The organism is Ruegeria sp. CK1 (assembly GCF_056536545.1).
On record NZ_JBQFPX010000002.1, the window covers coordinates 339,315 to 452,025 of the forward strand.

A 112,711-nucleotide genomic window follows, 5' to 3' on the forward strand; every position below is an offset into this window, starting at 1 on the left:
CGGGATGGAGTTGTCCGTACAACTGCACATAACCGCCGCTGTTGTTGTCATACTTCAACTGTGCCGCAGCAGGCACTGCCGTTGTCGCCGCCAAAACTGCGGCCATCGAAGTCAGTTTTAGGTTATGGGTCATTTCACGCACCTCGAAAAATTCGGCTCATCTTTGTCCTCGTTCGCCCGCACTTTGCTCAGGTTCCAAGGGCCTAAGCTTTTATTTTTGAAGCATTGCGGGATTGTCTTTCTGGTTGCCAACAATCAGTGATAATTCCTATGTTAATCAACATATTGCCTGCGGTCGAGCCGCAGTCGCCCCAACCTTGCAAAGAAGACTCTGGCGATCAGTCATGCATCTGGCAAACACTCGCTTTGACCTTGCGTCATTCCGGTCGGCTATTTGCCGCCGATGCGGATGCTGATCGGCCATATCCCGCCCATAAAATCAAATATTCAATTGTTTAAAAACTTTAGGCAATTGCTCAGGCAAATCCTCGGCGATCAAGCCCGGACCGAATGAGCGCGCGCATTCCACATGCAACCACGCCGCCGTTTCCGCAGCCTGCAACGGTTGAAGTCCTCGTGCCAACAGTCCGGTTATGAAGCCAGCCAAAACGTCTCCCGATCCAGCTGTCGCCAGCCAAGGTGCCGCACGATCATACTGAGCAGAGTTGATCGAGCATCGTCCGTCCGGCGTTGCGATCACCGTGTCTGGTCCTTTAAACAGGATTACGCATCCCGCTGTACGGGCGGCCTCTTGCGCGGCATCCACTTTGGAATAGGCCGGCCCCTTACTCGGGGTTTCCGATAGTTTCTCAGCGATTTCAGGGAATAATCTGGCAAACTCGCCGCCGTGCGGTGTCAGAACACAATTCTCATGCAGTCGCGCAAAAAGGTATGAAGGATCATCCGCGAACGCTGTCAGCGCATCTGCGTCCAAAACTAAAGCGCGTTGCATCTCCAAAGCGGCCGGGACCATCTCTCTCGCGCGTTCAACACCCATTCCAGGGCCAAGACACAATGCGTTTAGCCGCTCATCCAACAGCGCTGCTGTGAGATCGCTTGCCCCCTCAATCTGTTGCAACATTATTGCCGTTACCTGAGCCGCAACTTCCAGCTGAGCATCTTGAGGCACTCCCAGCGTCACCAACCCTGCCCCAACCCGCAGAGCCGCGCGCGCGGACAACCTGGCAGCGCCGGACTTAGCAGCGCCACCAGACAGGATCAGCGCATGACCATAGGAATATTTCTGGGTCCGGCTGTTTTTTGAGATACAGTTGGGCGCACCTTCTACCAGTTCCAGAACCGATCCTTCTGCCTTTTCGTCCCAAACTTCACTAAGTCCTATCGATTTGGTAACCAGACGGCCCGATTGGGCAGAGCCACAGTCAAGATAGTGGCCGCGCTTGGCTCGGTGAAAAGCCACCGTCAGGTCAGCGGCCGCGAATGCATCAAGCGACTTACCACTGTCCGAACAAAGGCCGGACGGTGCGTCGATTGCGACAACCTTAATTCCTTGTCGTTCGATAAAAGCGGTAAAAGACTGAAGGACCTGAGCGAGCTTCCCTTCAATTCGACGTGCCAACCCGGTACCAAAAACCGCATCTACGATCAGATCTGGCACCTGAACGTGTGAAAGCGCGTCCTGAGCGCGCAGGTCTCCGACAGTTCCCAATTCGCTCCATCGCAAATAGTTTGCCCGCGCATCCGGTGGCAGCTTCTCAGGATCACCGTATAGAAACACGGCAATCTCCCACCCCCATTCCTTCAGCAGTCGGGCTACTACAAACCCGTCGCCGCCATTATTCCCCGGACCACACAAAACCACGGTTCTACCAGAAGATTTCGCCAATTCCGGCCACTCTTCAAAAATCGCCTCAACAACACCCCGCCCGGCACGCTCCATCAGTTCCAGCCCGGTCACTTCACCGGACTCCATTGCGGCCCGTTCGATGGCCCCCATCTGTGCAGCTGTTAATAGTTCCGTCATCCCAAATCTCCCGGCGATTCAATTTCGATTATTTTTTGTGCACATCGATCAAAATTTCACCTGTCGCCTAATTTCTCCACACAACAGCGCAGCCAATTTCGCAATCAGATTGCCGACCGATCATAGACGTGGTCACTGCCATCCTGACAAGTGTTATAGGGAGCCCGGGATGAAGAAGATCGAAGCGATCATCAAACCGTTCAAACTGGACGAAGTTAAAGAGGCACTGCAGGACGTGGGCGTCCAAGGCCTCAGCGTGATCGAGGTGAAAGGGTTTGGCCGTCAGAAAGGCCACACGGAACTTTACCGCGGCGCGGAATACGTCGTCGACTTTCTGCCCAAGGTAAAGGTCGAGGTGGTTCTTGACGACGATCAGGTTGATGCCGCCATCGAAGCCATCGTTTCCGCTGCCAAGACCGACAAAATCGGCGACGGTAAGATCTTTGTCTCTCCCGTCGAACAAGCCATTCGCATCCGTACCGGTGAAACCGGTTCGGAAGCCCTGTAATCGAACACACTTTAATCAGAGGAAAACAGAGTATGAGCAAGGACGCAGTTCTTAAGCTGATCCAGGACGAAGGCGCTGATTACGTCGACATCCGCTTTACCGACCCGCGCGGCAAGCTTCAGCACGTTACCATCATGGCCGACCAGGTTGATGAAGACTTCTTGGAAGAAGGCTTCATGTTCGACGGTTCGTCCATCGCAGGCTGGAAGTCGATCGAAGCATCGGACATGAAACTGATGCCCGACACCGAAAGCGCCTATGTCGATCCCTTCTACGCGGAAAAGACAATCTGCGTTCACTGCTCGGTTGTTGAGCCTGACACTGGCGAAGCTTATGAGCGTGACCCACGTGGCACCGCCCAAAAAGCTGAAGCCTACCTGAAATCTTCTGGCATCGGCGACGCTGCCTTCTTCGGTCCAGAAGCTGAATTCTTCCTGTTTGACGATGTCCGTTTCTCAAACAGCATCAACAAGGTATCCTACGAAGTTGATGCAACAGACGCGTCGTGGAATACCGACACTGAATACGAGATGGGCAACATGGGCCACCGTCCGGGCGTCAAGGGCGGCTACTTCCCTGTAAACCCGGTTGACGAAGCGCAAGACCTGCGTTCCGAAATGCTCTCGACCATGAAGCGTCTGGGCATGAAGGTTGACAAGCACCACCACGAGGTTGCGTCCTGTCAGCACGAGCTGGGTCTGATCTTTGACAGCCTGACCAAGCAAGCCGACGAACTACAGAAGTACAAGTACGTCATCCACAACGTTGCACACGCCTACGGCAAATCAGCCACTTTCATGCCGAAGCCAATCGCGGGTGACAACGGCACCGGCATGCACGTGAACATGTCGATTTGGAAAGACGGCAAGCCGCTGTTCGCTGGCGACAAATACGCCGATCTATCGGACGAAGCGCTGTACTTCATCGGCGGCATCCTGAAGCACGCCAAGACATTGAACGCCTTCACCAACCCATCGACCAACAGCTACAAGCGTCTGATCCCGGGTTTCGAAGCCCCTGTTCTGCGCGCCTACTCGGCCCGTAACCGTTCGGGTTGTGTCCGTATTCCATGGACCGAAAGCCCGAAAGCCAAGCGCGTCGAAGCCCGCTTCCCCGATCCGGCCGCAAACCCATACTTGGCGTTTGCCGCGTTGCTGATGGCCGGTCTGGACGGCATCAAGAACAAGATCGATCCGGGCGAAGCCATGGACAAGAACCTGTACGATCTGCCTGCCGAAGAACTGGCCGACATCCCGACCGTTTGCGGATCGCTGCGCGAGGCTCTGGAAGCTCTGGCATCCGATCACGACTTCCTGCTGCAGGGCGATGTGTTCACCAAAGACCAGATCGACGGCTACATCGCACTGAAGATGGAAGAGGTGGAAACCTACGAGCACACCCCGCACCCGGTTGAGTACGGCATGTACTACAGCTGCTAAGTCAGGTTGCGTGGTAAGATTTGGGGCGCCCTCTGGGGCGCCCCTTTTCGTTTCAGGCTTCCTCTGCTCGGCCTGACCCCACCTGCTGCATCGCTAAGTAAGCGTAGACCAGGACCGCAGCGCTGACAGCTGCGGTGACCCAGAATACAGCGGGGAATGAACCCGAGACCGCATAAACTGTGCTGCAGATCGCCATCCCGAATGTCCCTCCCAAAAGCTGGCTGCTGAGCACGATCCCCCCGGCCTGCCCCTGCATACCCGGCGGCACCGACATCATGACGGCGTGTTGCGGTGGCACAAAAAGGAAGGAAATGGCAGTCCCTGAGATCAGCAGACCAACATAGAGAAACAGGTTTACGCCGATCCCCATCCCGGTCGCCATCGCAATCAAACCGATCAACGTTCCCAGAACACCGTAAAGGGAAGGAAGGCGCGCTCCATAGGTATCAGAGGCCTTTCCCGCCAAGGTCGCAGTCAGGACCGGCGGCACCACCGCAGGCAGCAAGGCCACACCCGACATCAGCGGGGACATCCCGGAGACTTTCTGGAAATACATGGCTCCGAACACGAAGGTCGCGATTTTGACAAACTGCGCCAGCAGAACGATCATATTCGAAGCTGCAAACGTACCATTCGAAAACAGGCGCACCGCAATCAATGGTGCCTGTACGCGTAGTTCCGTTTTAACAAGGGCGAACAGCATCAATATCCCAAGCAACAACGGCCCCAGAACGTCCAACCTGCTCCAACCACGCTCTGGACCCTCCATGATACCGAACACGGTCAGGACAAGACCTCCGACCAACAAGAATAGCCCCGCCCAATCAAAGCCTGGTTCAGGTCGACGTGGTGGATCGCGCCAAAAAATCCAGGTTATGGCGGCAACGATCAGAACGATGGGCGGGTTGATCCAGAAAATCCACCGCCACGATAGATAGTCTGTCAAAAGCCCACCCACCAAAGGCCCCAGCGCAAGAAAACTTGTCCCTATAGCCCCATAAATGCCCAGCGCCATACCGCGCTGACTATCGTCGAACGACATAGATACCAGAACAAGCGATAGTGGGAAAATGATCGCGGCACCAACCCCTTGCACGCCCCGGGCGACGACAATTGCCGTACCGTTATTCGCAAACCCAGCCGCAGCCGACGCGAGGCCAAAGATCAACAGGCCGACGATGACAAGGTTCCGAGTACCGATCGTGTCGCCCAATCGCCCAGCCGCTCCGGCCAGCGCGGCGAGAACCAACAAATAGATGTTCACGACCCAATGCGCCCCAAGGTCGCTTAACCCTATGTCTTTTTGAATTGTGGGCAGGGCTACTCCAACTACGGTTTCATCCAGCAAGATAACCCCAAGAATTGCCCCCATGGCCCCAAGAACCCACCAGCGCCTGTTCAAATCCTTGCCCATCGGAAATCCGCCTATGAAAAATGAACTTCAATCCATTGAACACGCGGCTGGAAAGTTGCGTCAAGTGGAGGTCACGCGATGGCTAAGGACGGTTTCCCGGGCTCGTCCCTCATTTTCCTTCTATGCACGTTCCGAGGCAGCTATCGTGGCACCATTGATTGCACAAAAGAAAGCGAGTGGTTCATGAAAGTCATTGTCATTTCATTTGCGGTTTTAGCCATCTCCTTTGCCACAATAGGACTCGCTGCGACGTGCGGCAATACAAGCGCGGGATTTGAGGCATGGAAGCAGGATTTCGCAAAACAAGCCAAGCGTTCCGGCGTCAAAAAGAAGGGTCTTCAAGCGCTGGCGCAAAGCCAATACGCGACCCGCACTATCGCGGCAGATCGCAATCAGAAAAGTTTTAAATACTCGCTGGACAAGTTCATGCGGGTGCGCGGCGCCGACACGATCGTTGCGCAAGGACGTAAGCGCAAAGCCCGCAATCCACAGTTTTACGCCGCGCTGGAACGCCAATACGGTGTTCCTAGTGGTGTGTTGATCGCCATCCACGGGATGGAAACGGGATTTGGAAATTTTATGGGCGATAGCCAAGTTGTTTCAGCAATCACGACACTTGCCTATGATTGTCGCCGGTCTGAGTTCTTTATTCCCCACGCTATCGGAGCCCTGAAACTGGTCGATCAAGGCAGCATTACGACAGCGACCCAAGGCGCGAAACATGGCGAATTGGGGCACACACAGTTCTTGCCGGGCAATGCATTGAACTACGGTGTGGACGCTACGGGGGATGGTCGCGTCGATTTTTACAACATGACTGATGCTCTGGCCTCAACCGCCAATTTTCTGAGGCAGAAGGGGTGGAAACCGGGTCGTGGCTATCAACCCGGACAGCCAAATTTTCAAGTGATCCAACAATGGAATGCCGCCTCGGTCTATCAGCAATCTATTGCGATTATGGCAGCCCGAATCGACGGCTGAACTTCGCCACAAACCTGCGTGCACACTCCCCAATCCAGCCACATTGTTGCCACACAAATTAATCGGCCCCTAAAATGCCTAGGTTTCCAAAGAGTAATCAATCCCGGCGTTTTCTCATTTTTCTCCATTTTCGCCAAAATCTGTCCCATATCCGTTGATAACATGAGCAACTAGACAGGTTGCGACAAAGGAATGCGCAGTGACTCCGAAGCACAGCTATCACGGTGGTCTTCAGTTCGACGGTGAGACCGAGGGCTCAATCGAACACTTCAGCACAATCGTCGCGGCGACGCTGGAAGACTATGGCCACCTGGTCGAGCGTAAGAATATCCTGAACCCGTCCGAAGCCACCGTCGTGTCCAGCCAATATTTGGTGCGCCTGACCTTGGATACCGAAGTCGCCTATTCCGAAGATCGGTTCGAGCGCTTGGATCGCGCTGCAGGGCTTAAAACCAGCCCCAGGCTTATTGTCACCGTTCCAAATAACCGGTTATCGATCAACATCTCTCCGGTTTCCGCCCTGCTGGACGACGCTGAGATTTCAGAGCTTATGTTAGTGGTCATCCTTTATCGGATGGTCGACATCTGCGCGACACAGCGCGTCGAATGGCTGTCACCGAAGACAGTTTTGACTATCGAACAATTCATGAGTGCGTTTGACACTTTAACACCCTCCAAATCACGCAACAGAAAACAAATCTTTGAGGCAGTTTCAGGCCCATTCGCAGGGCTGAAAACCAGTGATGAGGACTATCTGGGCGAGCCAAAAAAAGAGGCGCTGAAACCAGCAGCCCGGCCGATCCAGCTGTCTGATGAGCAATTGCTTAACATCGCTTTCCGGACAGAACCAATCGAGCAGCCTACTGATGGGGACGACGACACACACCCCCTCGACCACGACAAACCCAGCGATATCCTGCGACTTTCCACGTGGGGATTGACTGGAGCCGTGGCTAGCGTGTCGGTCCCCATTGCGGCCTCCCTCGCCGCAGTGAACCTGATTAGAGGCGAAGATTTTCGCCTTAACACTCAGGTACTTGCCTACACCGTCGCAATCTCTGCTCTCAGCACAAGCGGAGCGATCGCCGGTGTCGCCAACGCATTGGGCATGTAGCACTAAACCAGAAGACCCTCCTTGGAGGCCCCGCCATCAGGCGGGGTTTTCCATTTTGCGCAGGTGTTTTGCCTCGATTACATATGTATGGATTGAAAAAACCACGGCCTGCGTATTCGAAAGCCGCAGCAAGGTTTGCCGCTCGCTGCGGATGTAGGGTGCTGCTTCTGGATTTCTTTTTTCACGCGGTTTGTTCGCACTACGTGGCTGGAACAGTTCGGCGTCCTGGTACCAAAGAGTGTTAAATCGCCAAAGGGGTCGACCCGGCTGAATTCCGTCAAATAGACGCTGCACTCTACGAGCGATGTTCATGTCATAACTGGCGACAGGGGTGTGAATGTCGATCAACGGGCGCATGAACTTTTCCGACAAACGCCAACTGGCGGGAAAGCACAGGATCGCTCCGGTTAGAACATGTTGGTCTCCACGCTTTTGCAAAATACAAAAATCTTCTTGAACCAACTGGCATAGCGTCTCGAGTGGCTGGCTGCGGTCAACTTTAATCGCTTGCCCATCCGGGCGCGTGACATAATCCGAGCTCCCCGGGTATGCATGCAGCAGGACTAAATCCAAAAGTTCCTGCGCGGCTTGTTCAGCACTTGGGTCCAAAGCCAGAACATCTTCTTTTCGTTCAGCCAGAAGGTCAGTTCGCCGCAGCAACTGGGCAGCAAATGCCTCATCACAATGCAGCCAATCCGCCATGCTGGCTGGCTGGATACCCGGCAAGGGTCTTGGCGCAAGTGGGTTATAAGGGATTGAAGTTTGAAGGATCGTCATAGCTTGGACCTAGCACCTGTTCGTGCAGTTGTCGGTCAAAAAGCGACCGACGTGCAGTCGCAAACTAAAAAGACGTGAAACAAATGATTCTCCACGCTGCAGAACCAGGCAGGGAGGCCAATAATGAACCAACACTACCGCGATAGCCGCAAAATCGACCCGACAAAAGGCGCGACCTTGGGCGACGGTTCCCCCAATGAAAATGATCGGATCGAAATTGGCCCAACGCAGCTTGCCTTTGCCGAGTGGGAGGCGGCTGGTCTCGCCCTTCCCAATCTGGCACGGATGCGGGAGTATCGCTGGAAGCGATTGACCAAAGCCATCGCTGATCGTGGCTATGGCGGTCTGCTGATGTTTGATCCGTTGAACATTCGATATGCTACTGACAGCACCAATATGCAGCTTTGGAACACCCATAACCCATTCCGCGCTGTGCTTCTTTGTGCTGATGGCTACATGGTGATCTGGGACTATAAAAACTCACCTTTTCTCTCGACCTTCAATCCTTTGGTGCGAGAGCAGCGTTCGGGCGCAGACCTGTTCTATTTCGACCGGGGCGACAAGGTCGATGTTGCGGCTGACGTATTCTCGAACGAAGTGCGGGTGCTGATCGAGGAACACAGCGGCGGCAACAAACGTCTCGCCGTCGACAAGATCATGTTGCACGGGCTTCGTGCGCTCGAGGCTCAAGGTTTCGAGATCATGGAAGGCGAAGAGGTCACCGAAAAGACCCGTGCCATAAAGGGCCCGGACGAGATACTGGCGATGCGCTGCGCGCACCATTCCTGCGAAACCGCAGTGGCCGAGATGGAGAGATTTGCCCGCGCCAATGTTGGTGACGGCAAGACGTCCGAGGACGACATCTGGGCCGTTCTACATGCCGAAAACATCCGCCGCGGCGGAGAGTGGATCGAGACCCGCCTGCTGGCCTCGGGTAAGCGGACCAATCCTTGGTTTCAGGAGTGCGGGCCTAGGATCACGCAAAAAAACGAAATAATTGCCTTCGACACGGACCTGATCGGGTCCTACGGCATCTGCATCGACATTTCGCGTACCTGGTGGATTGGGGATGACAAACCCCGTCCCGATATGGTCTACGCCATGCAACACGCGCATGAGCACATTATGACCAATATGGAGATGCTCAAACCCGGCGTGATGATCCCTGAGTTGACCGCGAGCGCGCATAAACTGGATGATAAGTTTCAAGCACAAAAATATGGGTGTCTGATGCATGGCGTAGGCCTATGCGATGAATGGCCCTTGGTTGCCTATCCGGACAAGGCCGTACCGGGCTCTTACGACTATCCGCTCGAGCCCGGCATGGTTTTATGCGTAGAAGCCGCCGTTGGAGAGGTCGGCGGCGACTTCTCAATCAAGTTGGAGGATCAGGTTCTCATCACTGAGAATGGATATGAAAACCTGACAACTTATCCTTTTGATCCGCAGTTGATGGAACAGGCATAATCCCTCAATCCGGCCAAACGGACCGACGGACATTACCGTGCCAATCTTCGGATGGAATGGCGGCTTCAACCGAGGTTGATGTCGTCGGCTTCACGCTCTGACCGAGTGTGAAACCAAGCACTCCGGTAAGGGCGATAACGACCAACAGGTCGGGACGAAAAACTACGCCACGCGGGGCGGATGCGGTATGTGCCATGTTAGCCTCCTTTGGCTGGCTGTGTTTGATAACCGGAAGATGGGCTTTCCCATTAAATTAGTAAAACCAATATTTGTACGACATATCATCACCAAAATTGAACAATAAGAAACTCGCAATAAATCAGCATTTCCTCACCTTCCCGTGACGCTTCCTACAATGGGGTTGAGACGCTAGACGGAAGTACACAGTATTGGGCGCATCCCGATACGTAAGGAAGTGCCATGCCAACTGAACGCATTACTTTTGCCGGTCACGACGGCAACCAACTGGCTGCGCGTCTTGATCTTCCGGATGGGCCGGTGCTGGCGACCGCTCTGTTTGCGCACTGTTTTACTTGCTCAAAGGACATTCCTGCGGCCCGCCGTATCGCTGCGCGTTTGGCCGCGATGGGCATCGCGGTTCTAAGATTTGACTTCACTGGCCTTGGGCATTCTGGCGGAGAGTTCGCCAACACCACTTTCACCTCTAATGTCGAAGACCTGATCGCCGCCGCGCACTATCTTGCGGGGCGAAAAATGGCCCCTGCCCTGTTGATCGGTCATTCGTTAGGCGGTGCCGCAGTTTTGCGCGCCCGTGCGGGCATTCCCAGCGTCAAGGCCGTGGTCACGCTGGGTGCACCAGCTGATCCGGGGCACGTGTCCCATCACTTTACTGAGGCATTACCGCAAATCGAACAAGATGGCTCGGCCGAGGTCATGCTGGGGGGCCGCCCCTTCCGCATTGGCAAAGCCTTTGTCGATGACATTTCTGAAACCGCCTTGCTTCCAACTGTAGCCGATCTGAAGGCGGCCCTGCTGATCCTGCATGCACCTCTTGATGAAACTGTTAGCATAGACAACGCCAGCACCATCTTTCTGGCAGCCAAGCATCCCAAAAGCTTTGTCACGCTCGACGATGCCGATCACCTGATCTCGCGCGCCTCGGATGCTGACTACGCGGCGGACGTGATCGCAGCGTGGGTCACGCGCTATGTCACACTTTGCCCACCCGCACCGCCTCCGGGCGCGCCCGAGGGCGTGGTACGCGCGACCGAGGTCGACCCGTCAGGCTTCTTGCAGGACATTCAATCTGGCCCCAAACATCACGCCGTAGCGGACGAGCCCGAGTCCTACGGTGGCACCGATAAGGGCATGTCGCCCTATGGATTCGTTTCTTCGGGACTGGCGGCTTGCACGTCAATGACCATCCGAATGTACGCGCGCCGCAAACGGTGGCCTTTGACGGGTATCACGGTCGATGTCTGCCACAACAAGGTGCACGGGCAAGATGCGGGTCTGGCCGGAGACGGAAAAATCGACCAATTCCGACGTAAAATCCGTCTTGAAGGGCCATTGGATCAGGAACAACGGGCGCGCCTGCTTGAGATTGCGGATAAGTGCCCTGTGCATCGTACGCTCGAAGGGTCTTCGGTCGTAACCACAACACTGATCGATCCTTGAACTGAACACCCGTCACAGAATTGTTTCGCGTGGCTGGTAGCCACACGGACATGGACAAGCAAATCGTGTGCATAAACTGGGGCACGAAATATGGCGCGCCCTATATCAACCGCCTGTATCGAATGGTGTGCGCCAACACGACCCCGCCATTCCGCTTTGTGGCCTTCACTGACAATTTCGAAGGCATAGATCCCGGCGTTGAGTGTTTTGATCTGCCCGAGATGCCCGGCTTTATGCCCGCTCGTACGATTGGCCAATGGCCCAAGTCAAGATTATGGGCTGCGGAATTGGCCGATCTGAACGGGCCGTTCCTTTTTATGGACCTGGATGTCGCCATAACCGGATCTCTGGATCCTTTTTTCGAATACGGAAATCCTGACGATGTAATCTTGGCGCGTAACGTCGCCAAACCATTCAGCAGGCTGGGCCAAACATCAGTATATCGCATGCCGGTTGGGGCCCTAGCTTCGCTACAAAAGCTCTTTGCAGCGGACCCGCAGGGCGTCGCGGATACGTACCGGTTTGAACAGCATTTCGTCACCAAGAACGCGCCTGAAGGCGTAAAATTTTGGCCTTCCGGCTGGGTACGACACTTCCGAATCGAATGTATTCCCAATTTCCCATTGAACTACATTCTGAATACGCGACCGCCAAAGGACACGCGTATTGTAATCTTTGCCGGATCGCTGAATCCACCTGACGCGATCAAGGGGCAATACAGCGCAAGAGTTCCACACTTGCCGCCTGGCCAGCACATCAGACGTGCCCTGAAATCAAAAAGCAAACTCCGATCGATACGCCAATTCTTTTGGCCCGCACGCTGGGTCGCACAAATCTGGGATCAAGAAGCGTAGCTAAACCCAACATTTACTCCAAAGCACCGAAGACTGCGTGCCACTGCTAGCCACGGTCACCGCTGAAGTTACCTTCGTCGCGGCGATGGGCGATGTATAGGTGGTCTTGCCGCAGGAGGTCTGGCAGTTGGTGGGCGTGCCACCGGCGGACGCGGGCGCGCAGGCGGTTTAGCAACTGGCGGCTTGGGCCTTGCGGGCGGTTTGCCTTGGGGCGGTTTCGGACGCGGCGGTCGATCGACGTCAACATTCACATTCACGTCACGTCTGTAATAATCGTTCCAAAGCATTGAGTCATAAAATGGGTCGTACCCGTACCCATAACCGAGCCCGACCGATACACCATCACAGGCCGACAACGTAAAACTGGCAGCACCAAGCCCCAGCGCGAGGATGGCACGTTTGATACGTCTAGTAATCATCTGCCCGCCTCCTCACTGCAAAGCCCGGAACGACGCGAATACGTTATTCAAGTCATCCACATAGGCCGGATCGGCACCGTTGCGCAGAATGGCCACAATAACGGCCACACGCCCGTTCGGCAGATCGACGACAGTAGCCGTAAAGTTGATACCCCGCCCATCGCGCGTACCGGTGCCCCGTATCACCCGCGAAGGCATTCCGCCTATTCTTGTATCTGAAGTACTTGAGATTTCAGGGTCTTCGACGAGAAACTTGTCTATATCCTCAAGATACTGAAACCCACCGTCGATTGAGGCGACACCTGCTGGTGACACAAACCCCATCCATACATTGTCGTCGGTCACTGGCCGTATGGCCATGACACGCGCAACCGCGCGGAGATCACCCAGTTCGGTATCCTCGATCTCACGCTGTCCGCCGGTACGCACGGCCCAGAAATCCGGCACGGCAAAGCTAAACAAGGCACGCCCAGCGTCTGTGTAAGTGATCGGAGTATCCGCCGCGGCCGGAGCAGCACCGCCTAACCACAAAGCCGCGCAAGCCGCTATCGTCGAACCAAAAAAAATACGCATATCTCAATAACCTGATGACTTCCTTGGCATCAGATTGAACGCGACCGACCTATTTTGTCCAGCTTCTGTTTGTCTCGGCAACAAAAAACCCGCCTCCAAGTTGCTTTGGACGCGGGTCTGTTCTTTTCGAATTGGAAATCAGGTACGTGCGTCGCCGACCAGTTTCCAAAGGCCGGGGATCAGTAGCGCGGCCAGCGCCAACTTGATTACGTCACCCAGCAGGAACGGTGTCAGGCCCCATTCCAGAATTGGCTTGTCCCAACCATAGAGTTGCCCCAACCACAGAAGGCCTGGCACATAGATCAGAACGTTTGCCAAGACCAAGGCCAATGCCAGTTTCCCGACCGAGCGATCCCAGCCGCGAGCAGCCAGCGCACCCAGCAGAACAGTGGCCAGCAGGTAACCTACCAGATAACCGCCGGTGCCACCCATCATATAGGTCAAACCGAATTTTTCGGCTGAAGAACCCGCAAAGACGTCAAAGCCCAGCGCTCCAACCAGCAGATAGCCCAGCATGGTGATCAGACCCAGACGCGCACCATAAGCGGTGCCGATAGTCAGTACCGCAAACGTGCCCATGGTGATCGGAACCGGCCACATCGGCACTTTGATTTTTGCAGCAACTGCCAGCGCCAGAATGCCCAATGCGACCAGCACAACCTGTTTTACGCGCAGTGCGGTACCCTCGCGCGGTCCAATGGCTCCTGCCAGAACATTTGTATTCATTTTCGTTTCTCCACGTTCGGATGGGAATTCAGGCTCATGAATGCCCGTTTCACATCGGTACTTCAAGATGATTACGCTATCGCGGGCTGTATTCAGTCTTCATTTCATAGGCTTTCCTTGGCCCCGAGACAGTCCAATTTACGGTCCAAACGGGCCAGCCTGAAAAATCGTAGACTGCATCATAGCTGTCTGGCGAGCAATCATGGTGATCCCTAGACTGCGACAGCCCAAGCTTCAATGCGTGAAAATACCGCTCATCATCGAAATGCACAGCAATTCGATCCCCAACGTGACGCCAGATATATCGCCGTGTCCCTTTCATCTCGGCTTGCCCAGGTATGCGCAATACGACCTCTTCATCATAGAGCAAGCCATTCTCTGCCGCGCGTAGCACCGCATGGCCTACGGCCTGAACAACCTGCCCTGCCCGCGCATCGTAAATGGTGCGGCTCAGGCTCCATTCACCTTCAAAGTCGGAAAGACTATGCGGCAGGGTCATTCTACGAAGGTTCCGTCAGTGGTCTCACCCGAGTCATCCACAAACCGGATTACATCGCCACTTTGCTGCACACCGTAACATGCCCACAGATCTGATGGCGGCCAGAGCGAGCAGTACTGATCTTCTTGCACTGCCCAACGTCCTGCGCTGGGGCTGCCAGCGTAGTATTGAGTCAGCATTGCTGCGTCGAAAGTTTGCCAAACGCCGTCCCCGTAATCGAGTTTTTGGCCAGTCAGGACCGCCAAAATCTCATCCCCGTTCAATGTTCGAAACTCTTCAGCGGCCAAAAAGCCGGGCCAAAGGGCCAAAATCAGGGCAAACCGTCTCATACCTGCACTCGTGCCTTGTTCCTAGGGGATCGCGGGTTTAAACCGCGCGCGAACGCCCTATCCCAATCACAAAAAGGTCTCGCCGCCAATGATTCCACGTTACTCCCGCCCCGATATGGTTGCCATATGGTCGCCCGAGACCAAGTTCCGCATCTGGTACGAGATCGAAGCCCATGCCTGCGACGCTATGGCTGATCTGGGCGTGATCCCGCGTGAAAACGCCGAGGCGGTGTGGAAAGCCAAGGACGTGGAATTCGACGTAGCCCGCATTGATGAGATTGAGGCTGTCACCAAGCACGACGTCATCGCGTTCCTGACCCATCTGGCTGAGCATGTCGGCAGCGAAGAGGCGCGGTTCGTGCATCAGGGCATGACCAGCTCGGACGTTCTGGACACCTGCCTGAACGTGCAACTGACCCGAGCCGCTGACCTGCTGATTGCCGATCTCGAAGGTCTGCTGGCCGCCCTTAAGCGCCGCGCCATTGAGCACAAGAACACCATCCGCATCGGTCGCAGCCACGGCATCCATGCCGAGCCCACCACGATGGGGCTGACCTTCGCCCGTTTCTATGCCGAGATGGACCGCAACCTGTCCCGCATGCGCGACGCCCGTGCGGAAATCGCCACTGGCGCGATCAGCGGCGCGGTTGGCACATTTGCCAATATTGACCCGCGCGTTGAGGAGCACGTTTGTGACCAGTTGGGTCTGGTTCCCGAACCGATCAGCACGCAAGTCATCCCGCGTGACCGTCACGCCGCGTTTTTTGCGACACTGGGCGTCATCGCCAGCAGCATCGAAAACATCGCCATCGAAATCCGCCATATGCAGCGGACCGAAGTGCTGGAGGGGGCCGAGTTCTTTTCTATGGGCCAAAAAGGCTCGTCTGCCATGCCGCATAAGAAGAACCCGGTGCTGACCGAGAACCTGACCGGGCTGGCACGCATGGTCCGCGCCGCCGTGATCCCGGCAATGGAGAACGTGGCGCTGTGGCACGAGCGCGATATCTCGCATTCCTCGGTCGAACGGATGATTGGTCCAGATGCCACGATCACTCTGGACTTCGCGCTGGCCCGCCTGACTGGCGTGATCGACAAGATGCTGATCTTCCCTGAGAACATGATCGAGAACATGAATAAGTTCCCCGGCCTTGTCATGAGCCAGCGCGTTCTGCTGGCGCTGACGCAGGCGGGTGTCAGCCGCGAGGATGCCTATGCCATGGTACAGCGCAACGCACTGAAAGTTTGGGAACACCGCACTGATTTCAAGGAAGAACTGCTAGCAGACGCCGACGTCACCGCCGCGCTGAGCCCTGAAGAGATCGAAGAGAAGTTCGACCTTGGCTATCATACCAAGCATGTCGACACGATCTTTGAACGCGTATTTGGCGAATAAACGCAGACAGATCAAACGCTTCCCCGGGCCCGGTTCGCAGATCGCGATCCGGGCCTTGTTCTTTTGCCACGATGGGCAAAATCAGCTATGGTGTGGCAGCACGTCCTAACCGGAGAAACACCATGATCCGTACTTTGATTTGCGCGTTGGCCCTTAGCTGTTCTGCGTCCGTCGCACTGGCTTGCAGTGCTCATACCGAGCAAACGCAGTCTTGCGCAGAAGGAACCTACTGGGACCCTGAAACCCACACATGCGCAAAAATTACCAGCAGCTGAAATTTTTCTTTCCTACTTGTGAATAAAAGCGAGAGCGCGATTGTTAGCTTTTTATTAGATCGCGCTATGCTTGATCAGAGCAGCCCAGAGAATGGAGTAGGAAAATGCGTCTCTTATTGGTTTCAGCCATTGCACTTCAGGCATTTGCCTTTGCACCGGTCGTCTACGCAGCCGGTGGTGGCGGCAGCACCGCCCCCAAGCCAACGAATACAACCAAGAAATGCCTGTTTGGCCGCGTCTACGACAAAGATGCCGGGCGCTGTGTCAAACCGAACACGACTAACTTCACCCAAGATGAACTTTACGACGCTGTACGCGAATTGGCTTACGATGGTCAGTTGGAAAACGCACAGAACATTCTGCGCATAATGGATCAAGGCGATGACCGCGTTTTGACGTACTGGGGCTTTACCTACCGCAAAATGGGTGAGCTTGAATTGGCTAACACGTTCTACAACAACGCCATCGAAACTAATCCCGACAATATCCTCGCCCGCAGCTATATGGGTCAGGGGTTTGTCACCGAAGGCAGGACCGATCTGGCAATCGAGCAGTGGCGTGAAATCAAGGCGCGTGGTGGCGAGGGCACTTGGGCCGAGGCATCCCTGCGCGAAGCAATCCGCACCGGGTTGACCTATAGTTACTAAGCTTCAGCTTTTCTTTACCCGACTCTTCTTACTCTGCCTGTGGAACGCAACTTTGGCACCGCAGGCAGATGCAGGACACAAACACTTTAGTACAGGTGGCCCCGGGCTCGCCCCGCGTGGTCGATCAGAATGATGGGGCACCGCACATTGTACCTCGTGCGCTCAGCAACCGACAGAAGGCCGCAGTCGTTGTTCGACTTTTATTGAACGAAGGCGCCGATATTCCGCTAGAGGATCTTCCTGACGCGTTGCAGGAAAAACTGACCCATCAAATGGGACAGATGGGTTTAGTGGACCGGGTCACGCTAGACGCCGTAGCGCAGGAATTCGCAGAGGCGCTTGAGCGTCTTGGCCTGTCTTTTCCACATGGGTTAGCTGGTGCGTTGGATGCGGTAGATGGCAAGATCGCGCCGACAACAGCCGCTCGGCTCCGCAAGGTCGCCGGGGTGCGCCAAATAGGCGATCCGTGGCAACGTTTGCGCGAAACCCCAACCGAGGAACTGGCCAATATGGCGCAGGCCGAAAGTACGGAAATTGCAGCAGTAATACTCTCGAAGCTAGAGACCGCTAAAGCAGCACGGCTCCTTGGTCATCTGCCGGGCCCAATCGCACGTCGGATCACCTACGCGATCTCTAAAACCGGGAACGTCACGCCTCAGGCAGTTGAACGTATCGGTTGGTCGTTAGCGGCACAGTTAGACGAACGCCCAACCCAAGCTTTTGCGGACGATCCCGGGATGCGTGTCGGTGCAATCTTGAACCAATCTGCCGCGTCAACACGCGATGGGTTGCTAAGCGCTCTGGACGAAGAGGATGCGGATTTTGCCAGCGTTGTACGTCGATCGATCTTTACTTTTGCGCATATACCGGCTCGGGTTATACCCCGCGACGTTCCGACGATTTTACGAGGTGTGGATCAAATCGAACTGATCACAGCACTTGCCGGGGCTGCAACTGACGACGATCAAGCAACGGTCGAGTTTTTGCTCGCCAACCTGTCCTCGAGAATGGCTGATAATCTACGCGAAGAAATCGGTCAGCGTGGCAAAGTCAAGCAATCCGAAGTCGAAGACGCAATGGCACAGATTGTTGGAAACATACGAACCTTGGTCGCCGAAGGCACAATCTTACTTTTGGAAGATGACGCTGACGATTAAATGACTTCGACGTGACCTTTGCACCGGAACGCTTGTGGTCAGAGAAAGCCCCTTGTATGTCTGGCCCGGCAAATCGCAACAGCCGGTGAGACCAGAATATGCCCGTCGAAAAGTCGGAACTTAGCCGTGGAGCTCTTCGGAAATATTATGTCACCGGCCTGTTTCTAAAAGGCTTGATTGGCGCAATGCGCCTGTTGCCCTACGAACGGCGCATCGCAACGATGGGCGCAATTGTACGAGGCGTTGCCCCCTTAGTCGGTTTCACAAATCGCGTGCAACGCAATCTTAAGCTGACCTGCCCTGACCTACCTGCGGATGAGGTCAAACGCATCTGCCGAGCAGTTAGCGACAATGCAGGTCGCGCGATTATGGAGCATTTCTCACCAGAAGACTTTACCAAGCGCCAAGCCAACGCCAAGATATCCGGTTCCGGCGTAGCCGCGTTTGACGCGGCCGTGGCAGCGGGGCGGCCGGTTATGATGATAACGGCGCATTTCGGGCACTATCTTGCCGCCCGTGTCGCATTACAGCACCGCAGCGGCCTGCCAATTGGTTGCCTATATCGCCGCATGGCAAACCCCTATTTCAACGACATGTATGTGGATGCGTTCTATCAAACCGGCGCCCCGATGTTCGAACAGGGTCGCCGCGGGATGGTTGAGATGGTGCGCTCGCTAAAGAAGGGTGGCATTATAGCCATTGTTTCGGACCTGCATGCCCATGGTGGTGAAGAATTGACGTTTTTCGGTAAGCCTGCTGTCACGTCAGTTTTGAATGCGGAACTGGCGATGAAGTACAAGGCCGATCTCATCCCATGCTATGCCATTCGCCAACCCAACGGCATTGATTTTGAAATTGTTCTGCACGATCCGGTACCACATACCGACCCTTCAACCATGACCCAGTTCACCAATGATGACCTTGAGTCGGTCGTCCGGCAGCACATGGGGCAATGGTTCTGGATTCACCGGCGCTGGAAAGCTTGGAGGCGTTTGGGCGTGCAGCCCGAAGATATGCCCTGATCATTTGACCTTCGCGGCGGCCACGATCGGGCCATGGCCAGCTCTTTGAACCAGCACCACGGCTGGCAGGTCTGACGACAGGACCGCTGAATATTGCTGCGGCGCAACCCCGTCCCACTGTCCGGCCAACTGCCAGGACTCTACGACATTTGCGTAATCAAGCTCGTGCCCGGCAAGCTCTCCGCGGCGGATTGAAGCGTGACGCTTCGGTGAGTACTGGACTAAGCGCACGTCATACATTTCACCGTCCTCCAACTCTACCGGAGTTACTTCAACGGTCACATCGTTCCCTGATCTTGATACGCTGACTTCGGCTTCTGGGACGGCTTTGAGGTGCGCATTGATTAGACGGTCCAACTCGTCCGATTGCGCCCCCAATACATCTTGTTCCCCGTTTATGACCATCTGAGGTGTGTAAATCATCGATCTACCGCCCTGCCGAGCGTAGGCGCGTTGACGTTGGGTGTGATCGGGCTTAGCGTACTCGTCTTCCCACCCGATATAGTCCCAATAATCTACGTGTAAGGCCAAACCAATCACATCGTCGCGCTTCGCCAAATCATGCATCAGTTGGTCAGCGGGAGGACAGGACGAACACCCTTGCGAGGTGAACAGCTCTACGACAACCGGGTCGCTGTCTGCCAAGGCCGAAGACGCAAAGAACACCGAAAGGCAAACGGTCGCTGGAGCAATTCTGAACATGTGAAAACTCGGGCTTCTGAGGATGCTTTCCGGTTTAAACGGATCGGTGTTCAACCTCCAATCAAGGTTTCTTGAGATTTTTGCCGAAGCGCCCTTGTATTGTATACTTTTGTATACAAATTGGATTGTAAGGTAACTTTACCTAGAATAGACAGCAATCATGCTAAAGAAAACAAACAGCGAATCCCAAACTTAAAGATTATTGAGAGGGAGGCCAATACATGCCCATCAAAGTCGGTCAGGATACCGCCAAAACACGTCGCAGCCTAAGCGTGAATGGCAAATCCATTTCTTATTACTCCATCCCAGCCGCGCAAGAGGCAGGACTCGGCGATTTTTCCAAGCTCCCGGCTGCGCTGAAAGTCGTGCTCGAGAATATGCTGCGGTTCGAAGATGGCGGCTTCTCTGTCTCGGTTGACGACATCAAAGCATTCGGGGAATGGGCGACCAATGGCGGCAAGAACCCGCGAGAGATCGCTTATCGCCCTGCCCGCGTGCTGATGCAGGACTTTACCGGAGTTCCAGCGGTGGTCGATCTGGCCGCGATGCGGGACGGCATTAAGGGTCTCGGCGGCGACGCTCAAAAGATTAACCCGCTGAACCCGGTTGATTTGGTTATCGACCACTCGGTCATGATTGACGAATTCGGCAATCCCCGCGCATTCCAAATGAACGTGGATCGCGAATATGAACGCAACATGGAACGGTACCAGTTTCTGAAATGGGGCCAGTCGGCATTTAACAACTTCCGCGTGGTCCCCCCCGGAACCGGCATCTGCCACCAAGTTAACCTCGAGTACCTGTCCCAGACGGTCTGGACCGATACCGACCAAAACGGGGAAGAAGTCGCTTATCCCGATACTTTGGTTGGTACCGACAGTCACACCACAATGGTAAACGGCATGGCGGTTTTAGGCTGGGGCGTCGGCGGGATTGAGGCTGAGGCCGCTATGCTTGGGCAGCCGATCTCAATGCTGATCCCCGAGGTTGTGGGCTTTGAGTTGACCGGCGCGATGGTCGAAGGCACCACAGGTACCGACCTTGTTCTGAAGGTCGTCGAGATGCTGCGCGAAAAGGGCGTGGTTGGCAAATTCGTCGAATTCTATGGCGAGGGGCTGGATCGCCTGCCTCTGGCCGACCGAGCGACCATTGCCAACATGGCACCAGAATATGGCGCAACCTGCGGTTTCTTCCCAATCGACAACGAAACACTGCGCTATATGCGCAATACCGGGCGGGACGAAGATCGTCTGGCTTTGGTCGAAGCCTACGCCAAGGAAAACGGCTTCTGGCGGGATGAAAACTATGCGCCGATCTACACCGACACGCTGTCGCTGGACATGGGCACCATCGTTCCGGCGATATCGGGCCCGAAACGCCCGCAGGATTACGTCGCGCTGACTGACTCCAAAGCTGCGTTCCTGAACGAGATGGAAAAGACCTTCAAGCGCCCTATGCGCAAACAGGTCGAAGTCAAAGGTGAAGAATACGGCATGGAATCGGGTAAGGTTGTAATTGCCTCGATCACCTCCTGCACGAACACGTCTAACCCCTATGTCATGATCGGCGCCGGTCTGGTGGCGAAAAAGGCGCATGAACTCGGCCTGAACCGACAGCCATGGGTAAAGACCTCGCTGGCCCCCGGTTCGCAAGTTGTTTCGGAATATCTTGAGGCTGCAGGTCTGCAGGAGCATCTGGACGCAATCGGATTTAATCTGGTGGGCTATGGCTGCACCACCTGTATCGGCAACTCTGGCCCGCTGCAGAGAGAGATCAGCGAAGCCATCGCCGAGGGTGATCTGGTCGCCACTTCGGTGTTGTCAGGCAACCGCAATTTCGAAGGTCGAATTTCACCAGATGTACGCGCTAACTATCTGGCGTCACCACCGCTTGTTGTCGTTTATGCGTTGGCGGGAACCATGGATATCGACCTGACTTCAGAACCGATCGGTCAGGACAAGGACGGTAATGATGTCTACATGAAGGATATCTGGCCAACCCAGAGCGAAATCGCCGATCTGGTCCAGGCGACTGTGACCCGTGACGCGTTTCAGTCGAAATACGCCGACGTGTTCAAGGGCGACGAAAAGTGGCAATCCGTTGAGGTGCCGCAGCAGGAAACCTACAACTGGCCACCGACGTCAACCTACATTCAAAACCCACCCTACTTCCAAGGTATGGGACCTGAACCCGGCACGATCTCAAACATCGACGGTGCCAAGGTCCTACTGATCTTGGGCGATATGATCACCACCGACCATATCTCGCCCGCTGGATCGTTCGCGACCGCAACGCCGGCTGGTAAGTATTTGACAGAACGTCAGGTTCAACCGCGCGAGTTCAACTCGTACGGCTCACGCCGCGGCAACCACGAGGTCATGATGCGCGGCACCTTCGCCAACATCCGTGTCAAAAACGAGATGCTGGATGGCGTCGAGGGTGGCTATACCAAAGGCCCCGACGGACAGCAGACCTCGGTCTATGAGGCGTCGATGGCATATCAGGCGCAGGGCACCCCGCTTGTGGTGTTCGGTGGCGAACAATATGGGGCAGGTTCGTCCCGCGACTGGGCGGCTAAAGGCACAGCTTTGCTGGGTGTGAAAGCTGTGATCGCAGAAAGCTTTGAGCGTATTCACCGTTCAAACCTAGTGGGCATGGGAGTGATTCCATTCGAATTCACCAATGGCGATACCCGCAAGACACTGGGTCTGAAAGGTGATGAAACCGTCTCAATCCACGGTCTGGATTCTGTTGAGCCGCTGCAGGAAGTGCCCTGCGATATCATCTATGGCGACGGCACCAAAAAGACGATCACCCTAAAGTGCCGCATCGATACCGCGCCCGAAATTGAATACATCGAAAATGGCGGCGTACTGCAGTACGTGCTGCGCAATCTAGCGAAAGCTGGTTAAAACAACAAAGCCCCGGCCAACGCGTCGGGGCTTTCACATTCTAAGGGCTTTGATTGCAATCCCCAAAAAATAGAGCGCGTGCCGAAGGCACGCTCCGCTTGGCAGCGACGAGAACTACTGACCGGCTTCCTCCAAAGCAGGGCGGATCGTGCTCTCAATCACGCGCTGAGTGACAGGACCGGCAAACCGCAGGATGATCTTGCCGTTGCCATCAACCACATAGGTTTCCGGCACGCCGTACACACCCCAGTCCAGCGCCATGCGGCCCTGTTCATCCCGTCCGATGCCAGTGTATGGATCCCCCAGTTCATCCAGAAACGCCTCGGCATTGTCCAACTGGTCCTTGTAATTGATGCCGTAAACAGCAATGCCTTCCTTAGATAGCGCCTCAAGGTTCGGGTGCTCAACACGACAGGGGGCGCACCAGCTTGCCCAGTAATTGACTAACTTGACCTCACCGTCGCGCAGTGTCGTGTCGGTAAAAGGCGTCTTGCCCGGAAACTCGGTCAGAACAACTGGTGGTGCTGGTTGGCCTTCACGAGCCGAGGGCAACGCTTCAGGATCATCGCGAAACATCCCAATGCCGGCCAGTACAGCAAAGGCACCAAAGATAAGCGGAGGCGCAATCATCAGCGGCGAAATCTTAGCCATTGCGCGTCATCCTTTGTTCGATCTTTTCCATCTCGGTCCGCACCTTCCGCCCGCGCGCTATGCTGAACACGATCAGCACTAGCAGCAGAACAATCGAGGCCGCATAGGACCCCAGAACTGCATCGGCGTATTTTCCCAGATCAGGAATCATCCGCTAACCCTTTCCCGTGCCAGCAGCGCCTTGATCCGGCGTGCGCGAATTTCAGTGCCAGTCCGATATAAGACCAGTGCGATGAACAGCAACACGAACCCGATGATGCACATAAGCAGAGGGTAGAAATACACGTTGCTCACTTTCTCTTCCGTATCTGCCCCTGTCACTGCAGCGGCACGCATCACCGATGCACCTTGATGCAATCCCTGGTTCCAAAAATTCACCGCATAACGGCTGAGGATCGCAAAAACTGAACCCACCAAACATAGGACCGAGGTTAAATCGGCCGCAGTATCCGGGTCTTCGATCGCTTCCCACAGAGCCACGTAGCCCAGATAGAACAGGAACAGTATCAGGAACGAGGTCAGGCGCGGATCCCAGGCCCACCAGGTGCCCCACATCGGTTGACCCCAGATCGCTCCGGTCGCCAGTGCAATTAGCGTCATGACAATACCAACAGGGGCTGCGGCCCGGGCCGCCAGCGCGCTGACGTGGTGGCGGCGCACCAACCAGATCAAGGAAGTTACCAGCATCATCAGCCAGCAGTTGATCGCCATCAGAGCCGCAGGGACGTGCAAGTATATAATCTTGACGGTCGAACCCTGCTTGTAGTCGTCGGGCGTAAAGAAGAATCCCCACACAAGGCCAACGACAATACAAACAGCCGAAGTGATCCAAAAAAACGGCATTACCCGTTCGCTGGTCGCAAGAAACTTTCGCGGGTTGGCATATTCCCAGAGGGCGTTGGCTTTGGCTGCGATAGACATGGGTCTTATCTAGTCCGAGTCGGGGTTGTTCTCAATTGACATCCGTCAAAGTTTGACGGCGTCACCGAAGGTTGATGCGAAGCACAGCGGCGCTTGCGAATGGTAGCAGGGCAATCGTGGCCGCGGTAATCCCTGCCAGCATGAGCAACGGGGTTTGGATCTCCATTCCTGTAGCACCGCGACGCGCGACCTCGGCCCCATATATCAAGGTGGGTACGTATAGGGGCAGAACCAGAAGTGACAGCAGCAACCCACCGCGCTTGAGGCCGACGGTCAGGGCAGCACCAAAGGTTCCTATAACACTCATCGCCGGCGTACCTATCAGCAGCGAGATCACCAGCCATAAAAAACCCTGCGCTGGAAGGTTCAGCAGCACACCTAGGAACGGCGCGGCTAAAACCAGGGGCAGTCCCGTTGTAAGCCAATGGGCCAGCGCCTTGACAGAAACCACAGCTTCCAACGGCAGCGGCGCGGTGGCCAACAGGTCGAGCGAGCCGTCCTCCCAATCCAGAGCCAGCAGGCGGTCCAGCGACAACAGGCAGGCCAACAGAGCGCCAAGCCACAGAATGCCCGGCGCGATGGTGGACAGAAGCGACGACTGTGGCCCCACGGAAAATGGCACCAGAACCGTCACGATCAGAAAGAATGCCAGACCAAGGCCAAAACCTCCGCCTGCGCGGAAGGCCAATTTCAAGTCGCGCAGCAGCAGGGCGATCACAGGAAGCCTCCGTCGAAATCCTCAATGGGTTTTGGCTTGGCCTTGTTAACGGCAACGTCCAAAACTTCTCCATCCAGGCCGAGGTCGATATGGGTGGCGATCAGAGCAGACCCGCCCTGCCCTAGATGTGCACGGACGGCATCGGCGAACATCTGTACCGCATTGCGATCCAAGGAGACGGTGGGCTCGTCCAGCATCCAGATTGGCCGTCCAGTGACAAGCATTCGCGCCAACCCCAATCGACGTTTCTGGCCCGCTGACAAATTGCCTGCGTATCGATCCGACAATTCATTCAACGCGAAGGCATCCAGCGCAGATTGAATGTCACGGGTGCCAAAAACCGAAGCCCAGAAGGACAGGTTTTCAACCACTGTCAGTGTCGGTTTTAACCCGTCCGAATGCGAGGCGTACGCAATCTGATCCTCGGCCCCGTCGATCTGACCCGACAACTGAGGCTGTAGCCCAGCAATGGTACGCAACAACGAAGTCTTGCCGATCCCGTTCGGCCCGCGCAGAATTAGCGCTTTGCCCGGATGCAGCGCAAAGTTCAGCCCCTCAAGTACGGGGACACCGCCACGGGCGATGGCTAGATCTGTCACGGTTAGTGTCATAAGTCTCGCTTATCTGATTGCCGTCAGGGGCAAAAGGCGAGATTTGACGCAGGTCCTCAGACCGGCATCAATGCAAGCGCTATGCGCCGTCCTTCGGACAGCAGCACATTGTAGGTGCGGCAAGCAGCCGGAGAATTCATAATCTCGACACCCAATCCTGCGCCTTCCAAAGTCGTACGCAAATCTGATGGAATATGAGATAGCTCTGCGCCTGTACCGATAAACAGGACATCCACGGCGTCGGATAGGGCCAGCAACGGTGCATCGTCCTGATACCCACCCCATGCTGCGGTTCCCGTTGGGCTGGTCAGCACAGCGCCCTGATACACCTGCCCGCCGATCCGAAAAAAGCCGGGGCCATACCCGTCGACCGGAGCGGAATTGTTGTAGGTGATCTCATTCAGGCGCATGGCGTCTTCTAGCCCCAAAGCGGTAGGCCAGACAAGGCCGCCAACGCAATCGCCAGATAGGCTGCAGCACGGTAAATTTTCTCGCGATCAGGGCGGAACAGCCATCCTCCCAACCAATTACCGGCAAGGTTTGGAACCGCAAGGACAAAGCCCAGTGCTGCAGCAGACCAAGTTATTCGATCCATGCCGACCAAGTATCCCAGCAGCAGGAAGTCAAAGCCGAATAGAAATAGCAGTATCGTTGCGCGGATCACTTCTACTGGCACAGGGCGCGACATATAAAACAGGATGACTGCTGGGCCGGGCAAACCTGCGACGCCCCCAAGAAATCCTGCCGCTGCACCGATGCCAGCAACCATTGCCCGACCGACATGCCCATTGTAGCGCACGCCAAGAATTAGAACCGCCAGCATGAAAAACGCCAACAGGCTAACGGCATAGCGAAACACTTCGGGATCGACGCGTGTGAGAACCCACAACCCGACCGGCAACAAAAGTGCGCACGCTCCCAGCAATCGCACCAGATCCTTGCGATGCACGACATTCCACGCCCGGCGTAGGTTTGGCAGCGGTCCGAAGATGTCCATGATCGTCAGCCCAATCAAGGCTCCAAACGGGCCAAGATACGGAGCGGAAAGAGGTAGAAAAATCAGCGCAGTTCCAAAACCAGAAAACCCACGAACTATGCCACCGAGAAATGCTGCAAATAAAATAACGGCCAGCCCCATAGGGGACTGGCCGAATATCTCAGGCGTCGATGTTGGCAAACTGGTTTCCAGCAGTATTCGACGGTTTAGACCAGTCGCGCTTGACCCCAAGCCAAAGCAGGATGGTCGAGGCCACGAAGACCGAGGAATAGGTCCCCACGATCACACCCCAGATCATTGCAAAGACGAAACCACGGATCACGTCCCCGCCCAGTACATAGAGCGAGATCAGCGCCAGCAACGTGGTAACCGAGGTCATAACCGTTCGGCTGAGCGTTTCGTTGATCGAGATATTCAATACCTCTTTCAGGTCTTTCTTTTTGTACTTGCGAAGGTTCTCACGCACGCGGTCGAATACAACAACGGTGTCGTTCAGCGAATAACCTACGATGGTCAACAACGCTGCGATGATGGCCAGATCGAACCGGATTTGAAGTTCCGAGAAAATGCCAATCGTCAGGATCACGTCATGCACCAACGCGGCCACGGCCCCCAATGCAAACTGCCATTCGAAGCGTAACCAGATGTAGACGAGCACCGCCCCGATCGCGAGCACGACAGCAATCACTGCGGTCTGAATCAGCTCTCCTGACACTTTCGGGCCAACGGATTCGACCGAAACAAACTCGATATCCGGCGCAGCGACTTTAAGCGCCTCTTCCACCGCTGTGACTGTCGCAGCTGAGACCGCCTCAGCGTCTTCCTGCGCCTGAATGCGGATCATGGCGACGTTTTGATCTTCGCCAAAGGTCGGATCAAATATTTCGGTGATGGTCACATCGCCCAATTCCAGTGGCGAGATGGCATCGCGATAGGCGCCAACATCGATCTGTTGCGCGCTTTCAGTCCGGATCGTTGTACCGCCGCGGAAATCGATGCCAAAGTTTAGCCCTTGCAGCATGAAAGACGTGAACGCCACGACCATCATAAGGCCCGAAATACCCAGCCAGAGCTTCCAGCGGCTGAAGAAATCGAACGAGGTGTTTTGGGGTACGAGCTTCAGTCTCATGTTAAACCTCGATCATTTTCGGACGGCGGCGTTCGAACCACATGACGATCATCAGGCGCGTCACGAAGATTGCGGTAAAGACCGAGGTCAGAATACCAAGCCCCAGTGTAATTGCGAAGCCGCGCACTGGCCCGCTGCCCATGGCAAACAGGATCGTTGCGGTGATAAACGTGGTGACGTTGGCGTCCAAAATGGCCGACAGCGCCTTTTCATAGCCCAGTTCGATCGCACGCGCCGGACCTTTGGCGGACTTCAGTTCTTCGCGGATACGTTCAAAGATCAGCACATTGGCGTCCACAGCCATACCAACCGTCAGAACGATCCCTGCGATCCCTGGCAGAGTCAGCGTCGCCCCAATAAGTGACAGCAATCCGAACAGCAGTCCGACGTTTACGATCAGTGCGATATTGGCGAAGATACCGAACAGACCATAGCTTAGCGCCATAAAGGTCAGCACCGCGACAAAGGCCACGATGGTTGCAACTTTACCCGCGTCGATACTGTCCTGCCCCAGTTCGGGGCCGATGGTGCGTTCTTCCAGAAACTCCATCCCCGCGGGCAGCGCACCCGCGCGCAGAAGGACGGCCAAGTTGGTGCTTTCTTCAACGGTAAAGTTGCCGGTGATAATTCCCGACCCGCCTGGAATGTGGCTTTGGATTACTGGGGCCGAGATCACCTCGTCATCCAAAACGATAGCGAAGGGCGCGCCGATGTTTTCCAGCGTGTAGTCACCGAACTTGCGGGCACCGGACGTATTGAACCGGAAGCTAACCGCCGGACGGCCGTTCTGGTCGAACGAAGGCTGCGCATCGACAAGCTCTTCGCCGGTTACAACTGGCGCGGCGTCGAGAGTGTAGTACACCCCGTCTTCATCAATTGACGGCACGATCTTTTGACCGACACCTGGCACTGCATCAGGGTCAGAGCCGCGCCCGGCCACAGGGTTGAAGGTGAGCTGCGCGGTGGTGCCGATAATCTCTTTGAGCTCACCCGCGCTGCCGATGCCCGGAACCTGAATCAGGATGCGATCCGCACCCTGACGCTGAATTGTGGGTTCTCGCGTGCCGACCTCATCGATACGGCGGCGAATGATTTCCAGCGCTTGACGCACCGTGCGGTCGTCTGAGGCCAGTTTCTCGGCCTCGGAAAGTTGCACTACGATGGTATCACCGTCCGCGCGGGCCTCGATGTCCGTCGCGCCCACCCCAGTCAGGGTTTGCACCTGACGGGCTAGACCACGCACCACTTCTAGCGCGCGGGGCATGCCCTCGGGCTGGCTGATGCGAACGCGAATCTCGTCAGGGGCCGACTCTTGTTTGCGAATGGTGCCGACCGTGGCACGTTCGTCCCGCAGCGCATCACGAATTTCTGGCCACATCGCCTCCATTCGGGATTCGTACACATCTTCGACCTTCACTTCGGCCAGCAGATGCGCACCGCCTCGTAGATCAAGCCCAAGGTTTACCAACGACGACGGCAACCAGTTTGGCCACTGCGCCGCCTCGGCCTGCATCTCAGGTGTATCGATGCCAAGCTCAATAGCGGCCTTGGCATCATTAGATTGCTCGACGCGCGTGTAGAACGCATTTGGCAGGGCCATGAGCAAGCCGATCACACAGACCGACCAGATCAGAACCCGCTTCCAGGTATCAATTTGCAGCATTACCCTGCCTTTTCAAGGAATTATCGCGCGAAGTTATTTCGCTGGTTCGGTCTTGTTCAGAACCTGCGCGATGGTCGATTTGACCACACGAACCTTGACGTTTTCGGCCAGTTCGACCTCGATCTCGTTCTCGCCTTCTTTGACCTTCGACACCTTGCCGATCAGACCACCCTGAGTCACAACCTGATCACCCCGGCGCACGGCTTCGACCATAGCCTGATGCTGCTTCATCTTCTTTTGCTGCGGACGGATCAGCAGGAAATACATGATCGCAAAGATCAGGATCAGCGGGAGAAACTGGGCGATTGCGCCACCTTCCATGGGATATTCCTTTTGGTTTGGAGTTGCGAATGGGCTCCGCAAATTTGGCGAGAACCTATGCTTTGAGTTGCCCCTTTGCAAGCAAAGGCGGCTCTGTGTCCCACCTGAACCCATCACTATCGCAGCAAGAACAGTCAAAGCGTTGCAGATATGTCCTAGGAACACGGTTAAAACTAAGTATAGTTTGGGGTAAGGGGGACATATGGCGCGGCAATTCAAGCCCTTCCATTTATTGTTTTATTCTCTGATCCCACTGGCGTTGAGCCTTTGGATTTCCGGTGCGGTTTGGGCGCAGGAATCAGCCACCGACGACACCACGCCTGAGACCGAAGAATCGGATGCTTTCGTGGCCCCGGTTATCGTGGACGGGGACGTCTTGTTTCAGGTCCGAGGTTCCAGCGCCCTGCCCGCGCCCGAACGCGCGGAAGATGTGCAAGACACGATCATAGAAATTGCTGAAGCGTCGGACGCGTCTTCGGTTGAGATAACATTTGAAAAGACTCAGTTCGGCATCTGGATCATTGCAGATGGGGAAAGGGCATCGATCGTTACGGTTGCGGATGCTGAGCTGGAGCAGATTGAATTAGACGTTCTGAGCGTGCTGCACGGCGAAGCGATCAAAGAGGCAATCGAAGCCTACCGCGCCAACCGGACCGATCAAGCGCTTGTATCTGGCGCCATCGAAGCAGCCGCGTGGACGTTGGGTTTTGCAGGCTTCGTAGCGGCGATCCTGTGGCTACACCGCAGAATCAGGCGGCGAACCTTAAAACTGGTAAAACGCCACCTAAGAGACGTAGAGACCGCCACCGCCAAAAGCGTTCAAGCCGAAGCAATTGCTGCACTTTTGAGATATGGACTGAATTTCGTCCTGCTGGTCATCTTCTTTCTGGGTTTTTACTACTACCTGTCCTTCGTCCTGCTCGCCTTTGCCGAAACACGTTATTTAGCGCAGCTCCTTCTCACCTATCTGACTGAACCGGTCCTACTGATCTTTAAGGGCATTCTAAGTTACATTCCCAACATGATAATGCTGGGCCTTATTGCCTGGGTCACAATGTACATTATCAAAGGTATGCGTGTGTTCTTTGATGCTGTTGAAGCCGGCTCATTCGACATGGGCGATTTCGAGAAACACTGGGTCAGCCCAACCTTCAACATCGCCCGAGTCGTCGTCATCCTGATCGCCTTGGTCTTTGCAGTACCTTATATTCCCGGCTCGGATTCGGCGGCGTTTCAAGGGTTGACCATTCTAGTGGGCGCGATGCTGTCACTGGGCGCAAACTCGGTCGTATCAAACATGCTGGCCGGTTTGTTCGTGATCTATCGACGTTCGACCTCAATCGGGGATCGTATCCAGATCGGGGATCACATCGGTGACGTGGTGCAAATCAAACTGATGGAGACGCATCTGAAATCCATCAAGAACGAGCTGATTTCGATCCCCAATGCACAGTTGATGAATTCGGACGTTGTCAATTTCTCAAAGAAAACAGACGGCAGCGGCTTGTTGCTGCATACCACCGTCGGGATCGGCTATGAAGAACCACCTGAGAAGGTCGAGGCGATGCTTGTAGAAGCGGCAAATCGCACGACGGGCATCAAATCCAAGCCGGCACCCTTTGTGTTGTGGACAGCGCTGGCGGACTACGCGATCAACTATCAGATCAATGGCTACACCACTCGGGGCAGTATCATCCCCAAAATCCGTTCGGATCTGCACCGCAACATCGTCGCCGTTTTCAATGAGAACAACGTCCAGATTATGACGCCTTCATACATGGCCGATCCACCCGAGCCGAAGATACCGGCAGAAGAATGGGACGGCCATCTGGCGCATGAAACACATGTGGACGCCGATAAGTCTTAACCGATGCTACACCCTGCCTTTCAGATGGTGCATAAGCGGTCCTAGTGATTCACGCATTAAGGATCTGAACCATGCACGACATCCGCGCCATTCGCGAAAATCCCGACGCCTTCGACGCCGCTCTTGCGCGCCGCGGGGACGCGCCGATGTCGTCAGACTTGCTGAGATTGGACGAAAGCCGCCGCGCCAAAATTCTGGCCGCCGAGACAGCTCAGGCCGAACAGAACAAAGCCTCTAAAGAAGTTGGTGCGGCCAAGGGGCGTGGCGATGAGGCAGAGTTCCAACGTCTGCGCGCGCTAGTCGCCGAGAAGAAGGCCGAAATCGCTCGAATGCAGACTGAAGCCAAGGATCTGGACGCGCTGCTTTCTGACCAATTGATCCGCATCGCCAATTTGCCAGCCGAAGATGTCCCCGAAGGCGCAGACGAGAACGACAACGTCGAGATCAACCGCTGGGGCACCCCGCGCGAACTCAATTTTGCGCCGAAGGAACATTTCGAGATCGAAGCCGTGCAAAACGGCATGGATTTTGAGACAGCGGCCAAACTGTCAGGCTCTCGCTTTGTATTGCTATCCGGCGGTGTTGCACGCATTCACCGCGCTTTGGCGCAGTTCATGTTGGACACACATATAAACGAGAACGAACTGACCGAGGTGAACGGCCCGGTTTTGGTCCTATCCGAGATGATGCAGGGCACAGGCCAGTTGCCCAAGTTTGGCGAAGACAGCTATCAGACCCGCGAAGGCTGGTGGTTGATCCCGACTTCCGAAGTTTCGCTGACCAATATCGTCAACGATACGATGATCGAGGAAAGCTACCTGCCCCGCCGCTATACCGCGCATTCGCTTTGCTTCCGGTCCGAGGCCGGTTCCGCAGGCAAGGACACGCGTGGTATGCTGCGCCAACATCAGTTTGAAAAAGTCGAGATGGTGTCGGTCACGCATCCAGACAAATCGGACGACGAGCAAAAACGCATGTTGCGCTGTGCCGAAGGTATTCTGGAAAAACTGGGCATTCCCTATCGCACCGTGATCCTGTGTACAGGCGACATGGGCTTTGGCGCGCGGCGCACTTACGACATTGAGGCTTGGTTGCCCGGTCAGGATACCTACCGTGAGATCAGTTCAGTCTCGACATGTGGCGACTTTCAAGCGCGTCGGATGAATGCGCGTTTTCGCCCCGAAGGCGGTGGCAAGCCGGAATACGTGCACACCCTGAACGGTTCGGGCCTTGCCGTTGGGCGCTGCCTGATTGCGGTGCTTGAGAATGGCCAAAACGCAGATGGCACGGTGACCTTGCCTGAAGTGTTGGCTCCGTATCTGGGTGGCAAACTAACGCTGCAACTGGACGGTACGCTGGCATAAAATAACCGGCAGCCGCGTCATGCGGTGCCGGTTAAAAATCAGAAGGTGAAGATGGCTTACTTCTTCGCCTTTTTCTTCTCTTTCTTTTTGTCTTTTTTCTTATCTTTCTTTTTGTCCTTCTTGGACTCGTCTTTTTTCTTACTGTCTTTCTTGGACTTTTTGTCTTTCTTGGTTTTGGCCTTCACCTTGTCCTTAGCTTTCGAGAACGCGGCTTCCATCTCTTGCAGTTTTTTGGCGGCCTTTTCAGCCTTAGCCTTTGCTTTGGCTTTTTTGCGGGCCTTTGCCTCGGCAGCTTCGGCCGCAGCTTTCTCCTCGGCGGCTTTGCGCGCGGCCTCTTCGGCACGTTTTTCAGCAGCAGCTGCTGCGACTGTCTTACGAGGTGCCGGTCTGCGCGCGGCAGGCTTTCGAGCGGACGTACGGCGCGTGGCCGGTTTAGCAGCGGCAGGCTTTCTCGTCGCAGGCTTCGCCGAAGTCGCTTTCGGTGTGGGTTTGCTCGCAATTGCCTCTTTCGCTGCAGCGATCAATACCGCAGCACGTGCCGCACCTATGCGAGGCACTTTGACCAGGTCGGCCGGCTTGGCTTTGGCGATTGCCTCTGCGGTTTTGAAGCCGTTGGCAGACAACGCCTGTCCAAGCGCCTCACCAACACCTTTAACATTGGTCACTGCGGTCATTATGAATCCTTCCTTTCTCTCCCTGCTTTATATCGTATATACACTAGATATACAGTCCTGCAAGTCGCTGGACACTTGATATAACTCTTGAATTTCAATTGCTGTGGGCCAATGTGCCGGTACTGTCCTTTTTGGGGAATGGTACAAGGCGCTTGGCATCCTCGTCCCAGAGTTTCAAATTCAGCGCCGCCACCGCTTCGGGAAATTTGATCCTGCGCGGAGTGTATTCCGGCGGTAGGTTATAGTGGCAGGCCCGCAACCGATAAGACGGTATGCGCGCGTTGAAATGGTGGATGTCGTGCAAAGTGATACAGGCCACTGCATTGTCGAACCACCAGCCGAAATCCAATGCAGACGAACCCTGCAGTGCCGCCAGTTGCGGGTCTAGGTCCGGACGGCGATCCCAGTAGGTATCTTCGAAATTATGCTGAAGATATACGAGGAAAACACCCAGCATCCCCCCTAAAAGCGAAAACACGAGCCAAACCAGAATGCCCGTGGTGCCAGCCATCAGGTACAGAAGCCCAAGGAATATTACGATCGAAAGGTTGTGCAATAAAACGCCACCCACTCCAAAGCGTACCGTATTCTTTGGCCAGCGATAGCGGATGAAGTAGGTAAACAGTGCACCTACTGGAACCAAGATAAAAGGATTGCGGTAAAGTCTATAAAACAAACGGGTTTTCCAATCCGCTGCATTCCATTCACGCAGGGTCATGGTGTGAATTTCACCGGTTTCGCGATGTTCCAGGTTTCCGATCCCCGAGTGGTGCAGATTATGGTTCTGCTTCATCACCTCAAACGGCGCGAATGTGAAAGGTGAAAGCCCGTGCCCGGCCCATTCATTCTGCTCGCGGGTTTCAAACAGGGAATGGTGACCGCAATCATGTTGTAGCACATATAGGCGCACAGCGGAGAAAGCGAACACGATCCCGGAGGGGATCATGATGTACCAGCGGTCAACGTATACGATCGCCAACGCCAAAGATGCGAAATAAACGGCAAAGGTTCCAAAATAGCTCAGCGCTGCCAGACGATTGTCCTGTACCGCATATTGTCGTGTGTATTCCCGCAAATTCATTTAGCCTGTCCCCACGTTTGGCGCAGTTAATATCCAAGAGAAACTATTTGCGTTTTACTCATATACAATCTGCGCGCGCAAAAACAAATGCACGCAGGTGAATGCTAACCTGCGGCGCCGGGACTGTCACGCCCCTCAGCCGAAAATGCTGAAAATTGGCGCAGTTACGCGCGACCCTTGATATGTTTGGCCAACGCGCCAGCGTTTTTCTTGCGCCGCCCTTTGTAGGGGTTCTTGTCCCCCTGCCCGCGCAAGGTCAGGCGGATCGGCGTACCGGGCATATCGAAATCTTCTCGCAAGCCGTTGACCAAGTACCGCGTATAACTGGCGGGCATCTTGTCGGGGTGCGAACACATAACAACAAACCCCGGTGGCCGCGTCTTGGCCTGCGTCATGTAGCGCAGCTTGATCCGACGCCCCTGAGGTGCTGGCGGCGGGTGTTGTTCCAGCATAGCCGTCAGCCAACGGTTCAGGGCTGCAGTCGGGACCCGTCGGTTCCAGATATCATGGGCGCGCAGGATTGCAGCGCGCAGACGCTCTAGTCCTCGGCCCGTTTTCGCGGAAACAGTAATCAATGGCGCACCGCGTAGTTGCGGCAGCAAGCGTTCGAAAGACTCTTTCAGATCCCGAAGTTTTTCCTGCTTGTCTTCTTCGATGTCCCATTTGTTGACGGCGACAACAACTGCGCGACCCTCACGCTCGGCCAGGTCGGCAATGCGCAGGTCCTGTTGCTCGAACGGAATAGCTGCGTCCAATAGAACAACCACAACCTCGGCGAACTTTACCGCACGCAGACCATCTGAAACCGAAAGTTTTTCAAGTTTCTCCTGCACCTTGGCCTTTTTGCGCATTCCTGCCGTGTCAAAAATACGCATTGGGGTGCTGGTGCCATCGGAGTCAGCCCAGTCGACCCGCAAACTGATCGCGTCGCGGGTGATCCCGGCCTCAGGCCCAGTCAGCAACCTGTCTTCGCCCATGATCTTGTTGATGAGAGTAGACTTTCCGGCATTCGGACGTCCAACGACCGCCACTTGCAGAGGTTTGGCGTCGGTGATCAGCGGAGCTTCACCCTCGCCATCCTCGTCCAATTCAATATCTGTTTGCGGTGCGTCGTCCTCAGCCTGTTCTTCGGCTGCATCCGCCAAAGGCATAAGTTGCGCATAGAGGTCCGTCATCCCTTCGCCATGCTCACCTGAAAGGCGCACGGGCTCCCCCAAGCCAAGATTATAAGCCTCAAGCACACCTGCATCAGCCGCGCTGCCTTCGGCTTTGTTCGCAGCGAGAATGACGTGTTTGGAGCGTTTGCGAAGAATCTCGGCAAACATTTCATCAGTCGGTGTGATACCGGTGCGCGCGTCCACCATAAACAGACAAACGTCGGCCATATCCACGGCACGCTCGGTCAGGCGGCGCATCCGACCTTGGAGACTGTCGTCAGTCGCATCTTCAAGGCCCGCCGTGTCGATCACCGTAAAACGCAGATCACCCAGACGCCCTTCGCCTTCGCGTAGGTCGCGCGTCACGCCGGGCTGATCGTCGACCAAAGCCAAACGTTTACCCACAAGGCGGTTGAACAGGGTGGATTTGCCCACATTCGGGCGCCCCACAATGGCGAGGGTCAGCGACATGATACTCAACTTTCAAGACTCAGACGCGCCCTTTAGCGCATCTTGTGGTCAACGGAAAGCGTGCAGTTCACCTTTGGCCGACACCACGTACAGTGTTTGACCTGCGACAACAGGTGCTGTGGTGGCTCCGCCGGGCACTTCAACGCTGTTGACCAGTGTTCCATCTATCGGGCTATAAAACCGCAGGAAACCGTCATTTGAGGCGATCACAATGCGCCCTCCGGCAACAATCGGTCCATAATGAGCAACGACCGGCCCACGCTTTCCAGGCTTGTCTTTAATAAACCCAGGCAGGTCCTGGGCCCACACTATTGTTCCGTCCGAGATGTTCAATCGCACCAGTTGACTACGGTCGCTGATCAAGAAAAGGCTGTTCCCGGCAGGCCAAACAGTATCAACAGCGCCCTCGTCAGCAGTCCAAATCCGCTCGCCTGATCCAGCATCGAATGCAACGGTGCGCCCAGAATGGTTGCCGATGTAGATTGTGTTTCCAACGACCATCGGTCCGCCGGTTACATCCACGATTTGCGCAACTGCACGCCCTCGGCGTCCACCAGCAACAGAAGCGTTCCAGCGTGTAATACCGCCTCTACGGAAAGTTGCAGCGATATCGCCAGAGCCGAATGCAAAAATAGCTAAGTCCGATGCTATGACTGGCGCTGGAGCTCCGAGTACGTTGCCCACACTCGGCGTTCCCGGAATCTGCCAAGCAATACGGCCATCTTTGGTATCCACGGCCCAGCCAGTCTCATCTCCTGACACGAGATAGAGCAAACCATCGTTCACCAACGGCGCGCCGCTGCCGGTAGCATTCAGGCGCTTTTGCCATTTGATCGCACCCGACTTGCCATCCAGCGCCGTCAACCTGCCAAACCCGGAAGACACGTAAAGCACACCATTGGCGTACGCCATGCCGCCACCTGTCGCGTCCCTATCGCCGTCGCTGGCTGGGATTAGGTTCGTACTCCACGCCACTTGCCCCTGCGGTGTGATAGCCGAAACAGTCGCGCCCGCGTCCAATGTATAGACCAGACCACCGGCAACCACAGGTTCGGCCGTAATGCGGCGCTTGCGCGAATCCCCTTCTCCGATTGACGTGGACCAAACACGCTGCGGCGTCGCACGCAACGCCGCGTTCGTGGTACGATAAGCGGGCGTGCCAGCGCTTTGGGACCAATTGGCGTTTGCAGTTTGCGCCGGAAGGCTGATCGGTTGTGAACCACGTGTGACCACTGTCGCGTTGTCTGTGGTCGGTCGGACATCCTCACGCGCGCCCGGCAGAATAACTTCGGGTTCCTCACAGGCGGCAAGCACTGTTAATGACAGCGCCGCGACCGACACTCCAATGCGGGAGATAAAACTTGTTACCATGATGCTCCGAACTCGCCTGTCATTCTCTATATCGTCAGATCAACCCTGTCGGGCCACTAGCGGTTCCGGCTCGCCGCCAAGCGCAACAATCAATTGCGCGGCGCGTTGCTGTAGATCAACACTGATCTCTGCATCCTGACGCATTGTTTGCAACCGTTCGAGTGCAGCGTCGACATTGCCCTCAGAAATGTCGATCAAGGCCAATTGTTCCTCTGCCAGCAAACGCAAGGGTGCGCCGGGCGCGGCCAGCGCCTCAAATTGCTGACGGCGTTCGGTTACCGGCATTGTATCGGTCTGCAGCAGCAGCGCTTTAAACGTGGCAATGGCACGATAAATCTCTGGCAGTTCGCCCTGAACCGCAACAGCATTCAGATTTGCAACGGCTTCGTCTCGCGATCCGGCCTCGATTTGCGAAGATGCCAGCAACATATTCAAAACTGCATCCCCACCGGGCGTGGTCGCATCGATCTCGGCCAAACCGGAGACACGGTCTGCCGAGTCATTTTGGGACAGAGCCCCTAGAATCGAGTCACCCAGATCTTGAGCTTGACCCGTCGTACGGGCCTTTCGAAGCTCGTTGAATGCGGCTCCTCCGACGATCAGGACGACGGCCAGAACACCGACCCAACCCCAACGGCGCAGAAGCAGAAACAGGCGATCCCGGCGGACCTCTTCGGTCACCTCATCTATGAAACTGTCGACGTCGCTCATTCCTGCTCCCCAGGCTGTGTGCTGTTGTATGGCGCCATGTCATACCCCGGCGTCCCGGCCAAGCCAAGGGTCGGATTTCACGCAATTTCGCTGCGTCATGCCGCACTTGCGCAAAAAATTGAACCGAACTATTCAGTTTAGTGTGGAAAAGGTGCATGCTTGCCCCCATTTTCTAGCATGCACGCCGAAGGACATTCGGTTAGGAATTCTGGGAGAGCCCCTGTATGCGTGTGATTTCATTCGTCAATGCGATTTTGGTTGTTACCGCATTGTTCTTTATAGTCTTTGAAAGGGACGCTCTGTTTGCCTTCGCCGGTCGTGGAGACACCGAGGCAGAGTCAACTGCGGAAACAGATTCCGCGGCTGGCGCGGGATTGGAACAAAATGCAATCGGCGTCGTCGCGATGCGCTCAGTGGCACGAGAAATTGACAGTGCCGTCCTGGTACGAGGTCAAACCAGAGCCAACCGTCAAGTCGAAGTTTTGGCTGAAACGACCTCTACCGTGATTTCAGAACCTAAGCGTAAAGGCACCTTCGTCGAAGCGGGTGATCTGCTTTGTGAACTCGACCCAGGCACCCGCCCTGCCAGCCTGGCCGAGGCTATGGCGGCCAAGCTCGAAGCGGAAAGCCGTATCCCCGAAGCCGAAGCCCGTCTGGACGAGGCTCATGCCCTGGTAGCAGAAGCGCAAATCAACCTGACAGCTGCCCAGAAACTGTCAGAAACAGGATTTGGTTCTGAAACGCGCCGGATTTCCAGCGAAGCCGCAATGCGCTCGGCCGAAGCCGGTGTAAAAACCGCAGAAGCCGGTTTGGAGGCTACCCGCGCCGGAATCGAGGCTGCGACCGCTGCTGTAAAAGCCGCCGAACGTGAGATTGATCGTCAAACCATCGAAGCTCCGTTTAAGGGACTTCTGGAGAGCGATACCGCTGAATTGGGCAGCCTGATGCAGCCCGGGTCGTTATGCGCAACTGTCATTCAGTTGGACCCAATCAAACTGGTCGGGTTCGTACCCGAGGCCGACGTTAATAAAATTATTGTCGGATCGGAAGCATCCGCTGAACTGGTTACGGGTTTGCAAGTTGCAGGTCGCGTCACGTTTTTAAGCCGGTCAGCCGATGAAACCACACGCACTTTTGAGGTAGAGATCACGGTTCCGAACCCTGAACTAACGATCCGCGACGGTCAGACCGCCGATATCCGCATCTCTGCCGAAGGCGCAAAGGCGCACCTTCTGCCCCAATCCGCCCTGACACTGAACAATGATGGGCAAGTGGGTGTGCGCACTGTAGGTGCGGGTAATATTGTTGAGTTCATGCCAATCCAACTTCTACGAGATACAGCCGAAGGCGTTTGGGTAAACGGTCTACCGGAAAGGTCTGACGTCATTGTCGTCGGGCAGGAATTTGTGACACAAGGCGTTGCGGTCAAACCCACATATCGGGAAGCCACGCAATGACGGGTCTTGTCGCTTGGGCCGCCAACAGGGCCCGCATGGTTCTGGCCTTTATTGCGATCTCGCTGATTGTCGGTGGGTTCGCGTATGTCGGCCTGCCTAAGGAAGGCGAGCCGGACATCGAGATCCCCGCTCTTTTCGTTTCTGTCCAATACCCCGGCATTTCCGCCGAGGATTCCGAGAACCTTCTGATCAAGCCGATGGAAACCGAGCTTGCGGATTTGGATGGCCTCAAGGATATGACCGCTACCGCCGCCGAAGGCTATGCTGGTATCGCGCTTGAGTTCGAATTCGGATGGGACAAGACCGCTATTATGGCGGATGTACGCGACGCGATGAACAGCGCGCAGGCGGACTTTCCAGAAGGGGCTGAACAATATTCGCTCTATGAGATCAACTTTTCTGAATTCCCTATCGTCATCGTTAATCTGACCGGTGCAGTGCCTGAACGTACAATGGCACGCATCGCCAAAGACTTGCAGGACGACCTTGAAGCCCTGGACTCGGTGCTTGAAGCCGGCATCGCGGGAAATCGGGACGAAATGCTTGAGGTGATCATCGATCCGCTCCGGCTGGAATCCTATAATGTCTCGGCTGACGAGTTGATTAGCGTTGTGCAAAACAACAACCAGCTGATCGCTGCTGGTGAGGTGGACACTGCGCAGGGTACCTTCTCGGTCAAGATCCCGTCGTCCTTCAAAACCGCGGAAGACGTCTATAGCCTGCCTGTCAAAGTGAATGGCGACCGCGTCGTGACAATGGGTGAGTTGGCGCAAATCAACTACACCTTCGAAGACCGCGAAGGCACCGCCCGGTTCGACAACGCGTCCACCGTGGCTCTGCAGGTGGTTAAGCGCAAAGGTTACAACCTGATCGACACCGTCGACGACGTCAAAGCGACGTTAGCGGCCGCTCAGGAAAAGTGGCCTTCGGAATTGCGCGCTGCGGTGGACGTTGGAACATCGAACGATCAGAGCCGCATCGTCGCTTCGATGGTGCGCCAGCTTGAAGGCTCGGTCCTGACCGCCATCGCGCTGGTGATGATCGTGGTCTTGGCGTCGTTGGGCACACGCGCGGCTTTGCTTGTGGGGTTTGCGATCCCCACTTCGTTCCTGCTGAGCTTTGCTTTTCTGGCTGTCATGGGCGTCAGCATCTCGAATATGGTGATGTTCGGGCTGATCCTTGCCGTTGGGATGCTGGTCGACGGCGCCATCGTGGTTGTGGAATACGCAGACAAACGCATCAAAGAGGGCATCGGCCCGATGCACGCATATGTCCAGGCGGCGCAACGCATGTTCTGGCCGATCGTTTCATCAACCGCGACTACACTGTGCGCCTTCCTGCCGATGCTGTTCTGGCCGGGTGTTCCGGGCGAGTTTATGAAGATGCTGCCGATCACGCTGATTTTCGTGCTGTCCTCTTCGCTGATCGTCGCGTTGATCTACCTGCCAGTTGTGGGCGGTGTCTCGGGCCGTCTCAGCCGAACATTTGACCGCATCTCGAACTGGCTGCGCGGTGTGGCGCCATGGTGGGTGCGCGCGGTATTGGTGCCACCGTCGCTGTACATGATTTTCCTCGGTGCAATGCAAATGCTAAACCCGGACTACTTGTTGCCCGGGGGCGTGATCTCAGGCGCATTGCTGTTTGTTTTAGGCGGTTTTGCAGGCTCGGTGACACTGAGCGCAGCCAAGATCGAACGCCACCGCAAGGAACGCGTCCAGACGGCGCGTGAGCAATCGGTTTTCGGATCCGTCATCAAGTTTCTTGTTGGCAATCCGATTATGCCCTTGGTCTCGATTGTCGTTGTCGTCGTCAGCGTGATGGGCGTGATGACGTATTACATGGCCAACAATCGTGGCGTAGAATTCTTCGTCGAAACCGAGCCGGAACAGGCCACTGCTTACGTCCGCGCTCGGGGTAACCTGTCGCTGCAGGAAAAAGATGCGATGGTACTGGCCGCCGAAGAAGTTATCAGCGCGCACCCAGCTGTGACCAACGTGTTTGCCTTTGCTGGTGAGGGCGGGCTGAACCAAAACGATGGTGGTGCGCAAGCTCCGGCAGATACCGTGGGCCGCGTGCAGTTCGAAATCACACCGTGGGAAGACAGACCGAACATATCAGAACCCGTTTTGGGCGGCTTGTTCGATCGCCAAATCATCGACCCTGAGTATGATGGTGACTACGTCATTGACCAACTGAACGCGGAACTCGCAAAACTACCCGGTTTCATCGTTGAAATTCTACCGTTGGAACAAGGGCCGGCCTCGGCCAAGCCAGTGCATCTGCGTATCAAAGCCGATGGATGGGAGGAGTTGACCACTGCCACTCAATCCGCTCGTGCCGTGTTCGACGAAACACCAGGCCTGATCAAGATCGAAGATACTCTGCCCCTGCCCGGCATCGACTGGCAAATCGACGTGGATGTCGCCAAGGCCGGCCGCTTTGGTGCCGATGTCGCCACCGTCGGTGCAATGGTGCAACTTGTAACACGCGGCCTATTGCTAGGAGAGATGCGCCCCGACAACACCGACGACGAGGTTGAAATACGCGTCCGCCTACCCGAGCAAGACCGGGTTCTGTCGACGCTGGATTCACTGAAAGTACGAACTACCGACGGGCTAGTGCCGTTGTCCAACTTCGTCACGCGCCAACCAGTGGCCAAGGTGGCCGAAATCAACCGAATAAACCAACAGCGATATTACGACGTGAAGGCGGACGTCGAACCCGGCCTGTCCAAAGTATTTGTCGATGGTCCTGACGGGACGGAGCAACGTTTGGCTGTCGTTCGCGCGGTTGAAGAAGGCGCAGAACCAACTGGTGCGGCCTTTACCGGACCAAATGGCGCGGTTTACGAGTTGTTCCAACTGACTGGGGCCGAAACGGTCGATGACCTACGCGTCGCTATTGAGGACGAAAATGCTCAGTTTGCGCTGATCAACCCCAACGAGCGGATCGCGATGTTGACCGAATGGCTGAACACTGACCCGTTTTCGAACGCGATCAGCTGGGAATGGACCGGCGATCAGGAGGATCAAGAGGAATCCGGCGCCTTCCTGATGAGCGCATTCATGGGCGCGCTGGGTCTGATGTTTGTGATCCTGCTGGCGCAATTCAACTCGTTCTATAACTCGGTGCTGGTGCTGCTGGCAGTTGTTCTGTCCACCACTGGCGTACTGATTGGTATGATTGCGATGAACCAGCCATTCTCGATCATTATGACTGGCACTGGCATCGTGGCTTTGGCGGGCATCGTGGTGAACAACAACATTGTTCTGATCGATACCTATCAAGAATACAGCCGTTACATGCCCCGGATCGAAGCAATCGTCAGAACCGCCGAGGCGCGTATCCGCCCCGTTCTGTTGACAACGCTGACCACAATGGCAGGTCTGACACCGATGATGTTCGGTTTGTCGCTGGACTTTATCAACGGCGGTTATTCGATCAACAGCCCCACCGCGTTGTGGTGGAAACAGCTGGCCACGGCCGTTGTTTTCGGACTGGGAATAGCAACAGTGCTGACACTGATCGTAACGCCTTCGCTATTGGCATTGCGGGTTTGGGTCTCGACCTATCTGGTTTGGCTTGGTCGGGTTCTGGCACGTGCTACAGCAGGGCGATCCAGCCAGATCGCTCAGGACATGGCGATTGGCAAAGCCGCGCGTCAAGCACAGGCTACAGAAGTCATCTGGGGTGAAGAGACGTGCCGTAATGCGCCCGGCACGGAACCCGAACAAGATCCGACGCACCCGCCTACTTCACCTCTTAAAGCGGCAGAATAAATTGAATGGCGAGCTCTCAGGCTCGCCATTCGCCTTTTGGCTACATGAGTCCCAAGCCACGTGGCATTTCACTTGGACAAACGGGTCCAGGTCTGATGCCCACAGATCGCATGCTCACAGCCACGCACCGTCAGAGAATTTCCGCTTAACGTCATCTGCGGCGCGACATCGACATTGACCAGCGGTATCCACAAATCGCCGCCGCCATACTTGCCGCCCCCTTCGCTGGCCACGTCCCAGAATAGCTGTTTACCAATATTGGGGGTCTTCACCTCTTTTCCCGACTGATCATAGGCAGACTGTACCAGACCGCAAAACTTGTCCCCACACGCTGAAATCTTGATGTGCGAGATCAGGTTTTTACGATCCGGTTCAGTCTGCCAGACACCCACAATGGGGTCAGCAAACACAGCGACGGGTACCAAAACAGTCAGCACTGCAGGGAAAACGGCGTTTTTTAGCAATCTAATCATCAAACCAATTCCTTCGTCGAACCCGAAGCATTGTACCACACAATTGGGCGCGAACCGGTATCGGTTCAGGCCGCCTGCGCGTCTGCTTGCTGGCGGTTCCACAATTGAGCATATCGACCGTCGCGTTTCAGCAGTTCTTCGTGCGTGCCCTGTTCAAGGATTTCACCCTGTTCCAACACGACGATTCGATCTGCTTCAGCTATAGTACTAAGCCTGTGTGCGATGGTCAGAACCGTGCGCCCCTCACCTGCCCGCGCCAAGGCGTCCTTGATGTCTTGCTCGGTATCAGTGTCCAGCGCTGAGGTCGCCTCGTCCAACAACAGGATCGGCGGGTTTTTGAGCAGGGTGCGTGCGATTCCAACCCTTTGCTTCTCGCCACCCGAAAGCTTTAGTCCACGCTCACCAACCTTGGTGTCGTAGCCTTCGGGCAAGGTCGCAATGAAATCGTGTATCTGGGCGGCCTTAGCGGCTTCTTCAACCTCTTCCTGTGAGGCGCCGTCGCGGCCATAGGCGATGTTGTAGCGAATAGTATCGTTGAACAGCACCGTATCCTGCGGAACCACTCCGATTGCAGCATGCAAGCTATTCAATGTTACGTCGCGTACATCCTGCCCATCGATTTTCAGCGCGCCGCCCGTGACGTCGTAGAAACGAAAGAGCAGCCGCCCGATTGTGGACTTTCCGGAACCGGTTGCCCCTACAATCGCCACAGTTTGACCCGCCGGAACAGTCAGAGAAACACCCTTGAGGATTTCCCGATCCGCATCGTAACCGAAGTGCACGTTGTCCAACGACACTTCGCCACCATTAACAACAATATCTGGCGCGCCGGGCTTATCAGTAACTTCGGACGGTTGTTCCAAAAGGTCAAACATCTGGCCCATGTCCACCAACGACTGGCGGATTTCACGGTACACCGTGCCCAAAAAGTTCAACGGCACCGTAATTTGGATCATGTAGGCGTTGACCATGACGAAATCGCCGACGGTTAGCGTACCGTTCTGCACCCCGATGGCGGCCAGAACCATCACACCGATCAGGCCGCACGTTATCAGGAAGGACTGACCAAAATTCAGGAAAGCCAGTGAATAAGCCGTTTTCAAAGCCGCCCCAGCATAAGCTTTCATTGACACATCGTATCGTTCAGCTTCGCGCTGTTCCGCATTGAAATACTTGACAGTTTCAAAGTTCAGCAGGCTGTCAATTGCCCGCTGGTTGGCCTCGGTATCTTGATCGTTCATCTCGCGCCGCAGCTTCACGCGCCACTCAGTGACGGCAAAGGTAAACCAGATATAGAGCGCTATGGTCACCGCCACGACGACCAGATACCAGACGTCGAACAACCACATCAGGATGATCGAGATTAACAGAAGCTCAAGGATCAGCGGCCCAATCGAGAACAGAAGAAACCGCAATAGGAAATCCACACCCTTAACACCCCGCTCGATAATTCGGCTGAGGCCACCGGTGCGACGTGTCACGTGGTAGCGCATCGATAGTTGATGGATGTGTTGGAAGGTTTCCAGCGCCAATGCGCGCAAGGCTCTTTGACCCACCGGCGCAAAGGCGGCGTCGCGTAACTGTTGGAATCCGACAGTCATCATTCGCGCCACGCCATACGCAACAGTAAGCCCGATGGCGCCCAACACCAGTGGCGGCACGCCTTCGCCTGCCAATGAGTCGACAGCTCCTTTGTAAAGAATTGGCGTGTAGACAGCGATCAGCTTGGCGAGCACCAACATCCCCAGCGCGATCACGACACGGCGCTTTACCCAAGGTTCATCGTCGGGCCAAAGGTAAGGCGTAACCTTGCGGATCGTCCGCCAGCCAGAGCGGCGCTCATCAGTTTGGGGCATATCGTCCGAATGCTTCGGGGCCAGTCGTCTCATCACGTACCTGTTCTGCGGTCAGAGATAGCCCCTGCCCCAATAAGGGCCAGAGGCAAATGATTACTCTGGGATTGTAAAGATCTGACCGGGATAGATCAGGTCCGGATCGCGGATCGCTTCCCGATTGGCTTCGAACAGCTTCACATAAAGGACACCGTCGCCGAAACGTTCGCGAGATATAGCCCAAAGCGTGTCGCCCTCTTGCACCGTCACCGAGCGGATCGACACGTCATCTGGGTCCAACTCTGGCTCATTGCTTGCCTCAGCGGCGCGCAAAACCTCTAGCGGCTCGCGCTTGAACGGAGTTTCAAGACGACTTACCACGGTGCCGTCCGATGCAACCTCGTCCACGCGCAGTGTATAAACTCCGGGTTCGATCCCTTCGATTTCGCTGCGCCATTGGCCATCTTCAGTCGGGGAAAGATCGTCCACCAACTGGTTATCCAGATAAAGTCGCACGACGGAACCATCTGGCACACGGCCCGTCAGTTCAACATCGCCAGCATCCGAGTAGCCGATTGTGTCTAAAGCGATTTCTTCAGGTATTTGCGGTTGCGCGGTCCGGGATTGCACAAGCTCAACACCATCCTCGCCCGACCTCAGAACTGCAACCTGTTGGTTCTGGGTATCCTCGGCGGCATCTTGGGGTGTAGATTGATCAGGTGCATCGACTTGATCCTTGGTCTGATCTTGCTCAGCCGCAGCAACATCTGTTTCAGAGCTAGGATCGTCAGCTGTATCATCGTCGGTTATCGCGTTTTCCGCTGGCTCTGGCGTGGGCAGCGCCGCAATCACATAGTCATCCGAGCGCACTTGCTCATCGCCCTGCGTTTCCAAGGTTAGCCCTCGCGCGTCATCAGAAAACGGGATTGAAACGAATTCAGCGAATTGACCGCTTGGATCAACCGTAAAGCTATGAACAGGTTCCCCGTCCAGCAACACGTTCAGCTCTGTCCCCGGTTCAGCTGAGCCGGAAAGAACCGCATTACCATCCGGCTCTACAAATATTTGATCCAACGTAGGTGCCACCTGCGGTGCGGTCTCTACTGCCACCTTGTTGTTACTTTCAGATGCCTCGGATTGGGCTGCACTCTCGGCGGGTTGGTCAGCCGGTTCAGACGCCGACGCATCGTCCTCGGATTGAACTGCGACATCTGTCTGTGACACTGGGTCTTCCGGTGCACTTCCGAAAACGCCGGCAAAGTACAATCCGCCCGCTCCAACTAAAACAGCTATACCCGCTATCACACCCCAAAAGAGAGAACCAAAGCTTCCACTTCCAGACTCGGCGTTCATTCTTTTCCTTTCACTCCGCAGCGCAAGTGCTTTGCGTATAACACATTCTGCCTGACGGTTGAGCCAATCTATCAATCCCGCTATCAGGGGTCAAAACCCCTGGCACAACCCCGGAGAGCGGTTCCGATGATTCAGAAATCTGTTTGTGTGTATTGCGGGTCACGCAATGGCGCTAATTCCGGCTATTCCGAAGCTGCAAGCACATTCGGAACGTTGCTGGCCCAGCAAGGCTGGCGACTGGTCTACGGTGCCGGAGATGTGGGGCTTATGGGTGAAGTCGCGCGCGCTGCGCAGTCTGCCGGAGGCGATACTTTCGGTGTGATCCCTGTACATCTGTTGCAGCGTGAAGTCGGCAAAACCGACCTGACCCATTTCGTCATCACTGAAACGATGCATGAACGCAAAAAGGTCATGATCATGAATGCGGATGCGGTCGTTGTCCTTCCGGGTGGCCCTGGGTCGCTGGACGAGTTGTTCGAGGCCCTGACCTGGCGGCAGCTGGGCCTTCATGACAAACCAATTCTGGTGATGAATGTCGATGGATATTGGGATGCGCTGCATGAATTGCTGCAACAGGTCATAGGTCAGGGATTTGCTGATGACTCGTTAGCGGATTTCATCACTTGGGTAAAAGACCCTGCACAAGCTATGTCCACATTGCGCCAGTTTTTGGCCTAGAAGGTAGTAGGGCGACCCACGGGGCCGCCCTAAAGCGTTAAACTGCCTGAGCAGCGGGATTCAGACGATTAGTCAGTAGTTTTTCCACCTTGTGGATCGGATGATTGGTCAAGGTTTTATCAACCTCCGCTACGACCTTAGCCAAAACCTCGCTGTGAAGTCGCCGCCGCAACAGCCCCAGAACATGAGGACTGGCAACCAGAACAAGCCGGTTAAATGCCCCTTTCAATCCCTTGCGATTCAAAAGATTGGCAACGTCCTGCACAAACAAGGATTTCGCGTGGGTTTTCCAATTCGGTTCTTCAACAGCCGATTTCTGGTTCGGTCCAGTATCAAATCGTCGTCCAGCTCGGTCAGTAGGTCGGACAGACGCGTCCTGTTCCTCGACCGAGACAACAACTAGATTGGGGTCTTCGGCATCGGTGATGTTTTCAACAAACAACGCCTTTTCCCCATCAGCAATCACAACCCAAGTTCCCTGTTCAAGTGCAACCATCGTGCTCTCCTGTTATGGCTTCAGTGGCCATCCCTCTTCCATTAGACAAAGCTCAACCCGAGCGCGCCTGCTGGTGCATGACGCGTTGCCTAAATGGTTTCTTTTTGATTAGCGGTTCTCTCCCTCCGCCTCACCTAAGGTAAGCATTGTGGGGCAACGTACAATCCCGTCTCATGATGAAACTTTTTTCATCGGCGGGTTTTTTCCTGTCAGGCTGACAGTTCTATCATGGTGATCTCAGGGGTAACACCAAACCGCACGGGCAAAATTGAACATCCGATGCCACCCGATACCACCAGATCACGCCCGCCTTCGCGCACATGCCCATAAGCGTACCGGTTGCCAAACCGGGACGGCACGACCGGCGACCAGCCAAGCACGCGAATCTGACCGCCGTGTGTATGACCAGAAAGGGTTAGCGCCACTCGGTTCGGGATTTCGGGGAAAATATCTGGTTCGTGCGCCATCATCACCACCGGCGCGTCATCGGTGATCTGTGCCAGCGTACCTGGCAGGTCATCTAACCCCCGAAATCGCCCCCCACCCTGAGCAATCGCAAGCTGATCCTCTAGCCCGGCCAGCCAAATGCCGGGGCCGTCCAGCTTAACGGCTTGGTTCGAGAGCACAGTAATTCCGTTCTGCTGTAAGACATCAGCGTACAGATTTGGGCCGCCGCCTCGTTTCTGCGCCGACAGGTCATCCCACCAGTCATGATTGCCCAACACTGCAAAAACACCATGTTTAGCTTGCAATCCAGCCAACACTGGCGCCAGGTCAGCGATATTCACGGTCTGCGAGACGAATTTGTGTCCGGCCGCATAATCCCCCAACAGTAATACCAGATCAGGGCCCAGCGCATTCGTACGTCTTATGGCCTGCCTAATACGGTCCAGCCCAACATGCGGTTCCCCAACATGCAAGTCAGCCAAAACAGCGATACGCAATGGCGCGGCGGACCAGTCCGCGCGTTTCAGACGCCACTTGCGTACACGCAGCCGCAGCGCAGGTTCGATGAAAAAGCCGTATGCGGCAGCAAAAAGGCCTGCCAGCGTTATCGCCAGCAGGCCCTTTATGAACCCTCTTCGGGTCAATGATTACATCCGCGATGCAACGTTTTCCCAGTTCACCAGATTGTCGAGGAAGTTCGACAGGTAAGCCGGGCGCTTATTGCGGAAGTCAATGTAGTACGAGTGCTCCCATACGTCACAGCCCAGCAAAGCGGTCTGACCAAAGCACAGCGGGTTCACGCCGTTCTCGGTCTTGGTCACGGCCAGCGAACCATCAGCGTTCTTGACCAGCCACGCCCAGCCCGAGCCGAACTGACCAGCACCAGCGGCGCTGAACTGCGATTTGAACTCGTCAACCGAGCCGAAACTTTCAGTCAGAGCCTTCTCCAGCTCACCAGGCATGGCGTTGCCGCCGGGGCCCATCATTTCCCAGAATTGGTTGTGGTTCCACAGCTGGCTGATGTTGTTGAAGATACCGTTCTGCGCGACGGCATTTGCGTCGTAGGTGCCAACGATGATCTCTTCCAGCGACTTGCCGTCCCATTCGGTTCCCGCAATCAGCTTGTTGCCGTTGTCGACATAGGCTTTGTGGTGCAGGTCGTGGTGATATTCCAGCGTTTCCGCGGACATACCCTTGGCTGCCAGCGCATCATGTGCATAAGGAAGATCAGGAAGTTCAAAAGCCATCTCGGCCCCCTGTTAAATAAAAGTTGCGGTTCCCATGGGTTAAATGCTTTGGCAGCCGCCGCAGGTCAAGGGGCGAGACAAGAAAACCCGGAGGTCCGCGATGCTGACACAGGCGCGCAAGATGTTTTACCGCGCCCGCGGATACTATGCAGGCAACCTAAACGGAGAGCCGTTTCGCCTGGACCCCTATCACTCAAAGTTCTGGCGCAAAGCGTCGGCGGGCAATTGGGAGCCGGAGACCTTCGCCGTGCTGGACAGATATCTTTCTCCCGACAGCGACTACCTCGACATCGGAGCTTGGATCGGCCCCACCGTCCTCTATGGTGCCCGTAAGGCACGCCATGTTTGGTGCTTCGAGCCCGACCCAACCGCATTCCGCCATCTGGCGTGGAACCTGGAGTTGAACGACGTACGCAACGTCTCGGCCTTTGGAGTGGCGCTGTCCGATCAGTTTGGCGTGGCCCGCCTGGCATCGGTACGAGGCGAGCCGGGTGATTCCACCAGTTCTCTGCTGCATGACGGAGCACACGGCACCGACGCGTTGACTATAGCGTGGGACCAGTTTGAGGCCGCGAATGATCTGTCCCACGTGTCGCTCGTTAAGATGGATATCGAAGGGGCAGAGTTTTTTGTCCTGCCAACGCTTTTAAAGTGGTTGCGGGCTATCCAACCAACGCTGTTGCTGTCACTACACTCTCCGCTGCTTTCAATTCAGGAAAGACATCAACGACTGAGCGACCTCTTGAACCAAGTAGGATTCTATTCAAACATTTGCGACGACAATTTGCAGCCTATCAGGGCTGAGGCATTGCTAAACCCAGAGGCGCTAGCAAGCTTTCAAACAATTCTTCTTAAAAAATAGAAAACTTCTCAAAAAATTCCCGCAAAACGTGTATGGATTATTGAAACATTTAACGGGCTCAATGCACACTTCGCGTCGAACACAAAAAGAAACAGTATCAAATGAAACGTCTAATTTTGGCTTTAGCAACCATATTTGTTGCTCAAAGTGCAGTTGCCGATTTTATCCAATATGAGTGCATAATAGACAGGCGCACAAACTATGGCTGGATTACGAAACAGTATTATATCGCTGTCGATCCCACGAATGGGCTCGCTGGGGTTAAAAACTACTTGAACGGAGAAGTGCCAGCGGATGTAAAAATCGACAAGAAACAAAGATATCAACTGTCATGGGAAACAGATACCGATGCGGGCCGTTACGGTGAATTGCGAGTGTATTATTCAGCGCGTCTAGATCCGAAAACTCTGAATTTCAAAGTCAGAGGACGGTTCGCGACCGTAAGCTTTTCGGATCGTCCCAAAGGAACGGGTAAATGCCATCTCAGAAGCTAAAGAACGACCCCAGCGCTCTGGGGTCGCTTCAGTTTCATTTGCCTTCTGGCTTCAATACACCCCGACCTCACTGCCCGGCTGCGCCGCAACCTTCAGCAGATTGAAGACATAATCCGCCGCCGACCTGAAACAGACGACTCGGAAAGTTTCGGTGTCTTCCATCCAAAACGCACCAGCTACTTGCGCCAGGCGCGAGCGGCGGATTTGACCGGGCTTGAACGCCTCAGCCGAAAGCTCGACCGGAGCCAGTTTGCCCAACACTTCGCGTGCGCTGGCACCCGAAATGTTAAACACCGCTCGTGCGTCCGAGACATTTACGGCCAGGGCATGAGTGCCGCTAAGAGCGTTGGTCATTGCTGCTAGCTTCGCCTCGACCTCGGCATAAGGCACCAGCACCAGCAGTTCGTCGGTCGACATCCAACAAACGCCGGTATCGCCGTTGACCAAGGCTTCACGCTGACCGGGCACTTTTTGCCCGGTCGCATCCTTGACGGCCTTGGCCAGTACCTTGTCGGACAGGTCACCACGCAGGGTGATCATGCCTTGCAGGCCGCAATCTTCGACCTTGGCGATACCGTCATAGCTGGCGTGGTTCAGTGCACTGATGGGTTCAGACATTCTGCTTCTCCCCGTCTTTGTCATAGAAGATCGGGTCAACGATCTTGGCTTTGTAGGTTTTGCCGTCGGTGCCCGGGAACTCGACAATCTCACCCATGCGATCAGGGCCATGCTTGATCAGCCCCATGGCGATACCGCGGTCCAAATTGGCCGAGTAATAGGTCGAGGTTACCCGTCCGATCATGTTGCGCTGACCGTTGGCGTTGACGCCCTCGCCGACTGCGTAAGCCCCGTCGGGGATGACAGAACCATCCACAGTCTCAAGACCCACCAATTTCCAGCGGTCGGGATCGGCCATATGCGTGCGCGAATGAGCGCGTTTGCCGAGGTAGTCTTCCTTCTTTTTGGACAGCGCCCAGTGCAGCCCCAGATCCTGCGGGATCACGGTGCCGTCGGTTTCGTCCCCGATCATGATAAAGCCTTTTTCGGCCCGCAGGATGTGCAGACATTCGGTGCCGTAGGGCATTACACCGAACTCTTTGCCTGCCTCCATCAAGGCGTCCCAGAAAGCCTGACCTTGGCTGGCAGGAACGGCGATTTCATAGGACAGCTCACCCGAGAACGAGATGCGATAGGCACGGCAATCAAAGTCGCCGATCTTGCCATCACGCCATTCCATGAACGGTAGTGCCTCTTTACTGACATCCATGCCGCCGAGTTTCTCGAGTACCTTGCGGGCGTTAGGGCCAACCACAGCGACCTGAGCGTACTGTTCGGTCACGTTGGCGACGTAGACTTTCCAGTCCCACCACTCGGTTTGCAGCCATTCTTCCATGTGGCCATGGATGCGTTCCGCTCCGCCGGTGGTTGTGTGACAAAGCCATGTATCCTCGTCGATCCGGGCGACAACGCCGTCATCTATCAGGAAACCGTTTTCCGAGCACATCAGACCATAGCGACATTTACCAACCTTCAGCGTGGACATCATGTTAGTGTACAGCATGTCCAGGAACTTACCGGCATCCGGCCCTTTGACGATAAGCTTGCCAAGGGTCGAGGCATCCAGCAGGCCGAGGTTTTCACGAGTGTTCTTCACCTCGCGGTTCACCGCGTCATGCACGGATTCACCGGGGCGGACATAGGCGTAGGTTCGGCGCCAATGCCCGACCGGCTCCCAATCTGCACCGTTCTTGTCGTGCCAGTCGTGCATCGGGGTCCGACGGATCGGCTGGAACACTTCACCTCGCGCTTCACCTCCAATCGCACCCATCGAGATAGGTGTGTAAGGGGGACGGAACGTGGTGGTGCCCACCTTGGGTATTTCCGCATCCAGCGCATCAGCAAGAATTGCCAAGCCGTTGATGTTGCTCAACTTACCCTGATCGGTTGCCATACCCAGCGTAGTGTAACGTTTTGTGTGTTCAACGCTTTCGTAACCTTCTCGGGCGGCCAGTTGAACGTCAGAGACTTTAACGTCGTTCTGGAAATCCAACCAAGATTTCATGCGCAGCCCGACTTCGGCATTGGCAGGCATCAACCAAACCGGCTCCATCGCCGCCTCAACCGTAACCTCACCCTGCGGTGCCTTAGTGTTCTTAGGTTTAAAACCTGCTGCTTTTGCTGCGGCTTTACCTGCTGCATGGGCATCAGTCAGAACTTCACCCAAAGTTAGCGGGCCATTCGAAGACCCCGCCGCCAAGACAAACCCTTCGCCATCCGCACCCAGAGGCGGGCGTGACGGATCAGGACGGAAATGTGCGTTCGCCTCATCCCAGATCAGTTTGCCACCGCAATGCGACCACATGTGTACGACCGGAGACCAGCCGCCCGACATGGCGACCGCATCGGCTTCGACCTCTTCACGGGCGCCGCCGATACCTTCCTGGTTGCAGATCGCAACTTTCTTGACGCGCTTGCCGCCTTTAACTTTGGCGACGGCTTTTCCGGGATCGACCCGGATGCCCAATTCGCGCGCCTCGTCGGCCAGACGCCCCGCAGCTGGGCGCGCGTCGATGATACGCAGAACGTCCACACCGGCTTGTTTCAGAATGATCGCGGTGCGGTAGGCGTCATCATTGTTGGTGGCCACGATCACGCGTTCGCCCGGAGTAACGCCCCAGTTCACGACATAATCGCGCATGGCCGAGGCCAGCATCACACCCGGTACGTCATTGCCTGCGAAGGACAATGGTCGCTCAATCGCTCCAGTCGCGGTCACGACCTGTTTGGCGCGGATGCGCCACAGGCGATGGCGCGGGCCTTGCGTGCCCGGTTTGTGATCGGTCAGGCGTTCATAACCCAACACATAGCCGTGGTCGTAAACGCCCGCGCCCATGCAACGGTTGCGCATGGTGACGTTTTCCATAGCTTCAAGTTCGGAAACCAATTTCTCCACGAACTTATCCACAGAGTTACCATCAACCGTGCCACCATCTACCGGAGCACGTCCGCCCCAGTGCGCGGTTTGTTCGATAAGCAGAACCTTGGCGCCGGACTGCGCCGCCGCTTTCGCAGCTTGAAGTCCTGCAACACCGCCGCCAATCACGAGCACGTCCGTGAATGCGTAGAAGTGTTCATAGGTGTCAGCGTCGCGGCTTTCTTTGTCCGGCGCTTTACCAAGCCCCGCCGATTGCCGGATAAACGGCTCGTAGACGTGTTTCCAGAACGGTTTTGGATGAATAAACGTCTTGTAGTAGAAACCAGCCGGCAGAAACCGGGCCAGCGCCGTGTTCACTGCGCCAATGTCGAATTCCAGATTCGGCCAGTGGTTCTGTGAGATTGAGGTCATACCATTGAACAGTTCGGTTGTGGTCGCACGCTGGTTCGGCTCAAACCGGTTGCCCTGCCCTAGTCCGACCAGTGCGTTCGGCTCTTCCGCGCCACTGGCGACCACGCCACGAGGACGGTGATATTTGAACGACCGGCCCATCATCATCTGATCATTGGCCAACAGGGCCGAGGCGAGCGTATCGCCCTCGTACCCCTGCATAGAGGTGCCGTTGAAGCTGAAGTTAACCGGTTTCGACCGGTCAATCAGCCGACCTTGTTTTGCGAGACGGGTGCTCATGGTGCGGACCTTTCGCAGACGGAATTACAGATGGCGGCGCGGATCATTCGTATTCTCTCCACGACCAGCCAGGGCGCTTTGCAGTGATCGCGTCCTTGATTTCTTGCGGCGGCTCAGTGGTTTGGGCGGAATACGTTCCGAAAACCTCGAGCGTCTGAGTGCAGCGTGCGACATGGAACCACTTGCCACAGCCATTGCTGTGACGCCAACGTTCGAAGTGAACGCCTTTGGGGTTTTCACGCATGAACAGGTAGTCGTGGAATTCATCGTCCGACGATCCAGGACCGTAGCGCTTGAGGTGTGCTTCGCCACCAGCGGCCAGTTCGGTTTCTTCGGCATCAACGCCGCAATAGGGGCAGGTCAGGACTAGCATTTTTCATCCTTTTGGCGGTTGGTCGGCAACAAGGCCGACCTGAATTCTGTTAGCTGGAAGCCTCGAGCGGCGTTGTCAGTGTGCCACCCCAGCGGCGACGCTTTCGTCGATAAACCGGCCTTCTTTAAAGCGGTCCAGCGAGAAGGCTTCAGTCAGGGGCGAATGGCCCGTAGCCATCAGTTGCGCCATCCCCCAACCCGAGCCAGGAATAGCCTTGAAGCCACCGGTACCCCAGCCGCAGTTAATAAAGCAGTTGCCCAGAGGCGTTGTAGACAAGATGGGCGAGCGGTCGCCGGTCATGTCGACGATCCCACCCCACTGGCGTAGCATCTTCAGGCGCGAGATCATCGGGAAGGTTTCGACCAGTGCTCGCACAGTTTCCTCGATGTGGTGGAAGCTGCCGCGCTGGGTGTAGTTGTTGAATGCATCGGTGCCCCCACCGATCACCATCTCGCCCTTGTCGGACTGAGACATATAACCGTGCACAGTGTTGGCCATCACGACCACATCCATGCAGGGTTTGATCGGCTCGGACACCAAGGCTTGCAAGGCGATCGCCTCAAGCGGCAGACGGAAGCCCGCCATCTCGGCCAACTGGCCGGAATGGCCCGCGACCACGATACCCAGCTTCTCGCAGTCAATCGAACCTTTGGTGGTATCGACTCCGACGACACGGCCATTCTCGGACCGGACACCTTTGACTTCACACTGCTGGATGATGTCCATACCCATCGCGGAACAGGCGCGCGCATAGCCCCAAGCCACCGCATCGTGCCGTGCTGTTCCTCCGCGCTCTTGCCACAGGGCACCAAGTACCGGATAGCGCGGGCCATCCAGGTTAATGATCGGCACCAGCTGCTTCACCCGCTCGGGTGTAATCCATTCGGTTTTGACCCCTTGCAGAGCGTTGGCGTGCGCCGTCCGCTGGTAGCCACGGATTTCGTGCTGGGTCTGCGCCAGCATCATCACACCGCGGGGGCTGAACATGATATTGTAGTTCAGTTCCTGACTCAGATCTTCATACAGACTGCGTGCTTTTTCATACATCGCCGCCGACGGATCCTGCAGATAGTTCGACCGGATAATGGTCGTGTTCCGGCCGGTGTTACCACCGCCCAACCAGCCTTTTTCGATAACGGCAACGTTCTGGATGCCGTAGTTCTTACCTAGGTAATACGCCGTAGCCAAACCATGGCCGCCAGCACCCACGATGATGACGTCGTATTTCTTTTTTGGTTCGGGCGAACGCCACGCGCGCTCCCATCCGGTGTGATAGCGCAGGGCCTCCCGCGCCACAGCAAAGGCTGAATAGTGTTTCATAGGCGAATCCATCCGGTTCGGTGATTGGCGCAGGTATGCCGTGTAGGATCAGTTTAACCCTGCCGCACAGCGCCACAATATCGAACTATTGCGACATGGGGTCCATTATTGCGAGATGTTGAGCCCTAGCGGCCATTTGTCCCTTTTTTCGACCCGCTGAGGGGTCTAAGTCAGGACATCCACAACGGAGATACGATGTCGTTCCTGGTCGTGACACTTATTAGCGCTCTGCTGATCGCATTTATATTGGGCTTTTCCTTGCTGCGTGGTCGCAAAACTCGAGAGCCCGCAGCGGCCTATGACCTGCGCGTCTATCGCGAGCAGCTGGCGAGCGTGGATCGGGATTTGGCTCGCGGTGTCATTGGTGATGCTGACGCGGACCGCGTGCGAACAGAAATCTCGCGCCGCATACTGGCCGCTGACGCACAGATGCAAGCAGGTACCGAACAATCCGGGCCACCTCGCTGGGCTACAGTTGCGGCCTTTACCGCTATTGCTATGATAGTGGTGGGTGGCGCCGTTGGGATGTATCGCCAGATGGGCGCAGCCGGACTACCCGACCAACCACTGACGCAGCGCCTAGAACAGGCCGAGATTCTACGCGCCGAACGCCCCACCCAAGCCGAGGCGGAAGCGAATGCGCCACCTACGCAATTGCCACAACTGGATGAAAGTTACGCCAATCTTCTAAACCAGTTGCGCGACACAGTTGCAGCGCGCCCAGACGACCTTCAAGGTCATATACTTTTGGCGCAGCACGAGGCGAACGCGGGCAACTTTCCCGCCGCGTATCAAGCGCAACAGCGTGTGATAGAACTGTCTGGCGATGCCGCCCCAGCAGATGCCTATTCGCATCTTGCCGAGATGATGATCCTGTCCGTCGGTGGTTATGTCTCACCCGAAGCAGAAGAAGCACTGCGTCAGACATTGCAACGCGATCCGCGACACGGGCCAGCGCGATATTATCTGGGGCAGATGATGGTGCAAGTTGGGCGGCCGGACATTGGATATCGCATTTGGGTTGATACTCTCCGTGATGCCCCTGCCGGTGCGCCTTGGAGTGACGCGATCCGCGCGCAGCTGGATGAACTGGCCTTCCGCGCCGGTGTGTTCAACGCACCTAACATCCCAGCCGCGCCAGGACCTAGTCAGGATGACATTGACGCCGCCGCCGCACTGACCCCAGAAGAGCGCCAAGAGATGATCAAAGGCATGGTCAACCAGTTGTCCGATCGGTTGGCCACCGAAGGCGGCCCGCCCGAAGATTGGGCCCGCCTTATCAACGCTCTGGGTGTTCTGGGCGAAGGCCAGCGAGCAATCGACATAAAGAACGAGGCCATGGAAGTGTTTTCTGGAAACGCTGAGGCACTGGAAATCATCGACGCCGCCGCGTTGCAGGCCGGAATCGCGCAATGATTTACGAAGAATTAGAAGAATTCGCTGTTGCCCTACCGCCAATGACCGCCCTGATGGGTCTGGACTTAGGCGAAAAAACCATCGGTGTCGCCGTATCAGACCGGATGCGTGGCGTGGCCAGCCCTTTGGAAACCGTGCGCCGCAAAAAATTCACTCTGGATTCTGCTCGGTTGCTCGAAATCATTGCTGACCGCGAGATCGGCGGGATCATTCTGGGCCTACCCAAAAACATGGACGGCACCGAAGGTCCCCGCTGTCAGTCGACCCGTGCATTTGCGCGAAATCTGTCGCGTCTGACCGAAGTTTCCATTGGTTTCTGGGACGAACGCCTAAGCACAGTTGCGGCTGAAAAGGCACTGCTTGAGGCGGATACGACACGAAAACGTCGCGGACAGGTTATCGATCACGTTGCGGCTGGCTATATTCTGCAGGGAGCGCTGGATAGGCTGCGCTTTCTCTAGTTGCGACGGGATACGGCAATGACGAACATGGTTTGGCAGAGGAATGAGGTCGAAAGCCCTTGTGTCCAGATTTGTGTTGTTCACCCGACCGAACGCATCTGCACCGGATGCTATCGCACAATTGACGAGATTTCCCGGTGGTCAAAAATGGACAGCGCCGAGCGTGCAGAGATCATGGAAGACCTACCCTCGCGCGCGCCTCAGCTATCAAAACGACGGGGCGGTCGCGCTGCGCGTCTAAAATAACCTCAGCTCGTTTACTAGAATGTTATCCCTGTGAAGCCTGCGCCGCTGCAGGCCGGTTGGAACTTCGAGGGGGTTAAGTTCGAACTCTTGTGGTGAGTGAGTGGCAGGCCACAGCGGCGCTCTTCGGTATTTGCGCTCTCCAGAAGTGGTAAGCCTGGAGAGCATGCATTGGTTAACGCGTATTTTACCAATTGATCAAGAATTAGAACGCCACTGCGCTACGTTACCTTACGTCAACGTAAAGTCATTACGTAGAATACGGGAACGTTTGCACACTTACCCAGCAGACAACCAAGACTTGGCATTTTCGAACTCATCGGATGCAAAGAACTGAGTTCTCGCACCCAGGATATGGCTGGCCACACGCTGTGCCATATGCTGCCAGGCTTTATCCCCTACTATCGCTGCACGATCCAGCAATCCGACATGCTTTCGAACCAATTGAAAATGCGACGCAAGGGCCGTCAAACCCTGCCACCCGTCAAACTCCCGCAGGTCGATGAGTAAGCGGAAGCTGTCCTTTCCCTCCATCAGATTGTCCAGATCAAGTTCAGCACGCACATATTCTTTAGGGTCCAGCTTTCCCAACAAGCTGATCTGAACGCATGGACCGCCTAGATCAATTATATGAATAGCTCCCAATGACTCACGCATCCAGCGACGCGCGGGTTCCAACTCGGAGAGCTCAAAGACCTGAACAGGGCAAGGAAGAATCGGAGCCGCCAGTCGGACACTGGTCTGAACCCAACCTTGTTCCGCCACCACCGCAATGCGATCAAACCCACGCCAATGGCTTAGGCCCAGCTTCGTATCCGCCCATGCCGCACCTAGGTCGTAGCCCTTGAATTCGGGTTGCACCACGGCAAGCAGACGCACCGTGTCATGATCCGCCAAAGCAGCCTCAATCGCCGGGACTAAAACCTCTCTATAATCGGCGCTGGTCACCTCGCCAGACAACTCGACTTCTAGCAATGCGCCATCGGAATTGGTGTGGACCGTAATCATCTAAAACCCTCCCTATTGTGGAATTTCTCTACCAGAAGTTTTCATCGACCACCCGTCTTCGAATGGCCCCTCCTCAAAGTGCGAAGAGGTTTCACCCCAGTCTACGTTAATGCCAGAGAATCCAATTTTGGCGCCACACGAAGCAGTAAGCATGTTCGCCAGCAATTGTACATCTGGCTCCGGCAGTTGTTCAGTGCTGATAACCAGCGCTGTACTCACTCCAGACAGTTGTGTGCCAAAGACTGCACTTTCATCTACTTGCCTAACTGGAAGAGTTGGATCCTAAAGTGTTTGCGCAAGTGCTTGTGATCCGAATAGCGCCAGGATTAGCGCTGCCGCAAGTGTTCTAAAAGCCAAAAACTACCCCTTATTATTGATCCTTGAATGACGGCATTAAATCCGACGAAGGTTGGGGCCACGCCAACAGAAACGTTAATCGCCCTCGAATTCTTTTGTGAACTCATCGAGGGATAGAACAGGAACTACTGTGTTAACGTTCAGGTCGGTCCAATCATGCAGGAGTTTTCCTAGCGCTGCGGCACTGTCAGCTTCAACTATCGTCCAGCCTTCTAGCTGGCTAACTGCAAACCAGATACCTACAACCCGAGTACCGGGCACATCCACTGCCCCTTCCTTTTCTTTTAGGCGCTTATAGTTCGCGTCTCGGTTTTCCGGGCTTACATTTACATGAACCATAAAAAGCATTTGGGTCTCCAAAAATCTAAATTTGCACCTCTATACTGGTCATACGTTAGATTATGTGGATGATTTGACAAACTCGAAACCCAGTAAACACTCTAAAAGCAGTAGGCCGCTTTCGTTCGCATAACCGCCGTTTGCTCCAAATCATAATAATAGCAGGGGGTTAGGCAGATTCGATCCATTCGGCTACGCCCCCGGGGCATTCGGGGCGGAAATAGGCAATCATTCGACCATCTTCGCCCGCCGATGCACCCTCACTCCAAGGTGCAACTCCGTGCAAACAATGGCGATGCAGCAAGTAAGCCTCACCCGGTTTGGCAGGTAATTCTATTCGCGGGCAGCTTTCGAAGACCTCGCGACGGGCGGCCTGATAAATGTCCGTGATGTCGACTTGATGCAGGTTGTCGCGGTGATGTCCACGCAATGCTCGTTCGAAAGCCTCTCGAAGGATCTTGTGACTGCCCTCCCACAGCACCATCGGGGCAGCGTCGGCGCTCGCGTCGTTTAATGGAATGCCCAAAATCCAAGCATGGGGTTCATCCACGCGTCGTCGTCGATCCGGTCCTGTGGGCCGCAGCCCATCCACGTGGGCGGCATCCCGTTTCAATCGATAACGTCCAGCACTTTCGCTTTCGCCAAGCCGGGGGCGTGGGTAGCCGGGGTAGATCACCGAAACTTGTCCTTTGTGCAGCGGGATTTCTCCATACTGCTCAAAAATGAACTCCATGGCTTTTCCGGACAATGGACCCGAGTGTCCCACCCTTCCCTGCTGGTCGTTGTCCAAGGCATCAACACCGATGAACCACGTACCTTCGCAGTCCAACCATTCGGCATGGGCCGGATCGGTGACCGAAGCGCGTGCCGCAGGCAGGGCATACCCCACCCACTCCGCCAGCTTTGGATCATACGGAAACTTGATCCAACCCTTTTCGTGGAAACCGCTCACAGCCCCACCGCCTTTCGCAACATGTTCAGCGCCACCAGCGTCAGAAACACCGCAAAAACGCGTTTCAACGGCTTGGAATCCATAGCATGGGCGAGCTTTACCCCCCATGGCGCAGTGATCATCGTCATTGCGACGACGATTGCGAAAGCGATCAGATTCACCGCCCCAATTGTTAAAGGTGGGCGGTGTTGCGGAGCGATGCTGAAAAACAGAAAACCCAGCACCGAAGGCACCGCAATGATCACTCCAAACCCCGCCGCCGTTGCAATGGCCCGGTGAATGGGAGTGTTAAACAGGCTCATGAGCGGCACGCCGAAACTGCCCCCTCCAATCCCCATAAGCACGGAAAGAAAACCCACCGATGGAGACAAAACCGCGCGGCGAACACCCTTTGGCATCGCATCACCCAGCCTCCATTCGGATTTACCGAGGCCAATATATGCCCCGATGACCATACCCAGAACTCCGAAGAGCGCTTGCAAAACCTCGGTTCGCAGCGCTGACGCCACCATCACACCGACGATTGCGCCAATGGCGATACCTGGCCCCCAGCCGCGTAAAATATCCCAGTCCACAGCGCCCTTTTTGTTATGCGCCAACACGGACCGCATCGAAGTTACGATAATGGTGGCCAGAGATGTGGCAAGGCACAGCTGCATAAGCTGTGGCCCCCCGTATCCAAGCGTCTGAAAAGCGTGAAAAAAAGCAGGCACAAGAACGATGCCGCCGCCGACTCCCAGCATACCGGCCAGCACACCGGCAAACGCCCCGATCACAAGCAAAAGGCCCAGCATCTGGGCCAACAAAACTGCCTCGGGCATCTTACCCCCATCCCGGCCATGGGCCGTATTTTAGTTCACTCAGGCCTCGACCAGAGGCGCAACTCGTTCCAGTGCCTGCAGCATCACTTCGGGGCCGGCACCCTCATGCACTGCACCTTCGGACAGCGCACGTCTCCACGCCCGTGCGCCCGGACGTCCGGCAAACAGGCCCAGCATATGACGAGTGATCTGATGCAAGCGACCACCCGCAGCAAGGTGCGCCTCAACATAGGGCACCATGTTTTGAACGACTTCAATCGGATCAGCAGCCTCGCCGGTTCCAAAAATCAAAGGGTCAGCTTCGACCAGAATATCGGTTGGCTGGTGATAGGCCGCACGCCCGATCATGACACCGTCCAGGCCGGCCTCAAGATGAGTTTGCGCCTGCTCCAACGAGGTAATCCCCCCGTTAATCGAAATATGCAGATCGGGAGACGCTGCTTTCATCCGGTGAACCAAATCATAGTCCAATGGGGGAATATCCCGGTTTTCCTTAGGGCTGAGCCCTTGAAGCCACGCTTTGCGCGCGTGGATCGTTACCCGCTCGCACCCTGCCGCTTGGATTTGCTCCAAAAACTCGGGCAGGACCTGTTCTGGGTCTTGGTCATCGACGCCGATACGGCATTTCACGGTCACTTCGACATCGACCGCCTCACGCATTGCGGTTACACACTCGGCCACCCGAGCGGGATCTTTCATCATCACCGCGCCAAATGTCCCCGATTGCACCCGATCCGAAGGGCAGCCGCAGTTCAGGTTGATCTCATCGTAACCAGCGTCCGCGCCTAACTTTGCCGCCTGCGCCAATTCCTGCGGATCCGAACCGCCCAGTTGCAGCGCGATCGGATGCTCCTCTGGGCCGTAGCTCAGCAAATGCATTGCCCCACCACGCACCAACGCAGGTGCCGTGACCATCTCGGTATAGAGCAGAGTCTGTGCGCTCAGCATCCGGTGCACTTGCCGACAGTGCCGATCCGTCCAGTCCATCATAGGTGCCACGCTTAAACGCGCAGCTGCTCGTGCGTTAGTTTTCAAAGCGTTCGCTCCAGGTACCTGCAAATAGTTTACAGAACATCCTTCGGATTGTTGCCTCAATTTCGAGGGAACTTGATTCGAGTAAGCGGCGGTGTAGCACATCCAAAAGGCAAGAACAGCAGCCTGAATAAAGAGGTTTCTAACCGTCGATTTACGGTCGCTATCGAGAGTGCGGAATTTCGCGATCGTCGCAAACATTAATTGCAAGCAGATACAACGACTGCAAACGGTGGATATACGCTCAAGACCCTAGAGTTTTCTTTTTGCTGCCAAAGCAGGCAAACCACACTCAAAACGCTGATTTTAATACAAAAAATTAAATGATTAGGCTAATCCTAATATTTGATGAGGAAGTCAATTCTTAAGAGGACTGCACGACCCGTATATACCCGATTGTGACTTCGCGGTGTATATGGAGGCGAGCTTGTCCGACACAGAACAGATCGCGATTGACGTACGGGATGCAGTTAAACGCTATGGTGACTTCACCGCGCTAAAGAAAATCTCGCTGTCAATCATGGACAATGAGTTCTTCACGCTTCTGGGCCCATCCGGTTGCGGCAAGACAACGCTGTTACGCATGATCGCCGGTTTCGAAGACGTAACCGAAGGCGCAATCTTCCTATTTGGCGACGAAATCGAAGACTTGCCGCCGAACAAACGACCGGTGAATACGGTTTTTCAAAATTACGCCCTGTTTCCGCACATGACCATACTCGAGAACGTGGCGTTCGGGTTGGAAATGCGCGGGGCGTCGAAGTCCGACGCACTCAGGAAAGCAGACGAGATGCTGGAACTGGTGCAACTCAGCCAGTTTTCGGCGCGAAAACCAAGTCAGCTGTCGGGTGGACAACAACAGCGTGTCGCATTGGCCCGCGCGCTTGCGCCACAACCCAAAGTCTTGCTGCTGGATGAACCGCTGTCCGCGCTGGACCTAAAACTGCGCAAAGCGATGCAACTTGAGCTGAAGCACTTGCAACGTGAAACTGGGATCACCTTTATTTTCGTGACGCATGATCAGGAAGAAGCACTGACCATGTCCGACCGCATTGCCGTGATGTCGGCAGGTGAGATGCAGCAGCTTGGAACGCCAACCGACATTTACGAACGCCCACACAATATGTTTGTGGCCGATTTCATTGGTGAGACGAACTTGCTCGAAGTCTCGGTTGACGGCGTCGAAAACGGCCGCGCGACGTGCCACCTTGGCGGCGGTCACGAGTTGACATGCAATGCGGTCGACGGGATTGGCGCTGGGGCCAAAGTCCACATGTCGATCCGTCCTGAGCGCCTTTACATGTCATCCGAACCAGTTGAAGCTGAAGGGCTGCACGGACGGGTTAAAGAAAACATCTTTGTCGGCACCGACATCACCACCATTGTGCATCTGGATGAAGGTCCCGATTTTGTCGTCCGTACGTCAAACTCGGATCGCGGGAACAAGCGTATCTTCGAGCCTGGCACCGAGATGTTCGTCAACATGGAGCTGGGGGCTGCGCGCCTCTTGGCGGACTGATGGCGGCGGGTGCGGCAAGCGGCGGCAGCGCAACCACCGATACCTACAAAGAGGCGCGCACGTGGTTGCTGCTACCCGCCTGGGTCACGCTGGCCATTCTCGTGCTGGCACCTGTGATCATGATGCTGGTCTACTCTTTCTTGACGAAAGAGTTCCGAGGCGGCGTGATCTGGGAATTTTCTCTGGCCGCCTATGATCAATTCTTCTTCGATCGCGGGTTGTTTGGGGATGATCCTCCGAAGATCGAGTGGACTTACATTGCAATCTTCTGGCGTTCGATCTGGCAGGCTGGTGTGGCCACGATTCTGAGCCTCATCATCGGGTTCCCGACGGCCTACTTCATTGCCACGCGCCCAGCGCACATGCGCCCGATTTGGGTGTTCCTAATCACGATCCCCTATTGGGTGAATCTGCTGATCCGAACTGTTTCAATGAAGTTCCTGTTGCGCGATCAGGGACCTCTGAACGATTTCCTGATGAACATCGGCCTGATCGACAGCCCATTGCATATCGTGAACACCAACTTCGCAGTTCAATTGGGCTTGTTCTATTCCTACCTGCCTTTCATGGTCTTGCCGATCTATGCCGCAGTTGAACGCTACAACTTTGCCTTGTCTGAGGCAGCGGCGGATCTTTATGCAAGCAAGTGGACAACACTGCGCCGCATCCTGCTGCCCGCCGTCAAACCGGGCGTGTTTGCAGGATGCATTCTGGTCTTTGTCCCATCTATGGGTTCGTTCCTGGCACCTGACCTGCTGGGCGGTGCCAAGAACTTCATGATCGGCTCACTGATCGAAGAACAGTTCAAAGGCAATGCAGGTAACTGGCCCTTCGGGGCAGCGGCATCAATGATCCTACTGACAATGGTTCTGATCATCTTGATGTTCTCAGCCCGGCAACAAGCCAAAGCTGACAAGGCCGGAGGTTGACCGATGGCAGGTAAGCAATTCGACATCAAGTCTTACACCGGCTTCAAGGCAATGACGCTGTTTTGTCTCGTGGTGCTGTACGCGCCACTGGTGGTTGTTACGGTCTACAGCTTCAATGCATCACAGTCCCTGACCAACTGGGAAGGTGTGTCGTTACGCTGGTACGTTGACGTATTTACCGGGCCTGAAAGTGGCAAATTCAAAACGGCTGCCAAAAACAGTTTCATCATCGCGATTGTCGCAGCAACCGTCGCAACTACCATCGCCACGCTGGCCGCTACTGGCATGGTGCGCGGCGGCAAATTTCGCTTTCGTACCGTGTCCTTCGGATTGATCAGCCTGCCCCTCATGGTGCCCGAGATTGTTCTGGCCGTCGCAACCCTGATCTTTTTCAACTCAATCGGATTCGAACGTGGTCTACTGACCATCCTTCTCGCCCATATCGCCTTCTGCATCCCATTTGCATATCTGCCGATCTCTGCACGAATGCAGGGTATTGAAGACAGCTATGAGCAAGCCGCGCTCGACCTCTACGCCACCAAGCGGCAAGCGTTCATGAAGATCCTTCTGCCGTTGATGATGCCCGGCATCATCTCGGGCTTTCTTCTGGCCTTTATCGTCAGCCTTGATGACTTCATCATCACCAACTTCGTGAAAGGCGCAGGCGTCGAGACCCTGCCGACCGCGATCTTCGGGTCGGTCAAGCAAGGGATCAAACCAAATATCATGGCAATTTCGACCATGTTGCTGAGCGTGTCCGTCGTGATGGTTACGATCAGCTATTTTGTCAGCAAATCTGACAACACCAAGTAACCAACAGATGGAGAGACACATGAAACACTTGATGAAAAGCGGCACCGCAGCCCTTGCACTGACCTTAGGAGCCAATGCAGTTGCAGCCGAAGGTGAATTGGTCGTTTACCACTGGTTCGAATACATACCGCAGGAGTTGCTGGATAAATTCACCGAAGAGACCGGTATCAACGTAACAATGGATACTTACGACTCCAACGAAGCGATGCTGGCGTCACTGAAGGCGGGCGGCATTGGCACCTATGATGTTTCCGTACCCGGCGACTATATGGTGGCGATCATGGCTGGCGAAGGCATGCTGGATACGATCGCCGACGGTGAACTGAAGAACAAAGGTAACATTGCGCCGGAATGGGCAGATCCCAATTTTGACCCGGGTCGGCAGTCTTCGATTCCGTATCAGTGGGGCTCGACCAGTTTCGCCGTTAACCGTGATGCTTATGATGGTGACATCCAAACCACCGACATCCTGTTCAACCCACCAGCCGAACTGCAGGGCCGGATTAACATGCTGGACAGTCAGGGTGAGGTTATGGCGATGGCCGCGCTTCACATGGGTATCCCGCAATGTTCAAGCGACCGCGAACAGCTGAAAGCGCTGAACGACATGCTGCAAGAGGCGAAACAGCATTGGGCCTCATTCAACTCGGATACAGCAAAAGAGGTTCTGGTCTCTGGTGACGCAGCCGTCGGTCAAATCTACGACGGATTTTCGGCAAAGGCGCGCGAAGAAGGTGCCAACGTGGAATACGCCTACCCGACGCAAGGGTACATCGCGTGGATGGACAACGTTGTGCTGCTGAAAGATGCGCCCAACCGCGAAAACGCGTTGATCTTCATGGATTTCCTGCTGGAACCTGAGAACATTGCAGCTGTAACAAACTTCGCGCAATACAATGCAGGTATAACTGGGACGGAAAGCTTCGTGGACCCGGCGTTGGCAACTCAGCCGGAAAAGAACCCTCACGCAGATGCGGGTCCTGGGGTCTTTATCGAAGTATGTTCCGAGGAAGTTCAGGCCGTCTACGACCAGATCTGGACCAACCTAAAGAAGTAATCCTATTCTTCTGAACAGTGGCTCTCCGGCCCAGTTTCTTCTGATCGGAGGGCTATTTTCTTTCATGGCTACAGTGGCCGCATAGAGGGAACAATAAGATGAAAAAGCCACTTCACTTGCTACCAGACGGGAACCCTGAAACCGGCTTTGTTCCTTCATCCCTGGTGGCGGAAAGCGATTTCACTACGGAAGACAAGACGGAGACCATCAGCAGCTTTTTCGAAAGCGAGAACGAAGAAATCTCGGTTGGTGTATGGGAATGCGCGCCCTGCCGCGAAGTCATCGAGGCCTATCCCGTGGACGAGATGATGACGGTGATCTCGGGTTCAGTGACCCTGACCGACGCAGATGGTTCACCGCAGACATTTACGGCGGGCGACACGTTTTTCATTCCCAAAGGCACACCATGCACCTGGGAAATCACCCAAACCCTGCGCAAGTTTTATATGATTGCAGCGTAACAGAGGCGCGGTACCAATTACTTTGTGCGGCGCAGGTTTCTCGGTATCGCCAAGAAAAGCGATGCCAAGGAACATGACCTCAATTACGATGGCATCCGGATTGGGCCGATTGATTGGGGAAAGCATAACCAACGCCCCCCAAGATGTTCCAAGCGCTGAGCGCGATTTATTCTGCCGGAAGAATACTGCGCGTCGCCAGATAGTAGACGCAAATAATAATCCCCGACCCCAAAATACCGAGGGCGTCAACGGAAGTAAGGTCACGGAACAGGTTCATGACGGGTTTCAGTGGCTGATGTCGGCGAGGATACGGTCCATCATCGCGTCGCAGGCGCTGAGTTGTCCGATCTCTAGGTATTCGTCTGGCTTGTGGCCCTGTCCCTCCATTGACCCCGGCCCACAGACGACCGTGGGGATACCCAATTCGCTAAAGAACCCGGCCTCAGTCCCAAAGGCCACCTTGGTGGTTGCATTGCTCTGCGCCAGTTTTTGAGCGTAGGCAATCACTGCATCGGATTCGGAGACATCTAATCCTGGGTAAGCGTTGTACTGTTCAACTTCGACACGGACTTCTGCACATGTGTCTTTGTACTTCGCTCCGACCCTGCCCGCCGCATCCTGAATCTGGCGCAGGATGTCTCGACTGTGATCAGAGGCAAGATGGCGGTATTCAAAGTTTAACTCGGCTCGATCCGGGACAATGTTTAATGCTTTACCGCCCGACATCATCCCCACATGGAAGGTCGTATAAGGCACCGAATAAGCTGGGTCGCTGTTTCCGCTTTCTGCATAGGTCTTCTGCAAGTGCCGCAGTTCTCCAATGAAATCGGTTGCCAAATACAACGCGTTGACGAAATTCGGCGCCATCGCTGAGTGTCCGTTTTGCCCATGACACACTGCGCGAAGCGCGGCTTTACCTTTGTGCCCAGTGGCGACCTGCATTTCGGTAGGCTCGCCCACAAAGCAAGCGCGCGGCTGCCCCAACATCGGGGCCAATCTGTCCAGCATGTGCTGAATGCCGACGCACCCCACTTCTTCGTCATAGGAAAGCACGATCTTGAGAGGTTCACGCAGGCCCACGCCAGCAGCTCGATCAGCCATCGCCATGACAGAGGCCACATACCCCTTCATATCGGTCGTCCCGCGCCCATAAATACGGCTGCCTTCACGGGTTAGACGAAAGGGGTCTTTAGTCCAGCTTTGGCCTTCAACCGGAACAACATCTGTGTGAGCGGACAACAACACTCCGTCGCCATCTGGGCCTTTTTCTGCAAACAGCCCAGTCTTTTCCCCGCCGGGGTCCGTAATTCGATGAACCGCAAATCCGCGCGCTTCTAGATACCCTTCAACATATGCGGCAAGGCCCAGATTGGAGTTTTTGCTAACGGTATCGAAGCCAACCAGTTTTTCCAGAATATCAAGGGTTTCTGTCATTCGAGTAGAGCCTGCATAACCGATCAGTCGAGTGCGCATCCAATTTGGAGATCAGCCTACACAAACCACTTAAAACATAAATCCTAGAATGGCGAAGCACCGGTTAGGAGAAGCCGAAGTTGCCCTAAGTTGGCGCCCCACCGTAAAGGCCGGGAAGTGTGCCTGATTTCACCGCTTGTTCGCAGTGCTCCACAAAGGCTTTCTTCGTGTTTGTTTCATTTTCGCTCCGCGCGCTGAGCAAACCCAGATTCAAGGGCCTGAGGGCGCCCGTCAACGGCACGAAGATCAGCTTTTTGCCATCTGGTGACAGCGCATTGATGGGTCGAATGTTGGCAATTGAAAACCCGAACCCATTCGCGACCAGAGAACGCATAACCGACATATCCGCGGTACGTTCGGCTATATTTGGTTTGATATTTGCTTCTCGGAAGAAGGACAGGAAGTACTCGCCGCTGAACGGCAGATCCAGCAACACCATAGGGTTATCTTGAAGATCCGAAATTGCCAGCGCGGGCTTATCAGCCAGCGGATGGTCTTGGCCTAGAACCACATAAGGTGGCAGTGCATGCAGAGGTCGAAAATCAAGGTCTGCGGGTATATCCAGGTCATAGGTTAGCGCAATGTCCAGTTCAGCCCGACGCAGCTGACTGAAAATATCCGCCTGGTTAAGCTCCCTTTGCTCAATACGGACTTCTGGATAGATTTTCTCGAACTCCCGCCGCAGCCCCGGCAAGATGATTTGCGCGAAGGTCACCAAACATCCAACTGAAAGCACGCCTTGGACCTTGCCGGTGATTTCCCCGGCGAGTGTGGCCAACAGCTCAGCCTCACGCAGTACGAACTCGGTGCGTTCCATAAACTTGTGACCGGCTTTGGTCAAAGAAAGGCCGCGGGCGTGTTCGCGGACAAAGAGGCTGACACCGAACTCGACCTCAAGCTGCGTAATCGCCGCCGAGATCGACGGAGACGAAACATTCAGCTTATCGCTGGCCGCGGCAATACTACCTGCCTTTCCGACGGCCACAAAATATTCAAGCTGCCGCAACGTGTATCTGAAAGGCAAAGGCGCATCTCCGTTTGGTCGCAGATCAAGCCTTGTACTTGATCCACGTCGTCTTCAAAGCAGTATACTTTTCAAGCGAGTGCAATGACAAATCGCGACCAAAGCCCGACTGCTTCATACCGCCAAATGGTGTCTGCGCAGACAACGCATCAACGGTGTTCACTGATACTGTTCCGACCATCAGCTTGTCCGACACCCGACAGGCACGGGACAAGTTGTCGGTCCAAACCGACGCTGCCAGCCCATAGATCGAGTCGTTCGCCATGCGAACCGCCTCCTCTTCTGTATCGAAGGGAATGACGGAAAGGACAGGCCCGAATATCTCGTCCCGAGCCAATGGATTGTCGTGGGCCACGTCGTCAAAGATTGTTGGCTGAACAAAGCAGCCTTTACCCTCGACGCTGACACGTTCGCCGCCTGTCACCAGATTGGCTGTCTTCTTGCCCTCTTCCACAAAGCGCATAATGCCTTGCGTTTGCTTTTCATCAACAATCGCGCCCATCTTCGAGGCCGGATCGAGAGGATCACCTGGCTGCATGACCTGCGCCCGCGCTATCAATTTTTCGACAAATGTATCCTTTATCGAACGTTCCACATACAGCCGCGAATTAGCAGAACAGACTTCGCCTTGATTGAAGAAGATACCGAAGGCCGCCATGTCGGCGGCGGCGTCCAAGTCCTCGCAATCGGCAAAGACCAGATTGGGGCTTTTGCCACCGGTTTCCGGCCAGACTTGTTTCAAGTTCGACTGACCGGAATACTGCATGAACATCTTACCAATGGCCGTCGAACCCGTGAATGCCAGACAGTCCACGTCCATATGCAAACCCAACGCCCGACCAGCGGTGGTACCGAAACCCGGCACTACGTTGAAAACCCCATCCGGAATACCAGCCTCGGCCGCCAGTTCCGCCAATCGCAGCGCCGACAACGGAGATTGCTCGGCTGGCTTCAATACGACCGAGTTACCAGCAGCCAGTGCTGCCGCGGCTTTCCATGTCGCCATGTCCAGCGGGAAGTTCCAAGGGGTGACCGCACCAACGACCCCCAAGGGCACCCGACGGACAAGCGCTAAATCACCCGGACCGGTTGGGGCAACCTCGTCATAAACCTTGTCGATGGCCTCGGCATACCATTGAAAGAAATGCGCCGAACCGGGGGCGTCGATGGTGGCGGCATCCGTCACCAATTTGCCCATATCGAGGCTGTCCAACAGCGCCATCTCTTCGAGGTTTTCGCGGATCAGGTCAGCCAGTTTCAGCATCACCGCCTTGCGATCCCCCGGCGCCATACGCGACCAGCGACCATCCTCAAACGCGGCACGGCCAGCAGCAACAGCGCGATTGACGTCTTCCTCATCACATTCGGCAATTGGGGCCAGAACCGCGCCGGTGGCTGGGTTTATACTGTCGAAGGTTTTGCCTGATGCGGCATCGACAAACTTGCCATCGATGAAAGCCTGCCCGCGAAACGACAGGTCCGCAGCACGGCTTTTCCAATCTTCGTGTGTATAGTCGAACATGGTGTCCCTCCCTGCTTATTCGTCGCCAGGCACGCCGTAAGAAGGCGCTTCGCGCGGGTCGAGCGCACGCTGGACATAGGCGTCCAACTGCGGCTTGTAGATGTCCCAAGCGGTTGCGATGGCTTCAATTGGACAATCCTCGGTCCAGTCGCAACGCAGATCAGCAACCGGCCAACTGACTTTGTCGACAATCTTCATGCCGGCCGAATGAACGGGCCCCGCCTCGCCACCAGCAGCAAGCCCGGCGCGCATAGCTGCGATCAACCGATCCCCGATGTGCCCCGAGGTGGACAGGAACCCATCGACAATCGCTTGCGGGATACCTTCGTTGTCCAGAAGATTGCCACCCGAGGCGACATTCTCGGCCCGCGCCTGCGTCCAGATGCCCAAAGAGTTAGGGCCGGAATGGATTGCCGTGCGCCCCGCAGTGTCCACAGCCAAAACCTGACGGTATTCAATGAATTTCGCTCGGGCCTTCATCTCTTCGATTGCCTCAGACGCAGTCTTACCCTGTTCCATTAAATCCAGCGTAAGCGGTCCGAGGCTTGGATCGGTCACGTTCTGCGAAGCGACAGCGCCGACGCCCGCACGAGCAAATAAACAGCGCGCTGCCACTGCTGGCGAAGAAGACGAAATCGCCAGACCGAACATGCCTGTTTCAGCACAGCGAGCAACCAATGAAAATGTCATTCGGACCTCCTTGAAGACAAAGACCGGGTCGCGCGATTTGAGAGCGTTTCAGCGCGACCCGGTTTCCAGAAATGATCGGCAAGATCAGTCGGGAATGACAGCTGTGCCATCGATCTCAACCAGCCATTCAGGCCGTGCCAACGCCTGAACAACCAACCCGGTCGAGACCGGATGCACACCTTTGATATATTCGCCCATGGTGCGGTAGACGGCCTCGCGATGACGTACGTCGGTGATGTAAACGACAACTTTGACCAGATGCTCCATCGAGCCGCCGCATTCCTCAATCAGCTGCTTGATATTCTGCATCACCTTATGGGTCTGTTCGACCGGGTCGTGGCTGTCGATATTTACTGCATCGTCCAGGTTTTGCGGGCACTGCCCCCGAAGGTAAACCGTCTTTCCGCCTTGCGTCACAACCGCCTGACACAAATCATTGTCGAGGTTTTGTTCAGGATACGTCTCTTTCGTATTAAATTTTCGAATGCGTGTATGGGCCATTTCAGGGTCCTGTTTTATTCTGCTGCGGCGGAGGGAACGATAGCTGCATTGCCATCATAATCGGCATAGGCACGCTGAATCGCGATCTGGTCAGCGATATATTTTGCATCGTGCCAGACGCCCCACAAAAAGGTCGATCCGCGGCGCGACTGCCAAGGCAGGCCAAGGAAATACACGTCTGGCTCAACAGACACGCCACGTTGATGAATTGGTGCGCCTTTTTCGTCGAACGCATTCGCCTTGATCCAGCTAAAGTCCTGCCGGAAGCCGGTGGCCCAAATGATTGTGGAAATACCTTCCTTGGCAAAATCAATCGAATTCAACGGGTTGGCCAGGCTATCGGGGTCGGCGAATACTTCGCGTGCAATGGGCTCTTCCGGCAGCTCAATCCCAGTGCGTTCCACGTAAGCGTCGGCCAAATCCAGCATTTCATGATAGTTGGCGTCACCTGCTGCCACGTTGCGTTGCAGGTCATCGGCAAAGCTAAGGACACCATCCTCAAAACTCCTCGTCATGCCGACAAGAGTGACACCTTCGTTGCCCAGACGACGGAAATCCATTGTGTGGCCACCATAGGCCCCACTGACCGAGATGGTCACATGTTCAGTCCCCGGTTTCATCGCGGCCACGTCCCACAGGCCAAGCACCCCCAGCCACCAGACAAAATCACGGCCGCGATAGCGGCGAGGCGGGCGATCATGCGGGCCCACTGACAAAAAGACTTTGCGTCCGGCTCGGTTCAACTCGTCAGCGATCTGTGCGCCGGACGACCCTGCGCCAACAACCATTACGGCCCCTTCGGCCAGTTGATCCGGGTTCTTGTAATAGAAGGAATGGATCTGATCGACACCCATAGTATCCGGCACGATCGGAGGAATAACAGGGTGTTGGAATGCACCCGTCGCAGCGACAATGCGTTTAGCTTGGATTTCGCCTGCTGTCGTTTGAACGATAAACCCGCCCTCTCCCGGCAGACGTTCCGCTTTCAGCGCCTCAACACCTTCGCGGATCGGAGCGTTTACCATTTCGGCGTATTCAACCAGATACTCGGCCACGCGGTCTTTCGATACAAAAGCATCCGGGTCATCGCCTTTGAACAGCAGACTTGGGAACCGGTCATGCCAGGCTGGACCGTTAGCAACCAAGGCGTCCCAGCGACCAGTTCGCCACGCTTCAGCAGTCCGGTTTTTCTCAAGAATGACGTGGGGAATGTCGTTGTTTCCCAAATGTTCACTCAGCGCGATGCCGGCCTGTCCACCGCCAACAACCAGCGTGTCGGTTTTTTCAATGGGCATTTATCGGTTTCCTTTGTTGCGTCCTGATCCGACCTGAAAGGTCATGGAATGCTGCGTCGTACTGTACCGCTCCAGCACGCCCTGCGCGTTTCGCTAGCAAACTCCCACAAGTTGAAAACCGACGAAATTATTGTCTGACTTACCCCTAATTAGGCTTTGACTAATCCGTTTGACTTAACCTTGTGTCCGCTCGTGATCGGACAAATACGGTGCGATCAAATAATAAAGCTCACCCTGTGAAGATATGCGGCACTTCTTGTACAGCTGCTTGCGAATGACTTTCACTGTCTGCGGGCTGATCCCAAGCGTAAGACCAATGGAAATGGACGAGTGGCCCTGCAGAATCAATATTGCGATTTCAGCTTGTCGGGCGCTGAGCCCGATGTTCATTTCCGAAACCAAACGGTTCCGTAATTGATCGACAACACCTTCTGGCGCATCTTGGCTTTGAGGGCTGATGTCCGACCAGTTTTGCCTGACCAACGCGTTCACAATTGGGGCTAAGTGTTTTGCTTGATTGAGATCGCGCATTCCAAACTTTGATCCGGTTGTGGCATCCCGCCCGATGCATACCGTGATCGAAACTCCTTGGGATGGAGACGAGAAAAACGCGACTTCGTCCGCCAGCGTGGTGCGCTGGTAGTAGGATTTAAAGTACTCATTTCGCTGGAATTGATCCGGCGCGATGTCGGCCAAACGGTACATCCCATCCACGGATCGGCTTGTGTGAAGGGCATAAAACGGGTCCAGCAGATATGCTCCAGTCACATAGTGGCTGTTCATACGTTCGAACACGCGTTGTTCGGCGGAATGGGCCAGGAAAACCTCTGGCGGCTGTTGGTCAAAAAACGCAAGAATGGTCACATTGTCGAAGCGCAAGGTCGCATTGAGCCATAAATGAAGCCGTTGCGGAAACTCGGACGACCCAGTTGCCGTAATTGCATCTGCCAGAAGGCCGGGTTCAGGGATTTGGTTCATGGCCTCATACCTCTTTGGGGGTATATACCCCTCTTTTTACAATATCTACAAACAATAGGCAAAACCGAGGGGTATATTTAAGCTCAAAACTCCTCAGATCATCAGACGAGCGGCCAGAAAAGGTCGAAACCGCCAGAGTCCAATGGGAGGTCCAGCAATGCGCGACCCACGCTATGATATTCTGTTCGAACCGATGAAAATCGGTCCTCACACAGCCAAAAATCGGTTTTATCAGGTGCCCCATTGCAATGGCGGTGGATATAGGGACCCCTCGGCAGCGGCTGCCATGCGGGGCATCAAGGCAGAAGGTGGTTGGGGAGTAATTTTTACCGAGCAGTGCGAGATGCACCACACATCGGAAATTACGCCTTTTATCGAACTACGCCTTTGGGAGGACAAGGACATTCCGCAATTGCGGAAGATGTCCGAACGGATGAAAACACATGGCGCGTTGGCTGGAATCCAATTGGCCTATTCCGGGATTAACGGTCCAAATCTGTACACAAAGGAAGTGCCGCTGGCCCCTTCGGCGTTGCCCATTCGAACCTTTACCAACGATCCAGTTCAGGCCCGCGCGCTGGACAAGCAGGATATCAAAGACCTTCGCCGCTGGTTTGTGAACGCAGCGAAGCGATCGAAAGAGGCCGGCTTTGACCTGATATGCCTATACGGCGCGCATGGGTTCGGCATCTTCCAGCATTTTCTCAGCCGCGCGACCAACCAGCGAAGCGATGAATACGGCGGTTCTTTGGAAAATCGCGCTCGGTTCAGTCAGGAAGTCATCGCCGATATGCGCGATGCCGTTGGCGACAAAATCGCGATTACACTGCGGGTCAGTCTGGATGAAACCATTGGAGAGCTCGGATTCTCGAACGCCGAAGTGCGCGACTATATCGAGATGAACAAAGACCTGCCTGACCTATGGGACCTTGCACAAGGCACCTGGGAAGACTGCTCAGGTCCATCGCGTTTCAAGGAAGAAGCCGCGCAGGAACAGCTGGTGCGGGGTATTCACGAGTTGACCGACAAACCCATCGTCGGGGTTGGGCGATTTACCTCGCCCGACGTCATGGCTAAGATGGTCAAATCTGGAACGCTGGACTTCATCGGCTGCGCCCGGCCCTCGATCGCGGACCCCTTCTTGCCGAAAAAAATCGAGGAAGGCCGGATCGAAGATATTCGCGAGTGCATTGGCTGCAACATCTGCATCACCGGCGACCTGACCATGTCGATCAGCCGCTGCACGCAGAATCCAACCTTCATGGAAGAGTGGCGCAAGGGTTGGCACCCCGAGAAAATGAATCAAAAGGGCGACAGTTCGAATGTGCTGATCGTCGGGTCCGGACCGGCGGGGCTTGAAGCGGCATGGGCGTTGTGCCGCCGCGGCTATGACGTGGCAGTGGCCGAGGCGCGCGACGTCATCGGCGGGCGTGTTACCCGCGAAAGACAGTTGCCTGGTCTTTCGGCTTGGGGTCGTGTTGTGGACTACCGCGACTATCAACTCAGCCAGCGCCCGAATGTCGAAATCTATCGCGAGAGCGAACTGGACGCCGACAGTATCCTTGAGTTTGGATTTGAAAACGTCTGCATCGCGACAGGGTCAACCTGGCGCCGCGATGGTGTGGCCCGACAACATGTGGTTCCAATGCCTATTGCAGATGGCGCCAAAGTCTACACCGCAGACGACCTGATGGATGGAACCATTCCAACCGGGCGTGTCGTGGTCTACGACGACGATCATTACTACATGGGCGGCGTTCTGGCCGAGCTGCTGGCCAAGAATGGTGCGCAAGTAACGCTTGTCACGCCCTCGGCCTATGTAAGTGATTGGACCAACAACACACTGGAACAAATAGCCATTCACCCACGGCTGGTGGACGCTGGTGTCAATATCGTTCTCAATCAGGGTGTGACCGAAATCCACTCGGATCACGTGGTATCGAACTGCGTATATACCGACCGAGTCTGGAAGATCGAAACAGACGCGGTTGTGATGGTGGCATCGCGGTTGGAAAACAACGCCGTCTTCAACGCTTTGAAGATCAAGGAAGCGGATTGGGCCGATGCAGGAATCAAATCCGTCAAACTAATCGGGGACGCCGATGCACCCGGCCCAATCGCGTGGGCAACATACGCTGGGCACCGCTATGCGCGCGAGCTGGATGGACCGGACATCGGTGACGCATTGCCATTCCGCCGCGAAATCACGGAATTGGCAATGGATTGACGACCCAAAAACGGCCTTTGGCGAGCGGGCTTGTGACCCGCCGCCTAGCGCTTAGGACCGACCTTTGACGTCCTTTGCAGCCGATCTATAGGGCATCGTCAGGAAAACAGGCGTGATTTCATTGTAATGCTCTAAATCAAGTATGCTCTCCGGCCCGCTTCTCGAACGGTTGACTGAAATACGTTTGAGCAAACTCCTGAAAGCCGTTGATGAACTTGCCTGGACGATCTTCATGGTAAGCCAACACAATGTTCAACGGCCGAAGCTCCTCGACCAAGTTCAAGGCTTTAACGCTTCTGCCGTTATAAGTCGTTGACGCCTCTGGCACCATGATCAGAAAAGAGAACCCGAAACCTTCGGACACTGCGCTACGCACGGTTTCTAGCGAGTTTGAAGCATAGGCTATTTCTGGGTAAAGGGCTGCTTCAGCCAGCAAGTCTTCGAAATACACACGGCTGCCAGGCCCATCAAACATAACATATGGGAGTCCCTGAAGATCGGACAAACAAACGTGTTCCTTCAGCGCCAGAGGGTGGTTCGATGCAATAACCACCTTTGGCTGCAAAGCTGCCAACTTAACGACCTTCAAACCCTCTAAAGACCACCCCCTGTCGTATGTCAGAGCAAGGTCAACTTCACCGGCTCGAAGCGCATCACCTAGCGCGGCCAACCCGTATTCAGTTTGCAGAACACGGACGTCCGGAAACACGCGCTGGAAGTCTTGAATGAGGGTTGGCAGAAAGAATGGCGCAAGGGTCTGAAACGCGCCAAGACGTAGCTCGCCAGCCTTTTCCGCGACCAGAGCTTTTGCCTGAATATCAACCCGCTCTGCCTGCGCCTCTAATTCCAGGACATGTTCAAGAAAAAGGCGTCCCTGCAGCGTAAGCGTTAAACCGCGTGCATGGTGACGGTCGAACAGGATCAGACTCGTCACATCTTCTAGTTTTTGTATCGCTTGTGCCACAGATGGCTGCGAGATGTTCAGGACCCGCGCGGCCTGCGCAATTCCACCACATTCAGCGACGGTTCGAAAATAGGTGCATTGGCGCAAAGTGAAACGAACCATATTTTACCTTTCTCAATGCAACTTTTTTTAAGTTTTTATATTTTCCAAGAAACGCGCAACCTAAAAATATCCGAGCAAGACAGGACGAATCTGCCTGCTGATCGGTTCACCGCATGATCGAGGAGCCACCTATGTCGTTGGACCAGGCCGTTACCGAATTGTTGGATGCCGCGCATCGTTCGATGGAAAACGCGGTTGCCATGCCGCCTTCTGTCTACACAAGCCAGGATTTTCTGCGCAGCGAGTTGGACAACGTCTTTGGCAAGGACTGGGTTTGTGTTGGACGCGCCAGCCGGCTGGCGAATGCTGGCGACTACATCGCACTAGAAATTGCGGAACAACCCATTGTGGTTCTGAGGGACCGTTCCGGAGAGTTGCAAGCATTTTCAAATGTCTGCCTGCACCGCATGTCCACGATCGTTGAGGGCGAAGGAAACGCCCGCGTTCTGGTTTGTCCTTATCACGCATGGACTTACGATCTTGAGGGCAATCTGCGCGGTGCACCGTTCATGAAAGAAACAACGGGGTTCTGCAAGGAAAGCTACAAGCTTCCGAAAATCCGCTGTGAGGAATGGCTCGGTTGGGTCTACGTGTCGCTAAACCCAGACTCGCCCCCAGTGGCTCAGCAACTGGCCGAACTTGAGAGCATGGTATCCCAATATGGCATGGAGAACTATGTTGAGTGCTTCCGCGAGACCCATGTCTGGGACACGAACTGGAAAGTTCTGGCAGAGAACTTCATGGAAAGTTACCATCTGCCGGTCTGCCACGCAGATACGGTTGGCGGTCATTCCAAGCTGGAAGAAATGGATTGCCCGCCCGGACTTAGGCACTTCAACTATCACTGGATCACCAAAGAGGCGTCGCTGCCGATGGGTAACGCCCACCCGGACAATACTCGTTTGGAAGGCGATTGGCGCAAAACCACGGCTCTATTGACGCTTTATCCAAGTCACCTGATCACGCTGACCCCCGGCTATTTCTGGTACCTGTCGCTGCATCCCAAAGGGACTGGGCAGGTTTCGATCATCTATGGTGGCGGGCTTTCCCCTGAATTCATGGCCGACCCAAAGGCAGACGAATACATTGCTACCCTCAAAAAGCTGCTCGACGACGTGAACGTCGAAGATCGCGGTTGCACCGAGAAGGTTTTCAAAGGGTTGAACTCTGAAGCAGCACGGCCCGGACACCTGTCTTATCTTGAAAGACCGATTTACGACTTTACGCAGTATCTGGCCGAGAAAACAGCCGGTTTCAACCGCGTCTTCGAACAGGAGGCGGCGAGATGAAAATGCAACTGATCCAAAAGCAGCGGGTCGCCGAAATGGTCGAAACGCTCCATCAGGTCGCGGCCCTGCCCGAATCCGAGGCCCAATGCCTGCCTGGCTGGTTTTACACCGACCCCGAATTCTTTGATTTGGAAGTAAAAACTTTCCTCAGCAAGGAGTGGCATTGTCTGGGTCGGGCTGACGAAATCCCGCAAGCCGGGGACTATTTCACAGCACACCTTTTTGATGAGCCTTTACTGGTGGTCCGTGGCGATGACGAACAGATCAGAGTCCTGTCGAACCTGTGCCGCCATAGGGGCATGCCGATTGCCGAAGGATCGGGATCAACGCGCAAGTTCGTTTGCAGCTACCACGCCTGGAGTTATGCGAGGGACGGAGAATTGCTGAACGCCCCTCGTATGCGCGACAAAGGCGTTACGAAAGGCAGTTGTGCGTTGCCAGAGTTCCGCTGTGAACAGTGGAACGGGTTTATCTATGTCAATCTCGACGACGAAGCTGAACCACTTGCACCGCGACTTGAACAGCTCGAAGTTTTACTTGAAAACTATGAAACAGACAGGATGCGCCACGTCGCAACCTTTGAAGAAGACTGGCACACAAACTGGAAGTGTCTTGTCGAGAATTTCATGGAAGCATACCACCTGTCCGTCGTGCATCCGGAAACCCTACATCCCTACACGCCGACGGGCCTGAGCCGAAAGGCGCTGTCTGACGATACATTCACCGCCTATTGCGCGAACTACCCGTCAAGCGCCGAAACCAGAGGCATGGGGGCACCCGGTTTGTCCGAAGACGAACGGCGCCGGTCCACGTTGTTCAACGTATTCCCCGCTCAGGTGGCCAGCCAAGCCGCGACCTTGTTGGTTTCACTCTCAATCAGACCGTTATCCGTGGACTGCATTCGCGTGCGGTGGACATTGTCCACGTATGACAATGAGCTGACGCAGGACGAATTGGATGAACGCATCGCCCTATGGCACGAGGTAAATCGCGAAGACCGTGAAAAGCTGGAAAAAATGCAAACGGCGCTCAGCTCACGCCATGCGCCGTCCGGCCATCTTGCTCCCAGCGATTATGAAGGAACCATCTGGGATTTTTACCGCTATCTGTCGCGGCAATTTCCGGTCTGAAGCCGGCCTTTAGGCTGCAACCAGTACGCAATTGCCCTGGGTTGCAGCCCATTAAAGCGTTTAAAAGCACAGGCAAACGCGCTGACTGTAAAAGCCTTGTTCGAATTGCTTTCAAGCTCCATCAAAAGCCTTTCCTGTACAGCTTCAGTTGCTGGATCGGGGTTAGTCAGACGGGCTTAAAATCCGCGACGCAGGCTGCTTCGCTACTTTGCATGCCATCATTACGATGTGATCTCCGAGGGGCGCAGGTAGGTCATGCCCGTAAGAATTGCGGTTGGGGCGCAGATGTCTGACGTCGAACCGCTTCTATAAAATGCACCGTGATCAGTTGCCTGCGCTGGCCCGTTCTGCGGCTTGCCCGACCAGATCACGAGAACCCGTTTCCCAAAGCGCAGTCATGGTTAATTGGCCAACCTTCCAAACCCCATCAACATTTGTGAGCGAATAATCATACCGGCCACCCAACACCCATAACTCCTCACCAATTCTATGGGTTGCAGTGAAATCCGCCTGCGCAGTGGCCTGATCACCGTCGATGGATGTGATCGTTTCATTGGTAACCAAATGGTGCGTTACGTCGAACCCCGGTAGAAAACCGGACCATTGGGCGACGACGTCATCCGCTGTGGCCGTTGCAGGCTCGCCACCCCAAAGGCTCGTGTAGTCCAGCGTAACCTCATCCGCAAAGGCGTTTCGCACGCGGTCCCAATCATGGCGATCCGCTCCTGCAGCAATACTTGTTATCGCAGTTTGGATCTGAGCGGCATCTCCGGCAAAAGCCGGTGATGCGGCAGCAAAAGCAGCGACCGTCAAAGTCGGCAAAAGTTTCATTGATTTTCTCCCATGTATCACAAGCTGTTTTTTGCTCGACGCGCCACCGTTGGGCGGCGCGTTCCGCGTCATTCTCAGCCGCCCTGCTCCGAACTTGCCGCAAAATGAGCAGCAACTGTGTCGGCAGCGCGTGTTACGTCCTCGGGGTTGTCGTAGAAATCGAACTGGGTGACGTCTTCAAGCATCTGCAGCGTTGCGTCCCCTGCAAAGCCTTCCAGGAACTTGCGGACACCCTGCGGAATGGCAGCCGATTCTGAATGCACGACGGCCAAAGGTTGCGTCAGTCGGTCGGGATTTTCTGCCGGGTAATAGGTCAACCAGCCTTCCCAACCCGCATTGTTCCATTGGTTGTCGTATTCTGGGATCGCACCGCGCTCGGGCTCGTAGTAATAGCCACCAATTGGCATGAGCACCCCCTCGGCACCTTCGGGGCCTGCCGCAGGGATTATTTGGCCCCCGGCAGCCTCGGCAGCGCGGCTGACTTCGATCAAGCCGGACACACCTTCTTCTCCGCCACAAACCGTCTCAACGATCTCGGCGTTTTGCAGCCACGGAGCTACTAAGCCAATCCGCTGAACCAGATCGTTGCCCGAGACGGCGTCAACCATGTATCCAGCCGAAGCGCAGATCCCCAGGCCGTTAATATGCGCTGCGTCGACCTCTGGCAGTGTTGCCACAAATTCAAAGGCTGCACGGATGTCGGACGTCTTCGCTTCTGGGCTTTCTACAAATCGGACGTGCTGCGGCAGGTCACCGGATTTGCCCCAGCCGCGAAAATCAAAAGTAAACGCTGCAAAGCCACGCTCGACCATTTCTTCGGCATAAACACGAGGCATCTGTTCCTGCACGGACGTCCAAGCGCCAGTTACCACCACGGCAGGCAATTTCTCACCGCTGTATCCTTCGGGCAGGTAAAGGGTGCCGGACAGCGTTGCGCCTTCGTTTTCGAAGGTAACTGTGCGAGTTTCCACCTGCGCCATTGCGGCGGTCGAGGCCATAAGCAGTGCGGCGGTTCCAAGGGCTGTATTATTCATTGCCTTATCTCCTGATCTACTGCGGTGAGATATTCACCTGATGATCAGAAACTATTCAGCACCCAAGGGTTTTTATTGAACCCTACAACCAGAGTTTTGAAGGATCGCGCTTAGTTTGTTCAAAAGAAGTCAAACCACATTTGACACGCGAAATTCTTTCGGTGTCTGCCCGGTGACCTTTTTGAAACTACGTGAAAAATGGGCCTGATCGGCAAATCCGCACGCGGCTGAAATATCGGCGAAACTGCGACTGTGCTCTGCCAACATTTTGGTCGCCTGCTCTATCCTATAGGCCATGACATACTGCATGGGTGTCGTGCCCAAGGTCTCTTTGAAAACGCGGTTGAAATGCGACTTGCTCATTGCGGTTTCGGCAGCCAAGTCATCAACCGTTATTGTCTGGTCAAGGTGGGCGCGGACATAGGTCAGCACCTTGTGGTAATGGGTTGAAGTGAACCGCGCGCTCAATGCCACCGCTTCGGCTTTGCGGCGACCGTATTTCAGCAAGAGCTTAACCAAAAAGACGCGACTCATCGCCTCGAACATCACGGCCGAGGACATATCGTCGTTCTCAAGCGCATCGCGCAGGATCACTCCGGCAGCGCACAGGTCGGGGTCGGCAAACTGCGGCAGGTCCTCAAACTGCTTCTGCTCCAACAGCATCCCCAGTTCGGATTGCGCAAATTTCTCAACCTTTTGCGGATCGAGCGTGATGACGATGACGTTGGATTTCGCGAACCAACGCCAGCCCGAGCGCGTTCCGGCGGGAGTGACAATGATGTCATGAAGGTTGAAGGTGAAATCCCGCAACTCGCCGTTTCGCATGTTCTGAACTCGATGCGGATCAGATTGCAGGTTCAAAAGGACATGGTGTTCGTCAAACACATCTTCAGGCATGCTATCGGGTTCGGCCTGAAAATAACGCAACGACATCAATGCAGCCGCAGACACATACGGGGCGTCTTCGCTGTTCAGCAATGGCGCGGAGGGGTAAATCTCATTATATAGCCGGGGCACGTTTCAGTAACCTCAAACCCCGTACCGACTGATCATCATCTCGACACTGCCTTCGATGGTTTCAGCCATCTCCGCTTGGCTTAGCACCGAACCTGTGAACAACAATGGCCAAAAGGCACGTGCCTTGATCAAACCAATAAATTCACGGCCTGCTTGCTCTGGGTCGTCAATCCGCAATTGACCATCTTCAGCTGCATCCCGAAGCATGCTTATGAATACAGCCGTTTTGTCCAGCTTGCCTGTCGCCTCTGCCGCCAGTTCGGGGCTGCGCAAAGTTTCGCTGATCACCATCCGAGACATCGCCATTACATCGGGCATCATCAAAATACGCCCTTCGGCCCAGGCCAGCTCGGTCAGCTGCTCACGAATGTCGCTCCCTTGTTCGTACCGGAATTCGACGACCTCAGCGAAGCGATTGGATAGTTCCGTCACGATAGACCGAAACAGGTTTTCCTTACTTTCAAAATACTTATAAAGCGTTCTTTTGGAAACCTCAGCTTGCGCCGAAATTCGATCCATACTGGCCGCGGCAAAGCCCTTGTCTTGGAACTCGGCCACAGCGGCTTCGATGATCTGAGCGTACTTGGACGCATTCGGGGCGCTGCATTCAGTCATGTCAGAGCTATAGACCTATTGACGTGGGGCGGTCAAATCCTAGGTAAACGCAAGAGTTTACAGTGGCAAGTTTTTGTGCCACTAGTAAACGCGCCAGTTTACCGACTCAGGTAACCAGCCCAACACGGAGAGTCCCCTAATGGCCTTGACTTTAAAATTGAACGGCGAAACCCACACGGTCGAAGCCGAACCCGGCACGCCCCTGCTATGGGTGATCCGGGACGAGTTGAAACTCACCGGAACCAAATTCGGCTGCGGCGTTGCATCCTGCGGCGCCTGTACCGTGCATCTAAACGGCGAGCCCGTGCGCTCGTGTCAAACTTACATTGAAGACGTCGAAGACGCCGAAATCACCACAATCGAGGCAGTTGGCGAAGATAAGATCGGCGCGGCTGTTCAGCAGGCCTGGATCGAGCTGGACGTGGTCCAGTGCGGATATTGCCAATCAGGTCAGGTAATGTCGGCGGTCGGATTGCTGTCGGAAAACCCCAAGCCCAGCGCTGAAGAGATCGACAACTACATGCACGGTAACGCCTGCCGCTGCGCCACATATCAACGCATCCGCGCTGGAATTCAGCGCGCGTCAGAGATTTTAGAGGCCTGATCATGACCATCAACACCTCCCGTCGTGGGTTTCTGAAAGGCGCCGCCGCTGCCGGTGCCGTCCTGCTGGTCGGCGCGCGCCCCGATGGTGCGTTGGCAGTAGCTTCATCCGAGACTACTCAGTTCAACCCGTTCTTGAAGATCGACGCTGACGGCACCGTGACAGCCATCGTTAAGCATTTTGAAAAGGGTCAAGGACCTGCAACCGGTCTGCCGACGCTGATCGCGGAAGAGATCGGTCTGACCATGGACCAGATCGAGTACGAATTCGCGCCCTCTGATCCAAATGTCTACAACAACCTACTGTTTGGTCCGTTCCAGGGCACTGGCGGCTCAACCGCTATGGCAAATTCTTGGCTTCAATATCGTCAGGCCGGTGCTGCCGCGCGCGAGATGCTGATTAACGCGGCTGCGCAAAGCTGGGGCTTGGACGCCTCGGACATCACCATCGAGGAAGGTATCGTTAAAGCAGGCGACAAATCTGCGCCGATCGCGGAATTCGTTTCCGCAGCTTCGCAGCTGGAAGCCCCGACCGAGCCGCGCTTGAAAGACCCGTTCGAGTTCCGCTTGATCGGCAACGAAGCCGTTCGCCGTAAGGACTCAGCGATCAAGGGCAACGGTCAGGCGATGTACGCTATGGACCTCCACCTGCCGAACCAGATGGTGGCCATGATCAAGCGCCCGGAATCTAAGGGCGGTATCGCACTTAGCTTTGATGACAGTACCGCCAAAGAGGTTAAAGGCTATATCAACGCCGCAGTTCTGCCCAATCAGGCAGGTGTCGCGGTCTATGCCGAAAACACTTGGGCGGCAATTCAGGCGCGCGATGCGCTTGAGGTCGAGTGGGACATGTCGAGCGCCGAAACGCGTGACTCGGACCAGATCAAGGCCGAAATCATGGCCGCACTGGACGCCGAGCCCATGTTCAACGTTAACAAGGCGGATACCGCGGCGGTATCGGCGGCGATCGACGGGGCAGACAAGGTCATCGAAAAGACCTTCTATTTCCCTCTGCTGGCCCATGCGCCAATGGAACCCCTGAACTGTACCATCGAACAGACGGCAGACGGCACCATTGTCCTGCACGACGGGGCGCAAATGCCGACGGGTCCGCATATGGCTTATCAACAGATATTCCAACTGCCGCCAGAAAAGATTCAGGTAAACACGATGCTGGCCGGCGGTTCTTTTGGGCGTCGCGCAACCCCGGATGCTGATTATCAAGTCGAAGCAGCGCTATCCTTTGTAGTCACGGATCGCTCGCGCTCTGTGAAACTGGTTTGGACCCGCGAAGATGATATCCGTAGCGGCTACTATCGTCCGGCCTTTGGGCACAAGGTTCGTGTGGGGCTGGACGCCGATGGCAACATCGTTGGGTGGCAACATCAGGTCGCTGGGCAGTCCGTCATCAAAGGCACCCCATTCGAGGCGGTTCTCGTCCATGACGGAATTGATCACACCTCAGTCGAAGGAATTGCCGACAGTCCTTATCAAATCCCGGGCATGGCGGTGGGCCTGACCGATACGCCCAAGGCAACAACGGTTCTTTGGTGGCGGTCGGTGGGACATACCCATACGGCTTACACGATGGAGACGATGATGGATCTGGTAGCCGAAGCAGCTGGCCGCGACCCGTTGGAATTCCGTCTGGCTCATCTTTCTGACACCAACGACGCGGATCAGGCTCGGAAGGCCGCTGTTTTGAAGCTGGCGACCGAAAAGGCTGATTGGGGCAATGCTCCGGTTGGTCGGGCACAAGGCATCGCGGTGCATAAGTCCTTTGGCTCTTACGTGGCCGAGGTCGTCGAAGTGTCGGGCGATCCGGAAAGCGGTATCAAGATCGAAAAAGTCACTTGTGCCGTCGACTGCGGTATCGCGGTGAATCCCGATATCGTGCGTGCGCAGATGGAAGGCGGTATCGGCTATGGCATCGGCCACGTCATGCGTGACCAGATCACGCTTACGGGCGGTGCTGTCGATCAGTTCAACTTTCCGGATTACGAGCCGCTGCGGATCGGCGACATTGCTGCGATAGACGTCCACATCGTGCCGTCTGCCGAGGCACCCACCGGTGTCGGCGAACCCGGCACCCCCCCGTCCGCACCTGCCCTGGCTAACGCGATCAACGCCTTGTCCGGCACACTGGTGGCCGAACTGCCAATGGCTGAAAACGGCATCAGCTTCGTTTAAAGCCCACGCTCCGCGCCTCCCCCCTCGGGCGCGGAGCATTTAGCTCGCAAGACTGCGGTGACAAAAATTTGATCAAATTTGGTGACAATGCCTGCTGTCTCTATTACATCTCGGACAATCCGAGTGATGGAGACCCCGATGGACTTGAGCGCCCTGCACAGTTTTCGCGTAGCTGCATGTGATCTGAACGGCCAGATGCGCGGGAAACGCGTGCCGCCTTCTTACGCAGACAAGCTGACCAAAGGCACAGTTCGGATGCCCTTTTCCGCGCTGAATGTTGATCTGTGGGGCTCGGACATAGAAGGCAGTCCCTTGGTGTTCGAAACCGGTGACGCAGACGGGATGCTGTTGCCGACGGATCGAGGTCCGGTTCCAATGCCATGGATAGCGGCAGATACGGCCTTGGTTCCAATGAGCTTGCATGATGACGCCGGCACGCCGTTTGCCGGAGACCCTCGCCATGCACTGGCCGCGGTATTGGATCGCTATGCCAAGCGCGGCTGGTCCGTCATCGCTGCTACTGAACTGGAGTTCACGCTGCTGGACGCTTCCGGCCCGCAACCTCAACCTCCGATCAACCCGGTTACTGGCAGACGGCTCACCGATGAGGCGATACTTTCCATGACCGAGTTGGACGCCTTCGACACCTTCTTCACCGACCTATACGATGGGTGCGCCGCAATGGGTATCCCAGCCCAAACTGCCATTTCCGAAGGCGGCATTGGCCAGTTCGAAATCAACCTGAACCATCAGGACGCGATGCGCTGCGCTGATGATACATGGCTTTTCAAGACCTTGACGCGTGGCTTAGCGCGAAAACACGGTTTTACGGCCACTTTCATGGCGAAACCTTACGCTGAAGACGCCGGCAATGGGATGCACGTGCATTTCTCCGTCGTTGATCAACAAGGAAAGAACGTATTCGACGATGGTGGGCCAGAGGGTACCGATTTGCTGCGTTGGGCTGTTGCCGGGTGTCTGGCTGCGATGCCTGGCTGCACACCGATCTTTGCGCCACATGGCAACTCATACACTCGCCTTGTACCCAGCGCACATGCCCCTACCGGAGCGAGCTGGGCTTATGAGAACCGCACCGCGGCTCTGCGCATCCCTGGCGGTGCCCCGGCCGCACGCCGGATTGAACACCGCGTGGCTGGTGGTGACATCAACCCTTACCTGATGTTGGCAGCAGTATTGGGCGCCGCGTTAAATGGGATCAAGGACGAAACAGAACCGCCCGCCCCTATTACTGGCAACGCTTATGATAGCGACGGCCTGCCGCAATTGGCGAGCGACTGGGCCTCGGCCATATCGGCATTCGAGACTGACCCTTATGTGGCGCGTATCTTCTCTGCTGACCTTATCCGCTTTTTCGCCATGACCAAGCGGCAGGAAATTCAGCGTTTTGCCGACCGTCCGGCAGAAACCCACTGGCTCAGCTACCTCGAGGCAGTATGACCCTCTTGCCCGCCCGGATTCGGTGGGCTAGAATAAATTTGATCAAATTTTGGTGACCCATGAAAATCGGCATCCTAGTGACCGGCCACCGGCCTGACGTACTGCAGGACCAATTCGACGATTATGACGCGATGTTTCGCGATCTCTTGGACGGGAACGGCTTCACATATTCGACCTACGCCGTCGTTGACGGACAGTTCCCCGAAGATGAGTTTCAGGCCGATGGCTGGGTCATCACTGGCTCGCGCCATGGTGCTTACGAAGATCATCCTTGGATTCCACCACTGGAAGATCTGATCCGATCGATTCAGAAAAGCGGCCGCCCATTAATCGGTGTGTGCTTTGGCCACCAAATCATCGCGCAAGCATTGGGTGGAAAAGTTGAGAAGTTCAAAGGCGGTTGGGCAGTCGGACGTACAGACTATGACTATGAGGGGCAGACCGTGACTTTAAACGCGTGGCATCAGGATCAGGTGGTTGCCCTGCCCGAAAAGGCACGTGTGTTGGGATCGAACGCGTTTTGCCACAATGCAATGGTGGCGTATGGCGACACGATATGGACGGTACAGGCGCACCCTGAATACGGTGACGCCTTCATTCAGGGCCTGATGGAAACACGCGGCAAGGGCGTTGTACCTGACGAACTGATGGCAGCTGCCGCAAACCGCTTAAACGCACCAGACGACAATTCAAAGATCGGGCAACTTATGGCGGATTTTTTGAAGAAAGAGAGGGCCTAATGGCCGACTGGAAAGATCAACTGCCACAGGCAGCCCGCACTTATATCGAAGGCCAGAGACTAGATGAGGTCGAATGCGTTATCGCAGACCTGCCCGGAATTGCGCGCGGCAAAGCCGTTCCGGCATCGAAATTCGCCCGTCAGGACTATTTCCATCTGCCGGACAGCATTTTCTACCAAACCATCACTGGCGATTGGGGAGAAGCGGCAGGCGAGGATGGGTTTATCGAACGGGACATGATCCTGAAACCCGATTTCTCAACCGCTTCCGCCGCACCCTGGACTGGCGACTGGACGTTGCAGGTGATCCACGACGCCTATGATCGGGACGGAGAGCCGATCCCTTTTAGCCCCCGCAACGTGCTGAAGCGCGTAGTGCAGCTGTATCGTGACAAGGGTTGGAACCCAATCGTCGCGCCCGAGATGGAGTTTTTTCTGGTCGCCCCCAATGTCGATCCGGCTCAAGGCATCAAACCGATGATGGGCCGCTCGGGTCGCCCAGCGGCTGCTCGTCAGGCTTATTCCATGACAGCCGTGGACGAGTTTGGCCCCGTGATCGATGACATTTATGATTTCGCCGAACATCAAGGGTTTGAAATCGACGGCATCACTCAGGAAGGCGGGGCTGGTCAGCTGGAAATCAACCTGCGCCATGGTAACCCTGTGAAACTGGCTGATGAGGTCTTTTACTTTAAACGCCTGATCCGCGAGGCTGCCTTGCGTCATAACTGTTTTGCCACCTTCATGGCAAAACCGATCGCGGACGAGCCGGGCTCGGCGATGCACATCCACCACTCGATCACGGATATCGAGACCGGGCAGAACATCTTCTCTGGCCCGCAAGGGGGTGAGACCGACGCATTCTACAACTTCATCGCTGGGCTACAAAACCACCTGCCTGCCGGGCTGGCCGTAATGGCGCCATATGTGAATTCGTACCGCCGGTATGTGAAGGACCACGCTGCCCCGATTAACTTGGAATGGGCACGCGACAACCGCACCACGGGCATCCGCGTACCTCTGTCCGGGCCCGAGGCGCGTCGCGTTGAAAACCGTATCGCCGGGATGGACTGTAACCCTTACTTAGGCATCGCTTTGTCGCTTGCCTGTGGTTATTTGGGATTGATCCAGCAGGAACGCCCCCGCCGTCAGTTTCACGGTGACGCCTATGAAGGCGAAGGCGACATCCCGCAAGTCATGGGCAGTGCGTTGGACCTGTTCGATGAGGCCACCGCCCTGCACGAAGTTTTGGGCCCCGAATTCGCCCGCGTCTATAGCATCGTAAAACGGGCCGAATACGAAGAGTTCCTGCAGGTGATCTCTCCGTGGGAGCGCGAGCATCTCTTGCTGAACGTCTGAGGCGCGTGATGAACCTGCTCTATTCCAACGACCGCAAAGCCGAATACCCGGCCAGTTGGTACGCGGCGACGGCCAATTCGATAGACCGATTTCCTACCCTGTCAGGTGACACCAAAGCTGATGTCTGTGTCGTGGGCGCTGGCTATACCGGTCTTTCCGCCGCCCTGCATCTGGCTGAGGCCGGACTAGACGTGGTGCTGCTCGAGGCACATCGAGTGGGTTTTGGCGCCTCGGGCCGCAATGGTGGCCAGTTGGGTAGTGCACAGCGCATGGATCAAGAGGATCTGGAAAGTTTGGTTGGCGATGACGACGCCTCTAAGCTGTGGGATTTGGCCGAGGACGCAAAGAATCTAGTGAAGTCCCTGATCAGGAAGCATCAGATCGATTGCGCCTTAAAGCCGGGCGTTGCCGTCTTGGGCCTGAGTTCGAAGGAACAAGCAGAGCTGCATGACCATGCAGAGCATTTGTCCAGTCGATATGGGTACGACGAAATTGAATGTCTGGATGAGGCGGCAGGGCACGCCCTTTGCCCCTCGCCCGCCTATAAAGGTGGATACCTGGACATGGGCGCGGCCCATCTGCATCCTCTGAATTACGCGCTGGGTCTGGCAAAGGCCGCAGCCAAAGCCGGAGTTCGCATCTACGAAAGCACAGAAGTCACTGGCATCGAAGAAGGCCAACCCGCCAAAGTTCGCACAGCGGATGGAACAGTAAGCGCCGACCACGTCATTCTGGCCTGTAATGGTTATATGGGCGAGCTGAACCGCAAGGTGGCTGCCCGGGTTATGCCAATTAACAACTTCATCGCTGCAACCGAACCCTTGGGTGCTGATACTGCCCGCGTCCTCACCCGCGATGTAGCTGTGGCTGATACAAAGTTTGTGGTGAACTATTTTCGGCTCAGCGCAGATGGCCGCCTGCTTTTCGGTGGTGGCGAAAGCTATGGCTACCGTTTCCCAACCGACATTGCTGCCAAGGTGCGCAAACCCATGGCAGAAATCTTTCCGCACCTTCAGGATGTTAAGATTGACTATGCCTGGGGCGGCACTTTGGCCATCACTATGCGGCGGATGCCCTATTTGACCCGAGTTGCACCGAACATCCTGTCTGCTTCGGGATACTCTGGGCACGGGGTCGGCACTGCTACCCACGCCGGGCAACTGATGGCGCTGGCGATCCGAGGGCAGGTTGAAGGCTTCGACACCATGGCCCGTGTCCCTGCCCTACCCTTCCCCGGTGGCCCTGCCCTGCGCAGCCCGTTGCTGGTGCTGGCGATGACCTGGTTTGCGCTGCGGGACCGCCTCGGGGTCTGACGTTAAGAAAGTACGACAGATTGGTGAAATTTCGCCCATAGCGCGATTGAGGGGTTTTATTGCCAAAAGTTTGGCTTTATGTTTTCCAAAGTTAGAATTTGGGAAAATCAAATATGACGCTTCCTCCAAACGTTCATGACGCCGAACCCATCCCGCCAGCAGCAAAAGAAGCCATCGACGCCTTGATGCAGTCGGGCGATCTTTTCCGCTATACCGCACCGCAGGATGCGCCAGTGGCCTTGCTCGAGGCGGAATTCGCTGAATTGCTGGGCACGAAATACGCACTGGCGGTATCGTCCTGTTCGGCGGCTTTGTTTCTGTCACTTAAGGCTCTGGACCTTCCGAGGGACGCGCGTGTTCTGATCCCCGGCTTTACCTTTGCTGCCGTACCCTCTTCGGTCGTACATGCAGACTGCATTCCGGTCTTGTGTGAAGTCGGTGAGAACTATCGCATCAACCTAGACGATTTCGCCGCCAAGCTGGACAGTGTGCAAGCTGTAATCATCAGCCACATGCGCGGCCACACGTCAGACATGGACGCGATTATGGCCTTGTGCAATGAGCGCAACATTCCAGTGATCGAGGACGCTGCACACTCGCTGGGTACCACCTGGCATGGGCAGAACATCGGCACCATTGGCAAAGTCGGCTGCTTCTCGTTCCAGTCCTACAAAATGATTAATGCAGGCGAAGGCGGTATCCTGATAACCGACGACGCCGATCAGGTGGCCCGTGCCGTAATCATGTCCGGCGCTTACGAGCATAACTGGAAAAAACACAAAGGCCCTCACGGAGACAATTCGCCCGAATTAGAACAGGCCTTTGCGCGATGGCAGAACCAATTGCCACTGTACAACTTGCGGATGAGCAACCTAAGCGCTGCAGTGATACGCCCGCAAATCCCGGAACTGGCGCGCCGCGTTCAGGATGGTCTATCGAACCATGACTATGTGGCCGAGCGGTTGAATAGCTCCGCCAACATCTCGGTCCCGGCCCCGTTGGCTCCCGAGCGCCGTGCGCCCGATTCAATACAGTTCAATCTGGTAGGTATGGACGAGGCTGAAATTCGTGCCTTTGCCGCCGCCTCTGAAGCACGCGGCGTAAAGGTGCAGGTATTTGGTCTGAGTGAAGACAACGCTCGCGCCTTTTGGAACTGGCAATTCCTTCCCGAAAAGTTTGAGCTGCCGCAAACACGCGACATGCTTATGAAAGCCTGTGACGTCCGTTTGCCGGTGCGTTTGACGAAAGATGAACTGGACGTGATCGCCGATATTCTGCTGGCCTCGGTCGGCGAGGTGACTGGCCCGGTACCGGTTTACGGCACCTGATTAATCTTCGAGATCAAAAGCATCGACGGATAGAAACAAAGCTGTAACCCCTTCGGGGGTTGCGGCCACACGAGACAGGATCGCTGCTACCTGAACTCCGTCGGGCGTTTCGACCAAAAGCGGCGCACCTGAATCACCCATCATCACAGGGCAAACCGCCAATAGAACCCTATTCGCATGCCGTTGCGGCACGCAGGTCTCTGTCCGACTCAGCACATGAGGCCGAAAACCTGAGTAGCCCGCCACGAAGGCTGCTGAAGTTTCTTCGCGTGCAATGGGCAGATGGCCGATCTGCTGTCCAATCGGATCAGTCAACTCCAGAATAGCCCAATCAAGTTCAGCGCGATTTTCGAAGCCGTCGCCCAGAGCTTGTGCGGACGCGAACCGATAGCCGTTGACGCCCGAAACCGCTGCGGCTTCGCCTCGTTGGTATCCAGCAACAAATCTGATGCTGGATGGCGGTATCCAACGCAAACGTGCTGCGTTGTACAAGCAATGCGCGGCGGTCAGGACGAGCCTGTCAGACACAAGAACGCCTGTGCAATGAGACCTCTGATCCCGGCTGGCGAAGTTGATACGCCCAATTGCGCGCCACGGGGCTGTACTTGCCTCCAGAACCTCACGCTTGCGAATAGCGTCGCACCCGGCCTCAGATTGCGCGCCCATTGTGCAAACCTGAGACCAGTTTTCAGAAAACCGACCCTGCGACAGTGCAGGATACGTCCAAAACACCGCCAAGGTCAGAACCAGCCAGCGCATTTGGGTGTCTTCAGTTCAGCTTGGAGAGCTTTTGCTGCAACTCAGCCAGTTGCTTTTTGATATCGTCGAGATCTTCTTTTGACTCGGGCGTCGACTCGTCATCCTTGTCTGGCCCGGACCATCCACTGGACAAACCACCCGTCATCGCCTTGAGGAATGCCTTTTGCTGCGCCTGCATCGCTTCGAATCCCGGCATCTGCGACATCGGGTTCATCGCATTCATGTTTTCCATCATCTTGTTCTGGCTTTCGCGCAGCATCTCGAAGGAGCTTTGCAAAAATTGCGGCATCATCCCACCGCCAGGGATCATGTAGCTGCGCACTAGATCGTTCAGAACGTTGACCGGCAACACGTTTTCGCCGCGGCTTTCGTGTTCAGCAATGATTTGTAGCAGATATTGCCTTGTAAGATCGTCCCCGGTTTTCAGGTCGATGATCTGTACTTCACGCCCATCGCGGATAAATGCTGCGATGTCTTCGAGCGTGACATAGTCACTGGTCTCGGTGTTATACAGCCGACGGCTGGCGTAACGTTTGATCAACAGCGGTTTTTCTTGTTCTGCCACCGTTTACCCTCCCCAAGGATGATGCATTGCAGCAGAGGTTATGCGACTGCAGAACAAAAAGAAAGGGCAGGTCGATTGACCTGCCCAGCGCGATTGCACCAGATGGGAGGAACGGGTGCGTGTCGCGGTCTTTTCTTACTTTGCAGTTGCAGCTTTCTTGGCAGCAGCTGTCACGTCGTTGGTTGCTTTTTTGACGGCAGCAGTTGCGTCTTCAGCAGCTTCTTTACCAGCAGCCATCAGCAGCTCGACGGTTTCAGACTGAAGTTTTTTCGCGATTTCAGCGAAAGCAGCCATGTTTTCAGCAGCAACTTCAGCCGACGCGCTTGCGAAATCGGTAGCAGCTTTTGCGTAGTCAGCAGGCTCAGCCTTTGCTTTCGACATCTCGTTCAGTTTGGCCAGAGTGTCCTTGGTCCATTTGTTCGAGATTTCAGCCGACTTCTCAGCTGCTTCCAGAGCAACGCCCGACAGTTTTTCGTTCAGGGTTGCGGTCGATTTGAAGGCACCTTCCAAAGCAGAGGTGTCAACAGGGAATGCGCCCATCATGTCTTTCAGGGTCGCGGTAAAGTCTTGAGTCTTTGCCATTGTCCTAATCCTTTTGCCGAACCGGGCCCACCCCGGCTTTCATCAGCTTGAGGACAATATGTATGCTGCGCCGCAGCATTGCAAGTTTTTTCTTGCTGCGCCGCAGAAATTTTAAGTTTCAAAATGAAATCAGCCGTTTGGATTGGCCAATACATAGGTGCCTGGTGCAGGAGCCAGCGAAGGATGATCCGAATCGCCGGTATCGCGGGCCGGAACCTGCTTGCCGGATCGCTTCTTTAGCCATGCCTCCCACATCGGCCACCAAGACCCTTGATGAAAGTCGGCGTCTTTCATCCAGGTTTCGGCGTCAGACTTCATATCCGGATTAGTATAATGACCATATTTCTTCTTGCTGGGCGGGTTGACGATGCCTGCGATGTGTCCGGATTCCGAAACCACAAAGGTCTTGGAACGCGACCCCATCTTCTGCACCCCGCGATAGCAGTCTTTCCACGCAGCGATATGATCCGTCTCGCACGTGATCGCCATTAGCGGCACATCAACGTCGCTGACGCGCAGCTTGTGCCCGAGAAGCTCGAAGCCGTCAGTGGCAAACTCATTGCGCTGACACAAGCCACGCAAATACTGCACTGTCATCTTGGCAGGCAGGTTGGCCCCGTCACCATTCCAATAAAGCAGATCAAAAGCTGGCGGTAGCTCGCCCATCATGTAGCTGCGAATTGCTGGGCCGTAGACCAGATCGCGTGAGCGCAAGAAAGACATGGTACGCGCCATGATCCAAGAGCGAAGAATGCCCTCTTTATTCACCTCTTCTTCTACACCGTCGATGAAATCATTCTGCAAGAACGGTGTGAACTCCCCTTGATCAGAGAAGTCCGTCAAGGCCGTAAACAGCGTGGCTGACTTGATCGACTTGTCGCCACGCTGCTTCATAAGCGACAATGTCAAGCTAAGCGTTGTGCCCGCGATGCAGTAGCCGATCGCGTTGACCTGCTTGACGTTGCAGATCTTTTTGGCTTCTTCGATCGCGGTTAGGAAACCGTCCTGAATATAATCCTCAAGACCGGTATCGGCATAGCTTTCATCTGGGTTGACCCAGCTGACCACAAACAGCGTATAGCCCTGCTCGGTGATCCACTTGATCAAGCTGTTCTGTGCTTTGAGGTCGAGGATGTAGAACTTGTTGATCCAGGGCGGGAACAGCACGATTGGTGTCTCGTAAACTGTTTCGGTCGCGGGCTTGTATTGGATCAGCTCCATCATCCGGTTCCGAAAAACCACGTCACCCGGAGTGGTCGCCAGATTTCCACCAACCTCGAATGCGCTTTCGTCCGCCAGTTTGACCACTAACTCGCCATCGTTCGCCTCAAGGTCCGAGACCAGATTTTCAAGCCCTTGGATCAGGGATTGCCCTTCGGTTTCAACTGCCTTTTGTAGCGCATCCGGATTCGTGGCCAAGAAATTCGTCGGCGCCATCATGTCGATGATCTGCTGCGAGAAATACCGCAGGCGCCGTTTGTCCTTGTCATCCAGATCCTCGACCGAGGCAACTGCCTGAGAGATCGCTGAAGCATTCGTCTGGTATTGCTGCCGAATAAGACGGAAGTAGGGGTTGGTTTCCCACAAGGGGTTCGAAAACCGTTTATCTCCTGAGATTGCCTCGTCGTCTTCAACCTCGCCTGTTGCCATGGCCTGCTGCGCTTCGGCAAAGTTCAGAACCGATTTGCCCCAGTACTCAATCTGCTGTTCCAATAGCTTGGCAGGGTTTTGCAAGGCTTCGGCCCAATAGGCTGTTGCTGCTCGTGCGAAAAGCTCTTGATTCGGGCCGTCCAAGGCGGGCGTATGCGACTTTTTCGTCGCCATGACGTCGATCAGTCGTTTCGACAACTCTTCGACCCGCTCCATATTTTCTTTAAGTCGTTCAATGCTTTCGTCGTTCAATTCTGGCATCTGGTCTTCACTTGTTGTCATTTTAACAATTCCCCCCTAACCTCGCTGCTACGCAGAATAACGTCGTGGGTGTCGGGGGGCAAAGCGGCGAATGGTCCGAAATAATAGGCTGACATTTAGGAGGCCCCTTTCCCATGCGCTATATGATTACATACGATCTGATGGAGACGTTGCGCAACACCAACCAATGGATGGGCGCTACTGCCAGTGCCATGGCATCTTACCCAGTCCTGTCCATGGTCCCCAACCCCGCCTTCAGCATGATGGCTGCTTGGGGTGAGGTAACTGAACGAACATTCCAGCGCATGGTCGTCAAGCCAGACTGGGGTATTCGCACTTTCACGTGCGAAGATGGCAAAGATCATTTGGTTGACATAACCACCATTGTCGAACGCCCATTTGGAGATTTGTTGCATTTCCGCGTTAACGGCCGCGAAGAACAACCTCGCAAAGTATTGTTGATTGCGCCGATGTCCGGACATTATGCAACGCTGCTGCGATCGACCGTCAAAAGTCTGTTGGTCGATTGCGAAGTCTACATTACCGATTGGCATAACGCGCGCGACATCCCCGTCTCAGAAGGTAAGTTCGATGTTGAGGACTATACCCTCTACCTTGTCGATTTTATGAAAGAGCTTGGTCCGGACACCCATGTTGTGGCCGTCTGCCAACCTGCGCCTCTATCACTCGCTGCGACCGCCTATCTGGCCGAGGTCGAACCCAAGGCGCAGCCCAGCACCCTGACCCTGATCGGTGGCCCGGTTGACCCGGACGCTACTCCGACCGACGTGACCGACTTTGGCCGCCGCGTCACAATGGGTCAGCTGGAAGAAACGATGATTCAGCGCGTGGGCTTTAAATACAAAGGCGTTGGCCGCATGGTTTATCCCGGCCTGTTGCAGTTGGCGTCTTTCATGTCGATGAATGCCGAGCGCCACTCAAAGGCATTTTCTGATCAAATCCAGCGGGTTATGCGAGGTGAAGCCACGGATCATGATGCCCACAACCGGTTCTATGATGAGTATCTGGCCGTAATGGACATGACCGCCGAGTTCTACCTGTCGACCGTTGAGCGTGTCTTCAAGAACCGCGAAATCGCCCGAAACGAATTTGTTGTCGGTGGTCATAAGGTCGATATTGGCAAGATCACCGATGTCGCAGTCAAGACAGTCGAAGGCGCGAATGATGACATCTCGGCCCCTGGCCAGTGTATCGCAGCGCTTGATCTTTGCACCGGCCTGCCGGATTCGAAAAAGGCCAGTCATGTAGAACCAAGCGCTGGCCACTATGGGATATTCGCCGGGCGCAGCTGGCGCGACAACATCCGGCCATTGGTGATCGACTTTATGAATGCCAATTCGCGTAAACCGCGTCGGCGGGCGGCCAACAGCAACAAAGTGGCCTAATACGAATGGGCAGGAGAATGGCGCAGCCATTGGCTTTTTCCTGCACCTGCGGTTCGCTATACGGTCACATCACCTCTGCCGGCGTGCGCTCGGGCACCCATGTTGGCTGTTTCTGCAACGATTGTCGTGCGGCGCAACTGTACTGTGGGCAACCGGACCCGGCCCCCGGGCCGGTCAGCATTCTTCAGATGAGCTCGGAAGAAGTTCACATCGACGAAGGCGCGGAACTTCTTGCGCTGATGCAGCTCAGCCCCAAAGGGATGCTGCGATGGTACGCTAAGTGCTGCAATGCACCGCTTGCGACGACGGCGCGGACCGCGAAAGTTCCGTTCGCCGGGTTTATCGTCGAGCGTATCTCCGACCCCAGCGAGATTGGTCCGATCATGACGCTAGGATTTGTTCCCCAACCGGACGGCAAGCAATCACACGAAAAAATTCGTTACGCGGCGGTTGGGCTTCTCAAGCGTCTGGCGAAATCGTGGCTGTCAGGCAGCTGGAAAAACACACCTTTCTTTAATCCGGCAAGCGGTAAACCAGTGGTAACGCCGACAACCCTCAGCGAGGCCGATCGCGCGAAATACTACACATAGCCGGCCCCTACAGATGTGCTAAGCCATTCGGTTAGCATCTCATTTACCACCACGGGGGTTTCCAGAGTTGGGAAGTGCCCAGCTTCTTCTAAAACTTTTAGCTCGGCACCTGGGATGAGCTCGGCCATGAAGGTGTTTTTCCGCACGGATGTCAGCGTGTCGTGAACTCCACACAAAATCAGTGTGGGTACTTTGATGCGCCGCAACTCTCCTTGTTGGTCCGGGCGCCGTTGCAAGGCGCGGGTTTGGCGCTCAAATACCTCGGTTCCGTGATCCAACGCCATCTCGATGAAGTTGTTCATAATCGGAATGCGCTGAGGTCCCGGAGCCAGAGAATCCGACCCGAAAACCCTGCGCATCACATCGTCAAGTCGACCAGCCTTGGCCCCCACCAAATGCTCTTCCCGTGCGGCAGCCAAATGCGGTGTATCTGCATGCGCGTCCGTTGCCATCAGACACAGGCGTGAAACCCGGTCCGGTGCCCGGCGAATAACTTCAAGCGCAACCACCCCTCCCATACCCAACCCGCCCAACGCGAAGCGATGGGGCAATTGATCCAGAAGGGCCGATGCAATTTCTTCGATCCGCTCACCCAAAGAAACAGGTGCGACCGTGACCGCGCTCTGACGGGAAAGACAGTTGATCTGAGGCGCAAAAAGCCGTGCGTCGCACATCATCTCAGGCAGTAAAACCAGCGGCTCGATCACGCGGGGCCTCACCAATCTTTAACTATTCAAACGGACCTCTTGTTTTCAGGATGAGACGTTTTCCAGGGTCGGGCAAGTTAAAGTTCACGGATAGGCGATCCCCCGAAAGGTTGGAAAATCCTCATACCGGCTGCGTCGGGTTTTCAAGTCTTCGCCCGGCTCTGCCCCTGGCCGCAACAAACATCCACGCGGTTTGATATAGCTGTCGATCCGGCGATGCGGTTTGGGCCGCCACACCAAATTGAAGGCGCAGAGCTTTGGAAAGAACCAAATCTCGGAATAGTCCAGATGGTCATGCATCCACCAAGCCAAGTCACGCCAATCACGTCCGGTTTCGTACTGATCGGCGAACCAAGGAACAACGACCGAGGCCCCCGCGATCCGCGCGTCCCCATCGGCCCGGTCCCAGATGTGGCACTCCAATGGATTATCATTTCGAGCACAATTCAGGCGGTTTTCATTCCCGAACTGGTTCAGAGAAGGCGAGCGATATCCGCTCCGAACGGCAATCCGCCCAAAGGTCTCTTCCAACGGATCAAGCAATGTCTGGCAAAACGCGCGCCCGGTTTCGATGGCGAGATCAGGATTTTCGGGAAGGTTCTGTTTCTCGTGAAAATTAGCAATTTCGGAGTATAGAAAATCGCGCATGAAGAAATGCCGGGAAAGGCGAACGCGACCAAGCGTTTCAAGGCTCCACATGCTTCCCGGCTTGCGCATCGTCACTCCACACCTATCCCTTTTAGCCAGTCCAGAATGCCCGCCACAGCGGTATCGGTCTGACCCGGCGACATCAGACGTCCTGCAATCACATGCGACATGGGATCGTCACCTTGCCCCATCGTCACCAGTTCCACTGCCACGGGCCCTCCCCAAGCCTCGGCGACCTTGTGCGTCAAATCCGGGCGCACCACCTGATCATCATTAGAAAACCAGAACAATGCTGGTATCTGCGCGTCTGAGAAATCCAGCGCGTAAACGGTTTCAACCAACGCGGTCATCGGCACCACAGCCTCCCACGGATAGACCGCTGTCCAATATTTGTTCTTTTCTGGGTCTGGGCTGGAAACGTCACGTTCCTCTCCCATCACCAAAGGTAGCCAAGTTCGCGCCCAAGGCAGGCCGGGCATCCATGCACCTGGTGTGTTGACCCCAAAGTTCGGAGAAACAAAGACCATCCCCGCAACATCGCGACTAAGCTCTTGATCCAGCGTCGCCGCTGCTGCCAAGGTTCCGCCAGTCGAGGTTGAAATGACCACAACCTTTTCGCCAACAGCCCGCGCCGCTGCTAACCCTTCGGCCATGTCTTCCATCCAACCCGAGGCCGTCCCTTCGGCCATCGCGCTGCCTTCCCGCCCGTGCCCTTGCAGCCGCGTGTAGATCAGATTGGCCCCCAACGCATCGGCCACCATGTCGGGCACCGGTCGGATTTCCTCGGACGAGGCCGAGAACCCGTGGACATAAAGCACGGAAAACGGCGTGCGTTGTTCCTTGAAGCCATCCTGCCATATCACCCGTTTTTCAACGCCCGGAACGATATCATCGTAGGCGGACTCGGTGCTTTCAAAGTAAACCTGCACGCCCTCGCCGAATTTTCGCGGATCGAAACGCGGATGCAGGTTGACCTCTTCACGGGGGCCGAACCAATAGGTCAGCCCACCGACAACAATCAGCGCCAGAAGCAGGCGCCCGAGTACCCAGCCAAAGCGCTGCACTAGCTGTCCCCCATTACCTCAAGGACCGCGTTCTCGATAAGCCCCAGACAAGGACCGTCCGAAAAACGATGATCCGCTTCCTTGACCAACAACAGGTGAATATCTGGCCCAGTGGCATGCTCCAACAGACGCACAGCGGTTTCTGTTGATACCGCCGTGTCGGCTGTGCCTTGAAGACTGCGAACCGGGAATGGCAGGTTCAGCGGGTCCCGCAAAACCAAGCGCTGCCGTCCATCCTCGATCATTCGCTTGGTGATGATGTAAGGTTCCATGTAGTCCGAGGGCAATTCTACATGGCCAACATTTTCCAATGCGGCCTTCTGTTCGTCGCTAAACGACTCCCAATATCCATCCTCGGTAAAATCCGGCGCAGCGGCGATTGTAACCATGCCCGCAATCCGCTCTGGCATCGCCTTGGCCAGCAAGAGCGCCTGCCACCCACCCATGGACGAGCCGACAACGATCAAAGGTCCATCCGTCAACGCCGAAACAGCAGCAACCGTATCTTCATGCCAATCACCGATGCAGCCATCGGTAAAGGCTTCGGAACTCTCTCCATGCCCGGAATAGTCAAAGCGCAAAAACGCCTGCCCACGCGCCTGTGCCCAAGCCTCAAGGTGCACCGCCTTGGTGCCCTCCATATCCGATTTCAACCCGCCCAGAAAAACGATAGTTGGGCCCGCGCCCTCGCTCTTGTGATAAGCCAACCGCCGCCCCTGCGCCGTTTCAAGAAATTCCGTCGCCGCCATGAAACCCTCTTTCTGTTTGCGTAACATCATGCATGCCAGAACAGTGGTCGCAATTCCCGAATTCCATCGACATGCAGCGTCAGTGCCCCGCTCTTCCGCTCTTGACAGGCTATGCTGCACCTGCCAAATCAGCCGAACACCATAACCCGCAACCGGGCGTTCAGTGGGCGCCAAACCGACGAGGAGAGCCGATATGGCCTTGGATACTAAATCCGTCTCTCTCACCTTTCCCGATGGCAATGCACGTTCTTATGAAGCTGGCATAACGCCCGCGCAGGTGGCTGCCGATATTTCAACTTCGCTGGCGAAAAAGGCCATCTCGGCCACAGTAAACGGCCAGCACTGGGACCTTCAGTGGCCCATCTATGCAGATGCCGACATCGCCATCCACACCATGAAGGATGAAGCGCAGGCCAATGAGCTGATCCGCCACGATCTAGCCCACGTCATGGCCCGCGCGGTGCAAGAAATCTGGCCCGCGACCAAAGTCACCATTGGCCCCGTTATCGAAAACGGCTGGTACTACGACTTCGACCGCGAAGAGCCGTTTACCCCAGAGGATCTCGGCCTCATCGAGAAAAAGATGAAAGAGATCATCAACAAGCGTGATCCGGTCACCACCGAGGTCTGGGATCGTGAGCGCGCGATCGAATTTTATAAGGCAAACAACGAGCCTTATAAGGTCGAGCTGATCGAATCCATCCCGGGTGACGAACCACTGCGCATGTACTGGCACGGACACTGGCAGGATCTGTGCCGTGGTCCCCACCTTCAGCACACTGGGCAGCTTCCCGGCGATGCGTTCAAACTGATGAGCATTGCTGGAGCCTATTGGCGTGGCGACAGTGATCGCGCCATGCTGCAACGCATCTACGGTGTGGCCTTCACCGGCAAGGAAAAGCTGAAGGCGCATCTGCACATGCTGGAAGAGGCCGCTAAACGCGACCACCGCAAATTGGGGCGCGAAATGGACCTGTTCCACATGCAGGAAGAAGCTCCTGGTCAGGTCTTCTGGCATCCCAACGGTTGGAATATCTACACTCAGTTGCAGGATTACATGCGCCGACAGCAGCGCAAAGGCGGCTATGTCGAGGTCAACACACCTCAGGTCGTTGACCGTAAGCTGTGGGAAGCCTCAGGGCATTGGGACAAGTATCAGGAGCATATGTTTATCGTCGAAGTGGACGAGGAACATGCGCGCGAAAAGGCGGTTAACGCCCTGAAACCCATGAACTGCCCGTGCCATGTTCAGATCTTCAATCAGGGTCTGAAGTCTTACCGCGACCTACCTTTGCGGATGGCAGAATTCGGATCTTGTAACCGCTACGAACCTTCAGGAGCGTTGCACGGTATCATGCGTGTGCGCGGCTTTACACAGGATGATGGTCACATCTTTTGCACCGAGGATCAGATCGAGTCCGAGACCGCAGAATTCATTCGCTTCTTGTCCGAGATTTATAAAGACCTTGGGTTTGAAAACTTCTCGGTCAAGTTCTCGGATCGGCCGGAAAAACGCGCCGGATCGGATGAGGTGTGGGACAAAGCTGAAGGTGCCCTGCTCAGCGCGACCCGTGCTGCGGGTATTGAACCGGAACTCAACCCCGGTGAAGGTGCCTTTTACGGCCCGAAGCTTGAGTTTGTTCTGACGGACGCGATTGGCCGGGATTGGCAATGCGGAACGCATCAGGTGGACTTTGTTCTCCCCGAGCGTTTGGATGCGACCTATATCGGAACGGACGGCGGCAAACACCGCCCGGTTATGCTACACCGTGCAACGCTCGGTTCGTTCGAACGCTTCATCGGAATCCTGATCGAAGAACATGCAGGCAAGCTGCCTTTCTGGCTGGCCCCGCGTCAGGTCGTTGTCGCCTCGATCACTTCCGAGGCCGATGATTACGTGATGGAAGTGGTTGATGCCCTTAAGGCAGCTGGTGTCCGGGTCGAAGCGGACATCCGCAACGAGAAGATCAACTACAAAGTGCGCGAGCATTCGGTCGGAAAAGTGCCGGTCATTCTGGCAGTCGGTCACCGCGAGGTCGAGGAACGCACCGTCAGCGTCCGCCGTCTTGGTGAAAAACAAACGCAGGTTCAACCGCTTGACGTTGTAACAAATGAGCTGTCGAAAGCGGCAACTCCGCCAGACCTGCTGTAACATTAGGCGGTAATTCGCCCCGGATCCGGCCCCAAAAAAGGGGCCGGATTGAAACAATTTCCCTTTTTCTTTTCAAAAACAGTTTGTTAACCTGCAAGAGGACATGACTTGTCCTGACGGGGTTGTGAGACACGGGCTCGTGAATTCAACTGCAGTCCCGCAAGCACTACCTTTGTCATTGTCACAAGCAGACATACGCAGTCATCAAAAGGGATTACCGAGATGTCGAACACCGCTAAAACACTGGTTATCGCAAGCGCAGTCGCAGCCGCCGTTTCGGGCGCAGCAACCACAGCTACCGCACAAGCCAAAGAGAAATGCTATGGCGTATCGCTGGCCGGTCAAAACGACTGTGCCGCTGGTCCCGGCACCACCTGTGCGGGCACCTCAACCGTAGATTATCAAGGCAACGCCTGGACTCTGGTCGACGCGGGCACCTGCTCGGATATCGAACTGCCAGACAACCGCAAAGGCTCGCTCGAGCCGCTGGAACGCGATCTGCCAGCATAAGACTGAGCAATCCAAGAACCGAAGGGGCGGGCCATATCGCCCGCCTCTTTTTCGTTACCGGAGAGCGCGCTCATGTTGGACAACACGAACAGATCGAACAAACTGCCTGCCGCGCCGGGTGTTGGCTATAAACCCCAGCACTTTGCTCAGATATTGGACAATGCGCACCCGGTATCATGGCTGGAAATTCATGCTGAGAACTACATGGGTGATGGCGGGCGACCACTGGCGCAGCTGCGGCACTTGTCAGAACAGTTTCCAATCTCGGTCCATGGTGTTGGCCTTTCCATCGGTGGCGAAGGCCAGTTAGACTCAGATCATCTGGCAAGGCTAAAACATCTTGTCGGCTGGTTGGAACCAGCCAGTTTTTCCGAACATTTAGCTTGGTCGACCCATGAGAGCCACTTTTTGAACGACCTGCTGCCCCTGCCCTATACCGACATCACGCTCACCCGCATTTGTGAGCATATCGATCAGGTGCAAGACACTGTCGGGCGGCAAATGTTGCTTGAAAATCCCTCAAGCTATCTGGCGTTTGAAGAAAGCACATGGTCCGAGCCTGATTTCCTGCGTGAGATCGCAGTTCGCACAGGCTGTGGTCTGTTGCTGGATGTGAACAATGTTTTTGTGTCGGCAACCAATCTGGATTTCTCACCTCAAAGCTATATCGACGCTTATCCGCTGGACAAGGTAGGCGAGATTCACCTCGGCGGTCATGACGAAGATCAGGATGACCATGGGCACCCTCTGCTCATCGATAGCCACGGGCGCGAGGTGGTTGATCCGGTTTGGGCACTGCTAGATTACGTGCTGGATAAATCGGGACCGAAACCGTTGCTGGTTGAATGGGACACGGATGTGCCCGATTGGCCCGTTCTGCGCGCAGAAGCTGACCGCGCACAGGCGGCTCTGGACCGCGTCCCGGCATGAGCGTGTCACAAACCAAGTTCCACGCAGCGCTGCTTGACCCTTCGGCAGAAATCCCCGAGGGGCTGCTGGATGCAGATGCTCAGCCCGCCGGGCGCCGGTTCAGTGTGTATCGCAACAACGTTGCAGTGTCCCTGACTGAAGCGATGCATCAGGCCTTTCCGGTCATAACCAAGCTGCTGGGCGCGCAGAACATGGACGGTTTGGCCGGGATATTTCTGCGGAAACATCCTCCCTCATCTCCGTTGATGATGTTCTATGGTGAAGAATTCCCCAACTTTCTTGCCAGCATGGAACAGCTCTCGCATCTCGGCTACCTGCCGGATGTCGCGCGGCTGGAATTGGCCCTGCGCCGATCCTACCACGCCGGCGATAGCGAAGCCGTCCCGGCTGATGCGCTGGCAATCCCACCGGAAGACATTATGCGGGCGCGGCTGGGTTTTGTACCCTCAGTGCAGGTACTGAAATCGGACTGGCCGGTATTCTCAATCTGGCGGTTTAACACCGAAAACAGCGCTCCCAAGCCGGAATCCGGCGCTGAGGACACCTTAATCACCCGACCGGACTATGATCCGGCTCCGCATCTGCTGCCGCAAGGCGGCGCACATTGGATCGCGGGCCTGCGGGCCGGGCAAACAATTGGAGACGCATTTGAAGAAACGACGTCTCAATTCCCCGAATTTGACCTTGGGGCCACTCTGGCGTTGCTGTTGCAAGGCGGCGCAATCAACTCTGTGACTATCGAAAGGCTGGCAACATGACTGCCCTGATCTCATTGCACAACAACACCCTGGGACGGTTGGAAATGACCTCCGGCTGGCTGACACCGACCTTGGCCCGGCTGGTCTTTGCGGCGACGTTGCTGGTGTATTACTGGAACTCTGCCAAGACTAAACTGGGCAGCGGGTTCTTCGGCTTTCTGTCCCCGTCCGACGGTGCTTATGTGCAAATCTTCCCCAAGGCGATGGAGGCCGTAAGCTATGACAGCTCGCAACTGGGTTTCATGTACTGGCTCATCGCTACGGTTGGCACATGGGCCGAGTTTATTCTGCCCGCGTTGATCGTTGTTGGGTTGTTGTCGCGGATCTCGGCCATGGGTATGGCTATTTTTGTCTGGGTTCAGACAATCGTTGACGTCAATGGACACGGCACCGAGCTTGGCAGCTACTTTACCAATGCCGTCAGCTTGCTGGATGATCGGACGCTTTGGACCTTCTTGTTTTTGGTGATCGTCATCAATGGCGCAGGCCCATTGTCGCTGGATCGTGTCCTGCGCATCAAATGATCTAGAAATGCGCCTTGGGCTCGTCCGGTTTACCCGCGGCCAGCCCAAGGAGGCCCGCCACGGCCGCAAACGCCACCGGGAACATAGTGAACACGTTGAAACCAAAGGCGTAATACATCCCGGCTGCTGAGACTAGCAACAACACCCCACCGACCAACGCCCTTGCATGCGCCATCGCGCCCCCGGCAACTGCCAGCAACGGGGCGATGATCGAAGCAGCTTGAATGACCTGAGCGTTATCGACCTGTTCAGCCAGTCCTTCTATCTCTCCATACCGGTCGATTAGTTCGACATATCCATAACCGAAAAAACCTACGATCATCCCGATCAAACCGGCAATCACGCCCAGAATCATTGCTGCGTTGCGCATCTAAAACCCTCTAGCTTGCGTTCTTTGACATAAGCACCAGCTCACACCACGCCAAGCCCCGCCTTCGTTTCTGCCGTCCAGCCCAGAAAAAGCGTTCCGTTTTGCTCGATCAGAGGGCGTTTCATCAACGTTGGGTGATCGGCTAACAGCTCAAGCGCGGGTCGCAAACGCTGCTTTTCGTTTAGACCACGCCACGTTGTCGACCGGGTATTGAGCAAAGCATTGCCGAAGGTTTCAAACGCCCGCGTCAGCACCGAATTCGGAACACCATCGACCCGAACGTCGAAAAATTCGATATCCGGAAGTGATTTCAATGCCTTGCGGCAGGTATCACAGTTCTTCAGGCCATATAGGTGCATATGAGGCAGTATCCTGTATCTGGTTCAATTTTCGGCAAATTTGCCGGTCTGCTTCGGTAATTCTTGATTTTTTACTTCACCGTGCAATGTTGAAAAAGACGAAACACGCAAATCGGGCTGTATCGTGTGGGCGATACAGTGATGTTTTGCGGCGGCGTCAATCACTACCCCCACTAATTAAGTGGGACAACGTGTAAGTAGAAGGAGACACGGGAAATGCCAACTGGCACCGTGAAATGGTTTAATACCACGAAAGGCTACGGGTTTATTGCCCCTGATGAAGGTGGCAAGGACGTATTTGTTCATATCTCGGCCGTTGAACGGTCCGGTCTGACCGGACTCGCTGACAATCAGAAAGTCTCGTACGAGCTGCAAGACGGACGTGACGGCCGCCAAATGGCAGCCGATTTGAAACCGTTATGATACTGCCCCGCGTTGCGCGGGATACCAAAACAGGCCAACGGCCAATTTCCGGCCGTTGACCGATTTCCAAAGGTTTTAAAGCCTTACCCTCGCGCCGGGTCGTCCTTGGCATGAGTGAACCAGTCTTGTCCCATCGCTACAATGCATGACGTACCAGTGGCGTAGGTCACCACCATGGTCCAATCGCCCGATTTGCTGGTCCAAACCTCCATCACCTGCTCTGGCCCGCGCATGCCAGTCGCTGCCCTTTCCGAGCCGAATTGTCTTTCGAGCTTGTCGTGCATGCGCTGCGTTGGTTCACAGATCACTTCAGCAATCGGAGACTTGGCGACGGCGGGTTGGGCCAGAGCCACAAGCACGCAAGTCGTTCGGGTTAAGACGGAAAAGGTCATGAAGCAAATGTAACAGCTTCACGACGACCTGTATAGACAAGTGATGTGCGTTTTCAGCTTTCGCGAATGACCGCTTCAAATTCGCGCCATTCCCGTTTGGTCATGCCTGAGTTTTCCTGAGTGACCGTCTCGCCCGCCAGCATCCTACGCAGACTGTCGACCATCTGTGCCGACAGATTGACCGCGCCCAGTCGGTAATCCTCGAACGCCTTGTAGGCGAAGGGCACCCAGTCGGCCACAATCTTGCACATGGTATCGGCATACACGCGGATTTCGTACTGAGCGTGTGGATCAGCCCGCAAGCGCAGGAAGTGGAACAGATTGTGCAGGTCCACCTTCCAGTACCATTGCGTGTAGACGTTCGCAGGCAGGTTCATCCGTGCCAGTTCGCGTGCCAAGCCTTGTTGGCCGTCTTGGCTGATCATTGCCTCGTAATTGTCATAGCATCTTGCGCTATCTGCCTTGAGCATTTCCAGAACGCGGGCGGCCTCTTCCCCTTGCAACGCATCACCCCGACCTTGGTTGTTCACCTCGGACTGTGCGGCGACGTGATCGGGCGCTGGAATATAAAACTCACGATCCAAGATAGAATAGCGCGCCGAGTATTCGTTCACATTCGCCGTGCGGTGGCGAATCCATTGACGGGCCACGAAAACGGGCAGTTTTACATGCAGTTTGATCTCGCACATCTCAAATGGGGTTGAGTGCCAATGACGCATCAAATAACGGATCAGGCCTTCGTCATTCTGAACCGACTTGGTCCCCTTGCCATAAGACACTCTCGCAGCTTGGCAGATCGCTGCGTCATCGCCCATATAGTCAATGACGCGAACAAATCCGTGGTCCAAAACCTGATGCGCAGTGTACAGGTGTTCTTCCATTCCCGCAGCCACAACGCGGCGTGTTGGATGCGATTGCGCCCTTTGCGCTTCGATCTCGGCCAGTTGGTCAGAGGACAGCGGCATGAAATTTCCTTTCCAGCAATGAGTCGCCTACTACTATATCTCGACATCTTACTGATCGGAACCGCGATATGTGCGCGCAATCGCGCAAATTCCAAATTGTGTCCGCCCGGCCCCTCGACACGCCGGAACCGCGCGCTAAGCTGCTGACAATCACCAGAACAGAAAGGAAGCCACAATGGGTCTGAGATATCTTCACACCATGGTCCGCGTGAAGGATCTGGAGAAATCCAAAGCATTTTATGAGCTGCTGGGCCTGAAGGAAACGCGCCGCTATGACAGCGAGAACGGGCGGTTTTCACTGATCTTTATGGCACCTCCAGGCCAAGAGGACCGACCGATCGAGTTGACCCATAATTGGGATGGCGATGATGCCCTACCAAGCGACAGCCGCCACTTCGGACATTTGGCTTATGGTGTCGATAACATCTATGAAATTTGCCAGCACCTTCAGGACAACGGCGTTGTGATCAATCGCCCGCCCCGCGACGGCCGCATGGCATTCATCCGCTCACCGGACAATATCTCAGTCGAATTACTGCAAAACGGCGAAGCGCTGGAGCCGGCCGAGCCATGGGCCAGTATGGAAAGTACCGGCCACTGGTGATCCGCTGGCTGGCAGTATTGGGGCTGATCGGGATGGTCAGCCCGCTTAAGGCCGAGACATGCCGCCTGGCCCTAGCACTGGCTATCGATGTATCGACTTCGGTAGACAGCACTGAAGACGCGCTTCAGCGACAAGGGCTGGCAACTGCGCTGACAGCGCCCGAGGTGAGCGAGGCGTTCTTTTCTTCGCCGATGCCTGTGGCCGTGGCCGTCTATGAATGGAGCGGTCGCACATCACAGCGCGTTATCTTGGACTGGACGATGATCCGTACGCAGTCCGATTTACTGGCAGCGGCGTTGACCGTAAAAAAGTCGGTCCGGTCCGACAGTGGGTCTGCAACGGCCATGGGGCACGCGCTCGCCTTTGGATCGATGCTAATGCAGCGATCACCGTCTTGTCTTTTCCAAACTATCGACCTGTCCGGAGATGGGACAAATAATGACGGATACGGACCTGACTCGGCTTACCGGCATTTTCCGTTTCAAAACGTCGTGGTCAACGGATTGGTCATAAATGCTGCAGATTTTGAGGGCGAGCTGTACCTAATCCCCTTTTTCGAAAACAACGTTCTCCATGGTCCCGGCGCTTTTCTTGAGGTTGCGCAAGGATTTAAAGATTTCGAGCGCGCGATGCGGCGCAAGTTGGAACGAGAATTGACGGGTTTGCAAATTGGTGCGCTTCAGGAAACCGTTCAGTGATGATGCGGCTTCTGGCAATTGCCCTCTCAATAGTTACCGGACCCGTCGCGGCTGAGTGTCGTCAAGCGCTGGCGCTCGGGTTGGACGTGTCAGGCTCAGTGGACAGCAACGAATACCGTCTGCAATTGGAGGGCTTGGCAGCGGCATTACAACAGCCCGAAGTCACCCAATTGATCTTGGCCGAAATCTCTGCACCGATACGCTTGGCTGTTTTCGAATGGAGCGAACCCGGCCACCAACGCATGCTGTTGAACTGGATGGAGATTCAATCTGTTAGTGACATCGAAAAAATTGCAAACCTGTTGAAAAGCACTAAGCGCGGCTCTGCCCCACAAGGCACTGCAGTCGGTTCGGCCATGCTGTTCGGGGCTGAGTTGCTATCACAGCAGACTGAGTGCTGGACACGGACCCTTGATCTTTCCGGTGATGGAAAACACAATCTTGGCCCCCACCCACGAAAAGCCAAGAATGCGCTGCAAGACGTGAGTATCACCATTAACGGGCTGGTGATTGGAACTGACGACTCAAGCCATAGTGACAAACGTTATATTCAGATTGGCGAATTGTCCGCTTACTACAATGCTTGGGTTATCTTGGGTGCTGACGCATTTGTCGAGGTTGCTTTGGGCTTTGACGCCTATGAAGAGGCCATGACAAGAAAACTGATACGCGAGCTCGAAGGGCTGGTTTTGTCTGACAGTCGCCCCCAATCAATAGATGTAACGAATCTGATCGGTCCAATAGCGTTCAACCCGCCGCAATGAGGTGGTGATGTCGTCGATCCCTTCCAAACCCAACACACCACGGGTCTGCAAACCTTCTGCGTGGCGAGAAAACAATTCAGCCACTATATCGCGTATCTCTCGACCACGTGGCGTCAACCTGACCCGTACCGACCGTCGGTCGATCTCGCACCGCTGGTGATGCATATAGCCCATGTCCACCAACCTTTTCAGATTATAGCTGACATTACTGCCTTGAT

The 112,711-nt window shown here is 55.4% G+C and carries 114 protein-coding genes (2 of these 114 only partly in view); 48 read left to right on the plus strand and 66 right to left on the minus strand.

Annotated features, from left to right (window positions below; all coding sequences use genetic code 11):
* Together ACR0L3_RS08245 and ACR0L3_RS08250 are read right to left on the minus strand one after the other, a co-directional pair.
* Positions 1-133 carry the 5' portion of a porin gene (locus ACR0L3_RS08245; RefSeq protein ID WP_480745200.1) on the minus strand. 992 nt of this gene lie to the left of the window's left edge, so only the first 133 of its 1,125 coding nucleotides appear in the window; the start codon lies at positions 131-133; the stop codon falls past the left edge of the window.
* Positions 134-439: 306 nt separating this feature from the next.
* Positions 440-1,984 (minus strand): NAD(P)H-hydrate dehydratase, encoded by a 1,545-nt coding sequence (locus tag ACR0L3_RS08250; RefSeq protein ID WP_480745202.1) that lies wholly within the window; start codon positions 1,982-1,984, stop codon positions 440-442.
* 169 nt (positions 1,985-2,153) lie between these two features.
* Between ACR0L3_RS08250 and ACR0L3_RS08255 the strand changes: the two genes are divergently transcribed.
* Together ACR0L3_RS08255 and glnA are read left to right on the plus strand one after the other, a co-directional pair.
* Positions 2,154-2,492 (plus strand): P-II family nitrogen regulator, encoded by a 339-nt coding sequence (locus tag ACR0L3_RS08255; protein WP_170325301.1) that lies wholly within the window; start codon positions 2,154-2,156, stop codon positions 2,490-2,492.
* Positions 2,493-2,524: 32 nt separating this feature from the next.
* Positions 2,525-3,931, plus strand: coding sequence for a type I glutamate--ammonia ligase (glnA, locus tag ACR0L3_RS08260; protein WP_480745204.1), 1,407 nt, complete (start codon positions 2,525-2,527; stop codon positions 3,929-3,931).
* Positions 3,932-3,983: 52 nt separating this feature from the next.
* Here glnA and ACR0L3_RS08265 read toward each other — a convergent pair whose 3' ends face one another.
* Entirely contained in the window at positions 3,984-5,345 is a 1,362-nt protein-coding gene (locus tag ACR0L3_RS08265) for an MFS transporter (RefSeq protein ID WP_480745206.1), read from the minus strand.
* A 183-nt stretch (positions 5,346-5,528) separates the two neighbouring features.
* Here ACR0L3_RS08265 and ACR0L3_RS08270 point away from each other — a divergent pair, with 183 nt between their 5' ends.
* Both ACR0L3_RS08270 and ACR0L3_RS08275 read left to right on the plus strand, forming a co-directional pair.
* Positions 5,529-6,326, plus strand: coding sequence for a lytic murein transglycosylase (locus ACR0L3_RS08270; RefSeq protein ID WP_480745208.1), 798 nt, complete (start codon positions 5,529-5,531; stop codon positions 6,324-6,326).
* Positions 6,327-6,525: 199 nt separating this feature from the next.
* Positions 6,526-7,440 carry a hypothetical protein gene (locus ACR0L3_RS08275; RefSeq protein ID WP_480745210.1) on the plus strand — a complete coding sequence of 305 codons (915 nt, stop codon included), beginning with the start codon at positions 6,526-6,528 and terminating at the stop codon, positions 7,438-7,440.
* A gap of 36 nt (positions 7,441-7,476) precedes the next feature.
* On the opposite strand, the gene ACR0L3_RS08280 is transcribed toward ACR0L3_RS08275, so the two are convergent.
* A complete protein-coding gene (locus tag ACR0L3_RS08280; RefSeq protein WP_480745212.1) occupies positions 7,477-8,217 on the minus strand; it encodes a heme-dependent oxidative N-demethylase family protein in 741 nt (246 codons plus the stop codon).
* 123 nt (positions 8,218-8,340) lie between these two features.
* On the opposite strand from ACR0L3_RS08280, the gene dddP reads away from it, so the two are divergent.
* Positions 8,341-9,684 (plus strand): dimethylsulfonioproprionate lyase DddP, encoded by a 1,344-nt coding sequence (gene dddP, locus ACR0L3_RS08285; RefSeq protein WP_480745214.1) that lies wholly within the window; start codon positions 8,341-8,343, stop codon positions 9,682-9,684.
* Between the two features lie 4 nt (positions 9,685-9,688).
* On the opposite strand, the gene ACR0L3_RS08290 is transcribed toward dddP, so the two are convergent.
* On the minus strand, positions 9,689-9,880 hold the full coding sequence (locus ACR0L3_RS08290) for a hypothetical protein (protein ID WP_480745216.1): 192 nt from the start codon (positions 9,878-9,880) through the stop codon (positions 9,689-9,691).
* A 224-nt stretch (positions 9,881-10,104) separates the two neighbouring features.
* Between ACR0L3_RS08290 and ACR0L3_RS08295 the strand changes: the two genes are divergently transcribed.
* Both ACR0L3_RS08295 and ACR0L3_RS08300 read left to right on the plus strand, forming a co-directional pair.
* The gene (locus ACR0L3_RS08295) at positions 10,105-11,322 is read left to right on the plus strand and encodes a bifunctional alpha/beta hydrolase/OsmC family protein (RefSeq protein ID WP_480745218.1); all 1,218 of its coding nucleotides are present in this window, start codon (positions 10,105-10,107) and stop codon (positions 11,320-11,322) included.
* A gap of 50 nt (positions 11,323-11,372) precedes the next feature.
* Positions 11,373-12,176 carry a glycosyl transferase gene (locus tag ACR0L3_RS08300; protein WP_480745220.1) on the plus strand — a complete coding sequence of 268 codons (804 nt, stop codon included), beginning with the start codon at positions 11,373-11,375 and terminating at the stop codon, positions 12,174-12,176.
* Between the two features lie 46 nt (positions 12,177-12,222).
* On the opposite strand, the gene ACR0L3_RS08305 is transcribed toward ACR0L3_RS08300, so the two are convergent.
* The 5 genes from ACR0L3_RS08305 to ACR0L3_RS08325 form a co-directional block, all read right to left on the minus strand.
* Positions 12,223-12,423 (minus strand): hypothetical protein, encoded by a 201-nt coding sequence (locus ACR0L3_RS08305; protein WP_480745221.1) that lies wholly within the window; start codon positions 12,421-12,423, stop codon positions 12,223-12,225.
* A gap of 184 nt (positions 12,424-12,607) precedes the next feature.
* The gene (locus tag ACR0L3_RS08310) at positions 12,608-13,168 is read right to left on the minus strand and encodes a hypothetical protein (RefSeq protein WP_480745223.1); all 561 of its coding nucleotides are present in this window, start codon (positions 13,166-13,168) and stop codon (positions 12,608-12,610) included.
* 138 nt (positions 13,169-13,306) lie between these two features.
* Positions 13,307-13,894 carry a biotin transporter BioY gene (locus ACR0L3_RS08315; RefSeq protein ID WP_480745225.1) on the minus strand — a complete coding sequence of 196 codons (588 nt, stop codon included), beginning with the start codon at positions 13,892-13,894 and terminating at the stop codon, positions 13,307-13,309.
* A gap of 76 nt (positions 13,895-13,970) precedes the next feature.
* The gene (locus tag ACR0L3_RS08320) at positions 13,971-14,393 is read right to left on the minus strand and encodes a DUF6314 family protein (RefSeq protein ID WP_480745227.1); all 423 of its coding nucleotides are present in this window, start codon (positions 14,391-14,393) and stop codon (positions 13,971-13,973) included.
* The gene (locus ACR0L3_RS08325; RefSeq protein ID WP_480745229.1) at positions 14,390-14,722 is read right to left on the minus strand and encodes a hypothetical protein; all 333 of its coding nucleotides are present in this window, start codon (positions 14,720-14,722) and stop codon (positions 14,390-14,392) included. The genes ACR0L3_RS08320 and ACR0L3_RS08325 overlap by 4 nt, the downstream gene beginning before the upstream one ends.
* An 88-nt stretch (positions 14,723-14,810) precedes the next feature.
* Here ACR0L3_RS08325 and purB point away from each other — a divergent pair, with 88 nt between their 5' ends.
* The 4 genes from purB to ACR0L3_RS08345 all read left to right on the plus strand — a co-directional run bounded on the left by purB (position 14,811) and on the right by ACR0L3_RS08345 (position 19,216).
* The gene (gene purB, locus ACR0L3_RS08330) at positions 14,811-16,115 is read left to right on the plus strand and encodes an adenylosuccinate lyase (protein WP_480745231.1); all 1,305 of its coding nucleotides are present in this window, start codon (positions 14,811-14,813) and stop codon (positions 16,113-16,115) included.
* A 379-nt stretch (positions 16,116-16,494) separates the two neighbouring features.
* Positions 16,495-17,037, plus strand: a complete 543-nt coding sequence (locus ACR0L3_RS08335) for a tetratricopeptide repeat protein (RefSeq protein WP_480745232.1) — start codon at positions 16,495-16,497, stop codon at positions 17,035-17,037.
* Between the two features lie 68 nt (positions 17,038-17,105).
* On the plus strand, positions 17,106-18,194 hold the full coding sequence (locus tag ACR0L3_RS08340) for a flagellar motor switch protein FliG (protein WP_480745234.1): 1,089 nt from the start codon (positions 17,106-17,108) through the stop codon (positions 18,192-18,194).
* Between the two features lie 98 nt (positions 18,195-18,292).
* Complete coding sequence (locus tag ACR0L3_RS08345; RefSeq protein WP_480745236.1) at positions 18,293-19,216, plus strand: lysophospholipid acyltransferase family protein; 924 nt, start codon at positions 18,293-18,295, stop codon at positions 19,214-19,216.
* Here the strand turns inward: ACR0L3_RS08345 and ACR0L3_RS08350 are convergent, their stop codons facing one another.
* The gene (locus ACR0L3_RS08350) at positions 19,217-19,918 is read right to left on the minus strand and encodes a DUF1223 domain-containing protein (RefSeq protein ID WP_480745237.1); all 702 of its coding nucleotides are present in this window, start codon (positions 19,916-19,918) and stop codon (positions 19,217-19,219) included.
* Positions 19,919-20,139: 221 nt separating this feature from the next.
* On the opposite strand from ACR0L3_RS08350, the gene acnA reads away from it, so the two are divergent.
* Positions 20,140-22,830: an aconitate hydratase AcnA gene (gene acnA / locus ACR0L3_RS08355; protein WP_480745239.1), complete on the plus strand. Its 2,691-nt coding sequence runs from the start codon at positions 20,140-20,142 to the stop codon at positions 22,828-22,830.
* Positions 22,831-22,944: 114 nt separating this feature from the next.
* Here acnA and ACR0L3_RS08360 read toward each other — a convergent pair whose 3' ends face one another.
* From ACR0L3_RS08360 to yajC, 10 genes are all read right to left on the minus strand, one after another.
* Positions 22,945-23,481, minus strand: coding sequence for a DsbE family thiol:disulfide interchange protein (locus ACR0L3_RS08360; protein ID WP_480745241.1), 537 nt, complete (start codon positions 23,479-23,481; stop codon positions 22,945-22,947).
* Positions 23,474-23,632 carry a heme exporter protein CcmD gene (gene ccmD, locus ACR0L3_RS08365; protein ID WP_480745243.1) on the minus strand — a complete coding sequence of 53 codons (159 nt, stop codon included), beginning with the start codon at positions 23,630-23,632 and terminating at the stop codon, positions 23,474-23,476. The genes ACR0L3_RS08360 and ccmD overlap by 8 nt, the downstream gene beginning before the upstream one ends.
* Positions 23,629-24,402: a heme ABC transporter permease gene (locus ACR0L3_RS08370; RefSeq protein WP_480745245.1), complete on the minus strand. Its 774-nt coding sequence runs from the start codon at positions 24,400-24,402 to the stop codon at positions 23,629-23,631. The genes ccmD and ACR0L3_RS08370 overlap by 4 nt, the downstream gene beginning before the upstream one ends.
* A 61-nt stretch (positions 24,403-24,463) precedes the next feature.
* On the minus strand, positions 24,464-25,120 hold the full coding sequence (gene ccmB / locus ACR0L3_RS08375) for a heme exporter protein CcmB (RefSeq protein ID WP_480745247.1): 657 nt from the start codon (positions 25,118-25,120) through the stop codon (positions 24,464-24,466).
* Positions 25,117-25,731: a heme ABC exporter ATP-binding protein CcmA gene (ccmA, locus tag ACR0L3_RS08380; protein ID WP_480745248.1), complete on the minus strand. Its 615-nt coding sequence runs from the start codon at positions 25,729-25,731 to the stop codon at positions 25,117-25,119. The genes ccmB and ccmA overlap by 4 nt, the downstream gene beginning before the upstream one ends.
* A gap of 56 nt (positions 25,732-25,787) precedes the next feature.
* Positions 25,788-26,141, minus strand: coding sequence for an Mth938-like domain-containing protein (locus tag ACR0L3_RS08385; protein ID WP_480745249.1), 354 nt, complete (start codon positions 26,139-26,141; stop codon positions 25,788-25,790).
* A gap of 8 nt (positions 26,142-26,149) precedes the next feature.
* Entirely contained in the window at positions 26,150-26,908 is a 759-nt protein-coding gene (locus ACR0L3_RS08390; protein ID WP_480745250.1) for a TSUP family transporter, read from the minus strand.
* A complete protein-coding gene (gene secF / locus ACR0L3_RS08395; protein WP_480745251.1) occupies positions 26,889-27,857 on the minus strand; it encodes a protein translocase subunit SecF in 969 nt (322 codons plus the stop codon). The genes ACR0L3_RS08390 and secF overlap by 20 nt, the downstream gene beginning before the upstream one ends.
* A gap of 1 nt (position 27,858) precedes the next feature.
* Complete coding sequence (secD, locus tag ACR0L3_RS08400; protein WP_480745252.1) at positions 27,859-29,520, minus strand: protein translocase subunit SecD; 1,662 nt, start codon at positions 29,518-29,520, stop codon at positions 27,859-27,861.
* Positions 29,521-29,553: 33 nt separating this feature from the next.
* A complete protein-coding gene (gene yajC / locus ACR0L3_RS08405) occupies positions 29,554-29,841 on the minus strand; it encodes a preprotein translocase subunit YajC (protein ID WP_170399935.1) in 288 nt (95 codons plus the stop codon).
* A 202-nt stretch (positions 29,842-30,043) separates the two neighbouring features.
* On the opposite strand from yajC, the gene ACR0L3_RS08410 reads away from it, so the two are divergent.
* Together ACR0L3_RS08410 and serS are read left to right on the plus strand one after the other, a co-directional pair.
* Entirely contained in the window at positions 30,044-31,708 is a 1,665-nt protein-coding gene (locus tag ACR0L3_RS08410; protein ID WP_480745253.1) for a mechanosensitive ion channel family protein, read from the plus strand.
* A gap of 71 nt (positions 31,709-31,779) precedes the next feature.
* The gene (serS, locus tag ACR0L3_RS08415) at positions 31,780-33,072 is read left to right on the plus strand and encodes a serine--tRNA ligase (RefSeq protein WP_480745254.1); all 1,293 of its coding nucleotides are present in this window, start codon (positions 31,780-31,782) and stop codon (positions 33,070-33,072) included.
* A 56-nt stretch (positions 33,073-33,128) separates the two neighbouring features.
* On the opposite strand, the gene ACR0L3_RS08420 is transcribed toward serS, so the two are convergent.
* The 5 genes from ACR0L3_RS08420 to ACR0L3_RS08440 all read right to left on the minus strand — a co-directional run bounded on the left by ACR0L3_RS08420 (position 33,129) and on the right by ACR0L3_RS08440 (position 38,537).
* Positions 33,129-33,746, minus strand: a complete 618-nt coding sequence (locus ACR0L3_RS08420; RefSeq protein WP_480745255.1) for a helix-hairpin-helix domain-containing protein — start codon at positions 33,744-33,746, stop codon at positions 33,129-33,131.
* Positions 33,747-33,840: 94 nt separating this feature from the next.
* Entirely contained in the window at positions 33,841-34,827 is a 987-nt protein-coding gene (locus ACR0L3_RS08425) for a fatty acid desaturase (RefSeq protein ID WP_480745256.1), read from the minus strand.
* Positions 34,828-34,991: 164 nt separating this feature from the next.
* Positions 34,992-36,455 carry a ribosome biogenesis GTPase Der gene (der, locus tag ACR0L3_RS08430; RefSeq protein ID WP_480745257.1) on the minus strand — a complete coding sequence of 488 codons (1,464 nt, stop codon included), beginning with the start codon at positions 36,453-36,455 and terminating at the stop codon, positions 34,992-34,994.
* Between the two features lie 48 nt (positions 36,456-36,503).
* Positions 36,504-37,826, minus strand: coding sequence for a PQQ-binding-like beta-propeller repeat protein (locus ACR0L3_RS08435; RefSeq protein ID WP_480745258.1), 1,323 nt, complete (start codon positions 37,824-37,826; stop codon positions 36,504-36,506).
* A 39-nt stretch (positions 37,827-37,865) separates the two neighbouring features.
* The gene (locus ACR0L3_RS08440; RefSeq protein ID WP_480745259.1) at positions 37,866-38,537 is read right to left on the minus strand and encodes a hypothetical protein; all 672 of its coding nucleotides are present in this window, start codon (positions 38,535-38,537) and stop codon (positions 37,866-37,868) included.
* Positions 38,538-38,761: 224 nt separating this feature from the next.
* Here ACR0L3_RS08440 and ACR0L3_RS08445 point away from each other — a divergent pair, with 224 nt between their 5' ends.
* On the plus strand, positions 38,762-39,994 hold the full coding sequence (locus ACR0L3_RS08445; RefSeq protein ID WP_480745260.1) for an efflux RND transporter periplasmic adaptor subunit: 1,233 nt from the start codon (positions 38,762-38,764) through the stop codon (positions 39,992-39,994).
* Positions 39,991-43,773 (plus strand): efflux RND transporter permease subunit, encoded by a 3,783-nt coding sequence (locus ACR0L3_RS08450; protein ID WP_480745261.1) that lies wholly within the window; start codon positions 39,991-39,993, stop codon positions 43,771-43,773. The genes ACR0L3_RS08445 and ACR0L3_RS08450 overlap by 4 nt, the downstream gene beginning before the upstream one ends.
* 68 nt (positions 43,774-43,841) lie before the next feature.
* Here the strand turns inward: ACR0L3_RS08450 and ACR0L3_RS08455 are convergent, their stop codons facing one another.
* The 3 genes from ACR0L3_RS08455 to ACR0L3_RS08465 all read right to left on the minus strand — a co-directional run bounded on the left by ACR0L3_RS08455 (position 43,842) and on the right by ACR0L3_RS08465 (position 47,302).
* Complete coding sequence (locus ACR0L3_RS08455; RefSeq protein WP_480745262.1) at positions 43,842-44,246, minus strand: DUF2147 domain-containing protein; 405 nt, start codon at positions 44,244-44,246, stop codon at positions 43,842-43,844.
* Between the two features lie 65 nt (positions 44,247-44,311).
* Entirely contained in the window at positions 44,312-46,102 is a 1,791-nt protein-coding gene (locus ACR0L3_RS08460) for an ABCB family ABC transporter ATP-binding protein/permease (protein ID WP_480745450.1), read from the minus strand.
* A gap of 93 nt (positions 46,103-46,195) precedes the next feature.
* Positions 46,196-47,302 (minus strand): LysM peptidoglycan-binding domain-containing protein, encoded by a 1,107-nt coding sequence (locus ACR0L3_RS08465; protein WP_480745263.1) that lies wholly within the window; start codon positions 47,300-47,302, stop codon positions 46,196-46,198.
* 255 nt (positions 47,303-47,557) lie between these two features.
* Here ACR0L3_RS08465 and ACR0L3_RS08470 point away from each other — a divergent pair, with 255 nt between their 5' ends.
* Positions 47,558-48,109 carry an LOG family protein gene (locus ACR0L3_RS08470; RefSeq protein WP_480745264.1) on the plus strand — a complete coding sequence of 184 codons (552 nt, stop codon included), beginning with the start codon at positions 47,558-47,560 and terminating at the stop codon, positions 48,107-48,109.
* Between the two features lie 37 nt (positions 48,110-48,146).
* Here the strand turns inward: ACR0L3_RS08470 and ACR0L3_RS08475 are convergent, their stop codons facing one another.
* From ACR0L3_RS08475 to ACR0L3_RS08485, 3 genes are all read right to left on the minus strand, one after another.
* Entirely contained in the window at positions 48,147-48,605 is a 459-nt protein-coding gene (locus tag ACR0L3_RS08475) for a host attachment family protein (RefSeq protein WP_480745265.1), read from the minus strand.
* 209 nt (positions 48,606-48,814) lie between these two features.
* On the minus strand, positions 48,815-49,696 hold the full coding sequence (locus ACR0L3_RS08480; protein ID WP_480745266.1) for a metallophosphoesterase: 882 nt from the start codon (positions 49,694-49,696) through the stop codon (positions 48,815-48,817).
* A 3-nt stretch (positions 49,697-49,699) separates the two neighbouring features.
* A complete protein-coding gene (locus tag ACR0L3_RS08485; protein WP_113789565.1) occupies positions 49,700-50,299 on the minus strand; it encodes a superoxide dismutase in 600 nt (199 codons plus the stop codon).
* A 100-nt stretch (positions 50,300-50,399) separates the two neighbouring features.
* Between ACR0L3_RS08485 and ACR0L3_RS08490 the strand changes: the two genes are divergently transcribed.
* Complete coding sequence (locus ACR0L3_RS08490; protein WP_480745267.1) at positions 50,400-51,161, plus strand: FkbM family methyltransferase; 762 nt, start codon at positions 50,400-50,402, stop codon at positions 51,159-51,161.
* 101 nt (positions 51,162-51,262) lie between these two features.
* Complete coding sequence (locus ACR0L3_RS08495; protein ID WP_480745268.1) at positions 51,263-51,655, plus strand: hypothetical protein; 393 nt, start codon at positions 51,263-51,265, stop codon at positions 51,653-51,655.
* Between the two features lie 51 nt (positions 51,656-51,706).
* On the opposite strand, the gene ACR0L3_RS08500 is transcribed toward ACR0L3_RS08495, so the two are convergent.
* From ACR0L3_RS08500 to ACR0L3_RS08515, 4 genes are all read right to left on the minus strand, one after another.
* Complete coding sequence (locus ACR0L3_RS08500; RefSeq protein WP_480745269.1) at positions 51,707-52,273, minus strand: sarcosine oxidase subunit gamma; 567 nt, start codon at positions 52,271-52,273, stop codon at positions 51,707-51,709.
* Positions 52,266-55,280 (minus strand): sarcosine oxidase subunit alpha family protein, encoded by a 3,015-nt coding sequence (locus tag ACR0L3_RS08505; protein ID WP_480745270.1) that lies wholly within the window; start codon positions 55,278-55,280, stop codon positions 52,266-52,268. The genes ACR0L3_RS08500 and ACR0L3_RS08505 overlap by 8 nt, the downstream gene beginning before the upstream one ends.
* Positions 55,281-55,323: 43 nt before the next feature.
* Entirely contained in the window at positions 55,324-55,653 is a 330-nt protein-coding gene (locus tag ACR0L3_RS08510) for a sarcosine oxidase subunit delta (RefSeq protein ID WP_480745271.1), read from the minus strand.
* A 75-nt stretch (positions 55,654-55,728) separates the two neighbouring features.
* Positions 55,729-56,973, minus strand: coding sequence for a sarcosine oxidase subunit beta family protein (locus tag ACR0L3_RS08515; RefSeq protein WP_480745272.1), 1,245 nt, complete (start codon positions 56,971-56,973; stop codon positions 55,729-55,731).
* A 195-nt stretch (positions 56,974-57,168) separates the two neighbouring features.
* Between ACR0L3_RS08515 and ccmI the strand changes: the two genes are divergently transcribed.
* From ccmI to ACR0L3_RS08530, 3 genes are read left to right on the plus strand one after another with little or no spacing between them, the layout of a single operon-like run.
* A complete protein-coding gene (gene ccmI / locus ACR0L3_RS08520; protein ID WP_480745273.1) occupies positions 57,169-58,389 on the plus strand; it encodes a c-type cytochrome biogenesis protein CcmI in 1,221 nt (406 codons plus the stop codon).
* Positions 58,386-58,850 carry a Holliday junction resolvase RuvX gene (ruvX, locus tag ACR0L3_RS08525; protein WP_480745274.1) on the plus strand — a complete coding sequence of 155 codons (465 nt, stop codon included), beginning with the start codon at positions 58,386-58,388 and terminating at the stop codon, positions 58,848-58,850. Before ccmI ends, ruvX begins: the two co-directional genes overlap by 4 nt.
* Positions 58,851-58,868: 18 nt before the next feature.
* Positions 58,869-59,096, plus strand: coding sequence for a DUF1289 domain-containing protein (locus ACR0L3_RS08530; RefSeq protein WP_480745275.1), 228 nt, complete (start codon positions 58,869-58,871; stop codon positions 59,094-59,096).
* A 276-nt stretch (positions 59,097-59,372) separates the two neighbouring features.
* On the opposite strand, the gene ACR0L3_RS08535 is transcribed toward ACR0L3_RS08530, so the two are convergent.
* The 5 genes from ACR0L3_RS08535 to dusA all read right to left on the minus strand — a co-directional run bounded on the left by ACR0L3_RS08535 (position 59,373) and on the right by dusA (position 63,605).
* Positions 59,373-60,101: a SpoIIAA family protein gene (locus ACR0L3_RS08535; protein WP_480745276.1), complete on the minus strand. Its 729-nt coding sequence runs from the start codon at positions 60,099-60,101 to the stop codon at positions 59,373-59,375.
* Between the two features lie 432 nt (positions 60,102-60,533).
* Positions 60,534-60,806 carry a DUF3303 domain-containing protein gene (locus ACR0L3_RS08540; protein WP_480745277.1) on the minus strand — a complete coding sequence of 91 codons (273 nt, stop codon included), beginning with the start codon at positions 60,804-60,806 and terminating at the stop codon, positions 60,534-60,536.
* Positions 60,807-60,966: 160 nt separating this feature from the next.
* Positions 60,967-61,749: a hypothetical protein gene (locus tag ACR0L3_RS08545; protein WP_480745278.1), complete on the minus strand. Its 783-nt coding sequence runs from the start codon at positions 61,747-61,749 to the stop codon at positions 60,967-60,969.
* On the minus strand, positions 61,746-62,570 hold the full coding sequence (locus ACR0L3_RS08550) for a sulfite exporter TauE/SafE family protein (RefSeq protein WP_480745279.1): 825 nt from the start codon (positions 62,568-62,570) through the stop codon (positions 61,746-61,748). The genes ACR0L3_RS08545 and ACR0L3_RS08550 overlap by 4 nt, the downstream gene beginning before the upstream one ends.
* A 39-nt stretch (positions 62,571-62,609) precedes the next feature.
* Entirely contained in the window at positions 62,610-63,605 is a 996-nt protein-coding gene (dusA, locus tag ACR0L3_RS08555; protein WP_480745280.1) for a tRNA dihydrouridine(20/20a) synthase DusA, read from the minus strand.
* Between the two features lie 424 nt (positions 63,606-64,029).
* On the opposite strand from dusA, the gene ACR0L3_RS08560 reads away from it, so the two are divergent.
* The 5 genes from ACR0L3_RS08560 to ACR0L3_RS08580 all read left to right on the plus strand — a co-directional run bounded on the left by ACR0L3_RS08560 (position 64,030) and on the right by ACR0L3_RS08580 (position 68,381).
* The gene (locus tag ACR0L3_RS08560) at positions 64,030-65,121 is read left to right on the plus strand and encodes an ABC transporter ATP-binding protein (protein ID WP_480745281.1); all 1,092 of its coding nucleotides are present in this window, start codon (positions 64,030-64,032) and stop codon (positions 65,119-65,121) included.
* The gene (locus ACR0L3_RS08565; RefSeq protein ID WP_480745282.1) at positions 65,121-66,050 is read left to right on the plus strand and encodes an ABC transporter permease; all 930 of its coding nucleotides are present in this window, start codon (positions 65,121-65,123) and stop codon (positions 66,048-66,050) included. The genes ACR0L3_RS08560 and ACR0L3_RS08565 overlap by 1 nt, the downstream gene beginning before the upstream one ends.
* Positions 66,051-66,053: 3 nt before the next feature.
* Positions 66,054-66,863, plus strand: coding sequence for an ABC transporter permease (locus ACR0L3_RS08570; protein ID WP_480745283.1), 810 nt, complete (start codon positions 66,054-66,056; stop codon positions 66,861-66,863).
* A gap of 19 nt (positions 66,864-66,882) precedes the next feature.
* Complete coding sequence (locus ACR0L3_RS08575) at positions 66,883-67,920, plus strand: extracellular solute-binding protein (RefSeq protein WP_480745284.1); 1,038 nt, start codon at positions 66,883-66,885, stop codon at positions 67,918-67,920.
* A gap of 98 nt (positions 67,921-68,018) precedes the next feature.
* Positions 68,019-68,381, plus strand: coding sequence for a cupin domain-containing protein (locus ACR0L3_RS08580; RefSeq protein ID WP_480745285.1), 363 nt, complete (start codon positions 68,019-68,021; stop codon positions 68,379-68,381).
* A gap of 285 nt (positions 68,382-68,666) precedes the next feature.
* Here ACR0L3_RS08580 and argE read toward each other — a convergent pair whose 3' ends face one another.
* The 7 genes from argE to ACR0L3_RS08615 all read right to left on the minus strand — a co-directional run bounded on the left by argE (position 68,667) and on the right by ACR0L3_RS08615 (position 75,864).
* On the minus strand, positions 68,667-69,815 hold the full coding sequence (gene argE, locus ACR0L3_RS08585) for an acetylornithine deacetylase (RefSeq protein ID WP_480745286.1): 1,149 nt from the start codon (positions 69,813-69,815) through the stop codon (positions 68,667-68,669).
* Between the two features lie 124 nt (positions 69,816-69,939).
* Positions 69,940-70,878 carry a LysR substrate-binding domain-containing protein gene (locus ACR0L3_RS08590; RefSeq protein WP_480745287.1) on the minus strand — a complete coding sequence of 313 codons (939 nt, stop codon included), beginning with the start codon at positions 70,876-70,878 and terminating at the stop codon, positions 69,940-69,942.
* A 25-nt stretch (positions 70,879-70,903) separates the two neighbouring features.
* Entirely contained in the window at positions 70,904-72,400 is a 1,497-nt protein-coding gene (locus ACR0L3_RS08595; protein WP_480745288.1) for an aldehyde dehydrogenase, read from the minus strand.
* A gap of 15 nt (positions 72,401-72,415) precedes the next feature.
* The gene (locus tag ACR0L3_RS08600) at positions 72,416-73,090 is read right to left on the minus strand and encodes a DUF1028 domain-containing protein (protein WP_480745289.1); all 675 of its coding nucleotides are present in this window, start codon (positions 73,088-73,090) and stop codon (positions 72,416-72,418) included.
* 84 nt (positions 73,091-73,174) lie between these two features.
* Positions 73,175-73,591 carry a RidA family protein gene (locus ACR0L3_RS08605; RefSeq protein WP_480745290.1) on the minus strand — a complete coding sequence of 139 codons (417 nt, stop codon included), beginning with the start codon at positions 73,589-73,591 and terminating at the stop codon, positions 73,175-73,177.
* Between the two features lie 14 nt (positions 73,592-73,605).
* A complete protein-coding gene (locus ACR0L3_RS08610; protein ID WP_480745291.1) occupies positions 73,606-74,886 on the minus strand; it encodes a flavin-containing monooxygenase in 1,281 nt (426 codons plus the stop codon).
* Between the two features lie 174 nt (positions 74,887-75,060).
* A complete protein-coding gene (locus ACR0L3_RS08615; RefSeq protein ID WP_480745292.1) occupies positions 75,061-75,864 on the minus strand; it encodes a helix-turn-helix transcriptional regulator in 804 nt (267 codons plus the stop codon).
* Between the two features lie 157 nt (positions 75,865-76,021).
* Between ACR0L3_RS08615 and ACR0L3_RS08620 the strand changes: the two genes are divergently transcribed.
* Positions 76,022-78,091, plus strand: a complete 2,070-nt coding sequence (locus ACR0L3_RS08620) for an oxidoreductase (RefSeq protein ID WP_480745293.1) — start codon at positions 76,022-76,024, stop codon at positions 78,089-78,091.
* 136 nt (positions 78,092-78,227) lie between these two features.
* On the opposite strand, the gene ACR0L3_RS08625 is transcribed toward ACR0L3_RS08620, so the two are convergent.
* Positions 78,228-79,157, minus strand: a complete 930-nt coding sequence (locus ACR0L3_RS08625; RefSeq protein ID WP_480745294.1) for a LysR substrate-binding domain-containing protein — start codon at positions 79,155-79,157, stop codon at positions 78,228-78,230.
* A gap of 131 nt (positions 79,158-79,288) precedes the next feature.
* On the opposite strand from ACR0L3_RS08625, the gene ACR0L3_RS08630 reads away from it, so the two are divergent.
* Both ACR0L3_RS08630 and ACR0L3_RS08635 read left to right on the plus strand, forming a co-directional pair.
* Positions 79,289-80,446, plus strand: a complete 1,158-nt coding sequence (locus tag ACR0L3_RS08630) for an aromatic ring-hydroxylating oxygenase subunit alpha (RefSeq protein WP_480745295.1) — start codon at positions 79,289-79,291, stop codon at positions 80,444-80,446.
* Positions 80,443-81,576 (plus strand): aromatic ring-hydroxylating oxygenase subunit alpha, encoded by a 1,134-nt coding sequence (locus ACR0L3_RS08635; protein ID WP_480745296.1) that lies wholly within the window; start codon positions 80,443-80,445, stop codon positions 81,574-81,576. Before ACR0L3_RS08630 ends, ACR0L3_RS08635 begins: the two co-directional genes overlap by 4 nt.
* 324 nt (positions 81,577-81,900) lie before the next feature.
* Here ACR0L3_RS08635 and ACR0L3_RS08640 read toward each other — a convergent pair whose 3' ends face one another.
* The 4 genes from ACR0L3_RS08640 to ACR0L3_RS08655 form a co-directional block, all read right to left on the minus strand.
* A complete protein-coding gene (locus ACR0L3_RS08640) occupies positions 81,901-82,407 on the minus strand; it encodes a nuclear transport factor 2 family protein (protein ID WP_480745297.1) in 507 nt (168 codons plus the stop codon).
* Between the two features lie 74 nt (positions 82,408-82,481).
* Positions 82,482-83,441 carry an alpha/beta hydrolase gene (locus ACR0L3_RS08645; RefSeq protein ID WP_480745298.1) on the minus strand — a complete coding sequence of 320 codons (960 nt, stop codon included), beginning with the start codon at positions 83,439-83,441 and terminating at the stop codon, positions 82,482-82,484.
* 129 nt (positions 83,442-83,570) lie between these two features.
* Positions 83,571-84,458, minus strand: coding sequence for a helix-turn-helix domain-containing protein (locus tag ACR0L3_RS08650; protein WP_480745299.1), 888 nt, complete (start codon positions 84,456-84,458; stop codon positions 83,571-83,573).
* 12 nt (positions 84,459-84,470) lie between these two features.
* The gene (locus ACR0L3_RS08655) at positions 84,471-85,073 is read right to left on the minus strand and encodes a TetR/AcrR family transcriptional regulator (protein WP_480745300.1); all 603 of its coding nucleotides are present in this window, start codon (positions 85,071-85,073) and stop codon (positions 84,471-84,473) included.
* A gap of 139 nt (positions 85,074-85,212) precedes the next feature.
* Here ACR0L3_RS08655 and ACR0L3_RS08660 point away from each other — a divergent pair, with 139 nt between their 5' ends.
* The 7 genes from ACR0L3_RS08660 to ACR0L3_RS08690 all read left to right on the plus strand — a co-directional run bounded on the left by ACR0L3_RS08660 (position 85,213) and on the right by ACR0L3_RS08690 (position 94,063).
* Complete coding sequence (locus ACR0L3_RS08660; RefSeq protein WP_480745301.1) at positions 85,213-85,677, plus strand: (2Fe-2S)-binding protein; 465 nt, start codon at positions 85,213-85,215, stop codon at positions 85,675-85,677.
* A gap of 2 nt (positions 85,678-85,679) precedes the next feature.
* Positions 85,680-87,866, plus strand: a complete 2,187-nt coding sequence (locus ACR0L3_RS08665) for a xanthine dehydrogenase family protein molybdopterin-binding subunit (protein WP_480745302.1) — start codon at positions 85,680-85,682, stop codon at positions 87,864-87,866.
* A gap of 138 nt (positions 87,867-88,004) precedes the next feature.
* Complete coding sequence (locus ACR0L3_RS08670) at positions 88,005-89,324, plus strand: glutamine synthetase family protein (protein ID WP_480745303.1); 1,320 nt, start codon at positions 88,005-88,007, stop codon at positions 89,322-89,324.
* Positions 89,325-89,383: 59 nt separating this feature from the next.
* Positions 89,384-90,064: a type 1 glutamine amidotransferase gene (locus ACR0L3_RS08675; protein ID WP_480745304.1), complete on the plus strand. Its 681-nt coding sequence runs from the start codon at positions 89,384-89,386 to the stop codon at positions 90,062-90,064.
* The gene (locus ACR0L3_RS08680; RefSeq protein WP_480745305.1) at positions 90,064-91,422 is read left to right on the plus strand and encodes a glutamine synthetase family protein; all 1,359 of its coding nucleotides are present in this window, start codon (positions 90,064-90,066) and stop codon (positions 91,420-91,422) included. Before ACR0L3_RS08675 ends, ACR0L3_RS08680 begins: the two co-directional genes overlap by 1 nt.
* Positions 91,423-91,430: 8 nt before the next feature.
* Complete coding sequence (locus ACR0L3_RS08685) at positions 91,431-92,735, plus strand: NAD(P)/FAD-dependent oxidoreductase (protein WP_480745306.1); 1,305 nt, start codon at positions 91,431-91,433, stop codon at positions 92,733-92,735.
* Between the two features lie 113 nt (positions 92,736-92,848).
* On the plus strand, positions 92,849-94,063 hold the full coding sequence (locus ACR0L3_RS08690; RefSeq protein WP_480745307.1) for a DegT/DnrJ/EryC1/StrS family aminotransferase: 1,215 nt from the start codon (positions 92,849-92,851) through the stop codon (positions 94,061-94,063).
* Here the strand turns inward: ACR0L3_RS08690 and ACR0L3_RS08695 are convergent, their stop codons facing one another.
* The 4 genes from ACR0L3_RS08695 to ACR0L3_RS08710 all read right to left on the minus strand — a co-directional run bounded on the left by ACR0L3_RS08695 (position 94,064) and on the right by ACR0L3_RS08710 (position 97,901).
* On the minus strand, positions 94,064-94,822 hold the full coding sequence (locus ACR0L3_RS08695; protein WP_480745308.1) for a trypsin-like serine peptidase: 759 nt from the start codon (positions 94,820-94,822) through the stop codon (positions 94,064-94,066). It lies immediately after the preceding gene.
* A gap of 10 nt (positions 94,823-94,832) precedes the next feature.
* On the minus strand, positions 94,833-95,387 hold the full coding sequence (gene phaR, locus ACR0L3_RS08700) for a polyhydroxyalkanoate synthesis repressor PhaR (protein ID WP_480745309.1): 555 nt from the start codon (positions 95,385-95,387) through the stop codon (positions 94,833-94,835).
* A gap of 135 nt (positions 95,388-95,522) precedes the next feature.
* Entirely contained in the window at positions 95,523-95,969 is a 447-nt protein-coding gene (locus tag ACR0L3_RS08705) for a phasin family protein (RefSeq protein WP_480745310.1), read from the minus strand.
* A gap of 129 nt (positions 95,970-96,098) precedes the next feature.
* Positions 96,099-97,901: a PHA/PHB synthase family protein gene (locus ACR0L3_RS08710; RefSeq protein WP_480745311.1), complete on the minus strand. Its 1,803-nt coding sequence runs from the start codon at positions 97,899-97,901 to the stop codon at positions 96,099-96,101.
* Positions 97,902-98,014: 113 nt separating this feature from the next.
* Between ACR0L3_RS08710 and phaZ the strand changes: the two genes are divergently transcribed.
* Both phaZ and ACR0L3_RS08720 read left to right on the plus strand, forming a co-directional pair.
* The gene (gene phaZ / locus ACR0L3_RS08715; protein WP_480745312.1) at positions 98,015-99,286 is read left to right on the plus strand and encodes a polyhydroxyalkanoate depolymerase; all 1,272 of its coding nucleotides are present in this window, start codon (positions 98,015-98,017) and stop codon (positions 99,284-99,286) included.
* Positions 99,287-99,303: 17 nt separating this feature from the next.
* Complete coding sequence (locus ACR0L3_RS08720) at positions 99,304-99,876, plus strand: DUF6151 family protein (RefSeq protein ID WP_480745313.1); 573 nt, start codon at positions 99,304-99,306, stop codon at positions 99,874-99,876.
* Here the strand turns inward: ACR0L3_RS08720 and ACR0L3_RS08725 are convergent.
* The 4 genes from ACR0L3_RS08725 to ACR0L3_RS08740 form a co-directional block, all read right to left on the minus strand.
* Positions 99,867-100,583, minus strand: coding sequence for an alpha/beta fold hydrolase (locus tag ACR0L3_RS08725; protein ID WP_480745314.1), 717 nt, complete (start codon positions 100,581-100,583; stop codon positions 99,867-99,869). The two genes, ACR0L3_RS08720 and ACR0L3_RS08725, sit on opposite strands and share 10 nt — an antisense overlap.
* Before the next feature lie 84 nt (positions 100,584-100,667).
* On the minus strand, positions 100,668-101,282 hold the full coding sequence (locus tag ACR0L3_RS08730; protein ID WP_480745451.1) for a hypothetical protein: 615 nt from the start codon (positions 101,280-101,282) through the stop codon (positions 100,668-100,670).
* A 20-nt stretch (positions 101,283-101,302) separates the two neighbouring features.
* Positions 101,303-102,295 (minus strand): alpha/beta hydrolase, encoded by a 993-nt coding sequence (locus ACR0L3_RS08735; protein WP_480745315.1) that lies wholly within the window; start codon positions 102,293-102,295, stop codon positions 101,303-101,305.
* The gene (locus ACR0L3_RS08740; protein ID WP_480745316.1) at positions 102,295-103,044 is read right to left on the minus strand and encodes an alpha/beta fold hydrolase; all 750 of its coding nucleotides are present in this window, start codon (positions 103,042-103,044) and stop codon (positions 102,295-102,297) included. Before ACR0L3_RS08740 ends, ACR0L3_RS08735 begins: the two co-directional genes overlap by 1 nt.
* Positions 103,045-103,237: 193 nt before the next feature.
* Here ACR0L3_RS08740 and thrS point away from each other — a divergent pair, with 193 nt between their 5' ends.
* The 5 genes from thrS to ACR0L3_RS08765 all read left to right on the plus strand — a co-directional run bounded on the left by thrS (position 103,238) and on the right by ACR0L3_RS08765 (position 107,918).
* A complete protein-coding gene (gene thrS / locus ACR0L3_RS08745) occupies positions 103,238-105,196 on the plus strand; it encodes a threonine--tRNA ligase (protein WP_480745317.1) in 1,959 nt (652 codons plus the stop codon).
* Positions 105,197-105,418: 222 nt separating this feature from the next.
* Positions 105,419-105,706 (plus strand): BufA1 family periplasmic bufferin-type metallophore, encoded by a 288-nt coding sequence (locus ACR0L3_RS08750; RefSeq protein WP_480745318.1) that lies wholly within the window; start codon positions 105,419-105,421, stop codon positions 105,704-105,706.
* Between the two features lie 72 nt (positions 105,707-105,778).
* Positions 105,779-106,636, plus strand: a complete 858-nt coding sequence (bufB, locus tag ACR0L3_RS08755) for an MNIO family bufferin maturase (RefSeq protein WP_480745319.1) — start codon at positions 105,779-105,781, stop codon at positions 106,634-106,636.
* The gene (locus tag ACR0L3_RS08760; RefSeq protein WP_480745320.1) at positions 106,633-107,394 is read left to right on the plus strand and encodes an HvfC/BufC family peptide modification chaperone; all 762 of its coding nucleotides are present in this window, start codon (positions 106,633-106,635) and stop codon (positions 107,392-107,394) included. The genes bufB and ACR0L3_RS08760 overlap by 4 nt, the downstream gene beginning before the upstream one ends.
* Positions 107,391-107,918 (plus strand): DoxX family protein, encoded by a 528-nt coding sequence (locus tag ACR0L3_RS08765; RefSeq protein WP_480745321.1) that lies wholly within the window; start codon positions 107,391-107,393, stop codon positions 107,916-107,918. Before ACR0L3_RS08760 ends, ACR0L3_RS08765 begins: the two co-directional genes overlap by 4 nt.
* Before the next feature lies 1 nt (position 107,919).
* On the opposite strand, the gene ACR0L3_RS08770 is transcribed toward ACR0L3_RS08765, so the two are convergent.
* Both ACR0L3_RS08770 and ACR0L3_RS08775 read right to left on the minus strand, forming a co-directional pair.
* Positions 107,920-108,288: a hypothetical protein gene (locus ACR0L3_RS08770; protein ID WP_480745322.1), complete on the minus strand. Its 369-nt coding sequence runs from the start codon at positions 108,286-108,288 to the stop codon at positions 107,920-107,922.
* Between the two features lie 41 nt (positions 108,289-108,329).
* On the minus strand, positions 108,330-108,647 hold the full coding sequence (locus ACR0L3_RS08775; RefSeq protein WP_480745323.1) for an ArsC/Spx/MgsR family protein: 318 nt from the start codon (positions 108,645-108,647) through the stop codon (positions 108,330-108,332).
* Between the two features lie 216 nt (positions 108,648-108,863).
* On the opposite strand from ACR0L3_RS08775, the gene ACR0L3_RS08780 reads away from it, so the two are divergent.
* On the plus strand, positions 108,864-109,070 hold the full coding sequence (locus tag ACR0L3_RS08780; RefSeq protein ID WP_008758035.1) for a cold-shock protein: 207 nt from the start codon (positions 108,864-108,866) through the stop codon (positions 109,068-109,070).
* 83 nt (positions 109,071-109,153) lie between these two features.
* On the opposite strand, the gene ACR0L3_RS08785 is transcribed toward ACR0L3_RS08780, so the two are convergent.
* Together ACR0L3_RS08785 and thyX are read right to left on the minus strand one after the other, a co-directional pair.
* Positions 109,154-109,462, minus strand: coding sequence for a hypothetical protein (locus tag ACR0L3_RS08785; RefSeq protein ID WP_480745324.1), 309 nt, complete (start codon positions 109,460-109,462; stop codon positions 109,154-109,156).
* Between the two features lie 53 nt (positions 109,463-109,515).
* Positions 109,516-110,427: an FAD-dependent thymidylate synthase gene (gene thyX, locus ACR0L3_RS08790; RefSeq protein WP_480745325.1), complete on the minus strand. Its 912-nt coding sequence runs from the start codon at positions 110,425-110,427 to the stop codon at positions 109,516-109,518.
* Between the two features lie 175 nt (positions 110,428-110,602).
* Here thyX and ACR0L3_RS08795 point away from each other — a divergent pair, with 175 nt between their 5' ends.
* The 3 genes from ACR0L3_RS08795 to ACR0L3_RS08805 are packed head-to-tail and all read left to right on the plus strand — an operon-like array spanning position 110,603 to position 112,493.
* The gene (locus ACR0L3_RS08795) at positions 110,603-111,031 is read left to right on the plus strand and encodes a VOC family protein (protein WP_480745326.1); all 429 of its coding nucleotides are present in this window, start codon (positions 110,603-110,605) and stop codon (positions 111,029-111,031) included.
* Positions 110,998-111,729: a DUF1194 domain-containing protein gene (locus tag ACR0L3_RS08800; protein ID WP_480745327.1), complete on the plus strand. Its 732-nt coding sequence runs from the start codon at positions 110,998-111,000 to the stop codon at positions 111,727-111,729. Before ACR0L3_RS08795 ends, ACR0L3_RS08800 begins: the two co-directional genes overlap by 34 nt.
* Entirely contained in the window at positions 111,729-112,493 is a 765-nt protein-coding gene (locus ACR0L3_RS08805; RefSeq protein ID WP_480745328.1) for a DUF1194 domain-containing protein, read from the plus strand. The genes ACR0L3_RS08800 and ACR0L3_RS08805 overlap by 1 nt, the downstream gene beginning before the upstream one ends.
* Here ACR0L3_RS08805 and ACR0L3_RS08810 read toward each other — a convergent pair.
* On the minus strand, positions 112,440-112,711 hold the 3' portion of the coding sequence (locus ACR0L3_RS08810) for a MarR family winged helix-turn-helix transcriptional regulator (RefSeq protein ID WP_480745329.1). Its footprint extends 226 nt past the window's final position; 272 of the gene's 498 nt are visible here — the last part of the coding sequence; its start codon lies off the right edge, out of view; the stop codon is at positions 112,440-112,442. The two genes, ACR0L3_RS08805 and ACR0L3_RS08810, sit on opposite strands and share 54 nt — an antisense overlap.

What these genes read in the sequence shown, in the direction of transcription:
- ACR0L3_RS08250 (WP_480745202.1), bottom strand. Translation starts at nt 1,984, where the DNA reads ATGACGGAACTATTAACAGCTGCACAGATGGGGGCCATCGAACGGGCC.
- ACR0L3_RS08255 (WP_170325301.1), top strand. Translation starts at nt 2,154, where the DNA reads ATGAAGAAGATCGAAGCGATCATCAAACCGTTCAAACTGGACGAAGTT.
- glnA (WP_480745204.1), top strand. Translation starts at nt 2,525, where the DNA reads ATGAGCAAGGACGCAGTTCTTAAGCTGATCCAGGACGAAGGCGCTGAT.
- ACR0L3_RS08265 (WP_480745206.1), bottom strand. Translation starts at nt 5,345, where the DNA reads ATGGGCAAGGATTTGAACAGGCGCTGGTGGGTTCTTGGGGCCATGGGG.
- ACR0L3_RS08270 (WP_480745208.1), top strand. Translation starts at nt 5,529, where the DNA reads ATGAAAGTCATTGTCATTTCATTTGCGGTTTTAGCCATCTCCTTTGCC.
- ACR0L3_RS08280 (WP_480745212.1), bottom strand. Translation starts at nt 8,217, where the DNA reads ATGACGATCCTTCAAACTTCAATCCCTTATAACCCACTTGCGCCAAGA.
- dddP (WP_480745214.1), top strand. Translation starts at nt 8,341, where the DNA reads ATGAACCAACACTACCGCGATAGCCGCAAAATCGACCCGACAAAAGGC.
- ACR0L3_RS08290 (WP_480745216.1), bottom strand. Translation starts at nt 9,880, where the DNA reads ATGGCACATACCGCATCCGCCCCGCGTGGCGTAGTTTTTCGTCCCGAC.
- ACR0L3_RS08295 (WP_480745218.1), top strand. Translation starts at nt 10,105, where the DNA reads ATGCCAACTGAACGCATTACTTTTGCCGGTCACGACGGCAACCAACTG.
- ACR0L3_RS08300 (WP_480745220.1), top strand. Translation starts at nt 11,373, where the DNA reads ATGGACAAGCAAATCGTGTGCATAAACTGGGGCACGAAATATGGCGCG.
- ACR0L3_RS08305 (WP_480745221.1), bottom strand. Translation starts at nt 12,423, where the DNA reads ATGTTGACGTCGATCGACCGCCGCGTCCGAAACCGCCCCAAGGCAAAC.
- ACR0L3_RS08310 (WP_480745223.1), bottom strand. Translation starts at nt 13,168, where the DNA reads ATGCGTATTTTTTTTGGTTCGACGATAGCGGCTTGCGCGGCTTTGTGG.
- ACR0L3_RS08315 (WP_480745225.1), bottom strand. Translation starts at nt 13,894, where the DNA reads ATGAATACAAATGTTCTGGCAGGAGCCATTGGACCGCGCGAGGGTACC.
- ACR0L3_RS08320 (WP_480745227.1), bottom strand. Translation starts at nt 14,393, where the DNA reads ATGACCCTGCCGCATAGTCTTTCCGACTTTGAAGGTGAATGGAGCCTG.
- ACR0L3_RS08325 (WP_480745229.1), bottom strand. Translation starts at nt 14,722, where the DNA reads ATGAGACGGTTTGCCCTGATTTTGGCCCTTTGGCCCGGCTTTTTGGCC.
- purB (WP_480745231.1), top strand. Translation starts at nt 14,811, where the DNA reads ATGATTCCACGTTACTCCCGCCCCGATATGGTTGCCATATGGTCGCCC.
- ACR0L3_RS08335 (WP_480745232.1), top strand. Translation starts at nt 16,495, where the DNA reads ATGCGTCTCTTATTGGTTTCAGCCATTGCACTTCAGGCATTTGCCTTT.
- ACR0L3_RS08340 (WP_480745234.1), top strand. Translation starts at nt 17,106, where the DNA reads ATGCAGGACACAAACACTTTAGTACAGGTGGCCCCGGGCTCGCCCCGC.
- ACR0L3_RS08345 (WP_480745236.1), top strand. Translation starts at nt 18,293, where the DNA reads ATGCCCGTCGAAAAGTCGGAACTTAGCCGTGGAGCTCTTCGGAAATAT.
- ACR0L3_RS08350 (WP_480745237.1), bottom strand. Translation starts at nt 19,918, where the DNA reads ATGTTCAGAATTGCTCCAGCGACCGTTTGCCTTTCGGTGTTCTTTGCG.
- acnA (WP_480745239.1), top strand. Translation starts at nt 20,140, where the DNA reads ATGCCCATCAAAGTCGGTCAGGATACCGCCAAAACACGTCGCAGCCTA.
- ACR0L3_RS08360 (WP_480745241.1), bottom strand. Translation starts at nt 23,481, where the DNA reads ATGGCTAAGATTTCGCCGCTGATGATTGCGCCTCCGCTTATCTTTGGT.
- ccmD (WP_480745243.1), bottom strand. Translation starts at nt 23,632, where the DNA reads ATGATTCCTGATCTGGGAAAATACGCCGATGCAGTTCTGGGGTCCTAT.
- ACR0L3_RS08370 (WP_480745245.1), bottom strand. Translation starts at nt 24,402, where the DNA reads ATGTCTATCGCAGCCAAAGCCAACGCCCTCTGGGAATATGCCAACCCG.
- ccmA (WP_480745248.1), bottom strand. Translation starts at nt 25,731, where the DNA reads ATGACACTAACCGTGACAGATCTAGCCATCGCCCGTGGCGGTGTCCCC.
- ACR0L3_RS08385 (WP_480745249.1), bottom strand. Translation starts at nt 26,141, where the DNA reads ATGCGCCTGAATGAGATCACCTACAACAATTCCGCTCCGGTCGACGGG.
- secF (WP_480745251.1), bottom strand. Translation starts at nt 27,857, where the DNA reads ATGAGACTGAAGCTCGTACCCCAAAACACCTCGTTCGATTTCTTCAGC.
- secD (WP_480745252.1), bottom strand. Translation starts at nt 29,520, where the DNA reads ATGCTGCAAATTGATACCTGGAAGCGGGTTCTGATCTGGTCGGTCTGT.
- yajC (WP_170399935.1), bottom strand. Translation starts at nt 29,841, where the DNA reads ATGGAAGGTGGCGCAATCGCCCAGTTTCTCCCGCTGATCCTGATCTTT.
- ACR0L3_RS08410 (WP_480745253.1), top strand. Translation starts at nt 30,044, where the DNA reads ATGGCGCGGCAATTCAAGCCCTTCCATTTATTGTTTTATTCTCTGATC.
- serS (WP_480745254.1), top strand. Translation starts at nt 31,780, where the DNA reads ATGCACGACATCCGCGCCATTCGCGAAAATCCCGACGCCTTCGACGCC.
- ACR0L3_RS08420 (WP_480745255.1), bottom strand. Translation starts at nt 33,746, where the DNA reads ATGACCGCAGTGACCAATGTTAAAGGTGTTGGTGAGGCGCTTGGACAG.
- ACR0L3_RS08425 (WP_480745256.1), bottom strand. Translation starts at nt 34,827, where the DNA reads ATGAATTTGCGGGAATACACACGACAATATGCGGTACAGGACAATCGT.
- der (WP_480745257.1), bottom strand. Translation starts at nt 36,455, where the DNA reads ATGTCGCTGACCCTCGCCATTGTGGGGCGCCCGAATGTGGGCAAATCC.
- ACR0L3_RS08435 (WP_480745258.1), bottom strand. Translation starts at nt 37,826, where the DNA reads ATGGTAACAAGTTTTATCTCCCGCATTGGAGTGTCGGTCGCGGCGCTG.
- ACR0L3_RS08440 (WP_480745259.1), bottom strand. Translation starts at nt 38,537, where the DNA reads ATGAGCGACGTCGACAGTTTCATAGATGAGGTGACCGAAGAGGTCCGC.
- ACR0L3_RS08445 (WP_480745260.1), top strand. Translation starts at nt 38,762, where the DNA reads ATGCGTGTGATTTCATTCGTCAATGCGATTTTGGTTGTTACCGCATTG.
- ACR0L3_RS08450 (WP_480745261.1), top strand. Translation starts at nt 39,991, where the DNA reads ATGACGGGTCTTGTCGCTTGGGCCGCCAACAGGGCCCGCATGGTTCTG.
- ACR0L3_RS08455 (WP_480745262.1), bottom strand. Translation starts at nt 44,246, where the DNA reads ATGATTAGATTGCTAAAAAACGCCGTTTTCCCTGCAGTGCTGACTGTT.
- ACR0L3_RS08460 (WP_480745450.1), bottom strand. Translation starts at nt 46,102, where the DNA reads ATGCCCCAAACTGATGAGCGCCGCTCTGGCTGGCGGACGATCCGCAAG.
- ACR0L3_RS08470 (WP_480745264.1), top strand. Translation starts at nt 47,558, where the DNA reads ATGATTCAGAAATCTGTTTGTGTGTATTGCGGGTCACGCAATGGCGCT.
- ACR0L3_RS08475 (WP_480745265.1), bottom strand. Translation starts at nt 48,605, where the DNA reads ATGGTTGCACTTGAACAGGGAACTTGGGTTGTGATTGCTGATGGGGAA.
- ACR0L3_RS08485 (WP_113789565.1), bottom strand. Translation starts at nt 50,299, where the DNA reads ATGGCTTTTGAACTTCCTGATCTTCCTTATGCACATGATGCGCTGGCA.
- ACR0L3_RS08490 (WP_480745267.1), top strand. Translation starts at nt 50,400, where the DNA reads ATGCTGACACAGGCGCGCAAGATGTTTTACCGCGCCCGCGGATACTAT.
- ACR0L3_RS08495 (WP_480745268.1), top strand. Translation starts at nt 51,263, where the DNA reads ATGAAACGTCTAATTTTGGCTTTAGCAACCATATTTGTTGCTCAAAGT.
- ACR0L3_RS08500 (WP_480745269.1), bottom strand. Translation starts at nt 52,273, where the DNA reads ATGTCTGAACCCATCAGTGCACTGAACCACGCCAGCTATGACGGTATC.
- ACR0L3_RS08505 (WP_480745270.1), bottom strand. Translation starts at nt 55,280, where the DNA reads ATGAGCACCCGTCTCGCAAAACAAGGTCGGCTGATTGACCGGTCGAAA.
- ACR0L3_RS08510 (WP_480745271.1), bottom strand. Translation starts at nt 55,653, where the DNA reads ATGCTAGTCCTGACCTGCCCCTATTGCGGCGTTGATGCCGAAGAAACC.
- ACR0L3_RS08515 (WP_480745272.1), bottom strand. Translation starts at nt 56,973, where the DNA reads ATGAAACACTATTCAGCCTTTGCTGTGGCGCGGGAGGCCCTGCGCTAT.
- ccmI (WP_480745273.1), top strand. Translation starts at nt 57,169, where the DNA reads ATGTCGTTCCTGGTCGTGACACTTATTAGCGCTCTGCTGATCGCATTT.
- ruvX (WP_480745274.1), top strand. Translation starts at nt 58,386, where the DNA reads ATGATTTACGAAGAATTAGAAGAATTCGCTGTTGCCCTACCGCCAATG.
- ACR0L3_RS08530 (WP_480745275.1), top strand. Translation starts at nt 58,869, where the DNA reads ATGACGAACATGGTTTGGCAGAGGAATGAGGTCGAAAGCCCTTGTGTC.
- ACR0L3_RS08535 (WP_480745276.1), bottom strand. Translation starts at nt 60,101, where the DNA reads ATGATTACGGTCCACACCAATTCCGATGGCGCATTGCTAGAAGTCGAG.
- ACR0L3_RS08540 (WP_480745277.1), bottom strand. Translation starts at nt 60,806, where the DNA reads ATGCTTTTTATGGTTCATGTAAATGTAAGCCCGGAAAACCGAGACGCG.
- ACR0L3_RS08550 (WP_480745279.1), bottom strand. Translation starts at nt 62,570, where the DNA reads ATGCCCGAGGCAGTTTTGTTGGCCCAGATGCTGGGCCTTTTGCTTGTG.
- ACR0L3_RS08565 (WP_480745282.1), top strand. Translation starts at nt 65,121, where the DNA reads ATGGCGGCGGGTGCGGCAAGCGGCGGCAGCGCAACCACCGATACCTAC.
- ACR0L3_RS08570 (WP_480745283.1), top strand. Translation starts at nt 66,054, where the DNA reads ATGGCAGGTAAGCAATTCGACATCAAGTCTTACACCGGCTTCAAGGCA.
- ACR0L3_RS08575 (WP_480745284.1), top strand. Translation starts at nt 66,883, where the DNA reads ATGAAACACTTGATGAAAAGCGGCACCGCAGCCCTTGCACTGACCTTA.
- ACR0L3_RS08580 (WP_480745285.1), top strand. Translation starts at nt 68,019, where the DNA reads ATGAAAAAGCCACTTCACTTGCTACCAGACGGGAACCCTGAAACCGGC.
- argE (WP_480745286.1), bottom strand. Translation starts at nt 69,815, where the DNA reads ATGACAGAAACCCTTGATATTCTGGAAAAACTGGTTGGCTTCGATACC.
- ACR0L3_RS08595 (WP_480745288.1), bottom strand. Translation starts at nt 72,400, where the DNA reads ATGTTCGACTATACACACGAAGATTGGAAAAGCCGTGCTGCGGACCTG.
- ACR0L3_RS08600 (WP_480745289.1), bottom strand. Translation starts at nt 73,090, where the DNA reads ATGACATTTTCATTGGTTGCTCGCTGTGCTGAAACAGGCATGTTCGGT.
- ACR0L3_RS08605 (WP_480745290.1), bottom strand. Translation starts at nt 73,591, where the DNA reads ATGGCCCATACACGCATTCGAAAATTTAATACGAAAGAGACGTATCCT.
- ACR0L3_RS08610 (WP_480745291.1), bottom strand. Translation starts at nt 74,886, where the DNA reads ATGCCCATTGAAAAAACCGACACGCTGGTTGTTGGCGGTGGACAGGCC.
- ACR0L3_RS08615 (WP_480745292.1), bottom strand. Translation starts at nt 75,864, where the DNA reads ATGAACCAAATCCCTGAACCCGGCCTTCTGGCAGATGCAATTACGGCA.
- ACR0L3_RS08620 (WP_480745293.1), top strand. Translation starts at nt 76,022, where the DNA reads ATGCGCGACCCACGCTATGATATTCTGTTCGAACCGATGAAAATCGGT.
- ACR0L3_RS08625 (WP_480745294.1), bottom strand. Translation starts at nt 79,157, where the DNA reads ATGGTTCGTTTCACTTTGCGCCAATGCACCTATTTTCGAACCGTCGCT.
- ACR0L3_RS08630 (WP_480745295.1), top strand. Translation starts at nt 79,289, where the DNA reads ATGTCGTTGGACCAGGCCGTTACCGAATTGTTGGATGCCGCGCATCGT.
- ACR0L3_RS08635 (WP_480745296.1), top strand. Translation starts at nt 80,443, where the DNA reads ATGAAAATGCAACTGATCCAAAAGCAGCGGGTCGCCGAAATGGTCGAA.
- ACR0L3_RS08640 (WP_480745297.1), bottom strand. Translation starts at nt 82,407, where the DNA reads ATGAAACTTTTGCCGACTTTGACGGTCGCTGCTTTTGCTGCCGCATCA.
- ACR0L3_RS08645 (WP_480745298.1), bottom strand. Translation starts at nt 83,441, where the DNA reads ATGAATAATACAGCCCTTGGAACCGCCGCACTGCTTATGGCCTCGACC.
- ACR0L3_RS08655 (WP_480745300.1), bottom strand. Translation starts at nt 85,073, where the DNA reads ATGACTGAATGCAGCGCCCCGAATGCGTCCAAGTACGCTCAGATCATC.
- ACR0L3_RS08660 (WP_480745301.1), top strand. Translation starts at nt 85,213, where the DNA reads ATGGCCTTGACTTTAAAATTGAACGGCGAAACCCACACGGTCGAAGCC.
- ACR0L3_RS08665 (WP_480745302.1), top strand. Translation starts at nt 85,680, where the DNA reads ATGACCATCAACACCTCCCGTCGTGGGTTTCTGAAAGGCGCCGCCGCT.
- ACR0L3_RS08670 (WP_480745303.1), top strand. Translation starts at nt 88,005, where the DNA reads ATGGACTTGAGCGCCCTGCACAGTTTTCGCGTAGCTGCATGTGATCTG.
- ACR0L3_RS08675 (WP_480745304.1), top strand. Translation starts at nt 89,384, where the DNA reads ATGAAAATCGGCATCCTAGTGACCGGCCACCGGCCTGACGTACTGCAG.
- ACR0L3_RS08680 (WP_480745305.1), top strand. Translation starts at nt 90,064, where the DNA reads ATGGCCGACTGGAAAGATCAACTGCCACAGGCAGCCCGCACTTATATC.
- ACR0L3_RS08685 (WP_480745306.1), top strand. Translation starts at nt 91,431, where the DNA reads ATGAACCTGCTCTATTCCAACGACCGCAAAGCCGAATACCCGGCCAGT.
- ACR0L3_RS08690 (WP_480745307.1), top strand. Translation starts at nt 92,849, where the DNA reads ATGACGCTTCCTCCAAACGTTCATGACGCCGAACCCATCCCGCCAGCA.
- ACR0L3_RS08695 (WP_480745308.1), bottom strand. Translation starts at nt 94,822, where the DNA reads ATGCGCTGGCTGGTTCTGACCTTGGCGGTGTTTTGGACGTATCCTGCA.
- ACR0L3_RS08705 (WP_480745310.1), bottom strand. Translation starts at nt 95,969, where the DNA reads ATGGCAAAGACTCAAGACTTTACCGCGACCCTGAAAGACATGATGGGC.
- ACR0L3_RS08710 (WP_480745311.1), bottom strand. Translation starts at nt 97,901, where the DNA reads ATGACAACAAGTGAAGACCAGATGCCAGAATTGAACGACGAAAGCATT.
- phaZ (WP_480745312.1), top strand. Translation starts at nt 98,015, where the DNA reads ATGCGCTATATGATTACATACGATCTGATGGAGACGTTGCGCAACACC.
- ACR0L3_RS08720 (WP_480745313.1), top strand. Translation starts at nt 99,304, where the DNA reads ATGGCGCAGCCATTGGCTTTTTCCTGCACCTGCGGTTCGCTATACGGT.
- ACR0L3_RS08730 (WP_480745451.1), bottom strand. Translation starts at nt 101,282, where the DNA reads ATGTGGAGCCTTGAAACGCTTGGTCGCGTTCGCCTTTCCCGGCATTTC.
- ACR0L3_RS08740 (WP_480745316.1), bottom strand. Translation starts at nt 103,044, where the DNA reads ATGGCGGCGACGGAATTTCTTGAAACGGCGCAGGGGCGGCGGTTGGCT.
- thrS (WP_480745317.1), top strand. Translation starts at nt 103,238, where the DNA reads ATGGCCTTGGATACTAAATCCGTCTCTCTCACCTTTCCCGATGGCAAT.
- ACR0L3_RS08750 (WP_480745318.1), top strand. Translation starts at nt 105,419, where the DNA reads ATGTCGAACACCGCTAAAACACTGGTTATCGCAAGCGCAGTCGCAGCC.
- bufB (WP_480745319.1), top strand. Translation starts at nt 105,779, where the DNA reads ATGTTGGACAACACGAACAGATCGAACAAACTGCCTGCCGCGCCGGGT.
- ACR0L3_RS08760 (WP_480745320.1), top strand. Translation starts at nt 106,633, where the DNA reads ATGAGCGTGTCACAAACCAAGTTCCACGCAGCGCTGCTTGACCCTTCG.
- ACR0L3_RS08765 (WP_480745321.1), top strand. Translation starts at nt 107,391, where the DNA reads ATGACTGCCCTGATCTCATTGCACAACAACACCCTGGGACGGTTGGAA.
- ACR0L3_RS08770 (WP_480745322.1), bottom strand. Translation starts at nt 108,288, where the DNA reads ATGCGCAACGCAGCAATGATTCTGGGCGTGATTGCCGGTTTGATCGGG.
- ACR0L3_RS08775 (WP_480745323.1), bottom strand. Translation starts at nt 108,647, where the DNA reads ATGCACCTATATGGCCTGAAGAACTGTGATACCTGCCGCAAGGCATTG.
- ACR0L3_RS08780 (WP_008758035.1), top strand. Translation starts at nt 108,864, where the DNA reads ATGCCAACTGGCACCGTGAAATGGTTTAATACCACGAAAGGCTACGGG.
- ACR0L3_RS08785 (WP_480745324.1), bottom strand. Translation starts at nt 109,462, where the DNA reads ATGACCTTTTCCGTCTTAACCCGAACGACTTGCGTGCTTGTGGCTCTG.
- thyX (WP_480745325.1), bottom strand. Translation starts at nt 110,427, where the DNA reads ATGCCGCTGTCCTCTGACCAACTGGCCGAGATCGAAGCGCAAAGGGCG.
- ACR0L3_RS08795 (WP_480745326.1), top strand. Translation starts at nt 110,603, where the DNA reads ATGGGTCTGAGATATCTTCACACCATGGTCCGCGTGAAGGATCTGGAG.
- ACR0L3_RS08800 (WP_480745327.1), top strand. Translation starts at nt 110,998, where the DNA reads ATGGGCCAGTATGGAAAGTACCGGCCACTGGTGATCCGCTGGCTGGCA.
- ACR0L3_RS08805 (WP_480745328.1), top strand. Translation starts at nt 111,729, where the DNA reads ATGATGCGGCTTCTGGCAATTGCCCTCTCAATAGTTACCGGACCCGTC.